We start from the raw sequence: 115,343 nt of genomic DNA on the forward strand, positions 1-115,343 counted from the left end.
ACGGTGCATATGCTAATGAAGATGGATTAAAGTCGCTCAGAGACCAGGGTGTGACGGCGGATAAAACGCCGGAACTGCGCGGCACGGCTGAGCCAAACAGCAAGCTGATCCTGGTGCTGGCATTCAATCAAGAGGGCTGGGAAGGCAAGAATAAAACCTATGAGGTTATGACGGATGACAAGGGAAACTGGACGGTAAAAATCCCGGACGAGCTGGCTTATGGTAGATGGTATTTCCGGGCAAAATCAGTTGATGCAGCAGGTAATACGACCGGTTTATCTCCTCAGTATTATTTCAATGTTATTCTTCCACCGCTCATTACCGGTGCATATGATAACGAAGGGGCGATTAAGCTCATTGCAGATCAGGGTATGACGACGGATAAAACGCCGGAATTGCGCGGTACGGCGGAGCCAAACAGCAAGCTGATTCTGGTTCTGGCAAAAGGCGCTGAGAGCTGGGGAAGCTGGAATAAAACTTATGAAGTCATGACCGATGCCAACGGCAACTGGACGGTGAAAATTCCGGAACAACTGGCTGATGGCCGATGGCATTTCCGCGTCAAGTCGGTTGAAGCATCAGGTGATGAGACCCAATTTTCTCCGCAGTATTATTTCGATGTAGTTTCTGCATCTGCAGCACAGGACATTACTCAAGGGGGATATGATATTAATACAGCGAATGCTCCGGTCAGTCTGCTGGGTATTGATGAATCCACTACCACTATGACCGTTGACCAGGATCACATCGAGCTCTCCGCGCTGCTGGCGCAGCAGAATGCGCAGGGCAGGGTTGACCTGAGCGGTAACGGCAGCAACACGCTGAGCGTTGACGTGGCCAGCCTGCTGCAGCATGGTGAAACCAACCTGTTTATCGATGACGGCAAAACGCAGATGCTGATCAAAGGTGACAGCAACGACATCATTAAGCTGTCGGACATTCTGCCATCAGGCGAGAAAGAGGGCAGCTGGAGCCAGCAGACCGGGCAAATCACCGTGGGCGGCGTGGCGTATAACGTCTACAGCCACAGCGGTGCTGATGCCGAGCTGCTGGTGCAGCAGGGAGTGAAAACAGAACTGGTGTAATCCCTGATCACCTAAAGGCGCGCCAGATCAGGCTGGTTTAACGGCGCCTGACCATGCACAAAGGGTTCATGCTTCGCATGAACCCTTTTTTCTTACCCCTGCGGTAATGTCTTCAAAATTCATCATCACATGATCAGCTTACCTGCCCGACAATCTGCAGATTGGCATCGTCCGGTACCTCGTTATACGACAGCACATTCAGCCCGCTGGCGAACAGCCGGGCGTAGCGCGCAATCAGCGGCCGCAGCTGCGGCGTCACCAGCAGCACCTGCGTCAGGTTCTGCGCTTTCAGCTGCTCCATCATCACCGGCAGCGTGCTCTGCAGCTGGGTGAGAATGTTAGGATCGACCGGGAAACTGTCCAGCGCCACTTTGCCGCCCTGCTGCGCCTGATTGAGCGCTGCCAGCAGCAGATTTTCCAGGCTGTTATCCAGCGTATAGGCCGACAGCGGTTTGTTGTCCGGCGCAATCGCCGCCACCATGGCGCGGCGCAGCGCGTAACGCACGTCGGAGGTCAGCAGGATCGGATCTTTGGTGATCGCCACGCTCTCCAGCAGCGTGGTGGCGATGGTAGTGATGTCCTTGAGCGATACCTGATCGTTGAGCAGCAGACGATACACCTTGAGCTGCAGACTGTAGTTCACTGCCGCGTTGAGATCCTCTGACAGCTTCGGCGCCACGCTCGCCAGCCGCTGATGCAGCTGAGTAATATCATCGTAGTTGAACAGCTCCGGCAGGTTTTCGCGCACCACTTTGTTGACGTGCGTGGCCACCACGCTGGCGCAGTCGACTACCTGATAACCCAGATTCAGCGCTTTGGCTTTCTGCTCCGGCAGGATCCAGGTCACCGCCATACCGTACGCGGGATCGGTATCCAGCAGGCCGTCGATCTCGCCGTACTGATCCGGCGTCGGCAGCGCCATCAGGCGGTCGGCATGCACTTCGCCTACTGCGGTACGAACGCCGTTAATCTTGATGGCGTACTGCGACGGCTTTAAGTGGAAATCTTCACGCAGGGCGATCTCCGGCAGCAGCACGCCGCTGGTTTCCGACACCACCTGGCGCACGCCGCGCATACGCTGAGTCAGCGGCGCGCCTTTACCTTTATCCACCAGCGTGACCAGCTTGTAGCCCAGGTTAAGGCCGATCGGCTCGACCAGCGGAATATTGTCCCAGCTGATGGTCGGCTGTTCGTCCGGCTGCGCCAGTGCCTGATTGATCGCCTCCATGTCGACATGGCTTTGCGTCGGCTTCTGCACCACGCGGCTTTGGCGCCACGCGGCGAACAGCAGCAGGGCGGTGAAGGCGAGGAACACCATGTGCGGCATGCCGGGCACAATCGCCAGCACAAACATCACGCCCGCAGCGGTATACAGCGTGGCCGGTTTCGCCAGCAGCTGCGACTTTACGTCCTCGCCCATGTCAGCGCCGTCGCTGATGCGCGTCACGATGATCGCCGCCGCTGTCGACAGCAGCAGCGACGGGATCTGCGCCACCAGACCATCACCGATGGTCAGCAGCACATACTGTTCGAACGCCTGGCCGGCCGGTAAACCGTGTTTGAACACGCCGATCAGGATGCCGCCCAGCACGTTGATCAGCAGGATCATAATGCCGGCGACGGCGTCACCGCGCACAAACTTGGAGGCACCGTCCATCGCACCGTAGAAGTCCGCCTCGTTGGCCACATCCTGACGCCGCACGCGCGCCTGTTCCTGATTGATCAGCCCGGCGTTGAGATCGGCGTCGATCGCCATCTGTTTGCCCGGCAGCGCGTCGAGGGTAAAGCGCGCCGACACTTCAGAAATTCGCTCGGCCCCTTTGGTCACCACCACAAAGTTGATCATTAAACGCGGTGGTAAAAAAGCACATCACGGGGCTCACGGCGGCGCATGGAAGGTGGCCTTTGCCGACTTCACGCTGGCGATGATGGCACTGTTTATGGTGCTGTGGATCATGGGCGCCGTCACCGAAGACGAGCGTAAAGAGATCGTCGCTCAGCTCCATGGCACCTCGATATTTAACGGCTCCGGCTTTAATCCGTTCGATGTCGAAACCGGACGCGGCTCCTCCATTATTGGTGAAACGCTGGCGATTGCGCCGCCGACCGAGGGTGCCACCATCAGTGAGACCAGCGCGGACAACGGCGACAACAACGCTAACCAGCCGCAGGAAGATCTGGACAGCGTGCTGTCGCGCTCTGATGCCGAGCTGGCGCAGCTGCGTCAGCAGATCCAGAGCATCATCAACAGCTATCACGCCCAGAACCTGCTGACGCTGGAAACCCTGCCGCAGGGGCTGCGTATTCTGATTCAGGATGACCAGGATCGCATGATGTTTCCGCGCGGCAGCGCGGTGCTGACACCGTTTTATCAGCGCCTGCTGACTGAACTCGGTCCGGTGTTCAACCGCATCGACAACAAAATCATGATCAGCGGCCACACCGATGCCGCGCAGTACAGCGGCAACGCGGCGTATAACAACTGGAATCTCTCCGGTGACCGAGCGCTGGCGGCGCGGCGCGCGCTGGAGCGCGGCGGGCTGGAAAGCGCGCGCGTGCTGCAGGTGAATGCCATGTCATCCCGTATGCCGCTGGACAAAGCCGATCCGCTCAGCGCACGTAACCGCCGCATTGAAATCATGGTGCTCACCGAGGCGGCAGCCGAGACGCTGTTTCAGTTTTATGGTCGCGAAGGGGAGAACGTGGTGAAACCCATCGCTGACCGCCTGCGATAACCTGTCAGTGCCTTTGAATCAACAGTTGATTCTACCGGTGGCGAAATCCACCGGTTTTTTTTTCCTGTTTTTTGCTGCGGCAGACGCCGGGTAAACGAGGCGCGCCACGGCATGCCACGAAATGTTAAATATGTTAATAAGTAATTTGGCTTTAGTAAGCTAAATCATTCTTTTATGTGAATTTTGCCGGTGTGCGCACATTGCAATGCCCGGTGGCTTTGCCACAATTAGGCAACGTGGCTATCCGGAGAAAGAGTATGTCTGCCCAATCTTCCAGTCTGCTGTTACTGATGTCTTTCGCCGCCGGTACCTTTTCCGCGGGATCGTCAGGTAACCCGCAGCATTTAATGTTATCGCTGCCGTCCGGCGGTGTACCCAATAATCCGCTGCCGCTGATCATCTGGCCGTGCGTAGTGCCGGAAGAGGAGGAGGACAGCGCGGCCTGGTTTGAAAAAACCTTTAGCGCCAGCGGCTGGCCTGCGGCGTGGCGCGCGCCGATTTTTCCTTACACCCACTATCATCCCAACACCCATGAGGTACTGGGCGTCGGCGCGGGCTGGGCGGAAGTGCTGTTTGGCGGCGACAGCGGCCGCATGGTGACGCTGCGTGAAGGTGATGCGGTGCTGATCCCGGCCGGCGTGGGCCATAAACAGGTGTTTGCCTCCGACGACTTTTTCACCGTTGGCGCCTATCCTGAAGGAATGTCACCGGAAACCGTGCGCGACGAACCCTCCCGGCTGCGCGCGTCGAAAGAGCAGATCCAGCGCGTGCCGCTGCCGGATCGCGACCCGTTTACCGGCGGCGAAGGAGCAATGACCGAAATCTGGCTACCAGTGGCGCAGCAGCTGATGCACCAGTAAGGTGCAAGGCAACGATTATCCGGCGCGGCTCCGCTTTCGGGGCGCGCGTGCCGTTGCGGCGGCGGGCCTCTGGCACACTTTGTGCAGGAGAGAAGTCAGGTCCTCTGACAAGCGCCGGGTAAATCATGAAAGCACGCGACCAGATAGCATCAACCTTCTACGATGAGATGTTGCAGAGCGACGGTCAGCACCGCGCTCACTATCAGCATTACTGGGAATGGTTACAACAGGCGGACAAAGAGGCGGTGGCGCGTAAACGTGAAGAGGCAGAACTGCTGTTTCATCGCGTTGGCATCACCTTCAACGTCTACGGTGACGATGGCGGTGCCGAGCGGCTGATCCCGTTCGACAGCGTGCCGCGCATCATTCCTGCCAGCGAGTGGGCGATGCTGGAACGCGGCATTCGCCAGCGCGTTCAGGCGCTCAACGCCTTCCTGCACGATATCTACCATCAGCAATATATTCTCAAAGCCGGCATCGTGCCAGCCGAGCAGGTGCTGGTTAACGATCAGTATCAGCCCTGTATGCAGGATGTCGATCTGCATCGCCAGATCTACGCGCACATTACCGGTGTCGATATGGTACGCAACAGCGACGGCGACTATTACGTGCTGGAGGATAATCTGCGCACGCCCTCCGGCGTCTCCTACATGCTGGAAAACCGCAAAATGATGATGCGCCTTTATCCGGAGCTGTTTGCCGCGCAGCATATCGCGCCGGTGGAGCGCTATCCGTCGCACCTGCTGCAGACGCTGCGCGAAAGCTCGCCGGTTAACGATCCGGTGGTGGTGGTGCTGACGCCGGGACGTTTCAACAGCGCCTACTTCGAACACAGTTTTCTCGCCCAGCAGATGGGCGTGGAGCTGGTGGAGAGCGCCGATCTGTTTGTCAAAGACGGCGCGGTGCTGATGCGTACCACCGCCGGGCCGTGCAAAGTGGATGTGATCTATCGCCGCGTGGATGATGCCTTTCTCGATCCGCTCGCCTTCCGGCCGGATTCGATGCTCGGCGTGCCGGGATTACTGTCGGTATACCGATCCGGCAATGTGGTGCTGGCGAATGCGATCGGCACCGGCGTCGCCGATGACAAGTCGATCTACCCCTACGTGCCGGAAATGATCCGCTACTACCTTGATGAAGATCCGATCCTCAATAATGTGCCCACCTGGCAGTGCCGCAAGCCGCAGGATCTGAGCTACGTGCTGGCCAATCTGGCGCAGATGGTGGTGAAAGAGGTGCACGGTGCCGGCGGTTACGGCATGTTGATTGGCCCGGTCGCCAGCCAGCAGCAGCTGAGCGAGTTTCGCGAACGGCTGCTGGCGCGGCCGGACAATTATATCGCGCAGGATACGCTGTCGCTCTCCACCTGCCCGACCTTTATCGACAACGGTCTGGCGCCGCGCCATATCGATCTGCGGCCTTTTGCGCTGTACGGCGCGGATATCCGGCTGGTGCCGGGCGGCCTGACGCGCGTGGCGCTGACCGAAGGCTCGCTGGTGGTGAACTCGTCGCAGGGCGGCGGCACCAAGGACACCTGGGTGCTGGAGGATGACACATCATGCTAAGCCGGACGGCCAGTGGCCTTTACTGGATGGCGCGCTATCTCGAGCGCGCAGAACAACTTGCCCGGGTATTGGATGTGACCCATCGCCTGTCGCTGATGCCGGTGCGCAATCGTCAGGGCGACGAACTGCTGTTGCCGCTCAACCTGACCGGCACGCGTCAGCTGTTTGAAACCCTCAACGGGCGCTGCACCATGCCGCAGCTGTTTAACTTCTTCGCGCTGGATGAGCGTAACCCGAGCAGTATTTTCAGCTGCTGGCAGGCGGCGTGGAACAACGCGCACGCGGTGCGCGGCAGCCTGTCATCCGAAGTGTGGGAAAGCATTAACTCGACGTGGATTGAGATGCGCAACACGCGCCGCCGCGGCATCTCGCCGGCCGGTGCCGACAGCTTCTTTGACTGGGTGAAAGAGCGTTCGCATCTGTTTCGCGGCGCGATGTCCGGCACGCTGCTGCGCGGTGATGCGCTGCGTTTTATCCGGCTTGGCACGCTGATGGAGCGCAGCGACGGCACCGCGCGGCTGCTGAGCGTTAACCAGCAGCTGCTGGAGCAGCATCCCGATACGGTACGGGAATATTACTGCCTCGACAGCCTGCTGCGCGCAGTGTCGGCGCGCGAGGCCTACAACGCCATCTTTAAGCAGCAGCTGATGCCGCCGCTGGTCAACGAAATGCTGATCCTGCGCAGCGAAAGTCCGCGCTCGCTGCACTCCTGCATTGAAGAGATCGCTAGCCAGCTGGAGCAGATTGGCAGCAGCGGCGAGGATCGTCCGCGCTATCTCAGTACGGTCCTGCTGGCGGAGATGCGCTTCAGCACCTGGGAGAGCCTGACGCGCGACGGCCTGCAGCCGTGGCTGGACCATTTTCTCAGCCGCATCAACGCGCTGGCGGAGAGCATCAATCACACCTATCTGGAGGCGAAATGAGACTGAACATTGAGCATAAAACCTGGTACGCCTATGAGCAGCAGGTAAAACTCAGCACCCAGTATCTGCGCCTGACGCCGCAGAATTCGGTGCACCAGCAGGTGCTGTCGTGGCAGCTCGATCTGCCGTGTGAGGCGACGCGCACGCTGGATGCCTATGGCAACGTGCTGCACGTGCTGACGCTGGACAGGCCGCATCAGCTGCTGGAGATTGCCGCGCGCTGCGTGGTCGAGATTCTGGATGCCAGCGAGCTGGCGCCGGATCCGCAGTCGACGTTGTCGCCGCTGGTGTTTCTGCGCGCCACGCCGCTGACCCAGCCGGACGGGGCAATCCGCGACTTCGCCCGGCGCTACTGGCAGGCGGAGAAACCGCTCGCCAGCCTGGAAAAACTGATGGACGAGCTGCTGCTGAAAATGCCGTACCAGCCCGGCAGCACGCAGGTGAGCGACAGCGCGGCGAAAGTGTTTGCTGCCGGCAGCGGCGTTTGCCAGGATCACAGCCACGTGTTTCTCGCCTGCTGCCGCAGCCTGGGGATCCCGGCGCGCTACGTCAGTGGCTATCTGTATACTGACAACGTTGAACACGTTGCTACCCACGCCTGGGTTGAAGCCTGGCTGGATGGCAATTGGCACAGCTTTGATATCACCAATAACACGCGCAGTACGCGGCAGCATTTGCGGCTGGCGGTGGGCGTCGACTATCTCGATGCCTGTCCGGTGCGCGGCATTCGTCTGGGCGGCGGCGGTGAAGATATGCTGGCGGTGGCTGCGGTGCAACAGGTGCACGGGCAGCAGTAATCGGAACAGGCGTAACTATGACTTATTGTGTGGCAATGCGTTTATCGGCCGGGATGATTTTTGTCTCGGATTCACGCACCAATGCGGGCGTGGATCATATCTCCTCGTTTCGCAAACTGCATGTGTTTCAGGTGGACGATGAGCGCACGCTGGTGCTGCAAAGCGCCGGCAATCTGGCGACGACGCAGAGCGTGATGAGTCTGCTGCGGCGCAACTGCAACGACAGCGAACAACCCAATCTGCTCAACGGGCGTTCGCTGTACGACATTGCGCTGCTGGTGGGCGCCACGCTGCGTGAAGTGATTGCGCGCGACGGCGAGGAGTTTGGCGGCACGCTGCTGCTGGGCGGGCAGATTCGCGGCGAAGAGCCGCGGCTGTTCCAGATCTATCCGCAGGGCAACTTTATTGAAGCCAGCGTCGACACGCCGTACTTCCAGATTGGTGAGAGCAAATACGGTAAGCCGATCATTGATCGCGTGCTGCGCTATGAGACCTCGCTCAGCCAGGCAATGCAGTGTGCGCTGATCTCCATGGATTCGACGCTGGCGAGTAACATCTCCGTCGGCCTGCCGCTCGACGCGATGGTTTACCACAGCGACAGCTTCAGCGACAGCGAGCAGTACCACATCACCGAACAGCATCCCTACTTTTCCCAGATCCGCCAATTGTGGAGCAAAGGGTTACTGAGCGTGTTCTCTCAGCTGCCGCCGCTCAAGCTCTGACCTGCTGCCCGGTCGTCACGCTGGCGGACCGGGCCGGGTTTGACTCATACCAGATCATTGGCGCGCGCCGCCGTATTAATTCCGCTAATTCCTTTCAGGCCGAGCTTACGCAGGATTTTAATTTTATAAGTGCTGATGGTTTTACTGCTCAGCTGTAATTGTGAGGCGATCTCTTTATTGCTCATCCCGGAGGCCAGTTTCACCAGCACAATCAATTCGCGGCGCGTTAAACTCATCAATTTCTCGCTTTCAATCAGTTCGGCGGCATCCGCCGCGCTGTGCGTGACCGGATAAAAACGTTTTCCGCGCTCGACTTCTTTTATTGCTGTCAATAAAGTTTCCAAATCGCCGCGTTTACACACATAGCCTTCTACCCCTAACTGCAGGCAACAGCGTTGATAAAACAGGCTTTCTGAGGCGGTAAAAACAATGATTTTTTGCTGCGGCAAAATACGTTTAATGTCGGCAATCAGCGGAATACCCGCGCGGCCGGGCATGGTCAGGTCCAGCAGCACCACGTCTGGCTGCACGAGATGTAATTTGCTAATCAATAAATCGCCTTTGTTAGCCATGCCCGCAATTGAATAGTCATATGCTTGCAGCAGTGCCTGGATACCCGCGCAGATTAATGGGTGGTCATCAACTATAAATACCGAATTAATCATATGTGTAGTCCAAAAATAAATAAAAAAAGAACGCAAGGAATAAACACCGATGAAAATTCTTTAGCAGAGGTGTGACCAGATTAATTCACGGGTCTTAAGAATAAGATTTAAGTCCTGTCTGGAAATTTCTTATTTAAGGTAAAGTCGCCTTTTTCATGCGCCAGAGCAAAGCGCGCTTATACTTTTTCCTGTCCGCATCTGCCGTGGTCATAAATCTGAAAACAAGCCGTTTTAACGTCAGAGGAATAAACCGCTGCGTATAAAAAGGTGCACCATGTTTTCCGTTGATCAGCTTCTCAATACTTACTGGCCAGGCCAGCAGCCAGCGCACTGGCAGAAAAGCCTGCTGAAGTGGGCGGTGCGTGAACAGGAGTTTCAGGACTTTGCCCAGCGCTATCCGCATCTGAAAGGGGTGGATATGGTGGAGCAGGTGCTGGAGCACCTGGATGTGCGCTGTGAGCTCAGCGAACGCGACCTTGAACAGATCCCGACGCACGGGCCGGTAGTGATCGTCGCCAACCATCCGCTTGGCGCGCTGGACGGCCTGGCGCTGCTGGCGGCGGTATCGCAGGTGCGGCGCGACGTGAAAATCGTTGCCAACCGCATGCTGATGATGCTGGAACCCATCAACAACCTGATGCTGCCGGTGGATAACATGGGCAACCGCACCAGCCGCGAGCAGCTGACGCGCATGCAGCAGCATCTCGACAACCAGGGCGCGCTGATTATCTTCCCGGCCGGTGAAGTCTCGCGCCTGTCCAGCCGCGGCGTGCGTGACCGTCACTGGCACCACAGTTTTCTGCGCCTGGCCGCCCGCGCCCGCGCGCCGCTGGTACCGGTGCACGTGGCAGGACGTAACAGCCTGGCGTTTTACGCCGCGGCGAAGGTGGCGGCACCGCTGGCGCTGCTGATGCTGGTGCGCGAAATGTTCCGCCAGCGCGGCACGCGCATCAAACTGCATATCGGCGAGCAGATTCCCTTCGCCAACTGGCACGATGGCCATACGCCGGGCAAAGAGCTGGCGAAGCGGCTGCGCAAGCATCTGTACCGCATCGGTCAGGGACGGAGCGGTCTGTTTCTTACCGAAGCCGCCATCGCCCGCCCGGAAGATCGCGCTGAGCTGAAAAAAGCGTTGCTGGAGAGTGAACGGCTCGGGACGCTGCCGGACGGCAAACAGATATACCTGTGGCGGCGCAACGGGGCCAGCTGGGTGCCGCTGCTGCGTGAACTGGGCCGGCTGCGCGAAATCGCCTTCCGTGCGGTGGGCGAGGGCAGCGGCAGGCGGCGCGATCTCGACAAGTATGACGATGATTACTATCACCTGATTTTATGGGATGACGAGGCGCTGGAGATTGTCGGGGCCTACCGCTTTATTCCCGGCGCCGAGCAGCTGGCGCGGCGCGGGCTGCAGGGCATCTACAGCGACAGCCTGTTCCACTATGACGAGCGCATGCTGCCGATTATTCAGCAGGGGCTGGAACTGGGGCGCAGCTTCATTCAGCCGGCCTACTGGGGCAAGCGCGGGCTGGATTATTTATGGATGGGCATCGGCGCTTACATTGCGCGCTATCCGCAGACGCGCTACCTGTTTGGCCCGGTATCAATCTCCGGCACCATGCCGCTGGCGGCGCGCGATCTGCTGGTGGCGTTTTACCGTCTCTACTTTCCGACCGACCTGCCGCTGGCGAAGTCGCGCCGCCCTTATCCGGCGTCGCTGCCGGAGGTGCTGGCGCAGTTCACCGGCGATAACTATGCCGACGATTTGCGGCGTCTCAAGCATTTGCTGGCTAATCTCGGTACCGCGATTCCGACGCTGTACAAACAGTATTCGGAAGTGTGCGAGCCGGGCGGCGTGCAGTTTATCGATTTCGGCAGCGATCCGGATTTCAATCACTGCATTGATGGTCTGGTGCTGGTCGATCTGTCTCGCGTGAAACCAGCGCGTTATGAGCGCTATATCGGCATGCATTTAACCTGAACGCGCCAGATGACGTCAGTTAATGCCACCTGACAGCACGCCGCCGGAGAATCTCCGCGCGGCGTGCTGTCAACTTTGCGCAATAAATCCACTATCCCACTGAACATTTTCTCGCCACTGCCGATAACCACACTACCAACTTTTGTCTGCGGATGATTTGCGCTTGTAAGCGATGCGCTTTTGCGTTTAAGTCTGCCTGAAGATTAAGAATTATCTTAACTGCGCATCGAGACCAGGCCAGCATAGGCGAACAACAATGAACAATAACTCTGACGTAATGTACCGGCTACTGGTGCAGAGCGTGGTGGATTACGCCATCTACATGATTAAGCCGGATGGCACGGTGGCTAACTGGAACATCGGGGCGCAACGCGCCAAAGGCTATACCCCCGAAGAGATTGTCGGGAAGAATTTTGCGCTGTTTTACAGTGAAGAGGATCGGCGCAACGGCGCGCCGCAGCGCGGTCTGGCCATCGCCACCGCCACCGGGCGCTATGAAACCGAAGGCTGGCGCTATCGCAAGGACGGCAGCGCCTTCTGGGCGCACGTGGTGATCGACGCCATCCGCGATGAGTACGGCGAATTGCTGGGCTTTGCCAAAATCACCCGCGACTGCACCGAACAGCAGGCGCAGCAGCGTAAACAACAGGAACAGGAGCAGCGTTTCCGTTTATTGGTTGAAGGCGTAACGGACTACGCCATCTACATGCTCGACCTTGACGGCAACGTCGAAAACTGGAACGCCGGCGCGCAGCGCGCCAAAGGCTACGTGGCCGAAGAGATTGTCGGTCAGCACTTCTCGCGCTTCTACAGCGCACAGGATCGCCTGAACCATATCCCGGAACGCAACCTGACCACCGCGTTTAAAACCGGTCGCTTTGAAGACGAAGGCTGGCGCTATCGCAAAGATGGCAGCGCCTTCTGGGCGCATGTGATCATCGACGCGATTCGCGATGACGCCGGCAAACTGATCGGCTATGCCAAAATCACCCGCGACTGCACCGAACAGCAGGCGCTGCTGCGCAAGCAGCGTGAATACGAGAAAACCTTCCGCCTGTTAGTGGAAGGCGTGACGGATTACGCCATCTACATGCTGGATTTACAGGGCCGGGTGGTGAACTGGAACGCCGGCGCGCAGCGCGCCAAAGGCTACATGGCTGACGAGATCGTGGGCCAGCACTTCTCCGTGTTCTACGGCTCACCGGAACGTCAGGCACGCACGCCGGATGCCAATCTGGGCATCGCGCTGAAAACCGGTCGCTTTGAGGACGAGGGCTGGCGCTACCGCAAAGACGGCTCCGCCTTCTGGGCGCATGTGGTGATTGACGCGATTCATGATGAAGAGGGCAAAATGATCGGCTTTGCCAAGATCACCCGCGACGTCACCGAGCGGCGTGAGCACGAGCAGCAGCTGCTGCGCGCGCGCGATCTGGCGCAGGCGCAGAGCGCCAAAATGTCGGAGCTTTCCGGCTTCCTCGACACCATCATCAGCAACATTCCCTCCTGCGTGATCGTCGAAGACGCCATCAGCCGCGAAATCCTGATGGTCAATGACAAAGCCGAGCAGCTGTTTGGCTTCAGTAAGTCGCTGATTATGCATAAGCGGCCACACGAATGTATGTCGGCGGAACTGAGTGATTACTTCAACAGCCTGGCGGATATCGCGCTGCGCAGCGAAGGCATTCACGCGCGCGAGCAGCTGTTACTGACCGCCGGCGGTGAGCGGGTGTTGCACACCCGCGCCACTACCATCAGCGGCAAAGACATGCGGCAGAATTACGTGATGCTGATTGTGGAAGATGTCACCGATCAGCGCGAAGCCGATGCGCGCATTCGTCACATGGCGCATCACGATAATCTTACCAGCCTGCCGAACCGCATCCTGTTTCGCCAGAAGCTGAGCGAGGCGCTGCGTGTCGATCAGCAGCAGGGCCAGACCAGCGCCACGCTGTGTCTCGATCTGGATAACTTCAAGAACGTGAACGATGCGCTGGGGCATCAGATCGGTGACGATCTGCTGCGGGTGGTGGCGAAGCGGTTGCGCAGCGTACTGCGCGATCAGGACACGCTGGCGCGCATCGGTGGCGATGAGTTTGCCATCGTGCTGCCCAACGTGCGGAATGCCGATGAGGCTGCGATTGTGGCGCAGCGCCTGATCGAGGCGATCCGCCCGCCGGTGAATGTTGAAGGCCACAACCTGTCGGTCGGGCTGAGCGTCGGCATCGCGCTGACCTCGCAGGCCACCAATACGCCGGAACATATGCTGCGCTGCGCCGACATGGCGCTGTATGAAGCCAAGCGTAACGGCCGTAACCGCTATGAGCACTTTACGCTGGAGATGGATAATGTGGCGCGCAGCCGCCGGGTGATCGAAAACGATCTGCGCGAGGCGATCACCGGACGGCAGCTCAAGCTCTACTATCAGCCGATCACCAACGAGACCGGCATCATTGGCTATGAGGCGCTGATGCGCTGGCATCATCCGATCAAAGGATTGATCATGCCGAATGACTTCATTCCGATTGCCGAAGAGACCGGGCTGATCCATATGCTCGGCGCCTATGCGCTGTACGAAGCCTGCCGCGAAGCGCAGAGCTGGGAAACCGAACAGTCGGTCTCGGTCAACCTGTCGCCGCTGCAGTTTAAGAACAGCTCGCTGGTGTCGGTGGTGGAGGGCGCGCTGCGCGAATCCGGCCTGGCGCCGCATCGGCTGGAGGTGGAGATCACCGAATCGGTGCTGCTGGATGATACGCTCGGCAATATCCGTACGCTGCAGAGCCTGAAAACGCTGGGCGTGCAGATTGCGCTCGACGACTTCGGCACCGGCTACTCGTCGCTCAGCTATCTGCGTTCGTTCCCGTTCGATAAGATCAAAATCGACAAGTCATTTATCAATGATATGGGCGACAGCCGCGAGGCGCTGGCGATCATCCGCGCGATTACCGGCATGAGCCGCAGCCTGGATATTCAGATCACCGCAGAGGGCGTGGAGAGTAATGAGCAGTTTGTCCGCCTGCGCGAAGAGGGCTGTACGCTGTTTCAGGGCTACCTGTTTGGCCGGCCACAGCCGTCGGAGCTCAGACTGAAGGCGCTGGAGTAAGCACAAAAAAACGCCCGACAGGGTCGGGCGTTGTGCATGCTGCTGTGCATAATCTTTATTATTTTTACTGGCCGTGGCCTTCGACGTTCATGCGGCCCAGATCTTTGTCCACCAGGAACAGACCTTCGCCTTTGTTGCCCACCAGCGCCAGCTTGTCCAGCACGGTTTTGAACAGCTTCTCTTCTTCGTGCTGCTCGGCAACGTACCACTGCAGGAAGTTAAAGGTGGAGTAATCCTGCGAAGTCAGCGCGGCGTGCACCAGCTCGTTGATTTTGCTGGTGATCAGCTGCTCGTGCTTGAGCGCTTCTTCCAGGACATCATTCAGCGAGTTCCAGCTTACCGCCGGCGCGGCGATGCTGCCCAGCACCGGCAGTGAACCGGCATCGCTGACGTAATCAAACAGCTTCTGCATATGCTGCATCTCTTCGCGCGAGTGCATTTTCAGGAAGCAGGCGGCACCTTCGAAGCCTTTGTCGCTGCACCAGGCACTCATCTGCAGATAGAGGTTGGCGGAGAAGAATTCGAGGTTAAGCTGGTCGTTCAGGCGTGAGGTCATTTCAGCGGTTAACATGGCTGAGTCCTTTTTAATTTCTCAGGTGAAGTACGGCGAATTATGCATCAATCTATACTTTTTTGTGAAGGTTTTTTCGTAAAAAAGTTGAATTTATCTTATTGATTATAAATGGAATTATTCCGCTAGTTGAATGCGAAGAATTCTCAACTTTGACTAATTTTCATTCACAGTCCGCAGCACTGTTTTAGTGCAGCTGCGTTGCCTGCTGGCGGTGCAGCGTACAACCGCACCGATCACTTCTTCGCCAGTCAACCCGCCGATAAAATAAGCACTGGCGCGACCAGCAATAAACCTGGCACGGCGATATAAACGCTTATTCCGGCTGCTGCTTGTTACTGAACAAAATTAGCCATAGCGAAATTAAAGAAAGTGCGCGTTGGCATAAATCCTGCTTGGTTAATAGTTCCGTATATTGCAACCACGTCTGGCAGAAATAGGGCCAGCAGGAGAAAAGATGTCTGAAGAAAAAATCATGGCCGCGCCACAAACGGTCACGGCGAGCGCCGGAAATTATCTCGCGCTGATACTGGCAATACTGTTTTTTTCCGGTTTGCTTTATAAGGTCGAAGGCTTTGGCTGGCTGGGCGCGTTTGATTTCACCACGCTGGGCGGCAGCTTTGGCACTATCAAAGAGTCAGGTTCCACCTTTCTCGGCGCCGGTGGCATCAGCGCCAAAGCCGGCTTCCTGTTCGCGCTGTCGCTGGCACCTACTGTAATGCTGGCGCTGGGCGTGCTGGAGATTTTCACCCACTACGGCGCGATTCGTGCCGCCCACACGCTGCTGACGCCACTGCTGAAACCGCTAATGGGGTTGCCGGGACGCTGCGGCCTGGCGCTGATTACCGATCTGCAAAGTACCGATGCCGGCGCGGCGCTCACCAAAGAGATGGCGGATCAGCAGCAAATCGGTAAAAAAGAGCTGGTGGTGATGAGCGCCTGGCAATATTCCGGTGCCGGACTGATCAATAATTATTTTGCCATTGGTTCGGCGCTATTTGCGTCCATGAGTGCGCCGATCATTATTCCGCTGTTGCTGATGTTTGTGCTGAAATTCGTCGGTGCGGCATTTGTCCGTTTTGTGTTAAACAGTGTTTATAAGAAGGATTTTGCTGATGTCAAATAATGTACAGACGCGGGTCAATAATAATCCGTTTGATATTTTTATTGTCGGCGCGCGTAAAGGCTTCCATATTGCTATTCACAATCTGATGCCCAATGTGGTGATGGCCTACGTACTGGCGGAAGTGCTGAATCTGCTCGGCATCATGCAGTTTCTTGGCCACGCGTTTGCACCGCTGATGGGGATTTTCGGTTTGCCCGGCGAGGCGATCACCGTGTTGCTGACCGCGTGGCTGTCATCCTCGGCCAGCGTCGGGGTGGCGGTGAGCCTGATGGCGAAAGGTCTGCTGAGCGGTACCGACATCACTATCCTCGCGCCGGCGATTTTTCTCATGGGTTCGCAGTTGCAGTACATGGGCCGCCTGCTGGGCGTCGCCGATGTGCCGAAAAAATACTGGCCGCTGCTGATGCTCACCAGCATTATCAATGCGGTTATCGCTATGTTCGTGATGCGTTTTTTTGTTTAGGAGCGAAACGGTGTCCAGAGTTCTCGATCACTACCATTTTCTGCATGAAATCCCCGAGCTGGGGTTTCAGGAAGTTAAAACCTCGGCCTACATCGCCGGCCAGCTGGAACAGGCTGGCATTAAGGTCACGCGCGGCATCAACCAGACCACTGGCATCGTGGCGGAGATCGACAGCGGCGTGCCCGGCCCGGTGCTGGCATTGCGCGCCGACATGGATGCGCTCGGGCACGTGATCGACGGCGTTGCCTGCGCCCGCCATACCTGCGGCCATGACGGCCACTCGTCGGTGGTGCTGACCGCCGCGCAGGAGCTGCTGCAGGAAGGCGCTATTAAAAAAGGGCGGCTGAAGCTGCTGTTCCAGCCGGCTGAAGAGCTGGGTGCCGGCGCGCTGGCGATGATTGAGGGCGGCGCGCTGGATGACGTGGAGATGATCCTCGGCTTCCATTTGCGCCCGCTGGAGGAGTGCCAGGTCGGGCAGGCGACGCCTGCGGTGATCTATTCAGCGTGCAGCACGCTGGAGGCCACCATTAAAGGTGTTCCGGCCCATGCCGCACGACCGCATCTGGGCGTCAATGCGCTTGATGCGGCAGTCCAGGCGGTGCAGGCGGTGAACAGCATTCATCTGGCACCGGGCCTCACCTGGAGCGTAAAAGCGACGCGCTTCCTGTGCGACGCCGGCGTGACCAACTCGGTGCCGGACGAGGCGCGCGTGGTGTGGGATCTGCGTTCGCAGGAGAACGCGCCGATGGAACTGCTTAAAGAGAAAGTCAGCCAGGCGATTCAGCACAGCGTGACCGCGCTGGGCGCAACCGCTGAAGTGGTGGTGCTGAAAGAGATGCCGGCGGCGGAAATTGATGCCGATGCCACCGCGCTGCTGAGCGCCGCGATTGTCGATGTGCTCGGCGAGCAGGGATTACTGGCGGCGAAAACCACGCCGGGCAGCGAGGATTTCTTCTACTATCCGGTGAAAAATCCGCAGGTGAAAGCCGGTTTCTGGGGGCTGGGAACCAATCTGGTGCCGGGACTGCATCACCCGCAGATGCGCTTTGAGCTGAATTCGCTGGAGATCGGTGTGAAAATCTTCAAGGCGGCAGTGGTGCGCATGCTGGGGTAACGCGCCTCAGCGCGCGCCCGCGCCTACGGTCTGGTTCCACACCATCTCATCGAGCAAAATCGAGCTGTGCTGGCTGGTCTCAATCACCATTGAGACCGGCTTCATGCCGGCGAAGCAGAACACTTCGTGGCGCTTTTTGCTGGCGTTCAGGCGACGAAACGCCACGATGCGTCCGGCACGGTTGTAGAAGCGCACTTCGCTAAAGTAGGTGTTGAGACCGATGTAGCTCAGCACCAAATCGTGCAGCGGCGGCAGATCAAACTTCACCAGCGTCTGCCGCTCAATCACCAGCGCGCACTTGTCACTGTCGGCGTGATACGGTGCTAACGACACCGCGCCCCGGCGGGCGGTGGCCGACAGCGCGGCGTCCAGCATGTACGGATACTCCGGGACAAAATGCTGACCGGCAGAAAAACCGGGACGCGGCGTGAGCAGATAATGCAGGTGCGCCGGCAGGCTGCTGCGGGAAAAATCAGCGCGGCCGGTGGCTGGCACGACTGGGGTATCCGGCTTATTCATCAGCAGCATCTCGCCGGGTTTGCGGTACATCTGCGCGGGCGACGACAGGGCGGCGTTTCGGTGCGACGGGCTGTAGGTATGTTGGTTAAGCTGTAGAGTCATTTTGCTGTCCTTGCCGGGGTGACGGTTACGGACAGGCATTCTCAGTCAGACATCGCTTAGTGTTTACAAGACATGTCCTGAACTGCGCGAGCATCGTCTCATCCTGCCGCAGATTCCCCCGCCTGCTGAAATATTGTATGCTATGCCGCCTCAATGCTGATGGGATAACCGGACTGCCGCCAATGTAGATCGCACACACCCTGCTGTGACCCGACGCGCATGCGTCGCATTGGTACCGTTATCCGCCGGACTGGCTCCGGAATGATTTATTCGCAGCGCGCCGCTCGCGCGTTGCCCTGAAGAAGAATTCACTCATGTCTATTGCTCCCTTTTTAGAAGAAGTGGCGCGCCGCCGTACCTTTGCGATCATCTCGCACCCGGACGCCGGTAAAACCACAATCACCGAAAAAGTCCTGCTGTTCGGACAGGCGATCCAGACCGCCGGTACCGTTAAAGGTCGCGGCTCCAGCCAGCATGCCAAATCAGACTGGATGGAGATGGAGAAGCAGCGCGGTATCTCCATCACCACCTCGGTGATGCAGTTCCCGTATCGCGACAGCCTGGTTAACCTGCTGGATACCCCCGGGCACGAAGACTTCTCGGAAGATACCTACCGTACGCTGACGGCGGTGGACTGCTGCCTGATGGTGATCGACGCCGCGAAAGGGGTTGAGGATCGTACCCGCAAGCTGATGGAAGTGACCCGTCTGCGCGACACGCCGATCATCACCTTTATGAACAAACTGGACCGCGACATTCGCGATCCGATGGAGCTGCTGGATGAGGTCGAGAGCGAGCTGAAAATCGCCTGTGCGCCGATCACCTGGCCGATTGGCTGCGGCAAGCTGTTCAAAGGCGTTTATCACCTCTACAACGACGAAACTTACCTGTATCAGAGCGGCAAAGGCCACACGATTCAGGAAGTGCGCGTGGTAAAAGGGCTGGCGAACCCGGAACTGGACGCGGCCGTCGGCGAAGAGCTGGCGCAGCAGCTGCGCGACGAGCTGGAGCTGGTGCAGGGCGCATCGCACGAGTTCGACAAAGAGCTGTTCCTGAGCGGCGAAATCACGCCGGTGTTCTTCGGTACCGCGCTGGGCAACTTTGGCGTCGATCACATGCTGGATGGTCTGGTTGCCTGGGCGCCGGCGCCCATGCCGCGCCAGACCGATACCCGCAAAGTCGAAGCCAAAGAGGAGAAGTTCAGCGGCTTCGTGTTTAAGATTCAGGCCAACATGGACCCGAAACACCGTGACCGCGTGGCCTTTATGCGCGTGGTGTCCGGCAAATATGAGAAGGGCATGAAGCTGCGTCAGGTGCGTACCGGTAAAGATGTGGTGATTTCCGACGCGCTGACCTTCATGGCGGGCGACCGTTCGCACGTTGAGGAAGCTTATCCGGGCGATATCATCGGCCTGCATAACCACGGCACCATCCAGATTGGCGACACCTTCACCCAGGGCGAAACCATGAAGTTCACCGGTATTCCGAACTTCGCTCCGGAACTGTTCCGTCGCATTCGCCTGCGCGATCCGCTGAAGCAGAAACAGCTGCTGAAAGGGCTGGTCCAGCTGTCGGAAGAGGGCGCCGTGCAGGTGTTCCGTCCGGTGCACAACAACGATCTGATCGTGGGTGCGGTGGGCGTGCTGCAGTTTGATGTGGTCGTGGCGCGTCTCAAGAGCGAGTACAACGTTGAGGCGATTTACGAGGCCATCAACGTGTCGACCGCCCGCTGGGTTGAGTGCAGCGACGCGAAGAAGTTCGACGATTTCCAGCGCAAAAACGAGATCAACCTGGCGCTCGATGGCGGTGACAACCTCACCTATATCGCCCCGACCATGGTCAACCTCAACATCACGCAGGAGCGCTATCCTGACGTGACCTTCCGTAAAACGCGCGAGCACTAAGTTCGCCGTCTTCACCGGGCTGCTGCTTTCTGCCGCCCGGTTTTCTCCGATACAGACTCCTCTTAATTGCGCTGCGGTTATCGCTTTTTGGCGAGATATCAACCACAAAAGCCAGCAAAAGCTGTAATCCCTACTATGATTATTCTGTCGGACGAGAAAACGGACCTGTGGGTCTGATTACGTCCATCACGCAGCAACGTGGTGTGTTGCTGGCGCATTCGCGGTTGCGAGTGGGTTAACTGATAGAAGGATGATATCGATGAATAAGACTAAGATTGCTAAAACCCTGATTGCTGCACTGGCCGGTACTGCGCTGTTAAGCGGCGCGGCAATGGCGGCTGATACCAGCAGCAGCGCGGGTTCCAAAATCGATAGTTCTATGAAAAAAGTCGATGGCTTTATGGATGACAGCGGCATCACCGCCAAAGCCAAAGCCGCGCTGGTGGACGATGAAGCGATTAAAAGTACGGATATCTCGGTCAAAACGCAGCAGGGCGTGGTTACGCTGAGCGGTTTTGTCACCTCGCAGGACCAGGCTGAGAAGGCTGTGGCGCTGGTGCAGAAGGTGGAAGGGGTTAAATCCGTCAGCGACAAACTACACGTCAGAGACAGCAAACAGAGTTCATTGAAAGGTTATGCAGGTGATGCAGCAACCACCAGTGAAATAAAAGCTAAACTTTTAGCAGATGACATTGTGCCATCGCGCAACGTGAAGGTGGAAACCACCGATGGCGTGGTACAGCTGTCCGGGGAAGTGGCGAATCAGGCCCAGTCCGATCGGGCTGAGAAGATCGCCAAAGCCATTGAAGGCGTGAAAAGCGTGAAGAATGACCTCAAGGTGAAATCTTAACGCAACCGGAACGGCATCACCAACGGTGCCGTTCCGTATTAAAAACAGTGATGTGAAGAATAAGCAGTTCGATTTTCACTATGGTAAAGGAGAGGCTTATGTTTCGTTGGGGTATTATCTTTCTGGTCATCGCTCTGATTGCTGCAGCATTAGGTTTTGGCGGTCTGGCGGGTACGGCAGCATGGGCAGCTAAAATTGTCTTTATTGTCGGTATTATTCTGTTCCTCGTGAGCCTGTTTACCGGGCGCAAACGACCCTGACCCACTGCGTTAACCATGTTAACCCGCTAGTCACATAAAGCGGAGGCCAGTCATTGCCACCATTGAAGGTGCGCCGCGACGATTGCAGGATGCGGTTGGTCAGGGAACGACAATGACTGGTTCTCCGGGATGCTGATTGAGCGCCTCCCTCAGAGCAGCAAACACTGAGGGACATCCATTGGGAATACGCATCCCGGTGTCGCTGGACACCTTTGAGCCACTGGCACTCACGCCATTCAAATCCAAAAAAATCGCGCTGGTCTGCGAAGGCGGCGGGCAACGCGGCATCTTCACGGCGGGCGTACTGGATGAATTTCAGCGCGCAGGCTTTAACCCCTTTCAGTTAATGCTCGGCACCTCAGCCGGGGCACAAAATCTCTCAGCCTTTGTCTGTGCTCAGCCCGGTTATGCGCGGCGCGTGATTACCCGATATACCACCAGTAAACTGTTTTTCGATCCGCTGCGTTTTGTGCGCGGTGGCCACCTGATCGATCTCGACTGGCTGGTCGATATCACTAAACAGGAGTTCCCGCTGGCGCTGAGCAGCGCCGAAAGCCTGTTTGCCAAAGGCAGCGAATTTTACATGTGCGCCTGCCGCAGCGATGATTACAGCGCGCAGTATTTCAATCCCACCAATCTGACCTGGCATGACATCATTAAGGCTTCCAGCGCGATCCCCGGTTTCTACCGCAGCGGCGTGTTGATGGATGGCGTGAGCTATCTCGACGGCGGCATCAGCGACGCCATTCCGGTGCGCGAAGCGGCGCGGCGTGGCGCCGATACCATTGTGGTGATCCGTACCGTGCCGTCACAGATGGCGTATACGCCGAAGTGGTTTAAACGCATGGAGCGCTGGCTGAGCGACAGCGCCCTGCAGCCGATGATCAATATCCTTCATCAGCACGAAGAGAGCTACCGCCAGATTCAGCAGTTTATTGAACAGCCGCCGGATAATCTGCGCATCATTGAAATCTTTCCGCCAAAGCCGCTGGCCAGCATGGCGCTGGGCAGTCGTCTGGCGTCACTGAATCAGGATTATCATCTGGGCCGCCGCAGCGGGCGCTATTTCCTGGCGACGCTGGGCCAGTGGCTGAGCGATGCTGAACCGCTGGCGCGCCCGATTGCCGTGACGCCGCCTGCCGCCGTCGCCAACGCGCCGGATAACCGGCCGGTCAGCACGCCGCCGCTGGCGGGTAATGACGCCGACTACGATGCAGGATCGCTGGCATGAGATTTATCGACACCCACTGCCACTTTGATTTTCCGCCATTTGTCACCGCTGCCGAACAGAGTATCGCGCAGGCGGCGCAGGCGGGCGTGGAACGCATCATCGTGCCGTGCGTGGATGCCAGCCGTTTTGCCGTGGTGAGCCAGCTGGCGCAGCAGCATCCGGCGCTGTATAGCGCGCTCGGGCTGCACCCGATCAATATTGCGCAACATCAGGATGACGATCTCGATCGCCTTGAGCAGTACCTGCAAACGCCGGATGTAAAACGCGTGGCGATCGGGGAAATCGGGCTGGATCTGTATATGGAAGCGCCGGATTTTGCGCGGCAAACCCGGCTGCTGGAGGCGCAGCTGAAGCTGGCAAGGCGCTATGATTTGCCGGTGATCCTGCATTCGCGACGTACGCACGATCAGCTGGCGCAGCATCTGCGCCGTCACGACGTGCCGCGACGCGGCGTGGTGCACGGCTTTGCCGGCAGCCAGCAGCAGGCGGAGCGTTTCATCGCCCTTGGCTACGCGATTGGTGTCGGCGGCACCATTACCTATGCGCGCGCCAGCAAAACCCGCCACACCATCGCCAGCCTGCCATTGCAGGCGCTGCTGCTGGAAACCGATGCGCCGGATATGCCGCTGCACGGTTTTCAGGGCCAGCCAAATCGCCCGGAGCGCGCGCGTAATGTGTTCGAAGTATTGTGCCAGCTGCGCCCGGAACCGCCCGATGAGATCGCCGACGCGCTGTGGCACAACAGCCTGCGTTTGTTCGCGCTGCCGGATTGAGTATTGATCCTGCGCCTGCCGCCCCTTCACTTCATCTAATAGCGCCGTCACGGTTAATCGCCGTTGCAGTTTTGCCAGCGGCACAATTTATTGCGCGATGAATCGCGTCGCTGCAACGCCTCTGCCACTTCTGATGATGTGCTGACAACTCCCGCTCTGTCGCAAATTAACTACGCTTTAACGATATCCGATACCTTTTTGCAGCAACATTTGTGATAATAATCACAATCGTATCGTGCCGCGCTGTTCGGCAAAATAACGATTTAATGTGATAAAAATCGCTAATTGCATGTATATCAGAGCGCGGCTTCCTTTTCCTTGTGACAAGTCTCGCAATTTCACGCGGCGTGGGTTGTTATAATTATCACATTCTCCGGTGAGCAGATTTCACCGGCCTGACTTTGGAGAGCACCATGACCGATCTGAACGCGGCCGCGCAGCGCGCGCTGCAACTGATGGACCTGACCACCCTGAATGAAGACGACACCGATGAAAAAGTGATCGCGCTGTGCCATCAGGCGAAATCACCAGCCGGTAACACGGCGGCGATCTGTATCTATCCGCGCTTTATCCCGATTGCACGTAAAACGCTGCGCGAGCAGGGCACGCCGGAAATTCGTATCGCGACCGTCACTAACTTCCCGCACGGTAATGACGACATCGACATCGCGCTGGCGGAAACCCGTGCGGCAATCGCCTATGGCGCGGATGAAGTTGACGTGGTGTTCCCGTACCGTGCGCTGATTGCCGGTCATCGTGACGTCGGCTTTGCGCTGGTAAAAGCCTGTAAAGAGGCCTGCGCGGCGGCGAACGTGCTGCTGAAAGTGATCATTGAAACCGGCGAGCTGAAAGAGGAAGCGCTGATTCGTGCGGCGTCCGAAATCGCGATCGATGCTGGCGCGGATTTCATCAAAACCTCTACCGGTAAAGTACCGGTCAACGCCACGCCAGAGGTGGCGGCGATCATGATGCAGGTAATCCGTGACAAAGGCGTGCAGCAGCAGGTGGGCTTCAAACCGGCTGGCGGCGTGCGCACGGCGGAAGATGCCGCTATCTACCTGCAGCTGGCCGACGATATCCTCGGCAGCGGCTGGGCGGATGCGCGTCATTTCCGCTTCGGCGCTTCCAGCCTGTTAGCCAGCCTGCTGAATACCCTGGGCCACGCTACGGCGACCAGCAAAGCCGGTTATTGATTCACGCGGTCGCCACAATGGCGGCCCACGGTGTCACTGCCGTCAGGTGCGCATTGCTGCGCATCTGGCGGCTGTCATTCAGCGATACATCGCTTTTCCGGGGAGGCAACCTTGTTCCTGCCACAAGAAATTATTCGTAAAAAACGCGACGGTCAGCCGCTGAGCGAAGCGGAAATCCGCTTTTTCATCAACGGCGTGCGTGATAACAGCGTGTCTGAAGGGCAAATCGCCGCGCTGGCGATGACGATTTATTTTCACGACATGAACCTGGAAGAGCGCGTGGCGCTGACCATGGCGATGCGCGATTCCGGCACGGTGCTCAACTGGCAGGCGCTGAATCTCAACGGACCGATTGTTGATAAACACTCGACCGGCGGCGTGGGCGATGTCACTTCGCTGATGCTGGGTCCGATGGTGGCGGCCTGCGGCGGCTACGTGCCAATGATTTCCGGGCGCGGCCTCGGTCACACCGGCGGCACGCTGGATAAGCTGGAAGCCATTCCCGGCTTCGATATCTTCCCCAGCGACGATCGCTTCCGCCAGATCATCAAACAGGTCGGCGTTGCCATTATCGGTCAGACTAATTCGCTGGCGCCGGCGGACAAGCGGTTCTATGCCACGCGCGATATCACTGCCACCGTGGATTCCATACCGCTGATCACCGCCTCGATCCTCGCCAAAAAATTAGCCGAAGGATTAGACGCGCTGGTGATGGATGTCAAAGTCGGATCCGGGGCGTTTATGCCAACCTTTGAGGCCTCGCAGCAGCTGGCGCAGGCGATTGTCGGCGTTGCCAACGGCGCGGGATGCAAAACCACCGCGCTGCTCACCGACATGAATCAGGTGCTGGCGTCGAGCGCCGGTAATGCGCTGGAAGTGCGCGAAGCGGTGCATTTCCTCACCGGCGAGGCGCGCAATCCGCGGCTGCTGGAGGTCACGCTGGCGCTGTGCGCCGAGATGCTGATCTCCGGCAAGCTGGCGGCGAACGAAGCCGAGGCGCGGCAAAAATTGCAGCAGGTGCTGGATAACGGTAAAGCGGCTGAGGTGTTTGCCCGCATGGTGGCGGCGCAGAACGGCCCGACGGATTTCATCGAGCAGATGGACCGCTACCTGCCGGCACCGATGCTGAGCAAAGCGGTGTACGCCGATCGTCCCGGCATCGTCAGCGCCATGGACACGCGGGCGCTGGGCATGGCGGTGGTGGCGCTGGGCGGTGGCCGTCAGCGCGCCAGCGACAGCATTGATTACAGCGTGGGCCTCAGCGACATGATCACGCTGGGCAGTGAGGTCAATGCGCAGCAGCCGCTGGCGGTGATTCATGCCGCGTCGGAAGCGCAATGGCAGCAGGCTGCAGCGGCAGTGAAAGCGGCGATAACGCTCAGCGACCATGCTCCGCAGGCCACGCCGGTGGTGTATCGCCGCATCAGCGAATAGTGGCGTAACTGCGTGCCAGGCAGCGGCCGTTCGGGTATACTGATCTGATCGCTTTTTTTTGACTTGTCATCGCGCTATGGCGCAGGAGACTTGCATGAAACGTGCTTTTATTATGGTTCTCGACTCCTTCGGGATTGGTTCCAGCAAAGACGCCGATAAATTCGGTGATGAAGGATCGGATACGCTCGGCCATATCGCCGAAGCGTGCTTTGAAGGCCGCGCCAATGAAGGCCGCGAAGGTCCGCTGCATCTGCCCAACATGACCGCGCTCGGCCTTGGCAAAGCGGCGGAACTCTCTACCGGCCGCTTCCCGCCGGGACTGGATCCGCAGGCGGAAATTATCGGCGCTTACGCCTACGCCAGCGAACTCTCTTCGGGCAAAGATACGCCGTCCGGCCACTGGGAAATCGCCGGGGTGCCGGTGCTGTTTGACTGGGGCTATTTCAGCGACAAAGAGAACAGCTTCCCGCAGGAGCTGCTGGATACGCTGGTAAAACGCGCCGATCTGCCGGGCTACCTCGGCAACTGCCACTCCTCCGGCACGGTAATTCTCGACCAGCTGGGCGAGGAGCATATGAAAAGCGGCAAGCCGATTTTCTACACCTCGGCAGATTCGGTGTTCCAGATTGCCTGTCATGAAGAGACCTTTGGCCTCGATCGCCTGTACGCGCTGTGTGAAATTGCCCGTGAAGAGCTGACCAACGGCGGCTATAACATTGGCCGCGTAATCGCGCGTCCGTTTGTCGGCGATAAAGCCGGTAACTTCCAGCGCACCGGTAACCGTCACGATCTGGCGGTCGAACCACCGGCACCGACCATGCTGAAAAAGCTGGTGGATGAGAAGGGCGGCGAAGTGATTTCAGTGGGTAAAATCGCTGATATCTACGCGGAGCAGGGCATCACGCAAAAAGTTAAAGCCACCGGTCTGGATGCGCTGTTTGACGCCACCATTGAGCAGATGAAGAAGGCGCCGGACAACTCGATAGTGTTCACCAACTTCGTCGATTTTGACTCGACCTGGGGCCATCGCCGCGATATCGCCGGTTATGCCGGTGGGCTGGAGCTGTTTGACCGCCGTCTGCCGGAGCTGATGGCGCTGGTGAAAGAGGGCGATATCCTGATCCTCACCGCTGACCACGGCTGCGATCCGAGCTGGCATGGCACAGAGCACACGCGCGAGCACATCCCGATTCTGATCTACGGTCCAGAAGTAAAACCGGGCTCGCTGGGTTACCGCGATACTTTCGCCGATATCGGCCAGACCATCGCCAGCTATTTTGGCCTGTCCAGCATGGACTACGGCAAAAGCTTGCTGTAAAACAGCCACCACTTTTTGATAAGGAAGAACAACAATGGCAACTCCTCATATTAATGCCGAAATGGGCGATTTCGCGGACGTGGTGCTGATGCCAGGCGATCCGCTGCGTGCAAAACACATTGCCGAGACTTTCCTCGACGATGTGGTCGAAGTGAATAACGTACGCGGCATGCTGGGCTTCACCGGGACTTACAAAGGCCGCAAAATCTCCGTGATGGGCCACGGTATGGGTATTCCATCCTGCTCGATCTACACCAAAGAGCTGATCACCGATTTCGGCGTGAAGAAGATCATTCGTGTGGGTTCCTGCGGTGCCGTGCGTGCAGACGTGAAACTGCGTGATGTGGTGATTGGTATGGGTGCCTGCACCGATTCAAAAGTTAACCGCATGCGTTTCAAGGATCACGATTTTGCCGCCATCGCGGATTTCGACATGGTGCGTAACGCGGTTGACGCGGCTAAAGCGCTGGGCGTGGACGCGCGCGTTGGTAACATCTTCTCCGCTGATTTGTTCTATACGCCGGACCCGCAGATGTTCGACGTGATGGAGAAGTACGGCATTCTCGGTGTGGAGATGGAAGCGGCCGGCATCTACGGTGTGGCGGCAGAGTTTGGTGCCAAAGCGCTGACCATCTGTACCGTGTCGGATCATATCCGTACGCACGAGCAAACCACCGCGGCAGAGCGTCAGACGACGTTCAACGATATGATTAAGATCGCGCTGGAGTCGGTGCTGCTGGGGGATTGATTTTCCTCGCTTTTCCTTCGCCCTCACCCTAACCCTCTCCCGCGTGCGGGAGAGGGGACTGATCGAGCAACGGTTAATGCTTGCGCGCGGGAGAGGGGACGATCGAGCAACGGTTAATGCCTTCTCGCTGGAGAGCGCAAGCCGCGCGGTCAACGATTTCTCCCGAAAAGGGCGGAAACCACAAGCCGCACGTTCAACTCCCTCTCCCGGTGGGAGAGGGGCGGGGTGAGGGCATCAGTAAATATCCATGACTACTTGAGCAATAAAGTTGCCTCCAGCCCTGCTACCACCTCAATCCATCTGGCTATCAATGACCAATGTCACCGTACCGCGCCAGGTCGAGCCCGGCTCTTTTACCATCTTCTCCACCGCAGTGCGGCGTACGCGAAAATCCAGTTTCGCGCGTCGTAAGGTAATGTATTCCGAAGGCGGGTCGATGGTATGCCCTTCGCTGCGCGTATCCAATGGAGTCGCGATAAGCAGTTTTCCTCCCTGAGTAAATCCTGGCAGCGTCAGCAGCACATCCAGCGGTACGCTGGCACCGGTCCGGGTATTTTGCAGGCCGCAGGCATTGCCCTGCGGGAATTCGCACTGCATCCATATCTGAAAACTGCTGCTGGAGGCGAGGGTAAAAGGTACCTCTTTACTTAGTTCGTCTGGCGTGCGACCTCCGTTAACCCACTGGTGCCAGCCGCCTTTTGCTGCCAGACGCACATTTTCACTGCCGGGGGCAAAGCGATAGTGGAAGGCGTGTTTTACGGTGGCTTTAAGTATAAATCTTATTTCAGTTTCACCGTTGTAGTCTGCATTACCAATACCTATGGCTTTATTTTCTTGCTTATTTGAAATTTTATAGGTTATCTCACCATCATAATCGCCACTGACTAATATTAGTGGGTTTGGTAGTTCGAGGTAATATCCCAAAGAAAAGCTCTCCACCTGGACCTTACCTTTAAAAGGGGACGCTTGATTCAGCCTTGTATAACAACTAAGCATTTTTTCCGGGAGGCGCCAACCAGAAATAACATAATCAGGTGTAGATTCAGCTCTAAAGTTTGTACAGCCTCCTACTGGGTGATGAATAGTCCATGCCGCTTGTCTGAGGTCTCCGTCCTCATTATTTAGCCTCTTATAGATAATCCCAATATTTGATAAGCGAAATCTGGCTTTCGTTTTTATATTAGGATTATCATGTTTTATCAGCTCTATTTCTTTAAATTCCCCATCAATGGATGCAAAAAAATGATCCTCATTAGGCTCTGCATAAGTATCAAGGTCTTTATAAGGATTAAAGCCAGGGATTTGAATCATAGATTCACCTGGCCTGCAATAGCGTTGACACTCTGAATTTACTGGTGTTGTATTTGTAAATTTATTATTATTGGGCTTGTTTATATCGGCGATAAATTCCGCTGTGAGCAGTAAATCTCGTGCATGAGCAACACTTATGAGCATTAGTAAGATACAAATGCTTAACGAGTAAAATAAGAAATTTTTAACCGGAAATCTAATCATTAGTGGTTTTTCTCCTCTGCTTCATTCTGCATTGCAGTCAGTGCCGTCTCGCCGCAGGAAATATTGCCAGCAAAAATCATCTCCTGTTGTTTCTGCGCCGCCGGGTTCAGATGAATTTCACACTGCACGCCAGAACGGTGTTCAATACTCACCACCGGGTTGCGCTCGTGCAGCTCCAGGGTAAACAGCCCGTTACTGTCAGTTAAGGTACGGCCTGCGTGGTTGACGACATAAGCGCCATCCAGCGCTTTGCCGTTGCGGTCGACCAGACGGCCCACTACCGTCACGGTTTTCATCACCCGCACTTCATGAGTGCTGACGCCACCGCGGATCTGGTGATAATCAATGTACTCCGGCTGAATTTTCAGTGCCGGTGCGTCGCTGCCAGGGAAATCAAGCTGAACGGTGCCAGGACGCCACGCGTCTACCGGAATAAAATTCCGTCCCGCTTTCAGTGGCGTTGAGCCGCTCTGGTGCAGGGCAACCAGCTGTGCCTGCGGATCATCAGATTTCACATCAACAATCAGCCCGGCGGCTTCCTGGTAAGCCGCCTGTTGCGTCATCACGCCTTTGCCGCCGGCTATCGCGATCACACTGCCGGTATTGATACCGCCAGACAGCTGTCTGTTGAGTGTCGCGCTTTGCGCCCAGAAGCTTCCTTCTGCCAGCGATGAAACAAAGCGGTTATAGGTGCTGGCCCCGGCGCCATGTTTATCTGCCGTGAGCGTCGCGCTGGTGCTGCGAATCACACTGTTCTCTGCCCACTCCTGATTCAGGGAGGCGGAGGTGTAAAGATCGCGCGTGCCGTTGGTGTCGTTGCGGCTGCCGATGCTGACGTTGGCGTTGCGCCGCGTTCCGCCCAGCGGGAAGCTGGCGCTCAGGGTAATTCCGCGATTGCGTGTATGGTTTGTTTCACGATAAGGGCGATCAAAACCTGACAAACGCCAGTTCACCGTGGTATCGCCCAGTGTGGTGCGGGTGCTAAAGCCTAAATCAACGCCCGGTGTGCCACCGCGGCTGTGATGGGCAATACGGCCTGTCAGGCTGTTTTCATTATTCAGGCGCCAGGCCGCGGCCAGGCTGGTGCTGTAGTCGTTGCGGCGGTAAGGCGAATAACCTGACTCACTCTGCTGGCGGCGATACCAGCTGCGGTTATGGTTCAGCGCCACCGTTGCCTGCTGTTGCGTCCAGGCAGCCTGCAGGTCCAGCCCATATCCGTTATGATCGTCGCGCCAGGCATTGCTATAAAGCTGCAGAGCATTATGTGGCTGCCAGTCCAGCGAAACGGCACTTTTGCGCGCATTGCCTATCTGTTGCAGTGCCACACCGGCCGTGGCTCGGGGGTGTAACAGATAGTTAAGACTTACGCCGCCCGCCACTTTTTTCTGCTGTGTCGTTTTATCGCTGTTCCACAATGTCTGCTGCTGGCCTACAAACACGTTATAGCGCAGACGTTCCGCGGGGTTGCGCCAGTGCGTGGGTTTATTGATGGTTTCTGTACTACGGCTGGTTTCACGTCCGTCTTCAATGATACGAATCTCGACTTCATAGATACCCATGGGTAACGAGGTGGTATCCAGCGTTTGCAGACCAGGTTCCACTGGCTGGGTATTCAGTAGTGTGCCGTTACGGTAAATCTCCGCAATCCCTTCGCGGTTGGCCGTCACATAGACCGGGTACAGGCTTGCCGAACCGTTGTCTTTCATTAGCGTCTCGCTACTGCCGTACATGACACCGGCCACGGTATTGAGCCCGCCCGCAGGCAGAGAAGGCTGACGCACTAAACCGAGGCTAACGCTGTCTGGCGTAAATAAACCGGTACGCAGGACATTACGGCGAAATTCGCGCTGGGCATAGAAGGCGGTTACCGCATGGCGCATTGGCGCATCATCCTGGCTGCTGCGATCCAGTTGCAACTGGCTGCTGAGTGTCCATTTCGCTATTGCCGCGTCAAGGCCGCCGTTCCAGCTCAAGGCTGACGCCTGGTTTTGCCCGGCAGTCGCATTGAGCTGATTATTCATAATCAGGCTGGCAGCATTTTTTTCTGGCAGGCTGTACCACTGGTCATCACTGTTTTGGTCCGCCTGAGCGGTAATTAGCACCAGACGGGAATCATTGAGGTGATAGCTGATGGCCATCAGCCCATGGTTACACGCGATTTCGCAGGTGGCGATTTTCTGCGGCGCGGTGAAAATTTGCAGCCAGCGCTGGCGCTCGCTTTCACTGAACTGGCTGTCTGTAGCATCGGTAAAATTGATGATGCGCACCTGCTCATCTTCCGACAGCGTGATCATGGCATCGCCCAACACTTTACCGTCCAGCATCACTCGTGCTGAGAGCGGCGTGTCAAAAAAATGCGCACGAAATTCCTGAGGCATAGCAGCAGCCTGTTCCCTCAGCGTTGGGGTAGTTTGCTGTGCCTGGGTTGCCAGGCCTATCGCGAGCGTAAGCAGGCTGATCGCAGGCAGAAAATGAGTGCGTGACATGGGATACAGATCCATTTAACCATCAGAAAAATAAAGAGAGGTCTCCCTCTCTTTATGCTTTTCAAACGTTATGCCAGTGGCGACATTATGGTTTAGGTACAGTGTCAAAAATCATGGTGACGGCGCCCATGTAGGTCCCTGCCGCCGGACGCGCACCTTTGGTTTTCTGGCTCACGGTCATAGTGGCGGTTTTCTCCACGGCGGCTTCCGTCGCGGTGTACAGCTCTACCGCAGCAGCAGCAGTAAGTGGGAGTGGCTTACCAGCAATTTTGATATCCAGATCAATGACATCTGCACTGGCTGAAGAGGTCAGCGCTGGCTGGCCGTTCAGGTAGGCTTTGATGCCACCGGTGCTATTTTTCATTTTCATTTGCAGGTTGAGGTCGCTCAGTGAAAGGCTTGCCTCGTTCCAGCCCATTTTCTGCGTCTGGCCATCCCAGCCGTTTAACGGGGTGACGTAGAAATTGTTATCAGGAATAACCGCTTCGACGTTGAAATCCACCTGCGGAGCAGCGATCGCGCCGCAGGTAACGGCCAGCAGAGCAGAGGCCAGAGCAATATTTTTCAGTTTCATTTGGTGTTCTCTCCAGAACGTGTGTGTAAAATCTATTTCCCTGTATTCAGGGCGCTTTTCTGACTACCCTCAACCAGAGTGTATTGCCAGATTTGGTCAGGCTGCGCAGTTCTCAGCAGCTGACGACCTGGTCGCAATTGCGTACTGCTGCCGTTGCCGCATAGTTTGGTTTTAACCGAGCAGGTTTTTAAATCATCGATAATGATCGAGCTGTTACCATTATTAGTAATTTTCAGTTGTGGGCCGGCGCCTTCAATTTTGCTGCTGAATTGCACATTATTTGGTTGTACGGTCAGAATGGTACCGAACCCGCTTAAGACGGTTACGCCCGCGTTAATTTTGTCGCGGTAATCATTCAGTTCTTTCGTCGCCAGACCAAATTCTTCCTTATTTTCCGGCACAACCGGGATATAGCGCACCCGGTAATAACGTTCACGCTCGCGCGAACCGGTAAACACCAGTCGGTTGGTTTGCATGCCACCGGCAGGGATAATCAGGCGCGGCGGGGTTGAGAGCAAACCTGTGCCGCGTCCGTTAACAATCGCCTCTGCGTCCAGCGGTTGCTCGGTTATCTCACCGTCACGGTCAAATACCATTTCGGCAACCGTGACACGCACAAACGCCGTTGAGTCACCGTGATTGTGAATACGTTTTGCCAGGGTGTTTTTACCGCCAGCTATAAACTCATTAAGTGCGCCGACATTAATCGCGGGAGCCGCAAAAACCTGTGCAGTGGTCAGCGTGCTAATAAGCATTAGCGTGCATTTAATATTCATTGCTATCATTCACATTCCATCTTGACGGTATTTAATATCAGTTTGTGGTTCTTCAGATATTATTCCCGTGTAGGCATTAAGCGTTAAGGTGTCTTGCTTCAATAGGATCATCTTAACGGTGCTTTTGAATTAATCCGGCTAAGACCGGTCTTAAATCCCTTATTGCTTTCAGGCTGAGGCTGGCATTAAGTACGACGGTGCCTTCGCCGACATCATCTGACACACTTTTACCCAGGCTTGTGCATCTTCCTGCTGGCTCTGCGGCGATCTCTCCCTATCATTAGCGTGATAATGAAGAGACTAAGCCCCTGATGAATTTCCGCAATTTCGAAGCCGAAGAGAAACTGTTTGTGCGCCGCGCGCTGGTGGCGTTTGCCCTGGTTGTTATCTGCTTCACCATTCTTGGCATCAACCTGTATCGCTTACAGGTGGATCAGCACAGCTATTACCAGACGCGCTCTAACGAGAACGACATCAAAATGATCCCCATCGCGCCAACGCGCGGATTGATTTTCGATCGCAACGGCATCCCGCTGGTGCGCAACGTCACCTGGTACGACATCCTCGTCACGCCGTACAAAATCGACAACATGCAGGCGACGCTGAAAGCGCTGACGCCCATCGTCGATCTGACACCGGATGATATCGACACATTCGAGCACGAACTTAAGCAGAGCAGCCGCTATAAGCCGGTGGAGCTAAAAGCCGAGCTCACCGATGAAGAGGTGGCGCGCTTCTCGGTCAATCAGTTCCGCTTCACCGGCGTCACCATCGATACCTATCAGGATCGGGAATACCCGTACGGCGCCGATCTGGCGCACGTGGTCGGCTACGTGTCGAAGATTAACGACAATGATTACAAGCGGCTTAATGCCGAGGGCGTCGGCGAAAACTACGCCGCCGACCATAACATCGGCAAGCAGGGTATTGAGGGCTACTACGAATCCCTGCTGCACGGCAAGACCGGCTATCAGGAAGTGGAAGTGGATAACCACGGCCGCATCGTGCGCGTGCTGAAAGAGGTGCCGCCGGTGGCGGGCAAAAACATCTGGCTGACGCTGGATCTGCATCTGCAGCAGTATGTGGAGAGCCAGCTGGCCGGGCAGCGTGCGGCGGTGCTGATTGAGGATCCGCACGATGGCGGCGTGCTGGCGATGGTCTCCAGCCCAAGCTACGATCCCAACCCGTTCGTGAAGGGCATCAGCTACAAAGCCTATAAAACGCTGCTGCAGGATAAAAACCTGCCGCTGATCAATCGCGTTACCCAGGGGCTGTATCCACCGGCATCGACGGTAAAACCCTACATGGCGATGTCGGCGCTGCTGAGCAAAGTGATTACGCCGGGCACCACCTTCTTTGGCGCGCCCACCTGGACGCTGCCGGGCACCGATCGCAAATACCGTGACTGGAAAAAGTCCGGCCACGGCATGCTCGACGTCACCAAAGCGATTGAAGAGTCCGCCGACACCTTCTTCTATCAGGTGGCGTTCATGATGGGCATCGACCGCATCCACAGCATGCTCAGCCAGTTCGGCTACGGCAAACCTACCGGTATCGATTTGAATGAAGAGTATGCCGGGCTGCTGCCGAGCCGCGAATGGAAGCAGAAAGTGCATAAACACTTGTGGTATCAGGGCGATACGGTGTCGGTGGGCATCGGCCAGGGCTACTGGATTGCCACGCCGATTCAGATGGTGAAAGCCATGGTGGCGCTGATCAATAACGGCCGGGTGATTAATCCGCACCTGCTGGCTAAAGCACAGCGCGGCACCTGGCAGCAGGTTTATCAGCCGACCGCGCCGCAGCCGCAGATTGGCGATGCGAAATCACCGTACTGGTCGCTGGTGCGCCACGCCATGTTTGGTATGGCTAACGCGCCTAACGGCACCGGTTATAAATATTTCCATACCGCGCCGTACGGCATCGCCGCCAAGTCCGGTACGTCGCAGGTGTTTAGCCTGAAGCAGAACCAGACTTACAATGCGAAAATGATCCCGGTGCGCCTGCGTGACCACATTTTCTATACCGCCTTTGCGCCGTTTAACAACCCGCAGGTGGCGGTGGCGCTGATTCTGGAAAACGGCGGTAACGAAGGCATTACGGCCGCGCCGGTGATGCGCAATATCCTCGACCACATCTTCCTGCCGCCGCCGGATAACAGCGTGCCGATGCAGACGGCCAGCACCGCGCAGGTGCGCTGATCAGCGGAAAAATACCCGGTTGCGGCCGTGGTGTTTGGCATCGTAGAGCGCGGCATCGGCATTGCTGTACAGCGTGTCAAAATCGGAGCCTGGCTTGCCGTAGCTCACGCCGAGGCTGGCGGTCACCAGTTGCTGCGGCAGCACCGCGAGCGGCGAGGCGTTAAGCGAGGCGTGGATCGCACCGGCGACAATCACCGCGTCGGACAGACGATAGTGCGGCAGCAACACGGTAAACTCTTCGCCGCCGATGCGGCCAATGCTGGCACCGGCCGGGCAGTGCGCCTGAATGCGCGTCACCAGTCCGCAAATCACCTTATCGCCCATCGGATGGCCGTATTCGTCGTTGATCTTCTTGAAGTGGTCGATATCCAGAATGATCAGTGCCGCCGGACCGCTCTCCAGCGTCTGGCTGATGCGCTGAATAATCGCGCCGCGATTCCACACCGCCGTTAGCGGATCGTGGCTGGCTTTGTACTCCAGCTCCTGCGCCAGCTGGTTTAACTGCTCATTCACGCGGTTCAGCTCGCGCTCCGCGCGATCGCTGCGGGAGATGAGCCGCCAGGTTTCGCGCATCAGGCGCTGATAGTGGCGATTCAGGTGCAGCAGCGCCTCGCGGTAATCCTGCGCGCTCAGCGTGTTTTGCGCCGCCACATGCTGTGAGCGATTCAGCACCTCGCTCTCTTCACGGAACAGCTCGTTGAGGTCCATCATGACGCCAGTTCCGCCTGCAGATTAACCTGCAGATCGGTAAAATCCAGCGCCAGTTCCTGACCAAACTCTTCCGCGATGTCATCTTCCGCATCAAACAGCCAGTTCAGCGTGACGCGCTGACCGCGCTGCGCCAGCTGGTTGAACTGATCGAACAGGCTGAACAGCATTTTGGTGCTGGAGCTGTTGAAGTAGCGCAGCGCGATAGTGACGACCACGGCGTCGTTGTCGGTGGGTTGCCACTGCTCAAGGGCATCCAGCAGCGGGCGATAAAACGCCGCCGCGTTCTCCGGCCACGACTCGCCGCGCAGCGCAAACTGGCGGGTGGCAAAATCAAAACTCACTTCGGGCGTGCTCTCAGTGGCAGTGATAATCAGGTTTTGCATACAACCTCAATCCTGGTGAATGGTGGCTTTAAGCCAAAACGTGGCGTAGCCGCTGGCGGGCAGCGGACGCAGTTCATACTCCAGCGGCTCACTGACATCACGGGCAAGCGTCAGCAAACCGATATTGGCCCCTTTGCTGGTGGCGGGGCTCTCGGTGCGCAGACCGACACGGTAGGCCTGCTTAATTTCGTCGTTACTCATGGTACGCAGCAGATCGAGCCAGTCGCGCAGCTGCTCGCAGGCGGCCTGTTCGACCTGATTACTGCTCTCCAGCACGTAGTTATCGCCGTCCACATGCAGCGTTACGGTGCCAAAGCGAAAGTGCTGTTCGGCGTGGCTCAGGGTACGGCTGTCCTGCGAATAGCGCAGAATGTTCTGCACAATCTCGACAAAGCTGGAGAACAGCCGGCGGCGCACTTTTAGCGGGGCCTGCTGGTTTTCCAGAAACACTTTGATCACTTCACCCATCGCGGTGATGTTCTGCGGCGAAAAGAAGCCGGTATAGTGCAGCGCAACGCTGTCGGGCGGCAGGTGCGTGCCGGTGGAAGCTGGATGCATAAGAGGCTCGTTAATAACGCAGGCCAAACCAGGTGACGTCATCGCGCCGCGGCTGGTTGCCCTGCCAGTGAAGAAATGCCTGCGCAAACGCCGTGGAGAGCTCGGCCATCGGCAGGGTTTTATGTTGTGCAATGACCGTCTGAATCCGCTTTTTACCGAACATAATCTGCCGCGCGCCGCCGGGTTGATCGGTCACGCCGTCGCTCATCACCAGCAGCACATCGCCGGGCTGCAGTGTGCGCTGCTGCTGCGGCCAGCAATAGTCGTGCGGTGTATCGGTGTAGCCAACGCCGACGCGATCGGCCTGCAGCGCGGCGGCTTCACCCTGTACCGGCTGCAGCACCGCGTGCATGCGCGCGCTGGCCCAGCTCAGCTGATGGCTGGCCGTCTCCAGCCGCAGCGCAATCGCATCGCAGCCGTCGTTGGACAGCGAAGTCTGTTGCGAGGCGTTAAGCTGGCCCAGGGTTTGTTTGATGTGGCGGTTAAGCGCCTGCAGCAGGGCAGACGGCGTACGATGGTTGTGCTGCAGCGCACGCTCCAGCGCCGCATGCAAAATCACCGTCATAAACGCGCCGGGAATGCCGTGACCGGTGCAGTCGGCAATCAGCGCCAGCCAGCCGTGCTCGTCGCGGTGAAAGGCGTAATAGTCGCCGCCCACGCCGTCGCGCGGCTGCCAGTGCAGGCACCAGTCGCTCAGCTGCTGCGCCATCTGCTGCCGCGAGCGGTCCAGCATCGCGTCCTGAATCACCCGCGCGTAATCGATGCTCTGTAAAATCTGCTGATGCTGCTGCGCCTGCAAATCGGAGACGGTACGAATCAGGTCGATACCGAGGCCGATGCCAATATAGCGGCCCTGTTCAGTCACGATAAAACCATCGGTCACTGATTTATCCCCGCTGGCGACCACCTGCTGCGCGACCCGATCGAGTTCGGTTTCGGCATCGATCACCAGCGGTTGTTTATCCATAAAGGCGATACAGCTTTTACGATCGTACAGCTCGCGGAAGAACGGGCGCGTCATTTGCGACAGAAAGATGTGGCGGTTAATCATGCCGAACGGCGTGCCGTTTTCCACCACCGGCAGGCCAATCAAATCTTTGTGTTCGCTAAACAGCGCCATTACCGCCGTGTTGTCCATCGCTGGCGTGACGAACGGCACCGCAATACACAGCGAACGCGCGCGGGCACGACCCGTCAGGGCGCTAAGCCCGGTGCGGAAATCAGGCTGCTGCATGAGAAAGAGTCTGGCGTTGATTAGGAATAATCTTAGGTTACGGCACGGCGATGACACTTTTATGTCACCGCCGGCCCGCGCGCGACGCGGCGCTTACTGCGGGGCTTTTAGTGTATCGGCGACGTGGCTGATGGCGCGCACCACCTCACTGGAGCTGCCGCGAATTTCGGCAATCACACCGCCCGCCTGCTGCGCGAGCACTACGCCCTGATCGGCACGTTTCAGGTTCGACGCGATGCCTTTCTGCGCCTTATCCGCCAGCAGGTGGTTATGCCTCACCCGATTCTCGATTTCGCTGGTGGCGCGATTGATGTTCGCCGCAAGGGTGCGTACTTCACTGGCAACCACGGCGAAGCTGCGGCCATGCTGACCGGCGCGCGCGGCTTCCACTGCCGCATTGAGCGCCAGCAGATTGGTTTGATCGGCAATGCGGCGAATACTCTCCACGATGGCGCCGATGCGATCAGAAGAGTCGCTCAGATCATTGATATCACCAGAAATACCGTGCAGTTCGCTGGCCAGCGCATTGATATTCTGCACGCTGTTCTCAATCACCGCCGCACCCTGTTGTGTGCTTTCGCTGGTATGCAGCGCGGTTTGCCAGGCCTGCTGCGCTGCTTCGCGCTCCAGCTGGTTCTTTTCCACCTGCGCGGTAACGTCGGTGGCGAACTTCACCACTTTGTACAGCTCGCCGGCGCTGTTAAACACCGGATTATAGGTGGCGCGCAGCCAGACGGTGTTGCCCTGCTTATTGACGCGCTCGAACTGCCCGGAGATATATTCACCCTGATTGAGCTTGTGCCAGAAGCGACCATAGGCCTCGCTGGTGCGCATTTCGGGCGGACAGAACAGGCTGTGATGGCGACCGATGATCTCATCAGCGCGATAGCCCATGGTATTAAAGAAGTTATCGTTGGCCATCAGCACTTCACCTTTGAGGTTGAAGGCAATCACCGCCATCGAGCGCTCAATGGCGGCGGTCATGGCGCGCTGCTCCTGCGCATCCATGATGCGCGCGGTGATATCACTCGCCAGCTTGACGATTTTGATCACCCGGCCGTGGCGATCCTGCACTGGTACGTAGTTGGCTTCCAGCCAGATCGGACGGCTGTGCTTCGCCACGCGCAAAAACTTATCGCTGAAGCCTTCGCCGCGATTCAGACGCTGCCAGAACTCGCGATACTGCGGTGACTGCACCATATCTGGCGTGCAGAACAGGCTGTGATGCTGGCCGACAATTTCTGCCAGCGTGTAGCCCATGCGCTCCAGAAACAGCGCGTTAGCGGTGAGGATGTGACCATCAGGCGTAAACTCGACCATGGCGATGGCCTCCTGCAGCGAACTGAGCGTTGCGCTGCTGTGACTGCGTTTCTGCCACGCGAGACGCGACAGGATTCCCGATGTAATAGTGCTGAACATGGTGGACCTTATTATGGTTATGGGATGTCAGCACGGTTATCGGCGCGAGTGGCTAAAAATCCACCACTAAATGACGCGGTTGCGCAGGTTTTTACCATCGGGTCCGGCGGTTGCTGCAAAAGGCAGCAGTCAGCGGATTTTTACCGAAAAGCGTTTGACGGTACGGCGCGAGTAAGGTTTAATGCGCCCCGTTGCCCGGATAGCTCAGTCGGTAGAGCAGGGGATTGAAAATCCCCGTGTCCGTGGTTCGATTCCGCGTCCGGGCACCACTAACAATAAGGCACTGGTCAGAAAGAGATTTTCTGACGGGTGACTGAAAGAAGGTGGCGTTCCAGCAACATTCAGTGCAGAGTAAATGCACCATCCTGGTTTTAAGCCAACCTTCTGAAAGGGTATCAGTTAGCGCTGATACCCTTTTTTATTGGCGTTGATTGATGTTTCCCTTCATTCATCCATAATTCTTTCCAGCTGCTGCGATCATTTAAAATATCGTCCATCATCTTCTGCCGTATTTATTTAACTTCGCGGTGAAAGCCTGCTCGTCAGCGATTCAGATAACGAATAACCTGAAAATTACCAGAAACTGTTAGTGAATTCCCTAAAAGACAGGACAACGGCGAGTTCAGCAACTTGATAGGGGAACAGGTAACTTATGGCTAATGATGAACTGAAAAACCGGCCTCATGCATAAGTTGCAAAGCTAATTCATTGAGAAAGATTAGTTATAAGTATAATTCGGCTCTTGACTTCATTAAATAATTCGCGATTCTTGTATGCGGGAATTTGATTTATGGAAGAATGGAGAAGGTGTGATGGATATACGGATGCTGGATCCCGATGAGCCGGGGTACTTTTTCAACTTCAGGAACCCCCTGCCTCATAATGAGTATTATGCTGTAAAACCTCAGTTCATGCCTCCACATGGTGCGCGTCCAATTGTGGATGATGCTACAGGGCTGTGTATTGGTTACACGGTCGCGCAGGCTCCCGGACTGTGGCAGGTTTATGATGCGGATGGGCGTTTTACCACGCTTGAAGAAGCCCCGTTGCAAACCCCGCTCATTGATCCGCTAGATATTGCGCTGATTGCATTTGGTGTTTTTCGCCTGTTAAGTAGTGGTCGGGCGGTGCTGGATGTCGCTGCAGGTAAAAGCATAAGCAGTGTGTTAAGCGAAGCAACGCTGAATATGCTGCGGGGTCGCCTGAAGGTTGGCCTGTCCGTGCGGAATCTTAAATTTACGCGTACCACGGCCGCGCATATGGCCGAATCAGGCAGATATATTCCGGTCAATATACTGAAAAAAGCTATCCGCTATGGTTCACGAAGCCCTGATGCTCAAAAAATGCCCGGCATGTTTTTATATCGTATAAAAATGACCCGTCTGAAAAAGATTGTGGAGCATGATAAAATCAGGTATGTCCACAAAGAGTATACGTTACATGTTGTGGTCAGGGAACGGGACTGGACAATTTCACACTTCCATATCGACTGAGTGGCGGGACAGAAATGTTTGAGATCAAAAATGAAGATACGTTATTTCGCTTCTCATTTATCGAAAGAATTGAGGAACCAGAAGATCGCAGGCTGGATTTGATTATGTGCTGGCTGGAAATTGCTGGTTGCAGTATAAATCTGCAATGTCAGTGCGAACTGACGATTTTCGATCTTGAAAGCCTGCAGGAAATGTTATCGGAGTATTATGCATCCCTGTACAAAAATGGACGACCTAAGCCGGTACATTTCGCACCCAGAATGAAAGCGTTCACCTGCGAATTCAATGCTGTCGAGGGAAGTGATTTAATCGGTTTCAACTTCACTGCGACTCCCGCTATATATGATAGCTGGCAACTGACCGGCGGGATCGCTATTGATCAATCCTATTTCCCTGCGTTGATACAGGGAATCGAATCGATTCTGACCAACTGAGCGCGGGTAAGATGCCGCCCGCCCTGCAGCCTGCTGGTTCGATTGCATAGACGGGCACGCACCTCACAAAGCCAGCTGCACCGCCGCGTCCCCGTCTTCGACCTGCGCCGGCACCGCGCAGCAGATCAGCACTTCATCCTGCGCCAGCGTGATGCCTGGCCGGGAAGGGTAAGTCACCGCACCTTTCACCAGTCTGGTCTTACAGCTGCCGCAATGTCCGGCGCGACAGCTGTAGGCCGGGCTCAGGCCGCGCGCTTCGGCCAGCTCCAGCAGCGTGCCGGACTGCGGTATCCAGCGCGCTTCTTTCAGCGACTCTGTAAACACCACCGGCACCGCTTCGGTCGCCACCGACGGCAGCGCGGCGGGCTCTGGCACATTCTCCTGCTGACGCTGCAGCGACGACGGACCAAACGCTTCGGCATGAATACGCGCGTCGGCAATATTCAGGCCGCGCAGTCCGTCATACATCGCCTGGGTGAATGACGGCGGGCCGCACAGATAGAAATCGTAATCGTTGAAGGGCAGCACCTGCGACAGCAGTGCCATATCGATGCGTCCGGCAACGTCATAATCCACGCCCGCTTCGGCTTCGCCCGGCTGGCTGAGCACGCGTACCAGTTTCAACGCACCTTCGCTGGCCGCCAGCAGCGCATCGATCTCACGCGCAAACGGGCGTTCGGCCAGGTTACGCGCCGACTGCAGCAGATACACCGGGCGCATCCGGCGTTTGCGTCGGCCTTCATAAATCAGGTGACGCAGCATCGCCAGCAGCGGCGTGATGCCGACGCCCGCTGCCAGCAGCACCGCTGGCCGCGTTTCGTGTGCATCAATAGTGAAATCACCGGCCGGTGCGCGCACCTCCAGCCGATCGCCGACGCGCATGGCATGGTGCAGATACTGCGAGACGGCGCCGTCGCGCTTCACGCTGATGCGGTAATAACCGTCCGACGGCGCAACCGACAGCGTGTATTGCCGAATCAGCGGCTTAGCGCTGCCCGGCAGCGTCAGGCGGATCGGCAGATGCTGGCCCGCCAGATGCGGCAGCACGCCAGCGCCATCATCCGGCATAAGATGAAACGAGCGAATCTGCGCGCTCTCATCGACGGTCTGCGTGATGCGGAATGGTCGCCACTGCGCCGCCAGCTGCTGCGCCTGCAGGCGTTCGCTGGCGGACGGCCAGTCGCCGGTCATCAGCGAGGCGGGCGATACGCCGTCTGGCTGATCGGCCCAGCGCAGGGCGAGGGCCGCGCGCCGGCGCACGATGCGGCGCGCGCTAAAGCGCCACAGCCGCTCGGCACCCTGAAAGGCCACGATTTCGGCGGAATCGGTTATCACCGTGGCATCGCCGCTCATTTGTAATACATCGCCGCTGGCGTAGTCGATAAACAGCAGCCCGGCCTTGCCGTTGAGCACGATATTGCCGAGGGTGGAGAAGAACAGGTTGCCGTTGAAGTCCGGAATGGTCAGCACATCATCGGCAGCGATGCGCACAAAACCGGCTTTGCCGCCGCGATGCGAAACGTCCACCTGCCGGCGCGCCTGGTCGGCATAAGTGGTGACATAAAACGTGTCCGCCTGCCCGATGGCGGCGCGCGCGGCGTCATCCAGCGCGCTGAGCGTCTCAACCTCGCCCTGATAAGCCCTGCCGGGCGCATGATCGAAGCGGAAGTCGCGCAGCTGAATATAGCGCGGGCAGTTGCCAAAGCTCTGGTCGACCTGCACGCGCAGGCCGCCGCCAATCGCCGTCAGCACGCCGTTCATGCGGTTGCGCCGCCGCGTGTGCAGCTCGATGCCGAGCAGGCCCACCGGCGCGCCATCGGTCATCCCGGCGGCCGCCGGATCGCTGACGTCAGGGCGGGCCGCGATATCCAGCGTGGTGGCGTTGGGCGAGAAGATAAAACCGGGCTGGCCTTCCAGCAGCGTGGCCCAGGCATCACCCTGTGCATCAACGCTGCCGGCAACGATAAACGGCAGTTGCGCGTAAAAGTCACGATGCTGATCGGGCATGTAATCGCGAATCACGCGCTGCCCGACATCGGCCATACGTTCCGCTACGCCCGCCTGCTGCTGCAGCGCAATTTCGCCGTCATGCCATACCGGCAGCGTAATCAGTTTCTCGCCCATGATGCTGGCTCCTGTCAGGCGCGCAGGCCGGCGGCGGTCTGCGGAAAAGGCACAAAGCCGGGCAGCGCTTCAATCCGACGCAGCAGCTGATTCACCGCAGGGTAACCGGACATCTCGACATTGCCTTCCGGGGCACCGGCCAGGTAGCTATATAAAGCGATGTCAGCAATGGTGGGATGGTCGCCCACCAGCCACTCACGCTGGCTGAGATGGCTTTCCAGCCGTGAAAGAATCAGATGCGCGCGCGCCAGCACCTCTTCAGCATTAAATTTGGCGCCAAATACGGTAATCAGGCGCGCCGCCGCCGGACCGTAAGCCAGTTCACCGGCCGCTACCGACAGCCAGCGCTGCACCTGGGCTGCGCCCAGCGCATCTTCCGGCAGCCAGTCACTGCGGTTAAATTTCTTCGCCAGGTACACCAGAATGGCGTTGGAATCCGCGATGTAAACGCCTTCGTCTTCCAGCACCGGCACCTGACCGAACGGGTTGATGGCGAGAAACGCCGGGGTTTTATGTTCGCCGCCAGGCAGGTCGACTTCGACCGTTTCATGCGCTATGCCGAGCAGTGACAGCGCCAGCAGTGCGCGGTGAGCGTGGCCGGAGAGCGCTAAATTGTACAGTTTCATCATGCGGTTCCTCAGGTAGTGGCCGGGGTGATCCCGAGCCGTGGCCTAAGGTTCGCACAGCCGTATTGCTGACAGAATAGCCAGATCTGCGAAGTCATTATTGCAAAAAGTGGAAGGATGCGGCCGGGTGCGCAGCAGGGCGCACCCGGCAGAGGAAGTGGTTCAGGAAGGCACGACGGCGCTGCCGCTGGCGGCCTGCGCCTGCTGTTCGTTCTGCTGCTCTTCGCGCAGCTTCAGGCGATCCCACACGCGGAAAAATGGATAGTAGACCACCAGCGAAATCGTCAGGTTGACCACCTGCAACACCGTGCCGGAAATATGGCCGCCAGTGGCGAGATAGCCGCTGACGAAGATTGGCGTGGTGAAGGGCAGGGCGATGCCGGCTGGCGGCGCCACCAGACCACTGCTCATTGCCGCCCACGAGACAATCACCAGCAGCACCGGCGTCAGGATAAACGGCAGGAACAGGTACGGGTTCATCACCAGCGGAATGCCGAACACCAGTGGCTCGCTGATGTTGAACAGCGCCGCCGGCGCGGCGATTTTCCCCAGCTGTTTCATCTGGCGGCTGCGCGCGCGGATCAGCATAAAGATCACCAGCCCAAGCAGCGCGCCGGTGCCGCCGGGCGCAATCCATAAATCGTAAAACTGCTGGGTAAAGATGTGCGGAATCGGCTGGTTATGCTGAAAGGCTTCGAGGTTTTCACTCATGTTCGACAGCCATACCGGCTGAATGAACACCAGCACGATGGCATCGCCGTGCAGGCCGAGCGTCCACAGAATGCCAATCAGCAGCACCGAGAAAATCATCCCCGGCAGCGTGCCGCCGACGTGGTGCATCGGCAAACCAATCACCGTGGCAATCAGGTTGTTGATGTCATGGAACGGTGAGGCTTCAACTGCCAGGCGCAGCAGCAGTACCACGGCCAGCACGCAGAAGCCGGGAACCAGCGCGAGGAACGATTTCGCCACCGCCGGCGGCACGCCTTCCGGCATCTTAATCACCAGGTTACGGCTGTGCACAAAGCGGTAGATTTCGGTGGAGAGCAGCGCAATCACAATCGCCACGAACAGGCCCTGACTGCCGATCAGCGAAATCGGCAGCACGCCGGTGACCAGCTGCGCGGGCGCGCCTTCAACCGGGGCGAACAGCGTCTGCTGCGGAATGGTCATCACAAACGCCACCAGCGCCATCGCGCCGCTGGTCAGCGGGTCGAGCGTGCGATATTTCTCCGCCAGCCTGTAAGCGATGCCGAAGCTGGAGATCAGCGCCATGATGTCGTAGGTGGCACGCACCGGATAGAGCAGTTTATTGCGCCAGCTGTCGCCGAACAGGTCGGCCATCAGATGGCCCCAGGCCGGGATCGGCAGGTAGGCGAAGATCAGAAAAAAGCTGCCGATCAGCATGAACGGCATGTTGAGAATGATGCCGTCCCGCACGGACAGCACATGCTTCTGCCCGGCCACCTTGAGCGCGGCGGGCAGCACATAACGTTCGATGATATTACGGTTGGACATAGGGCCTCCTCGGGCACAATGGCGCAACAAATTAACAGGTCAATGCGTGTCACTTCGGCGCGGCAGCGGATACCTGCACCCGGCCGTCGCGGCGCAATTTATTGCGCGATGAAGCGCGCCGCGATGGCCAGAATGCGGTTTGCGACAGGGATATCACGCAAACTGCGGCAGCCACGGTTGATTCAGCGTCAGCACTTCGTCCAGCAGCGCTTCGGCGCTGGCGACATCGCCGACCAGCGGGTTGCCGACCAGCGCCAGCAGCGCGGCACCGCGATCGCCGTGCACCGCCGCGTCGATGGTCAATCGCTCGAAGGCTTTGATCTGCTGCGTCAGCCCGTGCATCAGCGGTGGCAGCGCGCCAAACACCAGCGGGTGCGCGCCCTGCGCATCGACCACACAGTTCACTTCCACCACCGCGTCGTCCGGCAGACCGTGAATCGCCCCGCGGTTCTGGCAGTTCACCACCAGATTTTGCCCGCTATTGTTATGGATGGCGCTGATGAGCTCAACGGCCACTTCGGAGTAATATGCGCCGCCGCGAAAACTCAGCTGCTCCGGCTTGTGCGCCAGCTGCGGATCGGCATACAGTGCGAACAGCTCGGCTTCCACTTTCATCACCTGTTCGGCGCGCGTTCCGGCCTGGCCGTGCTGCGCTTTTTCCTGCTCTTCGGCCAGCATCTGCGGTGTTTGCCAGTAGTAGCGGTGATAAGGGCAGGGAATCGCCTGCAGCGCGCGCAGAAACGCCGGCGACCACGGCATCTCTTTGATGTTATTCATGGTCAGCGACTGGCCTTCGCACAGCTGTTCGATCACCCCGGCGGTCACGTCCTCGCCGCGGCACAGCACCTGATGCACCCACACCAGATGATTCAGCCCGGCAAAGCGCAGCGCCACCTCGTCAAACGGCGCCTGTAACATGCCGGCAATCATATGGTGCATATTCACCGGCACGTTACACAGGCCGATGATCTTCGCGTTGCTGTAGCGCGCCACGGCTTCGGTAACGATGCCCGCTGGATTGGTAAAGTTGATGATGAAGGCGTCCGGCGCCAGCTGTTCCACTTTGCGCGCAATCTCCAGCATCACCGGAATGGTGCGCAGCGCTTTGGCGAAGCCGCCGACGCCGGTGGTTTCCTGGCCGAGACGGCCATACTTCAGGCCCAGCCGTTCATCGGCGGCGCGTGCCGCCAGCTGGCCAACGCGCAGCTGTGTCAGCACAAAGCGCGCGCCGCGAATCGCCTCATCCAGCGCGAAATGCACGCTGACCTTAACCTGCTCCAGCCCGTTTTTTTGCAGCATGCGGCGCGTGAGATCGGCGATGATCTGCACCTTTTCGCGTCCTGCCGCCACATCCACCAGCGCCAGTTCGGTTACCGGCAGCTGCGCATAACGGTTGATGATTCCCTCCACCAGCTCCGGCGAATAGCTGCTGCCGCCGCCAATGATTGCTATCTTAAGCATCGTTTTCTCCTGCCGTGGTACGGCGATAGAGTTCAATGATTTCGCCCGCTAAATCCTGAATCAGCATGGCGTTCATCAGGTGATCCTGGGCATGAACCAGAATCAGGGTAACCGGCAGCCGGCCGCTGCCTTCGTCCAGGCTAATCAGCGCCGTCTGCTGCTGGTGCGCGCTGCTCACGTTTTCCCGCGCCGCCGCCAGCTGCTGCTGTGCCGCATCAAACTGGCCGGCGCGCGCCAGCCGCAGGGCGCTGAGGGCGGCACTACGCGCAGCACCGGCCTGCACCAGCAGCAGCATGATCTCCTCTTCCGGAACCACCATTACGTCATCTTCAGGCATGCAGAATCTCCCACAGCGCAACGCCGTGTGTTATCAGTCAGATTGGGGGAAACGAAGAATCAGGAAGCGCGCAGCGCCAGCGCTTTATCCAGCACCTGTTCGCCGCGCATCATGCCGTAATCCATCATGTCGATAACGGCGACCGCCTTGCCCTGCGGGGCCGCGATGGCGGTGAGACGGGCAGCTTCAAACTGCACCTGCGGGCCGAGCAGCACCACGTCTGCGTCCGGCAGGATGCGTTCGAAGTCTGCCACCGGCACGGCCTGGATATCGATCGCCAGCCCGCGGCCCTGAGCGGCGCTCTGCATTTTATTCACCAGCATGCTGGTGGACATACCGGCAGCACAGCAAAGTACGATGCGCATAATTTATCCTCGTGTGAATTGACTCCGGCATTTAAGACCTGTCTCATCCGGAGTGTAAATACCCTGCGGCCAGAGGATTTTGTGATGAAGAGGGTTTAAAGTGTTTAAAATCAGAGCATTAATCACAAAATGCATATGAAAATAATTTTCAGTGATGTGATCGTGACGATGATTTTTCGCTTTATTCTGTATCATTCTAGGAAATTTCACTGCGAAAAAGTGAAAAAAATATCACAATGAAAAATATTTTCATGCATCATGAGAGTTCGTTACCGGAGATGTGATGAGCTAATGGATATTGTCTGGCAACTGCAGCAGCAGTCGGCGCGCTTTGATGCGCAGGAATCAAAGCTGGCGCGATTTATTCTGGATAACCTGCACGCCAGCGCGCAGGCCACCATGGAGAGTCTGGCGGCGCAGGCGGGTGTCAGCCCGGCTGTACTCCAGCGCTTTGCTGCCTCGGCGGGCTACCGCGATCTGGATGATTTTCTGCACCAGGTGCGCCAGGCCGGCCAGCAGGAAAGTGTGTTTATGACGGTGATTCGTCAGCGGCAGGCTTCGCTCAGCCAGCAGGAGCAGCGGGTGGCGCGCGCCATCCTGCGTGACGCCGCGTTCGCGGCCTCGGCCACCATTGAACAACTGGCCAGCCGGGCGGAAGTCAGTGCGGCGACCATTACCCGCTTTGCCCGTTCGGTCGGCTGCGACGATATTCGCGATCTGCGTATGCGGCTGGCACGCGCCAGCGCCGAACCGGCTACTGCCAGCCACGGTGCGGTGCCGCAGTTGGTGAGTCTGCATCAGGCGCTGACCCAGCAGTGGCAGCAGTTGGATGACAGCCGCTGGCAGCAGGCGGCGCAGGCGCTGCGTCAGGCACGCAGCGTGTTGCTGATCGGTGCCGCCGGCCAGCACACGCCGCTGGTGGCGGAAGTGCAGCAGCGGTTGAGTGAAGCCGGGCTGGCGCTGGCGTGGATCCAGGACGACAACCTGCTGCGTCTGACGCTCAGCCGTTTGCAGCCGGACGATCTGCTGCTGATCCTCGCGCCGGACACCATCAACAGCAGCGTGCTCAGCGCGGTGCATCACGCTCACATCCAGCAGACCCCAGTGATGGCGCTGTGCCCGGCGGCGCTGGATCTCGCCAGCCAGGCCAACTACTGGCTGCCGCTGCCGGATGCAGCACCGGCGCGGCGCTATGGCATCCTGCTGGCGCTGGACCGGCTGGCGGCGGCGCTGTAACACCCCGGCTTTCGACTCAGGCGGTTGCCGCCACCTGAGATTTGGCTTCAATAAACTGCACCAGCGCGCGCGTCACGTCAGCGGTGGTGGCGCTGCCGCCGACGTCCGGCGTCAGAATGCCCGCCGCGCACACGTGCTCAATGCCCTGCATTATCAGCGCGGCCGCGTTGCGCTCGCCCAGATGTTCCAGCATCTGCACCGCGGTCCAGAAGGTGGCGATCGGGTTAGCGATGCCTTTGCCGGTGATATCAAATGCCGAGCCGTGAATCGGTTCGAACATCGACGGAAAGCGCCGCTCCGGATCGATATTGGCGGTTGGCGCGACGCCGAGACTGCCGGCCAGCGCGCCGGCGAGGTCGGAGAGAATATCCGCATGCAGGTTAGTGGCGACAATGGTATCCAGCGATTGCGGGTGCAGCGTCATGCGGTGCGTCATGGCATCCACCAGCATCTTGTCCCACTGCACATCCGGAAACTCCTGCGCCACTTCCGCCGCAATTTCATCCCACATCACCATGCCGTGCCGCTGGGCATTGGATTTGGTCACCACCGTCAGCAGTTTGCGCGGCCGCGACTGCGCCAGTTTAAAGGCGTAGCGCATGATGCGCGTCACGCCGACGCGGGTAAAAATCGCCACTTCAGTGCCCACCTCTTCTGGCAGGCCGCGGTGCGCACGGCCGCCGTTGCCGGAGTATTCCCCTTCCGAGTTCTCGCGCACGATTACCCAGTCAAGATCGCCCGGTCCACGGTTGCGCAGCGGCGAGGTCACGCCCGGCAGAATTTTGGTAGGCCGCACGTTGGCGTACTGATCGAAGCCCTGACAAATCGGCAGGCGCAGCCCCCATAGCGTGATGTGATCCGGCACGTCCGGCGCGCCCACCGCGCCAAAGTAGATGGCATCAAACTGCTTCAGCATCTGCAGGCCATCTTCCGGCATCATCACGCCGTGCTGTTTGTAGTAATCCGAGCCCCAGTCAAAGGTCTGCACGTCAAACTTTAGCTGTTCATCGTGCTGCGTCAGCGCCTGCAGCACCTCAACGCCAGCCGAAATCACTTCCGGGCCAATACCGTCTGCCGGAATCGCGGCAATTTTGTAGTTACGCATAGTGTTCTCCAGTCAATTAATGGGTATGAGGATGAGGCAGATCGGCGCTTTGCGGTTTTGGCGTGTGCGCGGCGAGAATCAGCACGATGAGCGCGGACAACGCCAGCAGCGCGGCGACGAAATAGAGTCCCCAGGTGTAGCTGCCGGTTTGCTGGCGGATCACGCCAATCATCATCGGGCCGACAAAACCGCCGAGGTTGCCGATGGAATTAATGGTGGCGATGCCGGCGGCTGCGGCCGGCCCGCTGAGAAACAGCGTCGGCATGCTCCACAGCGGCGGCTTGGAGGCGCTGATGCCGACCGTGACCAGCGTCAGCGCAATAATCACCGCCAGCAGCGTGCTGACGTTACCGGCATAAATCAGCCCGGCGGCAGCGAGTAAACAGGCGCCAATGACGTGCCAGCTGCGCTCGCCACGACGATCGGAGTGACGTGCCCACAGGATCATGCCGATCACGCCGATCACCGCCGGGAAAGCGTTGAGGAAGCCGATTTCCAGCGAGGAGGCGCCGAAGCTGCGGATGATTTGCGGTGACCAGATCCCCAGCGTGTACAGCCCGGCCGACGTGCCGAAGTACACCAGCGCCAGGGCCAGTACGCGCTTGTCCGCCAGCCCGCGCCAGGCGCTGCTGTGGCCGTGCTGCGTCGACCGTGCCTGCTCTTCAGCCTGCATGGTCTCCTGCAGCCAGCGCCGCTCCTCTGCGTTCAGCCATTTAGCCTGCGCCGGACGGTCGGTGAGGAAAAACAGCACCACGATGCCCAGCAGTAACGCCGGAATTGCCTCTAACACGAACATCCACTGCCAGCCGGCGTAGCCCAGCAGACCGTGCATCTCCAGCAGCGCTGCAGAGACCGGCGAGCCGAGCGCGGTAGAGAGCGGGGCGGCGGCCATGAAGATGGCGGTAACCTGCGCGCGCTTCGCCGCCGGAAACCAGTAGCTGAGGTAGAGAATGATGCCAGGGAAGAAACCGGCTTCCGCCACGCCGAGCAGAAAGCGCAGGACGTAGAAGCTGGTGGTGCCCTGCACCAGCGCCATGCAGCCAGAGACCAATCCCCAGCTGATCATCACGCGGGCGATCCAGATGCGTGCGCCCACTTTGTGCAAAATTAAATTCGACGGGACTTCAAACAGAAAATAGCCGAGGAAAAAGATCCCGGCGCCAAAACCAAATACCGTGGGCGAGAAACCTAAATCCTGATTCATGGTTAACGCGGCAAAACCAATATTGACGCGATCGAGAAACGCGATGAAATAGAGCAGCATGATGAAGGGCACAATGCGCAACGTCACTTTACGCATCACCCTTTTTTCGAGGTGAGAGTTCATATTAAAGTGCTCCAGATTGTGTAGGGTAGTATTATTTTCTGGTTGTCGAATGCAGTATGCAGATTTGTATTGCGCGATCATCAGGCGTGGATTATATAAACTATTTGAATAATCGTGCGGTGAGGGAAATGTGGATATAAATCAATTGCGTTGTTTTGTCGCGGTGGGTAAAGAACTGCATTTCGGCCGGGCGGCACAAAGTATGGAAATGATGCCTGCATCACTTTCCCGCTTTATTCGCCTGCTGGAAGAGGATCTGGGCGTGCGCCTGTTAAACCGCTCAACGCGCAATGTTTCATTAACCGCCGAGGGAGCCTTGTTTTTTGACGAAGCGGGAAAACTGATCGATCAGTTTGATGCGCTGGCGCTGCGTTTTAAAGGCGGATTAAAAGATGAACGCCGGACATTACGCATTGGCGCTATCGATAGCGCCGCGCGCGGTTTAGTTCCGGCACTGCTGAATTTATTTGTGCCGCGTAATCCGCTGAGCGATATCCATATTATCGAAGATAAAACCCTTAACCTGATTCCCAAATTAAAATCCGGCTGGCTGGATATGATTATTATCCGCGCGCCGCAGCGCATGGATGCGTCACTGGCGCTGCGTTTTATTACCCGCGAAAGTTGCGTGCTGGCAGTGCCGCTGACGCATCCGCTGGCGGATAAAGCGCAGGTGACGGTGGCAGATTTTCAGCATGAAGCCATGATCATTCCCGACCGCCGCACCCGACCGCACAGCCACGATCTCACCATCAGCCTGTTTAAGCAGGCCGGCCTGACGCCACATATCGCGCAATATGCCGAAGAGAAGCAAACCATTCTCAGCCTGGTGTCCGCCGGCCTCGGTCTGGCGGTGGTGCCAGCCTCTTATCGCACCATGAACAGCGACAGCGTGCGCTATATCGCGCTGACGTTACCTGAGCAGATCAAAGGCTTGCCGCTGAGTATTGCGTGGCAGAAGGGCAACGAAGATCCGCTGTTGCGTGAAATGCTGCGTCTGCTGCATGACCACCGGCAGGAATTGATCGACAGGCTGTGAGGCTGCGCCAGAACGCGCGCTGACGTTCTGTTTATTACTTTCATTCTGCAAGTGACTTGCAAAATGAAAGTTACCCTGCCACAGTATCCCGCATCGACTTCACATCGGGAACTGGCCCATGAAAAACCAACCTCTGTGTAATATGCCGTGCCCTATCGCACGCAGCCTTGGACGCGTCGGCGACGGCTGGAGCATGCTGATCATGCGCGATGCGCTGGCCGGCTTTACCCGCTTTGATGAATTTCAGAAAAGCAGCGGCGTGGCGCCCAATATTCTGTCGCGCCGGCTGAAAGAACTGGTGGAGGATGGATTGCTGGAAAAGGTGTGTTACAGCGACGCTCCGGCACGCTACGAGTACCAGCTCACTGCGGCGGGCCGCGATTTTCGCACGGTAATACTGGCGCTGGCCGAGTGGGGCAGCACCCACTTTTCACCGGAAGGGCGGCAGATGCAGCTGGTTGAAAGCGCCACTCAGCGCCCGGTGACGCCGCAAATGGTCGACAGCGCCACCGGCCAGCCGCTCTCCAGTGACAAATACCAGATGGTGCCTGGCCCGGCGGCCACCCCGATGATGCACTATCGCCAGCAGTATCTGGCGAGAAAGCGCGCAGGCGATACGGCGCAAAAATTCGCCCCGCAGACGGTGGCCGGGAACGAACCATGAGCCTGACGCGGAAAAAAGCGGCACTGCTGCTGATGCTGGCCTGCGGCGGCGTGGCGCTGGCAGGCTATGGCTATTACTGGTGGCACAGCGCGCGCTTTATGCCTTCGACCGATGATGCTTACGTCGGCGCGGATATCAGTGCGATTTCGGCCAAAGTGTCCGGCTATGTCCAGACCCTTGCAGTGCAGGATAATGCGGCGGTTAAAAAGGGCGACCTGCTGGTGCAACTGGATAACCGCGACTATCGGGCGGCGGTTGACCGTGCGGCGGGCGAAGTCGCCGCGCAGCAGGCGGCGCTGCAGGATATTGCCGCCACGCGCCAGCTCCAGCTGGCCACCATCGACGGCGCGCGTGCTGCGCTGCTGGCGGCGCAGGCGGTAACGCAGAAAACCACCGCCGACCAGCGCCGCTATGACGCGCTGGTGAGCAGCGCTGCGGTGTCGCAGCAGATTCGCGATCATGCGCAGGCCGATTACCATCAGGCGCTGGCGCAGGAGGGCAAAACCCGTGCCGATCGCGCGGTCGCCGAACGTCAGCTGCAGGTGCTTGATGCGCGCGAGCAGCAGACGCACGCCGCGCTGGCACAGGCGCAGGCCGACCTGGCACTGGCACAGCTCAATCTGGAATACACCGCTATCCGCGCGCCGTTTGATGGCGTGATCGGCAATCGCCGCGCCTGGGCCGGTTCGTATGTCAGCAGCGGCACGCAACTCCTGTCGCTGGTGCCGGCGCAGGGGCTGTGGATTGACGCCAACTTTAAAGAGAGCCAGCTGGCGCACATGCGGCCAGGCCAGACGGCAACGATTGTCGCGGACGTGCTGCCAGGCCGCACCTTCAGCGGGCACGTCGCCAGCCTGTCGCCGGCCACCGGCTCGCGCTTCAGCATTCTGCCGGCGGAAAACGCCACCGGTAACTTCACTAAAATCGTCCAGCGCGTGCCGGTGCGCATTGCGCTGGACGGCGATGCGGCCACGCTCGGGCTGTTGCGTCCGGGGCTGTCGGTAACCGTTACCGTCGATGAGCGCAGCGCGCGATGAGCCGCGTGGCCGCCGCGCCGATCGCGCCTGCGCAGATGCCGGTCAGCCGGAAAGTCTTCGCCTTTGCCACCCTGTGCATCGGCATGTTTATCGCGCTGCTGGATATCCAGATTGTCTCAGCTTCGCTGCGCGACATTGGTGGTGGCCTGTCGGCGGGCGATGATGAAACCGTGTGGGTGCAGACCAGCTACCTGATCGCCGAAATCATCATTATTCCGCTCTCCGGCTGGCTGGCCAGCGTGCTGTCTACGCGCTGGCTGTTCGCCGCCTCGGCCTGTGGCTTTACGCTGATGAGCCTGCTGTGCGGCTGGGCGTGGAACATTCAGAGCATGATCGCGTTCCGTGCGCTGCAGGGGCTGGCGGGCGGCTCAATGATCCCGCTGGTGTTCACTACCGCCTTCGCCTTTTTCCAGGGCCGGCAGCGGGTGATTGCTGCCGCGACCGTCGGCGCGCTGGCATCGCTGGCGCCGACGCTCGGCCCGACCGTTGGCGGCTGGATCACCGATAACTTCAGCTGGCACTGGCTGTTTTTTATCAACATCATTCCCGGTATTTACATCACCATTGCGGTTCCGCTGCTGGTGAACATCGACGCGCCCAACCGCGAACTGCTGCGCGGCGCGGATTATCTCAGCATCGTGCTGCTGGCGCTGTCGCTCGGCTGTCTGGAATATACGCTGGAAGAGGGGCCGCGCTGGGGCTGGTTTGATGATGACACCATTGCCACCACCGGCTGGATTGCGCTGGCGGCGGGCGTGTTGTTTGTGATCCGCACGCTGCGGCATGCCAAACCGATCGTCGATTTACGCGCGCTCAGGGACCGCGACTTTAGCCTCGGCTGCTACTTCTCGTTTATGGCGGGCGTAGGGATCTTCGCCACCATTTACCTTACGCCACTGTTTCTCAGCCAGGTGCGCGGCTTCAGCGCACTGGAGACTGGACTGGCGATCTTCTCTACCGGGGTGTTTCAGATTCTGTCGATCCCGCTGTATGCCTGGCTGGCGAACCGCGTCGATCTGCGTATTTTGCTGGCGGCGGGGCTGATCTGTTTTGCGCTGTCGATGCATTTCTTCGTGCCGATTACCCATGACTGGGGGGCGAAGGAGTTGCTGTTTCCGCAGGCGTTTCGCGGTATGGCGCAGCAGTTTGCCGTGGCGCCCACGGTAACGCTGACGCTGGGCAGTTTGCCACCGGCCCGCCTGAAGCTCGCGTCTGGCCTGTTTAATCTGATGCGCAACCTTGGCGGTGCGATTGGCATTGCCCTGTGCGGTACGGTGCTCAACGACCGCACCAACCTGCACTTTAGCCGGCTGGCGGATTATCTCAACAGCGCCAGCCTGACGCTGGGTGATTTTCTGCAGGGGCGCGCTCAGGCGCTGATGACCAGCGGCCTGAGCCCGGATGCCGCGCATACGGCCGCGCTGCAGTCGCTGGCGGCGCTGACGCTGCGTGAAGCGCGCACCCAGGCCTTTTCCGACGCGTTCTGGCTGATCATGACAGGCTTTTTCGTCGCGGCGCTGCTGGTGCCGTTACTGAAAAAGCCGCAAGGGTGAGCGCCAGATCGTAGCCCATTAACGCTTACTCAGCGCTTCCCACAGGCCCAGCAGATAGGTGGTGCCCAGCGCGCGGTCGTACAAACCGTAGCCTGGGCGCCCGGTTTCACCCCAGATAAAGCGGCCGTGATCCGAACGGATATAGCCGTCAAAGCCGTTGTCATACATCGACTGCAGCACTTTATACATATCCAGCGAGCCATATTCCGTCGGATGCGCGCACTCGTAGAAATCTTTATCGCGGATGATCTTGATGTTGCGCACGTGGGCAAACGGGATGCGCTTGCGGCGCGAGAATTCGGCCAGAATGGCATAGACATCGTTCTGCGGATCCTCGGCAATCGATCCGGTGCACAGCGTGATGCCGTTGGCTTCAGAATCGACGACGTTACAGATCCAGTCGAGATCGTCGCGGTTCTTCACCACGCGCGGCAGACCGAAGATCGAATACGGCGGATCGTCCGGGTGGATCGCCATCTTCACGCCCACCTCTTCGCACACCGGGATCACCGCTTTGAGGAAATACGCGAGGTTTTCACGCAGCTTCGCGTCATCAACGTCCTGATATTTGGCAAACAGCTCCTGAACTTTTGCCAGCCGTTCCGGCTCCCAGCCCGGCAGCGCGAAGCCGTTAGCGCTGCCCAGCACCTCTTTCACCACCTCGTCGAGGCTTTTATCGATGCCCTGTTTCTCGAAGGCCATGGTGATGGAGCCATCCGGCAGCACATAATTCATATCCGTCTTCATCCAGTCAAACACCGGCATGAAGTTGTAGCAGATCACTTTTACCCCGGCGGCCGCCAGGTTGCGGATGCTTTGCTGATAATTGGCGATGTAGCGATCGCGGCTCGGCAGGCCGATCTTGATGTCGTCGTGAATATTAACACTCTCAATCACTTCAACTGTCAGTCCGGCTGCGTGCACCTGATCGACCAGCGCCTGGATCTTCTCCTGCGGCCAGGTTTCGCCCACCGGCACATCGTAGAGTGCGCCCACCACGCCGCGTACGCCCGGCACCTGGCGAATATATTCCAGCGAAACCTTGTCTTCCTTCGGCCCAAACCACCGCATTGTCAGCTGCATTATGTCATCCACCGTCATCGTGTCTGTATGATAAGTGTTAAACTACCATACTAGAATTCACAGGGGCAGCATTACGCAGCGACTAAGTCTTGATCCGCGTCACAGAACCGGGTTTATCCGCGCTGCGGCTTATCACTGCGCCGTCACCAGCTGGTTGAAGTATTGCTTGTACTTGAACAGTTCCAGGTCCGAACGCAGCCCCAGTTTGCGCAGCGCGGTCTGCTTCTGACCGCTGATGGTTTTGCGGCTGCGCGCGTATTTACCGGCGATCTGCGTAATGCTCAACCCATCCAGATAGCAGCGAATCACCTCGATTTCGCGCGGACTCAGCTCGCGCAGCATCAGGGTAATGTCGTCGCCCGCCTGGCGCGGCGTCAGGTAGTCGTGCATTTCACGGTCGCTCTCCTGGAATTTATCCAGCTCCAGCATCATGTCCGGCGTCAGGAAACGCTTGCCGCGACAGATCTGATGAATGGCGTCGATTAGCACCTCCTGATCGTGGCTTTTGCCAACAAATCCCTGCACACCGGCTTTCAGCAATAGCTGAACAATCGCCGGTTTCTCCACCGCGGACGACACCAGAATCTTCAGCTGCGGGTAGTGCAGACGCAGCTGTTTTACCATTTGCAGCCCATCGAGCTGGTCTTCACCCAGCATGTAATCCAGCACCAGGATATCGATCGGCTGGCGCTGCAGGAAGGCCATCAGCTGCTGGCGCTGGGCAAAGGCCCCGGCCAGATCGAGCTGCGGCTCCTGCGCTAAGCGGTACTGCATGGCTTTACCAATCAGCGGATGATCGTCCAGCACGGCAATCTGCCAGATTGCGCTCTCTTTCATTACATCACCTCTTCAGGAATAGGCGTTTCCAGGGCACGCAGGAACAGCGCGTCCAGCTCGGCCACCGCCCCGGCGACCTCCGGCAGCAGCTGCTGTAATAGCGCACCATCTTCATGCTCCGCCGCCTGTTCAGCGGCGCGGCAGCGATGTTGCAGCGCGTCGGCGCGCAGCATTCGGGCACTGCCGAGTAGCTGATGCGCGGCGTGACGCGCCGAAGCAAAATTGTTCGCAGCCACCGCCTGCGTCAGCTGGGCGAGATCGTAACTGTTCTGCTGGCGCGCGGTGGTCACCAGGTCGCGCCACGCCTGGGGGTTGTTTGCCGCCAGATTCTCCAGCGTCAGCAGGGTATCGTCGCGCGTCGGGTTCATCGGTGCGCCGGTGATCACCTGCAGCAGCTGCGCGCGCTCCAGCGGTTTAAACAGACAACCGTTCATGCCGGCGTCCTGCGCCAGCTGCGCCACGCGCTCCTCCGCCATCGCCGTCAGGCCGTAAACCGGCACCGCGCGTCGCACCAGGCGCTTCTCTTCGGCGCGCAGCTGGCGGGTGAATTCGAAGCCGTCCATCTCCGGCATGTTGCAGTCGGTAATCACGCGGTCCGGCTGATTTTCGCGCCACAGCGCCAGTGCCGCTGCACCACCGTCTGCCACCAGCACATGGTGCCCGGCGTAGCGCAGCTGCTGGGCCAGCAGCAGACGGTTGGTGGCGTTGTCATCGACAATCAGAATGCGCAGTGCAGCCTGTTTTGCTGGCTCCACCGGCTGTGGCAGGGCGGGCTGCTCATGTTCAATGCTCGCCGCTTCCGCGCGGAAGCGCAGCATAAACACGCTGCCGTCACCCGGTTCACTCTCGACGTGCAGCTCGGTGCCGAGCATCACCGCCAGCCGGCGGCAGATATTCAGGCCTAACCCGGTGCCGCTGGCGCGGTTGCTGCCCTGATCGACCTGAATGAACGGCTCGAAGATCGCCTGCTGCTGCTCTGCCGTCAGGCCAACTCCGCTGTCGCTCACCTCCAGCACATACTCCGGCCGCGTGCTCTCTGCCTGATACAGCGCCACTTCCACTTCGCCGTGCGAAGTAAACTTGATGGCGTTGCTCACCAGATTGGAGAGAATTTGCTTCAGCGCCACCGGGTCAAACAGCACCTGGTCCTGCTCCAGCTCCAGCACGATATTCAGCGCCAGCCCCTTGTTGAGCGCCACCTGGCGGAACAACGCTTCGCAATCACGCACCACTTCACTGAGCGACATCGGCTGCAGCTGCACGCTGAAATGCCCGGATTCGATTTTGGCCAGGTCGAGAATATCGCCCACCAGCGACAGCAGCGAACGCGACGACTCCCAGGCGACATCAATGTTCTTCTGCCGCTGCTGTTCATTACTCTGGCCGAGATGCTCAATTTCCAGCAGGCCAATCAGCGCCGCCAGCGGCGTGCGGATTTCATGACTCATGTGCGACAGGAAGGTGCTTTTCGCTTCGCTGGCGCGCACCGCGACTTCGTTGGCTTTGCGCAGGTCGGCCATCAGCGCTTCGATATGCGCCAGCTGCTCGCTGATTTCACGCTCGTGCTCGCGCTGTTTGGCCAGCGAGGCTTTCAGCAGATGGTTACGCCACAGGAAAAACAGCAGGCCCAGCCCGGCCACGGCGACGATGCGCAATATATAGCTGCGATAGCTTTGCCACGAGGTGCTGGTGGCGGGCGGCGTGTATTTGATCCAGCGCTCCATTAGCGACTGCATGGTCGGCTGCGGAATATCGGACAGCGCTTTGTTAAGGATCGACAGCAGCACCTGATCCTGCCCATTGACCGCCATCGCCATGCGGAACATCGGCAGCGGCGCGACAAACGCCACTTTGAAGCTGTCATTGAAGTGATTGTTGAGCAGAAACAGCGACGACTCGTACGGCACGATAAAGCCATCCAGCTGCTTATCGAGTAGCTGACCGAGCGAATCGATCGACACGCCATTTTCGACAAAGTTGATGCCCGGCCAGCGCTCACGTAAATCGTAACGATAGTAGGCGCGCTCATAGATTCCGACGCGCTTGCCCGCCATCTCATCAAAGCTTTTCCACGGGCTGTCTTTGCGGGTTACCACTACCCACGACGAGTAGATGTAGGAGCGGGTGTAGCGGATTTTGTCGTCCTGCTGCGCGGTGGCGTCGCTGACGGCGATAATCGCATCGCGCTGGCGGTTGAGCGTATCGCGCATGTTGCTCAACCCCTGAATCGGGTTGTAGCGAAAGCGAATGCCGGTGCGCTGGGAAATCATTTTCAGCAGGTCCACGCTCAAGCCGACCACGCGCTGGCGGTTATCAATAAAGGTAAACGGCGTATGCGAAGGATCGTAGTTAACGGTGATCTCGCGGTGTTCTGCCAGCCACGCGGCCTCTTTGTCGCTGAGATCCAGCGGATGGTTCTTAACCACCGACTGATAATCCAGGCTCCAGGCTTCCGCAATCTGTACCGCGTTGCGCAGCGGAATGTTTTTCAGGATTTCATCAATGGCTGCGATCAGCGGCAGATTGGCACTGTTGCTGGCAAAGCGCGCGTCGACATCGTTGGTGTACGGCGTGCTGTGCGCTTCAATCACGTTCTGCAGGCCGCGATGCGAAAGAAAGCGCTGAGTGGCGCTGTTGCTCCAGAACAGGGTGTTTTCGCTGAACGCGGTGTCGGTGTAGGCCCACAGCGGCGGCGCGGCCGGCGCCAGCGTGGCGCGCGGATAGCGCTTGTGCAGCAGCGCTTTGAGTTCTGCATCACCGTAATAGAGCAGACGATAGCGGCTATTTTTCAGCTCACTGTCGAAGGTCGCGTTACGTTTGCTGATTAACACGCTGCGTGCCAGTGAATACGGCAGGCTCAGCGCCAGCTGCGTATCCTGATTGGCGGCCAGCGTGTAGTAAGGAATCAGATCGACTTCACCGTCGTTGAGCGCATCCACCAGCTCCAGCCGGGTTTTATACACCTTGATTTTCACCGGCAGATTTAACGCCTTCGCCACGATGGCCAGATAATCGGCCGAGAGTCCTTCGTAGGTATTGGCTTCAAACGACACGGAATAGGGCGGCAGCGGGTTGTTCCACACGCCGACGCGCAGTACAGAGTGCTGTTTCAGCCACTGCTGGCTCTGCGGCGACAGCGTGACTTCCGGTGCTACCAGACCATAGCGCGGTGAGAAATTTAACGTGGTTGCACCCCAGGCAGACAGGCAAAAGCCCAGTAACAGAAGGAGGCTGAGGATGCGTTTACTCACGGATGATTTCACTCGCTGGACCGGTTGCGCGCGCCGCCACCATGACGGCACTTCTTCTCTGACGGCACGTTGCGCGTCAGGCATCCTTCAACAGCGACTTAATACAAGTGGACTTAAATCGCGCTTAAGAAATTTCTTAAAAACAGGAGAGAAAATTCCTGGTGAAAGGCGGGTTTCGCCGGCGCGCCGAAGCGAAGCGCGCTGCTATTTTTAGTAAGTGTAAGTTTTGTTTGCTGAAATTACCGCGTTGCTTCGCCATTCCTGCTGAACCCGGCGCAATTTTCCGACGCTAATCGCCTTTTCATTTGTTTTATTTACAGAATCTATCGTGCAGGCAAAATAGCCCTTATTTTCTCTCCAGCGATCAACCATGTCCGAAGAAGCGCTGCGCCAGCAGATTCAGAACCTGAAAAAGCACAATGCGCGCCTCAAGCGCCTGGCGCACGACGCGCGTAATAAGCTGAACGCGGCGCTGGACGGCACCGGCTTGTGCCTGTGGCAGCTGGATATTCCCAGCGGCAAGCTGGTGATTTTTAACCGGCGCTGGGGCGCGATGCTCGGCTTTCAGGCGAAAGAGACCAAAGCGCGCTTTGATGCCTGGCGCGAGTGCCTGCATCCGGAAGATGCCGATGAGGTGCTGCGCGCCTTTTACGATCATATTGAAGGACGCGCGCCCTATTACGAGGCGCTGCACCGTATGATCGGCAAGAACGGCATAATCACCTGGGTGCTGGATCGCGGACGCGTCAGCGAGTGGGACGAGCAGGGTAATCCGCTCAAAGTGACCGGCACCCATATCGACATGACCAAAGAGAAGAATTACGAAGCCCAGCTCTCCCTGCTGGCGCATCACGACCCGTTAACCGCGTTGCCCAACCGCCACGCGCTGCAGGCGCATTTTAGTCAGCTGCAACGCGCCGGGCCGCTGTGCGTGGCGTTTATCGACCTCGACAACTTCAAGCACGTCAATGACACGCTCGGCCATCGCAGCGGTGACGAGGTGCTAATTCAGCTCAGCCAGCGCATCCGCGATTTGCTGCCGTCAGAGGCCATCGTCGGGCGGCTTGGCGGCGATGAGTTCGTGCTGCTGCTGCCGTTTTTGATTGACTACCCGAAGGTGCGCATTCTGGCGCAGGCGGTGCTGGATGCGGCACTGACGCCGTTTGATGTCGACAATGGTCATGCGCGGATTGGTGCTTCGATCGGTATCGCCCCGGTACACCGGCGGGACAGCTTCGACGACGCGCTGACCCGGGCGGATGGTGCGATGTACCAGATTAAAAAGAACGGTAAGCAGGGCTTTGGCCTGGCAGGCAATATATCGGTGGGGTGAGGGTCAGCGCCCGCACCCTTTTATCACTTAAAACGCAAAACAGGAACAGCCCAGCGCACCCCAGAACGCGTTATTGTCTGACACCGGCACCGATGACTGGCGCGCGACATCATGAGCGTGGCTGTGCACGCCACAGGGGCCGCTGCACTGGTGTACCTGCGGCATCCGCGCGGCGCGGCCGCTGGTCTGCGGCGGGGCGCTGCGGTAGTGACCAGGCACGGTAACCACCGGCGACCACTCCGGCAACACCGGCACCGGCGGCGGTGCCAGCGGCGTGAAGCTGCCAGCGGCATACACCACATTGCCATCCACCAGCGTCAGCACCGATTCAATGCCTTTGATCTCCTCTTCCGGTACGCTGAAGAAATCTTTCGACAACAGCACCAGATCCGCCAGCTGGCCGACTTTGATCTCACCTTTGGCGCTCTGCTCGCTGGAGAACCAGGCGCTGCCTTTGGTCCACAGCATCAGCGCGGTTTCACGGTCGATGCGTGCGTTGTCATCGTACAGCTGCATCCCGCCGACGGTACGGCCTGAAACCAGCCAGTACAGTGCGGTCCACGGGTTATAGCTGGCAACGCGGGTGGCATCGGTACCGAGGCCCACCGGCACGCCGGCCTCCAGCATGCGCGCCACCGGCGGCGTCTGCTTCGCGGCCTCTTTACCGTAGCGATCGACAAAGTATTCCCCCTGGAAAGCCATGCGATGCTGCACCGCCAGGCCGCCGCCGAGCGCTTTTACCCGCTCAATATTGGCTTCAGTGATGGTTTCCGCATGGTCAAAGAACCAGTGCAGGCCATTGAACGGAATGTCGCGATTCACCTTCTCAAACACATCCAGCATGCGGCTGATCGATTCGTTATAGGTGGCGTGCAGGCGGAACGGCCAGCGATGCTCCACCAGGTGACGCACCACGCGCTCCAGCTCATCTTCCATGCCGGGTGCCAGATCCGGGCGCGGTTCGAGGAAATCTTCGAAGTCCGCCGCCGAGAACACCAGCATTTCACCGGCACCGTTGTGGCGCAGGAAATTGGTGCCCTGGCCCGGCTTCAGCATATCGGTCCACTTCTCAAAGTCTTCCAGCTCGTGGCCGGGCCGCTGGGTGAACAGGTTATAGGCGATGCGTACCGTCAGCTGCTTTTTCGCGTGCAGTTCGGCGATCACGTTGTAATCGTCCGGGTAATTCTGGAAGCCGCCGCCGGCGTCGATGGCGCTGGTCAGACCGAGGCGGTTCAGCTCACGCATAAACTGACGCGTCGAGTTAACCTGCTGTTCCAGCGGCAGCTTTGGCCCTTTCGCCAGCGTGGCGTACAGCAGCATGGCGTTAGGACGGGCGATCAGCATGCCGGTCGGATTGCCATTGCTGTCGCGCTGGATTTCGCCGCCCGGCGGGTTGGGGGTCTCTTTGGTGTAGCCCACCACTTTCAGCGCGGCGCGATTGAGCAGCGCGCGGTCATACAGATGCAGAATGAAGACCGGCGTATCGGGCGCGGCGGCGTTGATTTCGTCCAGCGTCGGCATGCGGCGCTCAGCAAACTGGAACTCGCTCCAGCCCCCGACCACGCGCACCCACTGCGGTGACGGCGTACGCAGTGCCTGATCGCGCAGCATACGCAGCGCATCGGCTAGCGACGGCACGCCTTCCCAGCGCAGCTCAAGATTGTAGTTAAGGCCGCCGCGAATCAGATGCAGGTGGGAATCGTTCAGGCCGGGAATGCCAGTGTGCCCTTTGGCGTCGATGATTTGCGTGTCGCTGCCGGCAAAGCGCATGACGTCCGCTTCGCTACCTACGGCGAGGAACTTGCCGTCTTTGATGGCTACGGCGGTGGCCAGCGGGTTTGCGCGGTCGACGGTGTGAAACTTACCGTTGGTAAAAATCAGGGATGCGGTCGTCATTCTGTTCTCTCCGTTAAATTAAGCGTAGCGGCCCTCAGCCACCGTGTTAATGCGCGGTTAAAAATGCTTGCGCCGATGAGGAAAAAAATACGAAATGACAGCAGTTATTGATAACGGATTGTTTTTACGTTGTCGTTCAACTTTTTTTACGGAGGGTAGGGAATGCGTTTAAATCTGGAGGCGCTGCTGATTCTGGATGCGCTCGATCGTCATGGCACCTTTGCCGCTGCGGCCGCGCGACTGTTCAAAACCGCGTCGGCGTTGAGCTATACCGTGCAGAAGATGGAGAGCGATTTAAAAATCACGCTGCTCGACCGCTCCGGCCATCGCGCCACGTTCACGCCGACCGGCCGTCTGATGCTGGAAAAAGGGCGGACGCTGCTGCGTGCGGTGAACGAGCTGGAGCAGCAGGCGCGCTACGTGGAGAGCGGCTGGGAGAGTCTGCTGACCATCAGCGTGGATGCTTCGCTGCCGTTTAGCATCCTCACGCCGCTGATTGACGAATTTTATCAGCAGCACCCGCACACCCAGCTGCAGTTCCGTCAGGACGTGCTGGCCGGCTGCTGGGAAGCGCTGCACTACGGCGAAGCGGACATTGTCTTTGGCGCGGTCCAGGAACCCGCCACGCGCAAAGAGATTGTCTGCCAGCCGCTGGGCTGGCTGGAGTATGTGTTCGCTGTCGCTCCTGACCATCCGCTGGCGGCGGAGCCCGAACCGCTGCTGCGCGAACAGATTCGCCAGTATCGCGCGGTCACGGTGCATGATTCATCCCGCCACGGTGCCGGGATGGATTTACGCGTGCTGGATGAGCAGAAGACGCTGAGCGTGCATGATTTCCCGGCCAAACTGCAGGCGCATCTTGCCGGGCTCGGCTGTGGTTATCTGCCGCTTTACCTGGCGCGCCCGCACCTGGCGAGCGGTGCGCTGGTGGCGCGCCAGCTGGACAGCGAGTGCCGGCGCGATATCGCCTATCTGGCGTGGAATGAGAGCGCCTGCGGCAACGCGGCTATCTGGTGGCGCGAGCGCCTGCCGACGCTGCCCGGCCTGAGTGACATCTACGCGCCAGCCTGATCACAGCGCAATATGATGGCTGACCTGCGGGGGTTCATCACCCTGATGGAACTGCAGTACCGCCTGCTGTAACTCAGCATCGGCGCGCGAGACGCGCTGGTGCTGACGCAAATGCTCCTGCCATGACTCCACCATAAACCACTCCAGCAGCGCCCCGGCATCGTCGGTCTGCTCCATTAATCCCCACGCATAGGCACCGTCACGGCGTCGCGCCTGCGCCAGTTTGTGCATGGCGTGCTGGAAAGCGGCGCGATCGGCCTGGGGAACACGGTAGCGAATCTGGATCAGTACGGCGCCACGGCGGATATCCACCGCATCGCTCACCACTGGTTCAGCCCAGTGCTGCGCTGGCTGCAGATCCGCTTCGCCCGCCGGCAGCGCCAGCCGTTTTGCCAGCAGCGCCGTGATGAGCAGCGCCGCGCCGGCCAGCATCAGCGTTGGTGCCAGGCCCATGTGCTGGGCGATCAGCCCCCAGGCCAGACTGCCACCCGCCAGCGTGCCGTTGAACACCATCAGATAGACCGCCAGCCCGCGACCGCGCACCCAGTCGGGCAGCACCGCCTGCGCCACGCCGTTGAGGGTCGTCAGCGCGATGATCCAGCCGGTGCCCAGTACCAGCATCAGCAGCAGCGCCAGCCACTGCGGCGGACTGAGCGACAGCGCCACCATGACCAGCGCGCTGAGCACGGCGGAGAGCAGCATCAGTCCATCATGGCTCAGCCGGGCACGCAGGCGCGGCAGCAGCAGCGCGCCGGCAATGGCACCGGCACCGACGGCCCCAAGCAGCAAGCCATAAAAGCCCGCGCTGCCGTGCAGCATGGTGCGCGCCACCAGCGGCAGCAGTGCCCAGATGGCACTGGCGAAGGCAAAATACAGCGCGGCGCGCAACAGTACGCGATGCAGTTCGCGGCTGGCTTTCACATAGCGCAGCCCGGCGCGGAAAGCGCCAAAGAAGTGCTCATTCAGCGCGGTAGCGGCTTTCGCCGGACGTTTCCACCACAGCAGCGCGGCGATGACGAAAAAATAACTGGCGACATCGGCACCGTAAGCGGCCATAGCACCTAAACTTGCCAGCAGCAGGCCGCCGGTAGCCGGTCCAATCGCCCGGGCGATATTGATGCCCAGCGAGTTGAGCGCGACGGCATTTTTCAGCTCATGACGGGGTACCAGCTCCGGCACGATGGCCTGCCATGCCGGACCGAACAGCGCCGCGCCGACGCCGCCGACAAAGGTCAGGCCGATCAGCCATTCAACGGTGAGCCAGTGGTTGTGCGACAGCAGCAGTAGCGTGCCGCTGACGCTGGCCATCAGCAGCTGCACCACAATCAGCAGGCGGCGGCGGTCAACAATATCTGACAGCACGCCGGCCGGCAGCGCCAGCAGAAATACCGGCAGCGTGGCGGCGGTTTGCATCAGCGCGACGGCGGTTGGGTTATCCGACAGTCCGGTAATCAGCCAGGCGCTGGCGACGTCACGGATAAAGCTACCGGTATTGCCGAGCACCGAAGCGGTCCAGATCACGGCGAAAAGCCCGTAGGCGAAAGGGGAAAACGCGCCGCTGCGCGCTGTTTGTGGATGTGGCTGGTTCATCAGGCTGTTCCTGTCAGTGTGCGATGAGAGCACGATACGAAGCTCGCCCGTCAGGAGATAGCGGAAAAAATCGGCCAACTTGTACAAGGATTTTTGACGGCAGGGCTTAGCAAAAATCTTTGCACAAGTTGTCAAAATCTCTGCTTTAGGTTTTTCCAGCATCCCGCGCTAGTTTGATTGCCAGACACAACATCACTGACTAACGGAGAAAAAAACATGAGCACATTCAAGACTAAAGACGGCGTAAACCTGTACTTCAAAGACTGGGGCAAGGGGCAGCCGGTGCTGTTCAGCCACGGCTGGCCGCTGGATGCCGATATGTGGGACAGCCAGCTCAACTTCCTCGCCGAGCGCGGCTATCGCGTCATCGCGTTTGACCGCCGCGGCTTTGGTCGCTCCGATCAGCCGTGGGAAGGCTACGATTACGACACTTTTGCCGACGATATTCACGGCCTGATCGAGCACCTGCAGCTGGATGAGGTGACGCTGGTGGGCTTCTCGATGGGCGGCGGGGATGTGTCACGCTACATCGGTCGTTATGGTACCGCGAAAGTGAAAGGACTGGTGCTGCTGGGCGCCGTTACCCCGATTTTTGGTAAAACCGACGATCACCCGGAAGGGGTGGAATCAGCGGTGTTTGACGGGATCAAAGCGGGTTTGCTGAAGGATCGTGCGCAGTTTATCAAAGAGTTCGCCACGCCGTTTTACGGCACCAACGCGGGCCAGACGGTTTCCGATGGTGTGCTGACGCAGACGCTGAACATTGCGCTGCTGGCGTCGCTGAAAGGTACACTGGATTGTGTGACCGCGTTCTCTGAGACGGATTTCCGTGCGGATATTGCCAAAGTGGATGTGCCGACGCTGGTGATCCACGGCAGTAACGACCAGGTGGTGCCGTTTGAAGCCACCGGCAAGCTGGTGCATGAGATGATTGCGGGTTCGCAGCTGAAAGTGTATGAGAACGGCCCGCACGGTTTTGCGGTGACGCATCAGGACCAGCTGAATGCGGATCTGCTGGCGTTTTTGCAGGGGAATTAAGGGGGAGTGCGTTTTTTCCCCCTCACCCTAACCCTCTCCCGCACGCGGGAGAGGGGACCGATCGAGCGGGGGATTGGCTCTTGAATTAACCTGGGCTATCTCAGTCCTGCATATGGCAGCGTTTCCCTCTCCCGGTGGGAGAGGGCCAGGGTGAGGGCATCAGGCCGCAGTATCCCGTCTGCTACCATACCCAACCGCATTATCAGTCCGCCAGCAAATGCCCGTACATCGCCAGCAGGCGACGGGTGACGCCGTTGGTCCAGCCGAAGCCGTCCTGTAGCGGATACTCACCGCCGCCGCCCGGGCGGGCGCGATCGCCGCTGATATCGTACTTCTCTACCAGCTTATGGTGCAGCGAATAGAAATTCTTCACCGTGGTCAGCCAGTTGACCGCAATCTCCGTTGCCAGCGTCTCTTCACCGTAGTTATTCAGTCCGACCACCGCCATCCACTGTAGCGGTGCCCAGCCGTTGGGTTTATCCCACTGCTCGCCGCTCTCCACCATGGAGGTCACCAGCCCGCCCTGCGTCAGCAGCAGCTGGCGCAGCGCCACCGCCTGCAGATGCGCCTGTTCCGGTGATGCCAGCCCCAGGAACAGCGGTACCACCGCCGCTGCGGTAAAGGCACCAAAGCGTTCACGTCGCCAGTCGTAGTCGCGGTACACGCCAGCGGTGTTGTCCCACAGATAGCGATGAATCGCCTGCTTGCGCGCATCCGCTTTCTTCTGCCACGCCAGGCCGGTGAGTTCTTCGCCCTTCGCGTGCGCCAGCGTCGAGATCATCAGCTCCAGCTTGTAGAGAAACGCATTCAGATCCACCGGAATAAACTGGGTGGTGCGAATGCTGGCCAGACGCTGCGGATCGCGCAACCAGCGCGAAGAGTAATCCCAGCCGGAAGCGGCACCGGCGCGCAGATCGCGATAGACCTCGCTGGCCGGGCGACGCGATTTGCTGGCGGTTTCCACATCTTCCATCCACGACTCATCGCGCGGCGTGTCGCGATCGTCCCAGTAGCGGTTGAGCAGCGAACCATCCGGCATGCGCACCACGTGGCGATAGGCCTGGTGCGGCATCAGCTCGCCAGCCCCGTCCATCCAGAACTGATACTCTTTCATCAACTGGTCAAGATAGCGCTTCGCGCCGCGAATGCCGTCCTCTTCAAACAGCTCGACCATCAGCGCGAACACCGGCGGCTGCGAGCGGCTGAGGTAATAGGTACGGTTGCCATTCGGCACGTGACCGTAGTTATCAATCAGCCAGGCGAAGTTGTCCGCCATATGACGCAGCAGATCGTCGCGGCCCGCTTCGGCCAGTCCCAGCATGCTGAAGTAGGAGTCCCAGTAATACGTTTCACCAAAACGCCCGCCGGGCACCACGTAAGGCTTCGGCAGCGGCAGCAGCGACGAATGCGGTAAATGCTGCTGCGGCATTTTGGTTAACACTGGCCACAGATCGTCAATATGTTCCGTCAGGGTTTTATCCGGATTGGAAACATAAAAACTCTCATTGACCTGCGGTAAATAAAAATGCTCATGGACAAATTTTTCCAGGTCAAACTCCGCCGAGCGTTTGCGGCGGCGGTAGCGGATTAAAATATCCAGCGGATCGAATTTAGGCGCGCAGTCCGGAAACGTTTTGCTGTCGGCAAAAATACGTGACGTCTGTACGTGCTCAAACAGCTCCAGATAGCGATCGGCAGGCGTCAGCGCATCAGGCGCAGGCAGGCCTTCAATCAGCTCGGGTTCCGGCTCCGAATCCTGCATACCTTCGCGGATAAACTCGTGAGGATCGTATTGATACCCCAGATCAGCATGGGCTTCGTGTTCTCCGAAAGCTTGACGTTGCTGGTGGTTAGTATTAATAGCGGCCTCCTGAAATTGCCTGGTTGCTCAAAGGACAAATTATAGATCTCTGACCCGATGAGACAACAATGCGAAATATCTATGAACGTAATAAATCTTGTCGATTGATCGGCTATTTAAGGCTTTTTTCAGCGAATACAACGTCCTATATTTCAGGAATTGAAAGCAGTGTTTCAGATGAAGCTTTAAATAAGTGAACAGAATTATCTGTAAATAAGAAAATCGTCAGTGATGACGGCAAAAAAGCGGGAAGAGGTTGATCATTTGATGGCAAACGAGACGGGGAAAAAAGGGCTTTTCGTCGCCCTCACCCCGGATTTCACCGCAGGTGAGGGCGCCATCAGCGCCTTACTTTGCCAGCGTGGCCTTAATTACCGCGGCGAACGGTGTGGTCGGGCGGCCAATGAGTTTGCTGAGCGTGTGGCTGTTGTCGAACAGGGCACCCTGAGCGGCACCGGCGTCGGAATCCGCCAGCAGTTCGGCCAGCGGCGCGGGTAAGCCGGCTCCGATTAGCGCCGCGCTGAATTCCGCAGGCGGCAGGTTAACGTACTCCACCTGTTCGCCGGACTGGCGGGCAATCTCCGCACTGAATTCTGCCAGCGTATAGCTGTCATCGCCGGCCAGTTCGTACACTTTGCCGGCCTGATCGTCACGGCTGATTACCTCTGCCGCCGCGGCAGCATAATCCTCGCGCGCCGCCGACGCGATGCGCCCGTTGCCCGCCGCGCCGATAAAGGCATGATGCGCTAACGCCGGTGCGATGCTGGCCGCATAGTTTTCGCTGTACCAGCCGTTACGCAGCAGGGCATAAGGGATGCCTGAAGCCTGCAGCAGCGCTTCGGTGGCGCGGTGTTCGACGCCCAGACCCAGCGGCGAGGTATCGGCATGCAGCAGACTGGTATACGCGATAAATGACACGCCTGCCGCTTTGGCGGCATCAATCACCGCCCGGTGCTGGGCTTCGCGCTGGCCCACTTCGCTGGAGGAGATCAGCAGCACTTTCTGCACGCCGGCAAAGGCGCCCTGCAGCGTCTGTGGCTGGTTGTAATCTGCGGTACGCAGCGCGACGCCGAGCGCCTGCAGGTCCTGCGCCTTTTCCGGTGAACGTACTACCGCGATGATCTCGCTGGCCGGTACTTTCTTCAGCAAGGCATTAATCACTAAACGACCCAGTTGGCCAGTGGCTCCGGTAATCGCAATCATGGTGTTTTTCCTCAGGTTGAACTGGTATGGAAACAGCCTACGAGATAAACTAACTTTTAGTAAGTACTTACAGATTTGTTAGTTTGAGCGGAGTGATGTAAATGGCTGAAAACCTGAGTGATAAATTTTCCCGTGGTGAATTGCTCAATGTGAACTGCCCGTCACGTGAGGTGTTAAAACGGATTACCAGCCGCTGGAGTGTGCTGGTGTTACTGGCGCTGCGTGCTGAGACGCTGCGCTTCAGCGAACTGCGCCGCCGGATTGGTGGCATCAGTGAACGCATGCTGGCGCAGACGCTGCGCTACATGGAAGAGGATGGCTTCATTGAGCGTATCGCCTATGAAGTGGTGCCGCCGCACGTGGAGTACCGGTTGACGGCGCTGGGCCATGAGGTGGAAGGGCAGGTCATCGGCCTCGCCGACTGGCTGGAAAGCAATGTCCACCGCATCATTAAAGCGCCGCAGACAGCGTGAGTGCCGTCGCGGCGCGCCAGGCTCAGGCGTGCAAATATTTCTCAAACCAGCCGAGTGTGCGACCCCATGCCAGTTCTGCGGCAGCTTTGTCATAGCGTGGCGTTGAGTCGTTGTGAAAGCCGTGATTCACGCCGGGATAAATATACGCTTCATAGGTTTTGTGGCTGGCTTGCAGGGCGGCTTCATAGGCTGGCCAGCCTTCGTTGATGCCTTTATCCAGCGCGGCATAGTGCAGCAGCAGCGGCGCCTGAATGCGCGCCACATCTTCCGCTTTTGGCTGGCGGCCGTAGAACGGCACGGCGCAGGCCAGCTCAGGAAACGCCACTGCCGCCGCATTGGCCACGCCGCCGCCATAACAGAAGCCGGTGATGCCGACCTTGCCGTTCCCCTCGGGATGCTGCATCAGGAAATCGACCGCCGCGAAGAAATCGTTCATCAGTTTGGTCGGGTCGACTTTGGCCTGCATCGCACGGCCCTCTTCATCATTGCCCGGATAGCCGCCCAGCGAACTTAAGCCATCCGGCGCCAGCGCAACATAGCCCGCTTTGGCGACCCGTCTTGCCACGTCTTCAATGTAAGGATTCAGGCCGCGATTCTCGTGTACCACCACCACGGCACCCAGCTTGCCGCTGGCATGAGTCGGGCGCACCCGATAAGCGCGTACCTCGCCATGTCCCTGGGGCGACGGGTAGTGAATGTATTCGGCGTTGATATCAGGATCGGTAAACGACACCTGCTCTGCCAGCGCATAATTGGGGCTCATGGCGCTGAGCAGGGTGGCTCCGGTCATGCCGGCGATGGTGAACTTCGCGGCCAGCGAGAGAAACTCGCGCTTGCTGATGCGACCGTGCGCATAGTAGTCATAAAGCTCAAGCAGTTCCTGGGGAAAATCCTGGGCGGTAAGACGGGTCATAACCTCTCCTTCGCTGATTAACCGGACTGTGCCGCTTTAACAAAGCACAGCCTGACGCCGCTGGCAAATGCCATGCCCCAGCGGGTTAATGCGCGATGGCTCACAGAATGTCACCGAAAGGCAGCAAATTAATTTCTTTTTGGTCTATAAAAATTATCTTTTAATTAACAAACTTTCTTTCTGGCGACTGTGCAGGAAATTTTACAGCGTAACGTGACGGTGCGGTCCTCTGCCGTTTTGTCTTGCGCAGTAATTAACAGCTAAATTAGCCAGTTACCAAATTAACGCCTTTTCCTCTCGCTGTGCTTAATAACAAGATTGTCACAATAAATCACGGGCTTTAACCTTAACTTAGTGATTTTAAACAAGTAGTTTCTGGTGAAAACAATGATCGAAATCAAAAAATACTGTTATAGTTTTAGCCATTCCCACTGTTTCTTTTTGTTCTCGCCGCTTGCCTTACAATTGGCGTGAATCTCTTCCGACGTCACGAAATAATAATTTTGTGCGTCAAATTTGTTAATTATAAGTAAAAATTCGGTGCAATCTTGTGGCAAAGAGGTAAGCAATGTTTGGATTAGATGCCTTCCACCTGGCCAGGATTCAGTTCGCCTTTACTGTTTCCTTCCATATTATTTTCCCGGCCATCACCATCGGTCTCGCCAGTTTCCTGGCGGTGCTCGAAGGCATGTGGCTGAAAACCCGAAACGAGACCTATCGCGATCTCTACCACTTCTGGTCCAAAGTCTTTGCCGTTAACTTCGGTATGGGCGTGGTGTCCGGACTGGTGATGGCGTATCAGTTTGGTACCAACTGGAGTGGCTTCTCGCAGTTTGCCGGCAGTATTACCGGTCCGCTGCTGACCTATGAAGTACTCACCGCCTTCTTCCTTGAAGCGGGCTTCCTCGGCGTGATGCTGTTTGGCTGGAACCGCGTTGGGCCGGGCCTGCACTTCTTTGCCACCTGTATGGTTGCGCTCGGCACCATCATCTCGACCTTCTGGATCCTCGCGTCCAACAGCTGGATGCATACCCCGCAGGGCTACATCATTGAGAATGGCATCGTGGTGCCGCAGGACTGGTTCAAGATTGTCTTCAACCCGTCGTTCCCGTACCGCCTGTTCCATATGTCGGTGGCGGCCTTCCTCGCCAGCGCCTTCTTTGTTGGCGCGTCTGGCGCGTGGCATCTGCTGCGCGGTAACGATAACCCGGCAATCCGCAAAATGTTCTCCATGGCACTTTGGATGGCACTGATCGTTGCGCCGATTCAGGCGATGATCGGCGATGCGCATGGCCTGAATACCCTTGAGCATCAGCCGGCAAAAATTGCGGCGATTGAAGGCCACTGGGAAAACCCGCCGGGGGAGGCGACGCCGCTGATTCTGTTCGGTATTCCGGATATGGATGAAGAGCGCACCAAATATGCGCTGGAAGTGCCGTACCTCGGCAGCCTGATTTTGACCCACAGCCTGGACAAACAGGTCCCGGCGCTGAAAAGCTTCCCGAAAGAGGACCGCCCGAATTCGCTGGTGATTTTCTGGTCGTTCCGCGTCATGGTGGCGATGGGCCTGCTGATGATCACCCTCGGCGTGCTGAGCCTGTGGCTGCGCTACAAAAAGCGGCTGTATAACTCCCGGCCATTCCTGTGGTTCGCCCTGCTGATGGGCCCATCCGGCCTGATCGCCATTCTTGCCGGCTGGTTTACCACGGAAATTGGTCGTCAGCCATGGGTGGTGTACGGCGTGCAGCGCACCATTGATGCGGTGTCGGCGCATGGTGATTTGCATATGAGCATCAGCCTGCTGGCCTTCATCCTCGTCTATTCATCGGTGTTTGGTGTCGGCTATGTCTACATGATGCGCCTGATTAAGAAAGGTCCGCTGACCGGCGAAGGTAAAGATGTGCGCCACGGTGGTCCGGGGCAGGGCAAAACGCCTGCGCGTCCGCTTTCTGCTGCCCATGAGAGCCTGAACGAACCGCAGGAGGGTAAATAAATGATCGATTTCTCCATTATCTGGTTCGCCATTATCGTGTTCGCCACCCTGATGTATATCGTGATGGATGGCTTCGATCTTGGCATCGGTATCCTGTTCCCGTTCAATAAAGATGCAGTTGAGCGCGACATGATGGTGAATACCGTTGCGCCGGTGTGGGATGGCAACGAAACCTGGCTGGTGCTGGGCGGTGCCGGTCTGTACGGTGCGTTCCCGCTGGCCTATTCGGTGATTGCCGATGCGCTGGCCATTCCGCTCACCGCGATGCTGATTGGCCTGATTTTCCGTGGCGTGGCGTTTGAGTTCCGCTTTAAGGCCACGGAAGAACACCGCGCTTTCTGGGATAAATCATTTATCGCCGGTTCACTACTGGCGACCTTCAGTCAGGGCGTTGCGGTCGGTGCGATTATCGACGGCTTCCCGGTGAAAGGGCGCGAGTTTGCCGGCTCGGCGCTGGACTGGCTGGCGCCGTTCCCGCTGTTCTGCGGCGTCGGTCTGGTGGTGGCATATGCGCTACTGGGCTGTACCTGGCTGATCATGAAAACCGAGCATGAGCTGCACCGTAAGATGTCCGCGCTGGCGACGCCGCTGGTGATCGCGCTGCTGCTGATTGTCGGCATTATCAGCCTGTGGACGCCGTTCACCCACGATGCGATTGCGCACCGCTGGTTCAGCCGTCCTAACCTGTTCTGGTTCCTGCCGGTGCCGGTGCTGGTGCTGCTGTGTTCGTGGGGCATCGTGCGCGCCATTAAGCGTGAGGCGCACTACTCGCCATTCCTGCTGACGCTGGCGCTGGTGTTTCTCGGCTTCTCCGGCCTCGGTATTAGCGTGTGGCCGCACATCATTCCGCCGTCGATCACCATCTGGGACGCCGCGTCACCGCCGCAGAGTCAGGCCTTTATGCTGGTCGGTAGCTTACTGATTATTCCGGTGATTCTGGGTTACACCTTCTGGAGTTACTACGTATTCCGCGGAAAAATCAAAGCCGACGAAGGATACCACTGAGATGCAAACCGAGGTCAGCAATATGAACAACCCCACTGAAACGAAAGCCCCCTGGTGGAAGCGCGTGCTGTGGTTAGTAATCATCTACGGCGCAAGCGTGCTGGCACTGGGCGTGGTGGCATCACTGTTTCGTATGATGATGACGGCAGCGGGCATGCGTTCGCACTGAGTGGTCGAAGAGGGCAGGCACGCCTGCCCGGTATTATCGGTCGCCATAAATGGCGACCCTGCAAGGTGATGCACGATGTTCACAGGGTGCGCATTAATGCGCACCGCTATGCGCAGGCAAATCACTGCTCAATGATGCGATGCCGTTAAGACGATAAAAGGTTAGTTACCTAAGCAATTAATGCTTTTCCCGTCTCGCTGTCTTTACTCTTCCTTACGTTATCCATACGATTTTGTTATATTTATGTGACGGATTACGCAAAAGCACCGCCTTTCCCAACCCATTCAATTAAAAAAAATGCTCAGCCTGAATCTGAAAAAACAGTACATCAACGATCTGGTGGACTGGATCGAGGCCAATCTGACCGACGAGCTCAACATCGATCTGATTACCCTCAAATCCGGTTACTCCAAGTGGCACATGCAGCGCATGTTCAAAGAGATGACCGGCCAGACGCTGGCCTCGTACACGCGCAAACGTCGCCTGACGCTCGCTGCCATGGCGCTGCGCCTGACCAGCATGCCGCTTATTGATATCGCCGTGCGGTTTGGCTTTGATAATCAGCAAAACTTTACCCGGGTGTTTAAAAGCCACTTCGCCATGACGCCAGGCGCTTATCGCCGCATCCCTGAGATGCAGATGAAAGACTTCCACAGCCGCATCTCAACCCAGCGGCAGTGGGTAAGTGCGCGCCTGGCAGAGAAGCCGGAGCTGAAGCTGTGCGGAGAAGTGATCGAGTGGGAGTGCCGCTTCGGCGAATACATTGACCACCACAATCACGTGGTGGCGCAGCATACGCGTGATTTCATCGCCTTCGCCGGCCAGCATGTGCAGCGCGGCTGGCTGGGTTTCCAGTTCAGCCCGGGGGTTAACTCCAGCGATCAGCAGCATATCAGCATGTTCCAGGCGCTGGAGAGCCAGTACGCCGACGTGCTGACCGGCAATGTACAGAACTGGACCGGTGAAAGCGGACTGTATGCGGAGATTGACTGGCACGGCGCGCCGGAAGAGATCAATGCGTTCACCGCAGAGGTGTACTACAACCATCTGCCTGCGCTCGGCGTGGCGCGGCGGCCGGGCAAGGACCTGATTAAGCTCGATCTCCGCTACAGCACGCCAGATCTGCTGCAGGGCACGTTCTACATTCCGGTTAAGGTCGGATAATGCATATTTCGTGCGGTAAACCGTGATAAACCGCACGATTTTATAAATTCCTGCGTCTGAGTGGCGTAAAATCCTTCACTGAAACCTGACTGACCGTGGAAAACACTGTTTGCCACCTCTCAGGCTGGATCATCACCTGCATGCCTGGTCCATTCCGGACCGTTATAGTGAAAAGACAAAAAATTATGCGACTTCTACCGTTGTTACTTTCAACAGCGCTTGTGGCGTTTTCCGCGCTGGCAAGTGCCCAGATGGCTGAGCCTTTCTCACCGCCAGGCGGCCTGCATCCGCATCAGCCGCATTGCGCCCAGCACGAGATTGCCGGCGACAATGCGCTGCCCCAGCAGCGCACGGATGACGTGACGCTGCTGACCTGCACTAACCACCAGGCCTGACGGCGCGCTACCTGCTTAGCGACCAGCGCCGTATTGCGTCCGTCCGCTTTCAGCCCCTCCCTCCGCTGCAATACGCCCGGCCTGGCGAATCACTCGAAAATCCCGAGTAATAAACGAGACATAAGCTGCTTTTAACGAGGTGTTTCAGCGGCTAAACTTCTCCACCAAATGTCTCTGCTCAGGAGGAGTTGTGAACAAACCCCGTAGTATTCGAAGCTTGCTGAAAAGCTTTATCGAAAGTGACGCCAGCAACGGCATGGTGCTGATTCTGGCGGCGGTGGCGGCGATGGTGCTGGCCAATAATGCCGCCACCGCGCAGGGCTATCAAAACCTGCTGGCGGAGCCGGTACAGATTCGCTTCGGCGCGCTGGATATCAGCAAAAACCTGCTGCTGTGGATTAACGATGCGCTGATGGCGCTGTTCTTTCTGCTGATTGGCCTCGAAGTGAAGCGCGAACTGATCAGCGGCGAGCTGGCCAGCCGCGATCGTGCGATCTTCCCGGTGATTGCTGCGCTGGGCGGCATGATTGCGCCGGCGCTCATTTTCCTGCTGTTCAATCATGATAACGAGGTTGCCCGCAACGGCTGGGCAATTCCCACGGCCACCGATATCGCCTTTGCGCTCGGCGTGCTGGCGCTGCTCGGCAGTCGCGTACCGGCGGCGCTGAAAGTGTTCCTGATGGCGCTGGCCATCATTGACGATCTCGGTGCCATCGTGATTATTGCGCTGTTCTACACCAGCGATCTGTCAGTGCTGTCGCTGAGCGTGGCAGCCGGTGCCATCGTGCTGCTGGCGATCCTCAATCGCTGCGGCGTACGCAACATCGCGGTGTATATGCTGGTGGGCGTGGTGCTGTGGACCGCGGTGCTGAAGTCCGGCGTGCATGCCACGCTGGCGGGCGTGGTGGTGGGCTTCTTTGTGCCGCTGGAGGAGAAAGAGGGACACTCACCGGCTGAGCACCTGGCGCATGGCCTGATGCCGTGGGTGAACTGGCTGATCCTGCCGCTGTTCGCGTTCGCCAATGCCGGTATTTCACTCAGCGGCATCACCTTTGGCGATGTGCTGTCGCCGGAGCCGCTCGGCATTATCCTCGGTCTGCTGATTGGTAAACCGTTAGGGATCACGCTGTTCTGCTGGCTGGCGGTGAAGCTGCGGCTGGCGGCGCTGCCAGGCAGTACCACCATTCGCGACATTATGGCAATCGGCGTGCTGTGCGGTATCGGCTTTACCATGTCGATCTTCATCAGCTCGCTGGCGTTTGACGCCGCGCATGAACAGCTGGTGACGTTCTCGAAACTGGGCATTCTTAGCGGTTCGCTGCTGTCGGCGGTGATTGGTTACACGCTGCTGCGCATCAAACTGCGCTAATAAGGGGAGGCGCAAGCCTCCTTTATGGTATGAATCAGCTCAATTTTAATCATCTCTACTACTTCTGGCAGGTGTGCAAAACCGGTTCGGTGGTGCGCGCCGCTGAAGTGCTGTGCCTGACGCCGCAAACCGTGACTGGCCAGATCAAGGCGCTGGAAGAGCAGCTGAATGGCGTGCTGTTTCGCCGTCAGGGGCGCGGTCTGGTACCTACCGAGCTGGGCCAGCTGGTGTTCCGCTATGCCGATCGCATGTTTATGCTCAGCCAGGAAATGCTCGATATCGTTAACTACCGCAAGGAGTCGCATCTGCTGTTTGATGTTGGCGTAGCGGATGCGCTGTCAAAACAGCTGGTGAGCAAGGTGCTGGAAACGGTGGTGATGGCCGGCGAGAAAATTCAGCTGCGCTGCTTTGAATCAACGCATGAAATGCTGCTGGAGCAGCTCAGCCAGCACAAGCTGGATATGATCCTCTCCGACTGCCCGATTGATTCAACCCAGCAGGCCGGGCTGTTTTCGGTCAAGCTCGGCGAATGTCCGGTTAGCTTCTGGTGTAATGCGCCACTGCCTGAGCTGCCGTTTCCGGCCTGTCTGGAGCAGCGGCGCCTGCTGTTGCCCGGCCGGCGTTCGATGCTGGGGCGCAAGCTGCTGAACTGGATCCACAGCCAGGGATTACAGGTTGAGATTCTCGGTGAATTTGATGATGCGGCGCTGATGAAGGCGTTTGGCGCGCAGAATAATGCGATCTTTGTCGCACCGACGCTGTACGGGGATGATGTCTATCGTGACGATAGCGTGCGCGAGATCGGCAGGCTGGAGACGGTGATGGAGGAGTATCACGTTATTTTTGCCGGGCGCATGATTCAGCATCCGGCGGTGCAGAGCATTTGCCATCGCGACTTCAGCGCGCTGTTCAGCCACGGATCGCAGGCATAAAAAAACCGGCGAAGCGCCGGTTCTTTTAACAAAGCGATTAACAGACGGCGATTAAGCCAGTTTGTTGATCTGAGCAGTCAGGTTTGCTTTATGACGTGCAGCTTTGTTTTTGTGGATCAGACCTTTAGCAGCCTGACGGTCCACGATTGGTTGCATTTCGTTGAATGCGTTCTGCGCAGCAGCTTTGTCGCCGGTTGCGATAGCCGCGTATACTTTCTTGATGAAAGTACGCATCATAGAACGATTGCTCGCGTTATGCTTGCGACGTTTCTCAGATGTTACGGCGCGTTTCTTAGCTGATTTGATATTAGCCAAGGTCCAACTCCCAAATGTGTTCTATATGGACAAATCAAAGGCCGAGGACTATGCCTTTTGCGCCTTCTTTTGTCAATGGATTTGTGCAATAAAGCGTCGTTTTAACCACGACACCCGCTTACGTAATTGATGGCGCAAGATTCTACCAGCAACACCGCGCTGAATACAGTATTTCGCAACAAAATTGTTGTGATGGGGCCGGAGCCGCCACCCAGCGGGCGCCTGACGCTGAATCAGGCGCAGGAAAGGCACGCAGACGGGTTAACCTGAACGCTATTCAAGGGTATAATCCGCCGATTTCCACCGGTTTGAGTCAGCCATGAAGTTTATCCGCGGTATTTACAATCTGAAAGAGCAGCATCGCGGCTGCGTCCTGACCATTGGTAATTTTGACGGCGTGCATCGCGGCCACCAGGCGCTGATGGCGGAGTTAATTGCCGAAGGACGTAAACGCAACCTGCCGGTGGTGGTGATGCTGTTTGAGCCACAGCCGCTGGAGCTGTTTGCCGGCGACAAAGCGCCGGCGCGCCTGACGCGTCTGCGTGAAAAGCTCAAATACCTCGCACTGGCGGGCGTTGACGCCGTGGTGTGCGTGCGCTTCGATCGTCGTTTTGCGGCACACTCAGCACAAAGCTTTATCAGCGAACTGCTGGTCGACAAGCTCAATGTGAAATTCCTCGCAGTGGGGGATGATTTCCGCTTTGGCGCTGGTCGCCAGGGGGATTTCCTGTTATTACAGAAAGCCGGTGCGGAGTATGGCTTTGAGGTCATCAGCACCCAGACCTATTGTGATGGCGGCAAACGTATCAGCAGTACGGCGGTACGTCAGGCGCTGGCGCAGGACGATTTTGCTCAGGCGCAGCAGCTGCTCGGTCATCCGTTCAGTATTTCTGGCCGCGTGGTGCACGGTGATGCACTGGGACGCACCATTGGTTTCCCGACCGCCAATCTCCCGCTTCGACGCACCGTGACGCCGGTAAAAGGTGTCTTTGCGGTTGAAGTGCTGGGGCTGGGCGAGCAGCCGATTCCCGGCGTGGCAAACATTGGTACGCGCCCGACGGTAAAAGGTCTGCGTCAGCAGCTTGAAGTTCACCTGCTCGACACACATATGAATCTTTATGGGCGCCACATTGAGGTGGTGCTGAAGCAGAAGATTCGCGACGAACAGCGTTTCGCTTCGCTGGACGCGCTGAAAGAACAAATTGCGAAAGATGTGGTGACGGCCCGCCAATTTTTTGGGCTAAAAACACCGGTTTAATGACCGAAATACGGAACCGAGAATCTGATGAGTGACTATAAATCTACCCTGAATTTGCCGGAAACGGGGTTCCCGATGCGTGGCGATCTGGCCAAACGCGAACCGGGAATGCTGCAACGTTGGTATGATGACAACCTGTACGGCATCATCCGCGCAGCCAAAAAAGGGAAAAAAACCTTTATCCTGCATGATGGCCCTCCGTATGCGAACGGCAGCATTCATATTGGTCACTCAGTTAACAAGATTCTGAAAGATATTATCGTTAAGTCGAAAGGCATGGCGGGCTTTGACTCGCCGTATGTTCCCGGCTGGGACTGCCACGGCTTACCGATTGAGCACAAAGTTGAGCAGATGATTGGCAAGCCGGGCGAGAAAGTCAGCGCAGCTGAATTCCGCGCAGCCTGCCGCAACTACGCGGCGGAGCAGGTTGAAGGCCAGAAGAAGGACTTCATCCGCCTTGGCGTGCTCGGCGACTGGGATCGTCCTTATCTGACCATGAATTTCCAGACCGAAGCCAACATCATTCGCGCGCTGGGCAAGATCATCGGTAATGGTCATCTGCACAAAGGCGCCAAGCCGGTGCACTGGTGCATGGACTGCCGTTCCGCGCTGGCGGAAGCGGAAGTGGAGTATTACGACAAAACTTCACCTTCTATCGACGTGATGTTTAACGCGCTGGATGCCGATGCGGTACGCGCGAAGTTTGGCGTTGCAACGTCAGAAGGCCCGGTTTCACTGGTTATCTGGACCACCACGCCGTGGACCATGCCGGCAAACCGCGCCATCTCGCTGCATCCGGAATTCGACTACCAGCTGGTGCAGATTGCCGGCCGCAGCCTGATCCTCGCGAAAGATCTGGTGGAATCGGTGTTGAAACGCGCAGGCATCAGTGAGTGGCAGGTGCTGGGCGAGTGCAAAGGCGCCGCGCTGGAGCTGCAGCTGTTCCAGCATCCGTTCCTTGAGCAGATCCAGTCGAAAGTGGTGCTGGGCGAGCACGTCACGCTGGACGCCGGTACCGGTGCGGTGCACACCGCGCCAGGCCACGGTCCGGATGACTATGTGATCGGCCAGAAGTACGGCATCGAAACCGCTAACCCGGTCGGGCCGGACGGCGCGTATCTGCCGGGCACCTATCCAACCCTGGATGGCGTTAACGTATTTAAAGCCAACGACATGATCGTTGCGCTGCTGCAGGAGAAAGGCGCGCTGCTGCACGTGGAAAAACTGCTGCACAGCTATCCGCACTGCTGGCGTCATAAAACGCCAATCATCTTCCGTGCTACGCCGCAGTGGTTTATCAGCATGGATCAGAAAGGCCTGCGTGCGCAGTCGCTGAAAGAGATCAAAGGTGTGCAGTGGATCCCGGACTGGGGTCAGGCGCGTATCGAAGCGATGGTCGCTAACCGTCCGGACTGGTGCATCTCGCGTCAGCGCACCTGGGGCGTGCCGATGGCGCTGTTCGTCCATAAAGAGAGCGAGCAGCTGCACCCGGATACGCTGGAGCTGATGGAGAAAGTGGCGCAGCGCGTCGAGCAGGACGGTATTCAGGCGTGGTGGGATCTCGATCCGCGCGATCTGATGGGCGATGACGCCGATCACTACGTCAAAGTGCCGGATACCCTCGACGTCTGGTTTGACTCCGGATCGACCAGCTTCTCGGTGGTAGATGCGCGTCCGGAATTTGACGGGCACGCACCGGATATGTATCTGGAAGGCTCGGATCAGCATCGCGGCTGGTTCATGTCGTCGCTGATGATCTCCACGGCGATGAAAGGCAAAGCGCCTTACCGTCAGGTACTGACTCACGGCTTCACCGTCGACGGTCAGGGCCGCAAAATGTCGAAATCCATCGGCAACACCGTGGCACCGCAGGACGTGATGGACAAACTGGGCGCAGATATTCTGCGTCTGTGGGTGGCCTCAACCGACTACTCCGGTGAGATGGCAGTATCCGACGAAATCCTGAAACGGGCCGCCGATAGCTATCGCCGTATCCGTAACACTGCGCGCTTCCTGCTGGCGAACCTTGCAGGCTTCAACCCGGCGACCGACTGCGTCAGTCCGGAAGAGATGGTGGTAGTGGATCGCTGGGCTGTCGGCCGTGCGCTGGCGGCACAGCAGGATATTGTGCAGTCGTACGAGAACTACGATTTCCACGAAGTGGTGCAGCGTCTGATGCACTTCTGCTCCATCGAGATGGGCTCGTTCTACCTCGACGTGATCAAAGATCGTCAGTACACCGCGAAGGGCGACAGCCTGGCGCGTCGCAGCTGTCAGACCGCGCTGTGGCATATCGCTGAAGCGCTGGTGCGCTGGATGGCGCCGATCATGTCGTTCACCGCGGATGAGATCTGGGGCTATCTGCCTGGCGAGCGTCCACAGTACGTGTTCACCGAAGAGTGGTATCAGGGCCTGTTTGGTCTGGCGCAGGATGAAGCGCTGAACGATGCTTACTGGGCAGAACTGCTGAAAGTGCGCGGTGAAGTGAACAAGGTGATTGAGCAGGCGCGCAGCGACAAACGCATCGGCGGCGCACTCGAAGCCACCGTCACGCTGTACGCCGATCCGGAACTGGCGGCGAAGCTGCAGGCGCTGGGCGATGAGCTGCGTTTCGTGCTGCTGACCTCGGGCGCGACCGTGGCGGATTACGTAACGGCCAGCGACGAAGCGCAGCAGAGCGAGCTGTTAAAAGGTCTGAAAATCGCGCTGCATAAAGCAGAAGGCGAGAAATGCCCGCGCTGCTGGCATTACACTACTGACGTCGGCCAGAATCCGGAGCATGCTGCGGTGTGTGGACGTTGCTACACCAACGTAGCCGGAAACGGTGAAGTGCGGAAATTTGCCTGATGAGTAAACTGTGCTCAACCGGACTGCGCTGGGTATGGCTGGTGCTGGTGGTGATCGTGGTCGATTTTGCCAGCAAGCAGTGGGTCATGAACAACATGATGCTGCATGAAACTCAGCCGCTGATGCCGTTCCTGAACCTGTTCTACGCGCACAACTATGGCGCGGCGTTCAGCTTCCTGGCAGACAAAGGCGGCTGGCAGCGCTGGTTCTTTGCCGGTATCGCCATCGCCATTGTGGTGTCGCTGCTGGTGATGATGTATCGCAATCGCGCCAGCAATAAATTAACCAACATTGCCTACGCGCTGATTATTGGCGGGGCGCTGGGTAACCTGTTTGATCGTGCCTGGCACGGCTTTGTGGTCGACTTTATCGACTTCTATGTCGGTGACTGGCACTTCGCCACCTTTAACATTGCCGACTGCGGAATCTGCATCGGTGCGGCGCTGGTGGTGCTGGAGGGCTTTCTCAGCCCGAAAGGCAAACAGGTCACGAATAAATAAGGGTAACAGATGACAGACATCGTTCAGCGCGACAGCGCGCTGCTGGTGCATTTTACACTGAAGCTGGAGGATGGCTCGACGGCTGAATCCACGCGCGCCAACGGCAAGCCTGCGCTGTTCCGTCTGGGAGATGGCAGCCTGTCGGCGGCGCTGGAGCAGGAGCTGGTCGGGCGTAAAGTGGGCGATCAGCACGCCTTTACGCTGGAGCCGGAAGACGCCTTTGGCGCTGCCAGCCCGGATCTGATCCAGTACTTCTCGCGCCGTGATTTCATCGACGCGGGCGAGCCGGAAGTCGGTGCCATCATGCTGTTCAGCGGCATGGGCGGCAGCGAAATGCCGGGCGTGATTCGTGAAATTTCCGGTGACTCGATTACCGTCGATTTCAACCATCCGCTGGCGGGTCAGCGCATTAAATTCGAGATTGAAGTGCTGGAGATCGATCCGGTGCTGGAGGCCAGCGATGCAAATCCTGTTAGCTAACCCACGCGGTTTCTGTGCAGGCGTCGACCGCGCCATCAGCATTGTCGAGCGGGCGCTGGAGATGTATGGCGCGCCGATCTACGTGCGTCATGAAGTGGTGCATAACCGCTATGTGGTCAGCAGTCTGCGCGAGCGCGGTGCGATCTTCATTGAAGAGATCAGTGAAGTACCGGACAACGCCATCCTGATTTTCTCGGCACACGGCGTTTCCCAGGCGGTACGCGCCGAAGCGAAAGCGCGCAGCCTCACCATGCTGTTTGACGCCACCTGTCCGCTGGTGACCAAGGTGCATATGGAAGTGGCGCGTGCCAGCCGTAAAGGTGTGGAAGCGATTCTCATCGGCCACGCCGGCCATCCGGAAGTGGAAGGCACCATGGGCCAGTACAGCAACCCGAACGGCGGTATGTATCTGGTGGAGTCGCCTGAGGATGTGTTTAAGCTGCAGGTAAAAGATGAAAACAACCTGTGCTTTATGACGCAGACCACGCTGTCGGTGGATGATACCTCGGACGTGATCGATGCGCTGCGTCAGCGCTTCCCGGCAATCATCGGACCGCGTAAGGATGATATCTGCTACGCCACCACCAACCGCCAGGAAGCCGTGCGCGTGCTGGCGCAGGATGCGGAGGTGGTTCTGGTGGTCGGCTCGAAAAACTCCTCCAACTCGAATCGTCTGGCGGAACTGGCGCAGCGTGCCGGCAAGCTGGCGAAGCTGATTGATTCTGCGGATGATATTCAGGAAGAGTGGGTTAAAGGCGTGCAGTGTATCGGCGTTACCGCCGGCGCTTCGGCTCCGGATATTCTGGTGCAGCAGGTGATTCAGCGCCTGCGTGAGCTGGGCGGCGAAGCGGCAATTGAGCTGATTGGCCGTGAAGAGAATATCGTGTTTGAAGTGCCGAAAGAGCTGCGCGTCGACGTACGCAACGTGCAGTAAGCACTTCAATTTGCTGACAGAAACAGGCCGACAATGTTCGGCCTTTTCTTTATCCTTTGTCACCTCAGCCGTGACTTCCAGCGGGCGGGATTGCTTTTACTGATAATCTATCGCGGCTGGCCTAAAATTCTTATTATCCCGTTATTATTGTGGCGTGACTGTTATCTGACCGTTAACCTGTTTACGCTTTGCATGCATAGTTTTGTATCAGGAATGAATAAATATGAGTGAAATCCGCATTGCTATTGTTGGTGCGCCGGGTCGCATGGGACGCAATCTGATTCAGGCCGCACAGCAGGCGGAAGGCGTGGTGTTAGGCGCGGCGCTGGCGCGCAGCGGTTCCTCGCTGCTGGGGGCGGATGCCGGTGAACTGGCGGGAATCGGCAAAACCGGCGTACGGGTGACTGACGATCTGCGGCAGGTGGTGAATGATTTCGATGTGCTGATCGATTTCACCCGTCCGGAAGGCACGCTGGAATATCTGGCGTTCTGCCGTCAGCATCAAAAAGCGATGGTGATTGGCACCACCGGTTTTGATGAAGCCGGTAAGGCAGCCATCCGTGAAGCAGCTGAAGAGATTGGCATCGTGTTTGCCGCGAACTTCAGCGTAGGCGTCAATCTGGTGCTTAACCTGTTACAGCAGGCGGCAAAAGTGATGGGCGACTATGCGGATATTGAGATTGTGGAAGCGCATCACCGCCATAAAGTGGATGCGCCATCTGGCACGGCGCTGGCGATGGGAGAGGCGATTGCCGACGCCATGCACTGGAAGCTGGATGAGCACGCGGTTTACGCGCGCGAAGGCCATACCGGCGAGCGCAAGGCGCAAACCATCGGCTTTGCCACCGTGCGCGCGGGCGATATTGTCGGTGAGCACACCGCGATGTTTGCGGATATCGGCGAGCGCGTAGAGATTACGCACAAGGCTTCCAGCCGCATGACCTTCGCCAATGGGGCCGTTAAGGCTGCTGCATGGCTAAAAGATAAGAAATCTGGCCTTTATGATATGCGTGATGTGCTGGATTTATCGATGTTGTGAGTGTTGTGAACCATCGTGATGTGGTTATTTCAATCGGTAAGATATTGATTGAACAGGGCAATGTTTTCATTGCCCTTTATTTTGTCTGTAAAATGGCGATCTGATTGTCATTTTTGTTTGTGGTTCTTATTTTTATGATTTATCTGCGCGTTTTCTCGTGTCGGATGGCTTTTTTTGACCATTTGGTCAAAAATTTACGCAGTCAGCCGGTGTTTTGCCATTAATTGCGTCAGGCAACCGATTATTTATCGGAGATCTCTCACTATTTTGTCGCCTTGCTTCACTTTTAACATTCAGTAGCCCGAAATATACAAAAAAATAACCACTCAGGGTAGACAATCACCAGGTCGATCATTAGAATGCGCGCAATTTGCCAAAAATCGAGCGGTCAGGCGGTTTTTGCATTGATTCAGCGCATCATTTTGAATTAATATGCATATATTGTGACTGTTTATTCCCTGGAGGATGTTTTGATTAAGTCAGCGCTCTTGGTTCTGGAAGACGGAACCCAATTCCACGGTCGGGCCATCGGGGCAACGGGATCGGCAGTGGGGGAGGTCGTTTTCAATACGTCAATGACCGGTTATCAAGAAATCCTCACTGATCCTTCCTATTCCCGCCAGATCGTCACCCTCACTTATCCTCATATCGGCAACGTTGGTGCCAATGCCGCCGATGAAGAATCCAGTCAAATCCATGCTCAGGGCCTCGTCATCCGCGATCTGCCGCTGATTACCAGCAACTTCCGCAGCGAAGAGAGCCTGTCAGCCTATCTGCAGCGCAACAATATTGTCGGTATCGCCGATATCGATACGCGCAAACTGACGCGCCTGCTGCGTGAGAAAGGGGCGCTGAACGGCTGCATCATCGCTGGCGACAGCCCGGATGCGGCGCTGGCGCTGCAGAAAGCCCAGGCGTTTCCGGGCCTGAAAGGCATGGACCTGGCGAAAGAAGTGACTACGGCGGAAACCTACGCATGGCAGCAGGGGAGCTGGGCGCTGAAAGGCGGCCTGCCCGAGCAGCAAAGCGCTGACGCGCTGCCGTTCCACGTGGTGGCTTATGACTACGGCGCCAAGCGCAACATCCTGCGCATGCTGGTGGATCGCGGCTGTCGCCTGACGGTTGTCCCGGCGCAAACGCCGGCTGATGAAGTGCTGGCGCTGAATCCGGACGGGATTTTCCTGTCGAATGGCCCTGGCGACCCGGAGCCGTGCGACTACGCCATCAGCGCGATTCAGGCTTTCCTGAAAACTGACATTCCGGTGTTTGGTATCTGTCTTGGCCATCAGCTGCTGGCGCTGGCCAGCGGTGCGAAAACCGTGAAGATGAAGCTTGGCCATCACGGTGGCAACCATCCGGTGAAAGACCTCGATAACAACACCGTGATGCTCACCGCGCAGAACCACGGTTTTGCCGTCGATGAAACCAACCTGCCGGCTAACCTGCGCGTGACCCATGTTTCCCTGTTTGACCAGACCGTACAGGGCATTCACCGCACCGACAAACCGGCGTTCAGCTTCCAGGGACATCCGGAAGCCAGCCCAGGCCCGCACGATGCGGCGCCGCTGTTCGATCACTTTATCGAACTGATCGAAGCTTACCGTTCTAACGCGAAGTAATCAGGAGCCCACGATGCCAAAACGTACTGACATAAAATCTATCCTGATCCTTGGCGCTGGCCCGATTGTGATTGGCCAGGCATGTGAATTCGACTATTCAGGTGCGCAGGCGTGTAAAGCGCTGCGTGAAGAGGGTTACCGCGTCATTCTGGTGAACTCTAACCCGGCCACCATCATGACTGACCCGGAAATGGCGGATGCGACCTACATCGAGCCTATCCACTGGGAAGTGGTGCGTAAAATCATTGAAAAAGAGCGCCCGGATGCGGTGCTGCCGACCATGGGTGGCCAGACCGCGCTGAACTGTGCACTGGAGCTGGAGCGTCAGGGCGTGCTGGCCGAGTTTGGCGTGACCATGATTGGTGCCACCGCCGATGCGATTGATAAAGCCGAAGACCGTCGCCGCTTCGACGTGGCGATGAAGAGCATCGGCCTGGATACCGCACGTTCCGGTATCGCGCACACCATGGAAGAAGCGCTGGCGGTAGCGGAAGAGGTCGGTTTCCCGTGCATCATTCGTCCGTCATTTACCATGGGCGGCACCGGTGGCGGTATCGCTTACAACCGCGAAGAGTTTGAAGAGATTTGCGAGCGCGGCCTCGATCTGTCGCCAACCAATGAGCTGCTGATTGATGAGTCGCTGATTGGCTGGAAAGAGTACGAGATGGAAGTGGTGCGTGATAAAAACGACAACTGCATCATCGTCTGCTCGATCGAAAACTTTGACGCCATGGGGATTCACACCGGTGACTCCATCACCGTGGCGCCAGCCCAAACGCTGACCGATAAAGAGTATCAAATCATGCGTAACGCCTCGCTGGCGGTGCTGCGTGAAATCGGTGTCGAAACCGGCGGTTCCAACGTCCAGTTCTCGGTGAACCCGAAAGATGGCCGCCTGATCGTCATTGAGATGAACCCGCGCGTGTCGCGCTCCTCAGCGCTGGCCTCGAAAGCGACCGGCTTCCCGATTGCCAAAGTTGCGGCCAAGCTGGCGGTGGGCTTTACCCTCGATGAACTGATGAACGACATCACCGGTGGCCGTACGCCGGCCTCGTTCGAGCCGTCCATCGACTACGTCGTCACCAAAATTCCCCGCTTCAACTTCGAGAAGTTTGCCGGTGCCAATGACCGTCTGACCACGCAGATGAAATCGGTCGGTGAAGTGATGGCGATTGGCCGCACGTTCCAGGAATCGATGCAGAAAGCGCTGCGCGGTCTGGAAGTGGGCGCCAGCGGTTTCGACCCGAAAGTGGATCTGGATGATGGCGAAGCCCTGACCCGTATCCGCCGCGAGCTGAAAGATGCCGGTTCTGACCGCATCTGGTATATCGCTGATGCGTTCCGTGCCGGCATGTCGGTCGACGGCGTGTTCAACCTGACCAACGTTGACCGCTGGTTCCTGGTGCAGATTGAAGAGCTGGTGCGCCTGGAAGAGCAGGTGGCGCGCGAAGGTGTCAACTCGCTGAGCGCGGATTTCCTGCGTGCGCTGAAGCGTAAAGGCTTTGCCGATGTGCGTCTGGCAACGCTGGCGGGCGTGGCGGAGAGTGAAATCCGCAAGCTGCGTCATCAGTTCAACCTGCATCCGGTTTACAAGCGCGTGGATACCTGTGCGGCAGAGTTCGCCACGGATACCGCCTACATGTACTCCACCTATGAAGAAGAGTGCGAAGCCAATCCTAATCAGGATCGCGACAAAATCATGATCCTGGGCGGCGGGCCAAACCGTATCGGCCAGGGCATTGAGTTCGATTACTGCTGCGTGCATGCGGCGCTGGCGCTGCGTGAAGACGGTTACGAAACCATTATGGTCAACTGTAACCCGGAAACCGTGTCAACCGATTACGACACCTCAGACCGTCTCTACTTCGAGCCGGTAACGCTGGAAGACGTGCTGGAGATCGTGCGCATCGAGCAGCCAAAAGGCGTTATCGTCCAGTACGGTGGCCAGACGCCGCTGAAGCTGGCGCGCGCGCTGGAAGCGGCTGGCGTGCCGGTGATTGGTACCAGCCCGGATGCCATTGACCGCGCGGAAGACCGTGAGCGTTTCCAGCAGGCGGTGGATCGCCTGAAACTGAAACAGCCGGCTAACGCCACGGTGGCGACGCTGGAACAGGCGGTAGAAAAAGCCGCAGGGATTGGCTATCCGCTGGTGGTACGTCCTTCTTACGTGCTGGGCGGCCGGGCGATGGAAATCGTCTATGACGAAGTGGATCTTAAGCGCTACTTCCAGACTGCGGTGTCCGTGTCCAACGATGCGCCAGTGCTGCTGGATCGCTTCCTTGATGACGCGGTGGAAGTGGACGTCGATGCGATTTGCGACGGCGAACGCGTGCTGATTGGCGGCATCATGGAACACATCGAGCAGGCGGGCGTGCACTCCGGTGACTCAGCCTGTTCGCTGCCAGCGTACACCCTGAGCACTGAGATTCAGAACGTGATGCGCCAGCAGGTGGAAAAGCTGGCCTTTGAACTCAACGTACGTGGCCTGATGAACGTGCAGTTTGCGGTCAAGGACAACGAAGTTTACCTGATTGAGGTGAACCCACGTGCCGCGCGTACCGTGCCGTTTGTCTCCAAAGCCACCGGCGTGCCGCTGGCGAAAGTGGCTGCGCGCGTGATGGCTGGTAAAACCCTGGCTGAACAGGGCGTGACCGAAGAGGTGATTCCGCCGTACTACTCGGTGAAAGAAGTGGTGCTGCCGTTCAACAAATTCCCGGGCGTGGACCCGATTCTTGGTCCGGAAATGCGTTCGACCGGTGAAGTGATGGGCGTGGGCCGCACCTTCGCGGAAGCATTCAGCAAAGCTATGCTCGGCGCGCAGAGCAATATGAAGAAGCAGGGGCGTGCGCTGTTGTCGGTGCGTGAAGGCGACAAGAAACGTATTGTTGACCTGGCTGCGAAGCTGCAGAAGTTTGGCTTCGAGCTGGATGCGACGCACGGTACCGCCGTGGTGCTGGGTGAAGCCGGCATCAATCCGCGCCTGGTGAACAAGGTGCACGAAGGGCGTCCGCACATTCAGGATCGCCTGAAGAACGGTGAGTACACTTACATCGTCAACACCACCGCAGGACGTCAGGCGATTGAGGATTCGAAACTGATTCGCCGCAGCGCACTGCAGTACAAAGTGCATTACGACACCACGCTGAACGGTGGTTTTGCTACCGCGATGGCGCTGAATGCGGATCCGACCGAAAAAGTGATTTCGGTGCAGGAAATGCACGCGCAGATCAAAGGCTAAACCGCCTGTTCAGTGACTAAACGGCCCCGCGCGGGCCGTTTTTTTTGGCCTGTTTTGCCTGTGCTGCATAAGGTTATACGTTACAAATCTATTGATTTGACATAATTTTTATCAGTTGATGCGAAACCAGTTACATTCAGGCGTATCCGCACAAAATTATAAATACCTCTCCGCTAAGCGCACCGTACTATTCCGCTGCTCAATCATAGAGCGCTCACCTTAACGGGATATAAAAATGAAAATGCGTGCTTTCACTCTCAGCGCAGTGGCTGCGTTACTTGTTGCTGCACCTCTCGCCAGTCAGGCGGAAATCACCCTGCTGAAGCAGGATCCGCAGGCCGGCGATCCGCTTAGCCGTCTTGATTTCAAAGTGGGCGGCAGTATTCGTCCGCAGTATCTGCATCAGAACGGGGTTAACGATAAATCGTATAAGCGTAACGGCTACGACGGCGGTTCACGTTTCCGCTTCAGCGCCAACTACTACCTGTTTGACGATGTCAGCTGGGTGGGTTACTACGAGCTGGGCGTAAACTTCCCGGCCTGGTGGGGCTGGGATAACCACTATGCGGACGGTGCCCACAACACCACGCGTCGCCAGCTGTATACCGGTTTCAAAAGCGCATCGCTGGGCGAGCTCTATTTTGGCCAGCAGAACAGCGTTTATTACGATGTCGTCGGCGCTAAAACCGATATCTGGGACTACGATATGCTGGCCCAGGCACCGGGCAACGGCATCAACGGTGACTACGACGGATCTTACCGCTCGCGCAAGATGCTGAAGTATAAAAACACCTTTGGCGATGCGGATGTCTATGCCGCTTATCTGTTTGAAGATGACGACTATCTGCCGGGCAACGGCCTGCGCTACAAGCGCAAGGGCGGCGGTTCGCTGGGCGTGAACTATCACATCACCAAAGATCTGGCGTGGGGCACCGCGTGGAACTACACCCGTGCGGATATCCGCAATCCGGGCAATGGCGACAGCAAGCGTTACGACCAGAATATCTACGGTACCGCGCTGAGCTGGACGCCGGACAACTGGACGCTGTCCGCCGGTGCGGGCTGGTATGAGAACTTCTCGCCAACCAAACGCAACACCGTTAACAACTACTTCGCGGATGATGCGTGGGGCGTTGAATACTTCGCCGGTTATAAATTCCCGATCGGCCAGTATGCTGTGAAGAGCATCCAGCCGTACTTCATGGGCGATCGCCTGGAGTTCGTCAACGGACGTAACTACAAGCGTATCGATAACGGCGTGGGCGTCAGCGCGCAGCTCGACTACGGTTTCCGCGTCGACTACGAGTACGTGATCACTTCCAGTACCGATAAATCACTGGGCAACGTTAATCTGGTGCGCCTGCGCTACGATTTCTGATGCGTAAATCAACGGCTCCTGCGGGAGCCGTTTTTTTTGGGGCGGACACAGTGCGCTTTTCTTTACACAGCGCGCGGGCAGCGTGGAGCATCACCCTGAGTTGTAGCGCCTTCACCGCGAATTCTGGCGGCTCTTTCCGCTAACGGCCGCAAAGCCGGAGTAAAACTCTGTCGCTCAGACAAAACGCCGAGCCAAGCGGGCTTTACGTAAATAGCACGGTCGTCCTATCGACGAAAGTTTCACCTTTACGTATCATTGCGCCAATTTTTTTCCTGTAGGTCTTTTAACATGATTAGTTTGATCGCGGCACTGGCAGCAGATCGTATTATTGGCATGGAAAACGCCATGCCATGGCACCTGCCTGCCGACCTCGCGTGGTTCAAGCGCAACACGCTGAACAAACCGGTGATTATGGGCCGTCTGACCTTTGAATCGATTGGTCGCCCGTTACCGGGACGTCTGAATATTGTGGTCAGCAGCCAGCCCGGCAACCATGACGGCGTGACCTGGGTGACGTCGCCGGAAGAAGCGATTGCCGCAGCGGGTGAGGCAGAAGAGATCATGGTGATTGGTGGTGGCCGGATTTATGCGCAGATGCTGGCGCGCGCCGATCGTCTCTATCTGACGCATATCGATGCGGAAGTGGAAGGCGACACCCAGTTCCCGGATTACGAGCCGGACGAGTGGCAGTCGACGTTCAGTGAGTTCCACGATGCCGATGCGCAGAATTCGCACAGTTACTGCTTTGAGATTCTGGATCGCCGCCGTTGATTGTGGCCAGGTGCGTATGAATGCGCAGCCTGTAAAGACAGGGATCAATTGCTGTTTATGACGCGATAAACCCGTGCAATATCAGGCTGATGGCTGTCACGGTACAGATTGTCGTTGTAGGGGCGCCATTTATGGTGACCAAAAAAAAGCCCCGCTAACATCGCGGGGCTTTTTGTTTACTGCATATCGCTCAGAGGGGAGGGCGCATTCACCGCGCTTTCCGCCATGGCCTGGTCACGGTTCGAGACCTGGGTGTAATACTGGCCGCTCTCCCAGTGCAGCAGGGTCAGCGTTCCGCCCCAGCAGCAGCCGGTGTCGAGCCCGATCACATGCTCTGGCGTGCCTTTTCCTTCCAGCGAAGCCCAGTGACCAAAGATTTGCGTATAATCGCTGCTGATTTTGCCGGGCACCTGGAACCACGGTTTCAGCGGCGGCGGCGCTGAGGCGGGCGCCTCTTTGCAAATCATATCGAGCTGACCATTAGGGAAACAGAAGCGCATGCGCGTCAGCGCATTGGTGCTAAAACGCAGGCGCGCCAGTCCTCTCAGTTCCGGTGTCCAGTTGTTCGGCATGTCGCCATACATGGCATCGAGAAACAGCGGATAGCTGTCGCTGGATAAGACCGCCTCAACTTCGCGCGCGCACTGCTGTGCCGTCTCCAGATCCCACTGCGGTGTAATGCCAGCATGCGCCATCAGCAGCTTTTTCTCTTCATCCACCTGCAGCAGCGGCTGGCGACGCAGCCAGTTAATCAGCTCGTCGGCATCGTCCGCTTCCAGCAGGGGCGTCAGGCGATCCTTGGGCTTGTTACGACTGATACCGGCATACACTGCCAGCAAATGCAGGTCATGGTTTCCCAGCACTATGCGCACACAGTCTCCGAGCGACCTGACGTAGCGCAGTACCTCAAGCGAACCCGGACCGCGCGCCACCAGGTCGCCGGTCAGCCATAGCTCGTCCTGCTGCGCATCAAAATTGACCTGCGCCAGCAGCGCACGTAATTCGTCATAACAGCCGTGAATATCGCCAATCAGGTATGTACTCATTAAGTCAGTCCGATGAAAACGCGCCGCCCGGACTGGCCGGGCGGAGGAGGAATTAGTGAATGTGGGTTTGCACCGCGAGGCGGAACACCGGAATCTCCACGTGGAAGGTCTCGCCCTCTTCGTCGATCATCACATAGTGTCCCTGCATGGTGCCCATCGGCGTTTCCAGAACCGCACCGCTGGTGTACTGAAACTCATTGCCAGGCGCGATATGCGGCTGCTCACCGACCACGCCTTCACCCTGCACTTCGGTCTCGCGCCCGTTGCCATTGGTGATTAGCCAGTAGCGGCTGCGCAGCTGCACGCTGTTGCGCCCGAGGTTACGGATGGTGATGGTGTAGGCAAACACGTAGCGATCCTCATCGGGAGAGGATTGCGATTCCACATACTGACTCAGTACCTGAACACAAACGCGGGCCAGTTCACTCATGCACTCAGTTCTCCGCAGATTCAGCCTGATGATTGCCCAGCCAGTTTGCCAGCTGGCAATACTGCGCCACGGTGACATTTTCTGCCCGCAGCGAGGCGTCGATGTTGAGTTCATCCAGCGCACCGGCCGTGAACAGGTGTCCCAGGCTGTTACGCAGGGTTTTGCGTCGCTGACCAAACGCTTCGGTGGTGATACGGCTCAGTAAACGCACATCGCTGACCGGATACGGTGGCTGGGTAAAGGGCACCAGACGCACTACCGCCGAATCCACTTTCGGTGGCGGGGTGAACGATTGTGGTGGCACTTCCAGCACCGGAATCACCTGACAATAATATTGCGCCATCACGCTGAGACGCCCGTAAGCTTTGCTGCCCGGGCCGGCTACCAGACGGTTAACCACCTCTTTCTGCAGCATGAAGTGCATATCTTTAATCGAACCAGTATAGCTGAAAAGGTGGAACATCAGCGGCGTCGAGATGTTGTACGGCAGGTTGCCAAACACGCGCAGCGGCTGACCCTGCTCCTTCGACAGCGCGGAGAAGTCGAAGGTCATCGCATCCTGCTGATAAATCGTCAGCTTAGGGCCGAGGAACGGATGCGTCTGCAAACGCGCGGCAAGGTCGCGGTCCAGCTCGACGACAGTCAGCGCATCAAGACGCTCGCCCACCGGCTCGGTTAACGCACCCAGCCCTGGGCCAATCTCCACCATGGCTTCACCCTTTTGCGGATGAATAGCGGAGACGATGCTGTCGATAATGTACTGATCGTTCAGGAAGTTCTGCCCGAAACGTTTACGGGCGTAGTGCCCCTGATGGACGCGATTATTCATTACTGCTCTTGATCATAGTGATGGCGAGGTTAAGCGCCGTAATAAAGCTGCCCGGCTCTGCGCTGCCCAGACCGGCGAGTTCCAGCGCGGTGCCGTGGTCAACAGAGGTACGGATAAATGGCAGGCCGAGGGTGATATTCACCGCGCGACCAAATCCCTGAAATTTTAGCACCGGCAGGCCCTGGTCGTGATACATCGCCAGCACCGCATCGGCATGCTGCAGATATTTCGGCTGAAACAGCGTATCGGCCGGTAACGGACCGGTGAGCTGCAGGCCCTGCTGACGCAGTTCGTCGAGCGCCGGAATGATGGTATCGATCTCTTCCCGGCCCATGTGACCGCTTTCGCCGGCATGCGGGTTGAGGCCGCAGACAAAGATATGCGGCTGCGGAATGCCAAACTTACGCTGCAAATCCTGATGCAGGATGGTGATGACTTCATGCAGGCTGTCACGGGTGATGGCGTCCGCGACATCTTTCAGCGGCAGATGCGTGGTGGCCAGCGCCACGCGCAACGCTTCGGTCGCCAGCATCATCACCACGCGATCGCCACCGGCGCGCTCAGCAAAGAACTCGGTGTGGCCGGTGAAGGGGATGCCGGCGTCATTGATCACGCCTTTGTGTACCGGACCGGTCACCAGCGCGGCAAACTCGCCGCTGAGGCAGCCGTCGCAGGCGCGGGCCAGCGTCTCCAGTACGTAATGACCGTTGGCGACCGTCAGTTCGCCGGCAGTCACCGGCTGCGCCGTCGCGATGGGCAGCAGCGTCAGCGTACCGGCCTGCTGCGGCTGCGGTGCCACGCCGGGCTGATAGTCACGCAGCGTCAGCGGCAAACCCAGTTGAGCCGCGCGCTGGCGCAGCACGTCGCCATCTGCGCACACCACCAGCTCAACCGGCCAGTCACGCTGAGCCAGCGCAACGGCGAGATCGGGACCAATCCCGGCGGGTTCGCCGGGCGTGATCGCCACACGATAATTACTGACCATTGCCATCCAGAATCTTCACGTAAGCACTGGCGCGCTGTTCCTGCATCCAGGTTTGCGCTTCTTCGGCAAACTTACGGTTGAACAGCAGACGGTACGCGCGCTCTTTCTGCGCGGCATCGGTTTTATCCACCTGGCGGGTATCCAGCAGCTGAATCAGGTGCCAGCCGAAGGAGGAGTGCACCGGCGCACTGACCTGGCCTTTCTGCAGCTTCAGCAGCGCATCACGGAACGCCGGATCGTAGATTTCCGGTGACGCCCAGCCGAGGTCGCCGCCCTGGTTCGCGGAACCCGGATCGTCGGAGAACTGTTTCGCGGCAGCGGCGAAGGTGGTTTTGCCACTCTTGATGTCTGCGGCGATCTGTTCAATCTTCTGACGTGCCTGATCGTCGGTAAGGATCGGTGACGGCTTCAGCAGAATGTGGCGGGCATGCACCTCGGTAACCGAGATGTTTTTGCTCTCACCGCGCAGGTCGTTCACTTTCAGGATATGGAAGCCAACGCCGGAGCGGATTGGGCCGACGATGTCGCCTTTCTTCGCGCTGCTCAGCGCCTGCGAGAACAGCGTTGGCAGCTCTTCAATTTTGCCCCAGCCCATGTTGCCGCCTTTCAGCGCCTGCGGATCGGCAGAGTAGGTCACGGCCAGTTTACCGAAATCGGCACCGCCTTTCAGTTCACCCACCAGCTGACGCGCCAGCGCTTCCTGGTCATCAACCTGCTGCTGGGTTGGATTTTCCGGCAGCGGCAGCAGAATCTGACTGATGTTAAGTTCGGTGCCCTGGGTATTCTGCGAGCCAATCTGCTTAGCCAGCGTATCCACTTCCTGCGGCAGAATGGTGACACGACGGCGCACTTCATTGTTACGCACTTCAGAGATCAGCATCTCTTTGCGGATCTGCGCGCGATAATCGTTGTAGTTCATCCCGTCATAGGCCAGACGGCTGCGCAGCTGATCAACGCTCATGCGGTTCTGCGCGGCGATGTTCTGGATCGCCTGATCCAGTTGCTGATCGCTCACCTGCAGACCGGCTTTTTCGCCCATCTGCAGAATGATGGCATCCATGACCTGGCGTTCAAGGATCTGATGACGCAGGGTTTTGTCATCCGGCAGCTGCTGACCAGCCTGCTGCGCCTGTGACTTCACCGTGCGCAGCATGTTGTCTACGTCACTTTCCAGCACCACGCCGTTGTTCACGACTGCGGCAACTTTATCGACCATCTGTGGGGCTGCGAACGCAGTGTTAGCGGTGATCGCCACACCAAGAATCAGCATTCTCCAGTTCTTCATACTTTATCCATTGTTGTTTCCGCACTGCGGGATAGCCTGTCAAATATCACAACATCAGAAAGCGCGCTGATAAGGGATGATGCCCTGACGCAGCATTTCATTGGTGCCTAAGCCATAGTTAGAACTCAGACCACGCAGCTCAATGTTGAATGAGATTTGGTTGTCATACTTGCTGTCGTTGTTTTCCCAACCGTTGATCTTGCGTTCGTAACCCAGACGAATGGCGTAGCAGCAGGAGCTGTACTGCAGACCGACTAGCTGCTCGGCCGGACGGCTGTTACGGGTGTCATAGTAGTAACCCCCCACCAGCGACCAGGCATCGGCAATCGGCCAGCTGGCCGTGGCGCCCACCTGCGAGATACCGTTTTTGTAGATCTTCTGGTAGCTAGGGTTGTCAATCAAACCTGAACCACTTAAAGCCTGCGCCACATACTCCGGGCTGCTGTAGCGGTAGCTCAGCTGCACCATACGGTCGGCATCACGACGGTATTCCACAATGGCATTGCCCTGGGAAACGTTGTCCAGCCGCGTATCGTATTGCAAGCCACCGCGCACGCCCCAGCGATCGCTGACTTTCCAGTAAGTATCACCCGCCCACACCAGGCTACCGGTATCATCTTCTTTATTCGTCTGGTTTACGCCGGTACGAGACGGGGTAAACGAGTAGATTTGACCCACGGAAACGTTAAAACGTTCAACCAGATCGTTATCATAAATACGCGTGGTCACGCCGGTCGCCACTTCGTTAGACGAAGCGATACGATCGAGGCCGCTGTAGGTGCGATCGCGGAACAGGCCGGTGTAATCGGTCTGCAGCAGCGTGGAGTCGTACGGATAGATGTTGCTCTGGTTGCGGTACGGGATATACAGGTACTGCACGCGCGGTTCCAGCGTCTGGGTGTAGCCTTCGGCCCAGTCCATATTGCGGTCAAATACCAGGCGACCATCTACCTTGAACTGCGGCAGGGTGCGGTTGACCGACTCTTTCAGCTGATTGGTGCGGGTGGTATCGATATTTTCGTTGTAGTAGTTAACGTTATCCTGCTGGTAATGCGTCGCCAGCAGCTTTGCCTCGGTATCCAGACTGGCCCAGCCGTTGGACAGCGGCAGGTTGAGCGTTGGCTCGATGTGCAAACGTGTCGCTTCCGGCATTCGGTTACTGACGTTAGTGAACTTCACCGCCTGCGCATAGATGCGACCGTCAAACGGCCCGATATCGTTCTGGTACAGATTGACATCCAGCTGCGGCATCGCCCGATACACGTTCTGGCTGCTGGTATTACCAAACACCTGGAAGTCTTTGCTGGACAGCGTCGCATCCCAGTTGGTGTCAGCGTAGCCTACGCTGAATTTCTGCGTGGCGTAGCCGTCAGTCGAGCTGTAGTACTTCGAATCAAGATCGTTGAAGTAATAAGGATCGCTGACTTTGGTGTAGTCGGCGTTGAAGCGCCAGTGCTGATCGTAGACGCCGGAGTGACGCCAGTAGAACAGCCAGCGGTCGTCGTTGCTGTCGTTCTGCACCGACGGTCGCGCGGCTTTATCTTTGTTGTACTGATTGTCAGACGGCAGATAGTCCAGCTCTAACAGGCCGGCACCAAACTGCGTCAGGTAGCGGAACTCGTTCTGCAACTGCAGACCGCGCTTGCTCATGTAGTGCGGCGTAATGGTGGCATCGGCCTGAGGCGCGATGTTCCAGTAGTACGGCAGCATGAATTCGAAGCCGTTGTTGCTGCCATATTTCGCGTTGGGGATCAGGAAGCCGGAGCGGCGGCGGTCGCCAATCGGCAGCTGCAGATACGGGCTGTAAAACACCGGCACGTTGCCGAGCTTGAAGCGCGCATTCCAGATCTCCGCCACTTCTTCTTCACGGTCCTGAATCACTTCCGAACCGACCACGCTCCAGCTGTTGGAACCCGGCAGACAGGAGGTAAAGCTGCCGTTTTCCAGAATGGTATAGCGGTTATTACCGCGCAGTTTCATCTGGTCAGCATAACCGCGACCCTGACGGCCGACCATCTGATAATTACCGTTCCACACGTTGGTGTCTTTGGTGTTCAGATTGGACCAGGCTTTCGGACCTTTCAGGATGACCTGGTTGTCGTCATAGTGCACATTACCCAGCGCATCGACGGTACGCACCGGCGTCGTTTGTCCGTCCTGCTGACGCTGATGCAGCTGCATCTCGTCGGCAACCAGACGGCTGTTCCCCTGCTGCACATCAACATTACCGGTGAACACCGCGTCGTTCGGATAGTTCCCTTTTGCTGAGTCAGAGTTGATGGTTACCGGCAGCGAATTCGCGTCGCCACTGACCAGCGGACGGTTGTAGCTCGGCACGCCCAGCATACACTGCGACATCAGATCGTCGGCCAGTGCATGCTGACTATAAAGCGCTGCACCAATCATGGTAGCCAGCAGGGTAGGTATACGTTTTTTCATACGCGGTTTCGATAATTCCATGAAAACTGGCATCATGCCGACAATCCGGACAGAGACTAACGTACCGCCCGGCGTTGCGCCAGTGTTAATCCTGCTCTGCCTGCGTTGCCGTTAGGCGCGGAGATAAATGACAGGTATGATAATGCAATTTTCAGCCGCAAGCATGGCGAATTGAGGAGTTTATGCGCTACTGGGGAAAAGTTATTGGTCTGGCTCTCGGCTTACTTTCCGGAGCAGGCTTTTGGGGCATCGTACTGGGTCTGATCATTGGTCATCTGTTTGACAAAGTGCGCAGCGTAAAAGGACAGGGCTACTTCGCCAACAATCAGGCGCGTCAGACGCTGTTCTTCAGCACCACGTTCCAGGTGATGGGCCATCTGACCAAGTCGAAAGGGCGCGTCACCGAAGCGGATATCCAGATTGCCTCTTTATTTATGGATCGCATGCAGCTGCATGGCGAGGCACGTACCGCGGCGCAGCGTGCGTTTCGTGAAGGTAAGCAGAGCGAATATCCGTTACGTAACAAACTGCGCGAGCTGCGCAGCGCCTGCTTTGGCCGTTTCGACCTGATTCGGATGTTTCTGGAAATTCAAATCCAGGCGGCGTTTGCTGATGGTTCGCTACATCCCAACGAGCGTCAGGTGCTGTACGTTATCGCGGAAGAGCTGGGGATTTCCCGCGCGCAGTTCGATCAGTTCCTGCGCATGATGGAGGGCGGTCAGCAGTTTGGTGGCGGTTCGTCGTATGGCGGCGGCGCTTATCAGCAGGCGAAACGTGGCCCTACGCTGGAAGATGCCTGCAGCGTGCTGGGGGTGAAAAGCAGCGACGACAGCACCACCATCAAGCGCGCTTACCGCAAGCTGATGGCCGAGCACCATCCGGATAAGCTGGTGGCGAAAGGTCTGCCGCCGGAGATGATGGAGATGGCGAAGCAGAAAGCGCAGGAGATTCAGGCCGCGTACGACCTGATTCGCAAAGAGAAGGGCTTTAAATAAGGGGCGGCGGCCCCTTAAAAATCAGCCGGCTGGCGAAACGTCATGCTGTTGCCAAACGCCGGATGGGTAATGGTCAGCGATTCGGCGTGCAGCTGCAGGCGTGGCGCCATGGCTAACGCCTCGGGATGGGCATAGAAGCGATCGCCGAGAATCGGATGCCCCAGCGCCAGCAGATGCACGCGCAGCTGGTGTGAACGGCCGGTGATCGGCTTCAGCTGCACCCGCGCGCTGTTATCGGTGTCATACGCCAGCACCTGATACTCCGTCTGCGCCGGCTTACCCAGCTCCACACTCACCATCTGCTTCGGCCGGTTAGGCCAGTCGCAAATCAGCGGCAGATCGATCATGCCCTGTTCCGCCGCCGGATGTCCCCAGACGCGCGCCACGTACTGCTTCGCGGGCTCGCGCTCGCGAAACTGCCGCTTCAGCTCGCGCTCGGCCGCCTTGGTCAGCGCCACCACAATCACACCGCTGGTGGCCATATCGAGCCGGTGCACCGACTCCGCCTGCGGAAAATCAGGCTGGATGCGCGTCATCACGCTGTCCTTGTGCTCCTCAAGGCGGCCAGGCACCGACAGCAAACCGCTCGGCTTGTTAACCACCATGATGTGCTCGTCCTGATACAGAATATGCAGCCAGGGGTCGAGCGGCGGATTGTAGGGTTCCATCAGCATGATTCAGCGCGGCCTCAGCGATTATTGGTGTGTCACAACGATCAGACGCAGCGCATCCAGCCGCCAGCCGGCCTCACCGAGGCTGGCCAGCACCTGCTCGCGGTTGCTCTCCAGCGCATCAACCTCATCATCACGGATGTTGGGGTTGACCGCTTTCAGCGCTTCAAGGCGCGACAGCTCGGCGCTCAGCTTCTCATCGGCTTCGGCTTTGGCCGCCGCAATCAGCGCCTGCGCTTCCGGCACGATGACTTTTTCCGCCTGCGTCAGGATGTGATGCACATCCTGCTGCACCGCGTTCACCAGCTTGCTGCCGGTATGGCGATTGACTGCGTTGAGCTGACGGTTAAAGCTTTCGAACTCCACCTTGCCGGCGAGATTATTTCCGGCGCGATCCATCAGCAGGCGGACCGGCGTGGGCGGCAGGAAGCGGGTAAGCTGCAGGTGCTTCGGCGCCTGTGCTTCGACCACATAGATCATCTCTACCAGCAGCGTGCCGACCGGCAGCGCCTTGTTCTTCAGCAGCGACAGCGCACAGCTGCCGGTATCGCCGGAGAGAATCAGGTCGAGGCCGTTGCGAATCAGCGGATGTTCCCAGGTAATGAACTGGGTATCTTCGCGTGACAGCGCCTGGTTACGATTAAAGGTTACGGTGCAGCCATCTTCCGGCAGGCCGGGGAAATCCGGCACCAGCATGTGGTCCGACGGCGTCAGGACGATCAGGTTATCGCTGCGATCTTCCTGGTTGATACCGACGATATCAAACAGGTTGAGCGCAAAGTTCACCAGCTCGGTGTCGTTATCCTGCTCGCCGATGGCATCGGCCAGCGCCTGCGCGGCTTCGCCACCGTTCGAGTTCAGCTCCAGCAGGCGGTCGCGCCCCTGCTCCAGCTGCGCCTTCAGGGTGTCATGCTGTTTGCGGCTCTGGGCGATAAAGTCGTCCAGCCCCTGCGGATTGTCCGGTGCGGCCAGATACTCAATCAGCTGCGGGTAGGCGCTGTCGTAGATGGTGCGGCCGGTCGGGCAGGTGTGCTCAAATGCGTCCAGCCCTTCGTGATACCAGCGCAGCAGCACTGCCTGGGCGGTTTTCTCCAGCCACGGCACCAGAATCTGGATGTCATGCAGCTGGCCGATACGATCGAGACGGCCGATACGCTGCTCGAGCAGATCCGGGTTAAACGGTAAATCGAACATCACCAGCCGGCTGGCGAACTGGAAGTTACGCCCTTCCGAGCCGATCTCCGAACACAGCAGCACCTGGGCGCCATCTTCCTGCGAAGCGAAGAAGGCGGCCGCGCGGTCGCGTTCGATAATTGATAGCCCTTCATGGAACACCGCGGCGCGGATGCCTTCGCGCTCGCGCAGCACCTGCTCCAGCTGCAGCGCAGTGGCGGCTTTGGCGCAAATCACCAGCACTTTCTCTTTACGGTTGCTGGTGAGGTAGCCCATCAGCCACTCAACGCGCGGGTCGAAGTTCCACCAGGTGCCGCTGTCGCCTTCAAATTCCTGATAAATCTGCTCGGGATACAGCATGTCGCGCGCGCGCTCTTCCGCCGTTTTGCGCGCCGCCATAATGCCGGAGACTTTAATCGCCGTCTGATACTGCGCCGGCAGCGGCAGGCGAATCTGATGCAGTTCGCGTTTCGGGAAACCCTTCACGCCGTTACGCGTGTTACGGAACAGCACGCGGCTGGTGCCGTGGCGATCCATCAGCATCGAAATCAGCTCTTTGCGCGCGTCGTCTTTGCCGTCGCGATCGCTGTTCGCCACCTGCAGCAGCGGCTCGATGTCCTGCTCGCCGACCAGGTCGTTGATCAGGTTCATCTCCTCTTTGGTGATGGCGTGATCGGCAAGCAGCGTACTGACGGCGTCAGCCACCGGGCGGTAGTGCTGCTGTTCGGCCACGAACTGCGCGAAATCGTGGAAACGATTCGGGTCCAGCAGACGCAGACGGGCAAAGTGGCTCTCCATGCCGAGCTGTTCCGGCGTCGCGGTCAGCAGCAGCACGCCGGCGGTCTTTTCCGCCAGCTGTTCGATAACCTGATATTCGCGGCTCGGCGCGGCTTCGCTCCACGCCAGATGGTGCGCTTCGTCGACCACCAGCAGATCCCAGTCAGCTTCGGCCAGCAGCTCCAGCCGCTGTTTGTTGCGGCGGACAAAATCCAGCGAGCAGATAATCAGCTGCTCGGTATCAAATGGGTTGTCGCTGTCGTGCTGCGCTTCGGTGTAGCGATCGTCGTCAAACAGGGCAAAGCGCAGGTTGAAGCGGCGCAGCATTTCCACCAGCCACTGGTGCTGCAGGGTTTCCGGCACCACGATCAGCACGCGCTCGGCGCGTCCGGCCAGCAGCTGCTGCTGGATAATCATCCCGGCTTCAATGGTTTTACCGAGGCCGACTTCATCGGCCAGCAGCACGCGCGGCGCATGACGGCGACCGACGTCATGCGCGATGTGCAGCTGGTGCGGAATCAGGTTGGTGCGCATGCCGCGCAGGCCGCTGATCGGCAGGCGATACTGTTCGCTCTGGTATTTGCGTGCGCGGAAGCGCAGGGCGAAGCGATCCATGCGGTCCAGCTGGCCGGCAAACAGGCGATCCTGTGGCTTGCTGAACACCAGTTTGCTGTCGAGCATCACTTCGCGCAGCACCACGTTGCTTTCGTCGGTATCAAGACGCGTGCCGATGTAAGTCACTAAATCGTTTTCGTTGCGGACTTCATCAACCTGCATCTGCCAGCCTTCGTGGCTGGTGACGGTATCACCCGGATTAAAAATCACGCGGGTGACCGGAGAATCATTACGGGCATAGAGGCGGTTTTCGCCGGTGGCGGGAAACATCAGTGTGACCATGCGCGTATCCAGCGCCACGACTGTCCCCAGTCCCAGCTCACTTTCCGTATCACTAATCCAGCGTTGACCCAGTGTAAAAACCATATATTTTTTGCTCGATTCTCTAAAAGATAGAAAGACGTTCGCCTGCTCTCAGACAATACCCCACCGCCAGACAGTTATCTGGTCAGCTGGTGCACGCGGTGAGAATCAGGAAGGGCGCTATGGTACTGGATGGCAGGGCATTCGTCACCTGTCAAAAAAGCCCCAGTTGCCCGGTGATCAGTGTAGCAAAGTCATCACCGACAAACGGTAAAATCCCCTCGGCGATCGGCTGTAGCTGTTTGCTGACGTAGTGATCGTAATCCAGCGGCGTGCTGCGCGCTTCCAGCGGCTCCGGCCCGGCGGTGGCCATCACGTAGCGGATTGATCCGCCGTTCTGATACTGCAGCGGACGCTGCAGTTTACGGTTATGTTCATCGGCGAGGCGCGCGGCACGCACGTGGGGTGGCACGTTGCGTTCGTAATCTTTCAGCGGCCGGCGCAGGCGCTTTTTATACACCAGCAGATCGTCCAGCTCGCCGGCCAGCAGCTGTGCCACCGTGTCGCGAATGTAGTCCTGCCAGGGTTCACCGCGGAAGATGCGGCCATACAGCGTCTGCTGGAACTGCTGCGCCAGCGGCGTCCAGTCGGTGCGCACCGATTCCAGTCCCTTAAACACCAGCCGCTCGTCGCCGTCGCGGCGAATCAGTCCGGCATAGCGCTTTTTACTGCCCTGTTCGGCGCCGCGTATGGTTGGCATCAGGAAGCGGCTGAAGTGGGTTTCATACTCCAGCTCCAGCGCGCTGTCGAGACCGTAAGTCTGCTGCAGATGCTGTTGCCACCAACGATTGACGTGCCCGGCCAGCCGCTGGCCGATCGCGGCGGCATCGGCTTCGCTGTGGGCGCTTTTCAGCCAGACAAAAGTAGAATCGGTGTCACCGTAGATCACGTCAAAACCTTCGGCTTCAATCAGCTCACGCGTTTGCTGCATGATGGCGTGACCGCGCAGGGTGATCGACGAGGCGAGGCGCGGATCGAAAAAGCGACAGGCGCTGGTGCCAAGTACGCCATAAAAAGCATTCATGATGATCTTCAGCGCCTGCGACAGCGGCTGGTTGCCGTCACGTTTGGCGGCCTCGCGCCCCTGCCAGATCTGCCCGACAATCGCCGGTAAACAGTGGGTGCGGCGCGAAAAGCGCGCGTGGCGAAAACCGGGAACCGAATCGGCGTCATCCGGATGCGCCAGGCCTTCGACCAGCCCGATCGGATCAATCAGAAAGGTACGGATGATCGACGGATAGAGGCTTTTATAATCCAGCACCAGCACCGAATCATACAGTCCGGGGCGCGAATCCATCACGTAGCCGCCAGGGCTGGCTTCCGGTGCCACTTCGCCGAGATTGGGCGCGACAAAGCCGGCGCGGTGCATTCGCGGAATATACAGGTGGCTGAACGCCGCCACCGATCCGCCGTGGCGATCCACCGCCAGGCCATTGACGGTGGCGCGCTCCAGCAAAAACGGCATGATGGCGGTGTGCTGGAAAATACGCGTAACCAGCTCACAATCCTTCAGGTTGTAGGTGGCCAGCGCCGGTTTGTCGTGGGCAAAGCGCCAGTTGATCTCTTCCATGCGCTGCCACGGATTGTTGATGGCTTTGCCTTCGCCCAGCAGCTCGCGCGACACCGCTTCCAGGCTGAATGAGGCGAAGTCCCAGAACGCCGATTTCAGCGCCTCGATACCGTCAATCACCAGCCGGCCGCTGGCCTGAGCGAAGAACACGCCGGGCTTAAAGCCGTGCTCGCGCCACTCCAGCGGCTGCTGCTGACGGCCAAGACGCAGCGGAATACCGTAGCGGTCGGCATGTTTTTGCAGCACGCGCAGGTCGAACTGCACCACGTTCCAGCCGATGATGACATCTGGATCGTGACGGGCGAACCAGGCGTTAAGCTGCTCCAGCAGCTGTGGCCGGCTGTCGAGGTAAATCAGTTCAAAATCCAGCTGGCTGGCATCACCGTTCGGCGGGCCGAGCATATACACCTGGCGCTGGCCGCAGCCCTCCAGCCCGATGCAGTACAGCTCGCCGTGCTCGGTGGTTTCGATGTCGAGCGACACCCATTTCAGCTGCGGACGGTAATCGGGATGCGGCTTGAGGCGCGCGTTGACGAGGCTGTCGCCGCGCGGCTCGCCGCTGAACCACACCGGTGCCGTGATAAAGCGCTCCATCAGGTAGCGTTCCGGCGGGCGGATATCTGCTTCATACACCGCAATGCCGTTTTCACGCAGGCGTTTTTCGATGCTTTGCAACTGCCGGTGGCTGCGGCAATAGAGTCCCAGCACCGGTCGGCGCCGGAAATCTTTCAGATTCAGCGGTTGCAGGCGCGTATGGCGCTCGTCGCGAATCAGCGCTTCGGTTTGCGCCTGGAACTCCCGGGGAATAAACGCCACTGACTCCTGCGCAGGCAGCACCAGGCGCTGCGGGCCCTGGTCGGTGGCCAGCCACAGCACCACTTCGCTGCCGGTCGGGGTATCCCGCCAGTGGCGAGTCAGCAAAAATCCTGCGCGCGGTTCGGTCACGTTAACTCCGGAGAATGAATTCATTTCAGTATATCATGGATGTTTATACAGTGTACTGCGGTGGTGCCGTCATCCGCGCGGCGCGGGCGTGCGGCAGCGCGGGGAATTGCTTGACGCTGTGGGGCTGTCTCAGGACAATCCAGCCTCTATATTCCGCAGAGGATAGTTATGGAAGCCTGGATCCAACACCTGTTTACGCAATCGCTGGAGTACGCGCTGATTGCCGTGGCGCTGGTGACCTTTCTTGAGTCGCTGGCGTTTGTCGGCCTGCTGCTGCCGGGCACGGTCCTGATGGCCAGCCTCGGCGCGCTGGTGGGCAGCGGACAAATCGGGCTCTATCCGGCGTGGGCCGCCGGGCTGGCCGGCTGTCTGATTGGCGACTGGGTGTCGTACGGCATTGGCTGGAAATTCCAGGGACCGCTGCACCGCTGGAAATACCTGCAAAAATACAAAGGGCTGCTGGATAAAACCGAGCATGCGCTGCATCAGCACAGCATGTTCACCATCCTCGTGGGGCGCTTTGTCGGACCGACGCGTCCGCTGATTCCGCTGGCGGCCGGCATGCTGGAGCTGCCGGTGCGTAAATTCCTGCCGCCGAACATTATCGGCTGCATCCTGTGGCCGCCGGCCTACCTGATGCCGGGCATTCTGGCGGGCGTGGCGATCGACGTGCCGCAGGCGGCGCAGGGCGACAGCTTCAAATGGCTGCTGCTGGCGGTGGCACTGCTGCTGTGGATCGGCGGCTGGCTGCTGTGGCGCTGGTGGCGCAGCGGCAAAAGCGTCGACTGGGCCACGCCTTATCTGCCACTGGCGCGGCTGCGCTGGCTGGCACCGCTGATGGCGCTCATCGGCGTGGGTGCCTTTATTGCGCTATTGTTCCACCCGATGATGCCGATTTTCCTGCAGCTGCTGTGGAAAGTGTTCTTCGCTTAACGCGGCTGGACGCCAAGGATGGCGGCCGCCGGGCTTTCACCGCGCAGCAGGCTGGCGGTGCTGCCATCCCAGTACACCCGACCGTCAACAATCACCAGGCTGCGTGACGCAATCTGCTGCGCATCCTCCAGACTGTGCGACACCATCAGCAGTGTGATAGTGCGCGCCTCGCACACCGCGCGCACCAGCTGCAGCATCTCGCTGCGCAGCGCCGGATCGAGTGCCGAAAACGGTTCATCCAGCAGCAGTACCGGCTGATTACGCAGCAGGCAGCGCGCCAGCGCCACGCGCTGGCGCTGACCGCCGGAGAGCTGGCCGGGCAGACGCGTCAGCATCGATTCCAGCCCGGTTTGCTCCGCAATCTGCTGTACCTGCTGCTGCTGTTCGCGCGTCAGCTTCAGGCCGGGATGCAGGCCCAGCCCCAGATTTTGCTGCACCGTCAGGTGCGGAAACAGATTGTTCTCCTGAAACAGCATCGATACCGGTCGCGCGGAAGGCACGCTGCGGGTATGGTCGACGCCATCGATCAGCAGGCTGCCCTGACTCACCGGCAGAAAGCCGCCGAGCAGGCTCAGCAGGGTACTTTTGCCCGCGCCGCTCGGGCCGAGAATGGCGAGACGTTCACCGGCCTGTGCGCTAAAGCTGAAGCGCATCGGCAGATGCTGGTAGAGATAAGTAAGGTTATTCAGTGTCAGCATGGCGACCCGGTAATTTTTCCATCAGCGTAAACAGCAGCAGGCATAACAGCAGCAGTAGCAGCGCGGTCACCGCGCCATCGGCACCGCGATAGGCGCCAATCTGCTGGAATAGATAAAACGGCAGGGTGCGGAAATCGGCGCTGCCGAACAGCGCCACCACGCCGAAATCCCCAATCGACAGCACGCAGGCAAAGGCCAGCGCCTGTGCCAGCGGACGTTTCAGCGCCCGCAGTTCAATCAGCCGCAGGCGAGTAAACCCACTGATGCCCAGCGAGGCGCACAGCTGAGCGTAGCGCGCGCTGAGATCGCGCATCGGATTTTCCAGCACTTTCATGGCGTAGGGGATGGCGATCAGCGCGTTGGTGAAGATCACCAGCGCATCGGCACGCTGCGGCAGGCCAACGGTGGCGTTGAACAGCAGAAAGAACCCGCTTGCCAGCACGATGCCCGGCATCGCCAGAATCAGCATTCCGCTGAGTTCCATGGCCTGCGCGGCGAAGCGCTGCTGACGCTGGCGCAGTTCGCGACTGCTCCACAGCAGCATCATGGTCAGCAGCACGCACAGCACACCGGCACCGAGTGCGATACGCAGCGACGTCCATGTGGCCTGCCATAGCGCGGGCTGTTGCAGCGCGCCGGCAATGCCGCCGCGTAAGCCGTCGACCAGCACCGCCGCCAGCGGTGGCAGCAGTAACAGCAGCGCCAGCGTAATCAGCAGCGTATCCGCGACGCGTGCGTGCCAGGAATCCTGCGGATCGCGCCAGCCGCGCACCGTCTGGCTACCGGCCGGAATCGCTTTACTGAAGCGCTGGCTGAGCAGCACCAGCAGCAGACAGCAGCCGAGCTGCAACAATGCCAGCAGCGCGGCGCGGCCGGGATCGTAATCAAAGCTAAGCGCCTGATAAATGGCCAGCTCCAGCGTGGTAGCCTGCGGACCGCCGCCCAGTGCCAGCACGGTGGCAAAACTGGCGAAGCACAGCATAAAGATCAGCGCCGCCGTTGGCAGCAGCGGACGGCGCAGCCACGGCCACTCCAGCAGGCGAAACAGCGACCAGCCGCGCAGACCGAGCTGCGCCGCCAGCTGGCGCTGCTCGCCGGGAATGCTCTCCAGCGCCTGCAGCAGCATGCGCGTTGCCAGCGGCAGATTAAAGAACACGTGCGCCAGCAAAATGCCCTGCAGGCCGTAGGGCGAGAAGTGATAGTCGATACCGACTGTGGCACACAGCTGCGCCAGCCAGCCGCTGCGCCCATAGACGCTCAGCAGACCGAATACGGCGACCAGCACCGGCAGCACCAGCGTCATGGCGCACAGGCGCAGCAGCAGGGTGCGGCCGGTAAAGCGGCGGCGATAGAGCGCGCGGGCCAGCAGAATGGCCGGCAGCACCGAAAGCAGCGCTGACAGCAGCGCCTGCTCAAAGGAGAACGCCAGCACATGGTGCAGATAGCTATCGCTGAGCAGCGCGCGCCAGTCGGTGGCCGGCGCGGCGAGCAGCAGGGCACCGAGCGCCAGCAGCGCGACCGCACACAATAGCAGTGCGCTAAGCGCTCCGGGCAGCAGCCAGCCGGGCATCAGCGGCTGACGGCGTGCTGCCACGCGCTAATCCACGCCGCGCGATGGTCAGCCACCTCTGTCGGGGTGTATTGCAGCGCATTCGCGGGCACCGGTAACGCCTGATAACCGGCGGGTAAATCGCTTTTAATTACCGGATACATCCAGTTGCCGGTGGGAATGGTGCGCTGAAACGCTGGCGACACCATAAACTGCATGAACTGCTGCGCCAGCTGCGGCTGTTTGCTGCTGGCGAGCTGCGCGCCCACTTCTACCTGCAGATAGTGACCTTCGCTGAACGGCGCGGCGGCGTAGTTATCCTTTTTCTCTTCAATGATGTGGTAAGCCGGCGAGGTGGTGTAGCTCAGCACCAGATCGCTTTCGCCTTTGAGGAACAGACCATAAGCTTCGCTCCAGCCTTTGGTGACGGTCACGGTTTTGCTGGCCAGCTTCTGCCAGGCCGCCGGCGCTTCATCGCCGTACACTTTCTGCATCCACAGCAGCAGACCGAGCCCCGGCGTGCTGGTACGCGGATCTTCATAAATCACCCGCCATTTTTCCGGGCTTTCGATCAGCTCCTTCAGGCTGTGCGGCGGATTCTTCAGCTTGTTTTTGTCGTAAACGAACGCGAAGTAGCCGTAATCAAACGGGATAAAAGTGTCATTGTGCCAGCCGTCCGGCAGTTGTAGCCCGCGGGTATCTACCGTGCTTTTGCTGAACAGGCCGGTTTTTTCCGCCGCCTGTATCAGGTTATTGTCCAGCCCCAATACCACGTCGGCCTTGCTGTTCTTTCCTTCCATGCGCAGGCGATTAAGCAGCGATACGCCATCCTCCAGCGCCACATAGTTCAGCTCACAGCCGCACCGGGCCTCAAAGGCTTTTTTCACTGCCGGACCGGGGCCCCAGTCGGCGGCGAACGAGTCGTAGGTATACACGGTGAGGACGGGTTTGGCCGCCAGAGCCGGCGCAGCGATCAGCAGCAACAGGGGCAGAACTTTATTTAACACTTTGCGTTCCTTAAGGAGAAGGTAAGGTTGCGTCGCAAAGGATCTGAGGGCGGAGCATCTCAAATCCCTACGCCGGTACGAGCCGGATCAGGTTCGACGGGTCTCTCTCAGCCAGTTAACCGGCACCCCGTTGAGAACGACATATTCTAGACATTTACATGACAACGCGAAAGGTTCACCTGCCGGTCGTGTTGTCTGATGCTGCCCTTTTTACAGCTCCGGCGGGGCGAACCAGGCGGACTTGAAGTCAAACCAGCCGAGCGTGTTCAGCCGCACGCCACGCATGCTGCGCTGGCCCTCCAGCAGCAGCCAGTGATGAAACAGCGGATGCAGATAGTCGCTGTTTACCAGCTGTTTGCTCCACTCCGCCAGCGGCAGCGCTTTCTCACGCCAGCGCGCGGCGTCGGCCTGCCAGTCCAGCGGGATACAGTGATGCATCAGCGGTAGCTCGTAGAGCTGAGCGAACAGGGCGTAGTCGAGCGGCAGGGTAAAGTTGACGCTGCCCAGCCAGATGTCACTCTCGCCCGCGCCGTCGAACCAGCTTTCGTAGCTCACTTCGCGGGTAATCAGCTCGACGCCCTGCTGCGCCAGCAGCGGCCGCAGCGCATTGGCGATGCCCTCGTGTTCGACGTGGTGGCTGTACCAGCTGAGCGTCAGCTGGGTCACGCCGTCGGGCTTGTGGGCTGGGGTGATATCGCGCCGATGGTGCCAGCGCGGCAGCAGGCCATAAGCCGGGAACCAGTAGCGCTGATAGCCGACGCCGGCATGATTGAGCAGCGCGATAGGGTTAAGCAGATCGCTCACCCAGCGGCGGAAACCGGCATCGCGCCCGCGTTCAGAGCGCTGATCGAACAGCAGAAAATAGCAGCCCTCTTCGAGACGACTCTCTTCCGATTTTTCGTCGTCGTTTTCGCCTTCCAGTTTTACACCGGCGTAGACCAGCTCATCGCTGATCTCCGGCAGCACCCAGATCGAGACATCATCAATCAGCGCGCGGTAGCCGAAGTAGTCATCAAACGCGGCGATTTTCAGCTGGGTTTGCTGATTGCGCACCACGCTGTACGGACCGGTGCCAATGGGCTGACGGGCGAAGTGGCGCAGCGTCGGCCACTCACGCGGCAGAATCATGGCGCTGACGCTGGCCAGCAGCCACGGCAGCCAGCAGTCCGGCTGGCTGAGATGGATATCCAGCGTCCACGGCGCCGGCGAGTGCAGCTGGTCGATGTGCGAAAACAGCGGCTGGCTGCGCACCCGTTCCAGTGAAGCGATGACATCCTCCATCTCCAGCTCGCGGCCATGATGAAAGCGGATTGCCGGCCGCAGGAAGAAGCGCCAGTGCAGCCGAGAGGTTTGCTGCCAGTGATGGGCAATGTCGGCGGCGATTTCCCCCTTTTCCTCATTTATACGCGTCAGGCCGCTGAATATTTGTCGCGCCAGATGGGTTTCTGAACGGCGCAGCGGCGAGCCGGGCAGCAGGTTAGGCAGGGGCCGGTAGTAGAGCACGCGCAGAATATGCTTACCCTGGCGAAAGCTGCGACCAAGGTGCGCGGCAATCATCTGCCGCACCTGGTTTTTATCGCCCACCAGTTGCACCAGCTGGTCGATGCGATCCTGCTCCAGCAGGTCTTCGGCACGCTGCTGCTGTAGCGCCAGTCCGGTGTAGCAGAAGCTCAGCAGCGAGCGTTTACCGCGACCGGCTTCAGCCTGCCAGATCAGCCAGCCCGCTGACTGCATGGCGTTCAGCAGGTTACGCATGTGGCGGCGTGAGCAGTGCAGCAGTTCGGCCAGCTCGCTCAGCGTGGTTTCCTGATCCTGGCCCTGACAGTGTTGCCACAGGCGAATGAATTGCTGTTGCAGACGCGCAGAGGACATAAAAGGGGAACTCCTTCTCGACTTCGCTCAGTTTTTCCTGCCCCATATTAGAGGCATACTGGGGGGCAATGGAAGAGCGGGAGGCATTCAGCAATGAATGGCGCTCTGCCAGCGGTTCCGCCGACGTGGAACCTTTTCTGAGTAGGGTGCAATTTCACCGCCAGCGGAGTTTTTCTCTGCTGGCTTTTTTCGTTTTGCTGTGGAATCTTCTACGCTGTTTTTTTCCCGGTCTTTTTCCTCGAAGGGATTTCTGCATGAAATCGCTGTTACCGCGGCCGCGCCGCCTGAATCCGGTTTACCTCTCCTTTATGGCGGTGTCATTTATGGTCGGCGTGGCGGGGGCGTTACAGGCGCCGACGCTCAGCCTGTTTTTGACGCGCGAGGTGCAGGTGCGGCCGTTCTGGGTCGGCCTGTTCTTTACCATCAACGCCGTCGCCGGGATCGTAATCAGCCTGCTGATGGCGAAGCGTTCGGATAACCGTGGCGATCGCCGTCATCTGATCCTGTTTTGCTGCCTGATGGCGGTGGCCAACGCGCTACTGTTTGCCTTTAACCGTCACTATCTGACGCTCATCACCCTCGGCGTGCTGCTGTCGGCGCTGGCCAGCGTGGCGATTCCGCAGATCTTCGCGCTGGCGCGTGAATATGCCGATCAGTCAGCGCGGGAAGTGGTGATGTTCAGTTCGGTGATGCGCGCGCAGCTGTCGCTGGCGTGGGTGATTGGGCCGCCGCTGTCGTTCGCGCTGGCGCTCAACTACGGCTTCGTCACGCTGTTCTGCGTGGCGGCGGTGATTTTTCTGCTAAGTATGCTGCTGATCTGGCGCACGCTGCCCTCGGTGCCGCGCATCGCCGCCACGCCGGAGCAGGTGCTGATGCAGCTCAGCCCGTGGAAAGACAGCCAGGTGCGGCTGCTGTTTATCGCCTCGGTGGTGATGTGGGCGTGTAATACCATGTATATCATTGATATGCCGCTGTATATCAGCGCAACCCTTGG

At 58.3% G+C, this 115,343-nt stretch carries 95 protein-coding genes, 1 tRNA gene, 1 pseudogene and 1 riboswitch (2 of these 98 cut by a window edge); of the genes and pseudogenes, 54 read left to right on the top strand and 43 right to left on the bottom strand.

Annotated features, from left to right (window positions below):
* Nucleotides 1-1,085 carry the final stretch of an Ig-like domain-containing protein gene (locus tag H7K56_RS13830; RefSeq protein ID WP_170264761.1) on the top strand. Its footprint begins 3,193 nt before the window's first position, so only the last 1,085 of its 4,278 coding nucleotides appear in the window; its start codon lies beyond the left edge, outside the window; it ends in the stop codon at nt 1,083-1,085.
* Between the two features lie 133 nt (nt 1,086-1,218).
* On the opposite strand, the pseudogene H7K56_RS13835 reads toward H7K56_RS13830, so the two are convergent.
* Nucleotides 1,219-2,934: pseudogene (locus tag H7K56_RS13835) on the bottom strand (flagellar biosynthesis protein FlhA); the annotation flags it as partial.
* Between H7K56_RS13835 and lafU the strand changes: the two are divergent.
* From lafU to H7K56_RS13865, 6 genes are all read left to right on the top strand, one after another.
* Complete coding sequence (lafU, locus tag H7K56_RS13840; protein ID WP_150361197.1) at nt 2,906-3,820, top strand: putative lateral flagellar export/assembly protein LafU; 915 nt, start codon at nt 2,906-2,908, stop codon at nt 3,818-3,820. The pseudogene H7K56_RS13835 and the gene lafU overlap by 29 nt on opposite strands.
* A gap of 257 nt (nt 3,821-4,077) precedes the next feature.
* On the top strand, nt 4,078-4,680 hold the full coding sequence (locus H7K56_RS13845; protein WP_021507674.1) for a hypothetical protein: 603 nt from the start codon (nt 4,078-4,080) through the stop codon (nt 4,678-4,680).
* Between the two features lie 125 nt (nt 4,681-4,805).
* Nucleotides 4,806-6,245, top strand: a complete 1,440-nt coding sequence (locus tag H7K56_RS13850) for a circularly permuted type 2 ATP-grasp protein (protein WP_058770669.1) — start codon at nt 4,806-4,808, stop codon at nt 6,243-6,245.
* A complete protein-coding gene (locus H7K56_RS13855) occupies nt 6,239-7,168 on the top strand; it encodes an alpha-E domain-containing protein (protein WP_021507672.1) in 930 nt (309 codons plus the stop codon). Before H7K56_RS13850 ends, H7K56_RS13855 begins: the two co-directional genes overlap by 7 nt.
* Entirely contained in the window at nt 7,165-7,965 is an 801-nt protein-coding gene (locus H7K56_RS13860) for a transglutaminase family protein (protein ID WP_150361199.1), read from the top strand. The genes H7K56_RS13855 and H7K56_RS13860 overlap by 4 nt, the downstream gene beginning before the upstream one ends.
* 17 nt (nt 7,966-7,982) lie before the next feature.
* Nucleotides 7,983-8,687: a proteasome-type protease gene (locus H7K56_RS13865; RefSeq protein WP_031279727.1), complete on the top strand. Its 705-nt coding sequence runs from the start codon at nt 7,983-7,985 to the stop codon at nt 8,685-8,687.
* 44 nt (nt 8,688-8,731) lie between these two features.
* Here H7K56_RS13865 and H7K56_RS13870 read toward each other — a convergent pair whose 3' ends face one another.
* Nucleotides 8,732-9,352, bottom strand: coding sequence for a response regulator transcription factor (locus tag H7K56_RS13870; protein ID WP_150361201.1), 621 nt, complete (start codon nt 9,350-9,352; stop codon nt 8,732-8,734).
* Nucleotides 9,353-9,626: 274 nt separating this feature from the next.
* Between H7K56_RS13870 and olsF the strand changes: the two genes are divergently transcribed.
* Both olsF and H7K56_RS13880 read left to right on the top strand, forming a co-directional pair.
* Nucleotides 9,627-11,330 (top strand): bifunctional ornithine lipid synthase OlsF, encoded by a 1,704-nt coding sequence (gene olsF / locus H7K56_RS13875; RefSeq protein ID WP_150361203.1) that lies wholly within the window; start codon nt 9,627-9,629, stop codon nt 11,328-11,330.
* 256 nt (nt 11,331-11,586) lie between these two features.
* On the top strand, nt 11,587-14,430 hold the full coding sequence (locus H7K56_RS13880) for a sensor domain-containing protein (protein WP_031279726.1): 2,844 nt from the start codon (nt 11,587-11,589) through the stop codon (nt 14,428-14,430).
* Between the two features lie 64 nt (nt 14,431-14,494).
* Here H7K56_RS13880 and ftnA read toward each other — a convergent pair whose 3' ends face one another.
* Entirely contained in the window at nt 14,495-15,001 is a 507-nt protein-coding gene (gene ftnA / locus H7K56_RS13885; RefSeq protein WP_150361205.1) for a non-heme ferritin, read from the bottom strand.
* Nucleotides 15,002-15,458: 457 nt separating this feature from the next.
* Between ftnA and H7K56_RS13890 the strand changes: the two genes are divergently transcribed.
* From H7K56_RS13890 to H7K56_RS13900, 3 genes are read left to right on the top strand one after another with little or no spacing between them, the layout of a single operon-like run.
* Nucleotides 15,459-16,127, top strand: coding sequence for a nucleoside recognition domain-containing protein (locus tag H7K56_RS13890; RefSeq protein WP_150361207.1), 669 nt, complete (start codon nt 15,459-15,461; stop codon nt 16,125-16,127).
* Nucleotides 16,117-16,590: a YjiG family protein gene (locus tag H7K56_RS13895; RefSeq protein WP_021507664.1), complete on the top strand. Its 474-nt coding sequence runs from the start codon at nt 16,117-16,119 to the stop codon at nt 16,588-16,590. The genes H7K56_RS13890 and H7K56_RS13895 overlap by 11 nt, the downstream gene beginning before the upstream one ends.
* A 10-nt stretch (nt 16,591-16,600) precedes the next feature.
* Complete coding sequence (locus tag H7K56_RS13900; protein WP_150361209.1) at nt 16,601-17,704, top strand: M20 peptidase aminoacylase family protein; 1,104 nt, start codon at nt 16,601-16,603, stop codon at nt 17,702-17,704.
* Nucleotides 17,705-17,710: 6 nt separating this feature from the next.
* On the opposite strand, the gene H7K56_RS13905 is transcribed toward H7K56_RS13900, so the two are convergent.
* Complete coding sequence (locus H7K56_RS13905; protein ID WP_150361210.1) at nt 17,711-18,325, bottom strand: hypothetical protein; 615 nt, start codon at nt 18,323-18,325, stop codon at nt 17,711-17,713.
* A 314-nt stretch (nt 18,326-18,639) separates the two neighbouring features.
* Between H7K56_RS13905 and prfC the strand changes: the two genes are divergently transcribed.
* The 9 genes from prfC (at nt 18,640) to deoD (ending at nt 28,036) form a co-directional block, all read left to right on the top strand.
* Nucleotides 18,640-20,229 carry a peptide chain release factor 3 gene (gene prfC / locus H7K56_RS13910; RefSeq protein WP_021507661.1) on the top strand — a complete coding sequence of 530 codons (1,590 nt, stop codon included), beginning with the start codon at nt 18,640-18,642 and terminating at the stop codon, nt 20,227-20,229.
* A 259-nt stretch (nt 20,230-20,488) separates the two neighbouring features.
* Nucleotides 20,489-21,079 carry a molecular chaperone OsmY gene (osmY, locus tag H7K56_RS13915; protein WP_021507660.1) on the top strand — a complete coding sequence of 197 codons (591 nt, stop codon included), beginning with the start codon at nt 20,489-20,491 and terminating at the stop codon, nt 21,077-21,079.
* A 98-nt stretch (nt 21,080-21,177) separates the two neighbouring features.
* A complete protein-coding gene (locus H7K56_RS13920; RefSeq protein WP_007893192.1) occupies nt 21,178-21,339 on the top strand; it encodes a DUF1328 domain-containing protein in 162 nt (53 codons plus the stop codon).
* Nucleotides 21,340-21,517: 178 nt separating this feature from the next.
* Complete coding sequence (locus tag H7K56_RS13925) at nt 21,518-22,570, top strand: patatin-like phospholipase family protein (RefSeq protein WP_031279725.1); 1,053 nt, start codon at nt 21,518-21,520, stop codon at nt 22,568-22,570.
* Complete coding sequence (locus H7K56_RS13930; protein WP_150361212.1) at nt 22,567-23,343, top strand: TatD family hydrolase; 777 nt, start codon at nt 22,567-22,569, stop codon at nt 23,341-23,343. The genes H7K56_RS13925 and H7K56_RS13930 overlap by 4 nt, the downstream gene beginning before the upstream one ends.
* A gap of 413 nt (nt 23,344-23,756) precedes the next feature.
* Nucleotides 23,757-24,536, top strand: a complete 780-nt coding sequence (gene deoC / locus H7K56_RS13935; protein ID WP_058759551.1) for a deoxyribose-phosphate aldolase — start codon at nt 23,757-23,759, stop codon at nt 24,534-24,536.
* A 111-nt stretch (nt 24,537-24,647) separates the two neighbouring features.
* Nucleotides 24,648-25,970 (top strand): thymidine phosphorylase, encoded by a 1,323-nt coding sequence (gene deoA / locus H7K56_RS13940; protein ID WP_088516047.1) that lies wholly within the window; start codon nt 24,648-24,650, stop codon nt 25,968-25,970.
* A gap of 94 nt (nt 25,971-26,064) precedes the next feature.
* A complete protein-coding gene (gene deoB, locus H7K56_RS13945; protein ID WP_021507655.1) occupies nt 26,065-27,288 on the top strand; it encodes a phosphopentomutase in 1,224 nt (407 codons plus the stop codon).
* A 34-nt stretch (nt 27,289-27,322) separates the two neighbouring features.
* Nucleotides 27,323-28,036 (top strand): purine-nucleoside phosphorylase, encoded by a 714-nt coding sequence (deoD, locus tag H7K56_RS13950; protein WP_021507654.1) that lies wholly within the window; start codon nt 27,323-27,325, stop codon nt 28,034-28,036.
* Between the two features lie 291 nt (nt 28,037-28,327).
* On the opposite strand, the gene H7K56_RS13955 is transcribed toward deoD, so the two are convergent.
* The 4 genes from H7K56_RS13955 to H7K56_RS13970 form a co-directional block, all read right to left on the bottom strand.
* Nucleotides 28,328-29,551 (bottom strand): hypothetical protein, encoded by a 1,224-nt coding sequence (locus H7K56_RS13955; RefSeq protein ID WP_150361214.1) that lies wholly within the window; start codon nt 29,549-29,551, stop codon nt 28,328-28,330.
* Nucleotides 29,551-31,929, bottom strand: coding sequence for a TcfC E-set like domain-containing protein (locus tag H7K56_RS13960; RefSeq protein ID WP_249042735.1), 2,379 nt, complete (start codon nt 31,927-31,929; stop codon nt 29,551-29,553). The genes H7K56_RS13955 and H7K56_RS13960 overlap by 1 nt, the downstream gene beginning before the upstream one ends.
* A 193-nt stretch (nt 31,930-32,122) precedes the next feature.
* Nucleotides 32,123-32,611, bottom strand: a complete 489-nt coding sequence (locus H7K56_RS13965) for a CS1 type fimbrial major subunit (RefSeq protein ID WP_150361218.1) — start codon at nt 32,609-32,611, stop codon at nt 32,123-32,125.
* A 32-nt stretch (nt 32,612-32,643) separates the two neighbouring features.
* On the bottom strand, nt 32,644-33,396 hold the full coding sequence (locus H7K56_RS13970) for a hypothetical protein (protein WP_249042736.1): 753 nt from the start codon (nt 33,394-33,396) through the stop codon (nt 32,644-32,646).
* 302 nt (nt 33,397-33,698) lie between these two features.
* Between H7K56_RS13970 and mrdA2 the strand changes: the two genes are divergently transcribed.
* Nucleotides 33,699-35,588, top strand: a complete 1,890-nt coding sequence (gene mrdA2, locus H7K56_RS13975; RefSeq protein WP_150361220.1) for a peptidoglycan DD-transpeptidase MrdA2 — start codon at nt 33,699-33,701, stop codon at nt 35,586-35,588.
* On the opposite strand, the gene H7K56_RS13980 is transcribed toward mrdA2, so the two are convergent.
* The 5 genes from H7K56_RS13980 to H7K56_RS14000 all read right to left on the bottom strand — a co-directional run bounded on the left by H7K56_RS13980 (nt 35,589) and on the right by H7K56_RS14000 (nt 39,893).
* On the bottom strand, nt 35,589-36,299 hold the full coding sequence (locus H7K56_RS13980) for a GGDEF domain-containing protein (RefSeq protein ID WP_021507652.1): 711 nt from the start codon (nt 36,297-36,299) through the stop codon (nt 35,589-35,591). It abuts the gene before it with no gap.
* Nucleotides 36,296-36,682, bottom strand: coding sequence for a DUF1987 domain-containing protein (locus H7K56_RS13985; RefSeq protein ID WP_104188050.1), 387 nt, complete (start codon nt 36,680-36,682; stop codon nt 36,296-36,298). The genes H7K56_RS13980 and H7K56_RS13985 overlap by 4 nt, the downstream gene beginning before the upstream one ends.
* A 6-nt stretch (nt 36,683-36,688) precedes the next feature.
* Nucleotides 36,689-37,240, bottom strand: coding sequence for a SiaB family protein kinase (locus H7K56_RS13990; RefSeq protein WP_058774864.1), 552 nt, complete (start codon nt 37,238-37,240; stop codon nt 36,689-36,691).
* Between the two features lie 10 nt (nt 37,241-37,250).
* Nucleotides 37,251-38,474, bottom strand: a complete 1,224-nt coding sequence (locus H7K56_RS13995) for a SpoIIE family protein phosphatase (protein ID WP_141496221.1) — start codon at nt 38,472-38,474, stop codon at nt 37,251-37,253.
* Between the two features lie 93 nt (nt 38,475-38,567).
* Complete coding sequence (locus H7K56_RS14000) at nt 38,568-39,893, bottom strand: methyl-accepting chemotaxis protein (RefSeq protein WP_150361222.1); 1,326 nt, start codon at nt 39,891-39,893, stop codon at nt 38,568-38,570.
* A gap of 193 nt (nt 39,894-40,086) precedes the next feature.
* Between H7K56_RS14000 and H7K56_RS14005 the strand changes: the two genes are divergently transcribed.
* The 3 genes from H7K56_RS14005 (at nt 40,087) to H7K56_RS14015 (ending at nt 41,820) form a co-directional block, all read left to right on the top strand.
* Nucleotides 40,087-40,162 (top strand) — tRNA-Phe (locus tag H7K56_RS14005).
* A gap of 504 nt (nt 40,163-40,666) precedes the next feature.
* Nucleotides 40,667-41,386: a hypothetical protein gene (locus tag H7K56_RS14010; RefSeq protein ID WP_249042737.1), complete on the top strand. Its 720-nt coding sequence runs from the start codon at nt 40,667-40,669 to the stop codon at nt 41,384-41,386.
* A gap of 14 nt (nt 41,387-41,400) precedes the next feature.
* Complete coding sequence (locus tag H7K56_RS14015; protein ID WP_150361224.1) at nt 41,401-41,820, top strand: hypothetical protein; 420 nt, start codon at nt 41,401-41,403, stop codon at nt 41,818-41,820.
* Between the two features lie 63 nt (nt 41,821-41,883).
* On the opposite strand, the gene H7K56_RS14020 is transcribed toward H7K56_RS14015, so the two are convergent.
* The 6 genes from H7K56_RS14020 to H7K56_RS14045 form a co-directional block, all read right to left on the bottom strand.
* Complete coding sequence (locus tag H7K56_RS14020; protein WP_150361226.1) at nt 41,884-43,944, bottom strand: 2Fe-2S iron-sulfur cluster-binding protein; 2,061 nt, start codon at nt 43,942-43,944, stop codon at nt 41,884-41,886.
* 14 nt (nt 43,945-43,958) lie between these two features.
* The gene (locus tag H7K56_RS14025; RefSeq protein WP_058759678.1) at nt 43,959-44,570 is read right to left on the bottom strand and encodes a glutathione S-transferase family protein; all 612 of its coding nucleotides are present in this window, start codon (nt 44,568-44,570) and stop codon (nt 43,959-43,961) included.
* A gap of 162 nt (nt 44,571-44,732) precedes the next feature.
* A complete protein-coding gene (celB, locus tag H7K56_RS14030; protein ID WP_021507630.1) occupies nt 44,733-46,088 on the bottom strand; it encodes a PTS cellobiose transporter subunit IIC in 1,356 nt (451 codons plus the stop codon).
* 153 nt (nt 46,089-46,241) lie between these two features.
* Complete coding sequence (locus H7K56_RS14035) at nt 46,242-47,549, bottom strand: 6-phospho-beta-glucosidase (protein ID WP_150361228.1); 1,308 nt, start codon at nt 47,547-47,549, stop codon at nt 46,242-46,244.
* Nucleotides 47,542-47,886: a PTS lactose/cellobiose transporter subunit IIA gene (locus tag H7K56_RS14040; RefSeq protein ID WP_230201125.1), complete on the bottom strand. Its 345-nt coding sequence runs from the start codon at nt 47,884-47,886 to the stop codon at nt 47,542-47,544. Before H7K56_RS14040 ends, H7K56_RS14035 begins: the two co-directional genes overlap by 8 nt.
* 59 nt (nt 47,887-47,945) lie before the next feature.
* Nucleotides 47,946-48,251 (bottom strand): PTS sugar transporter subunit IIB, encoded by a 306-nt coding sequence (locus H7K56_RS14045; protein WP_220496587.1) that lies wholly within the window; start codon nt 48,249-48,251, stop codon nt 47,946-47,948.
* Nucleotides 48,252-48,542: 291 nt separating this feature from the next.
* Between H7K56_RS14045 and H7K56_RS14050 the strand changes: the two genes are divergently transcribed.
* Nucleotides 48,543-49,487, top strand: a complete 945-nt coding sequence (locus H7K56_RS14050; RefSeq protein ID WP_170264762.1) for a MurR/RpiR family transcriptional regulator — start codon at nt 48,543-48,545, stop codon at nt 49,485-49,487.
* Nucleotides 49,488-49,503: 16 nt separating this feature from the next.
* Here H7K56_RS14050 and H7K56_RS14055 read toward each other — a convergent pair whose 3' ends face one another.
* Both H7K56_RS14055 and H7K56_RS14060 read right to left on the bottom strand, forming a co-directional pair.
* Nucleotides 49,504-50,592, bottom strand: coding sequence for a tartrate dehydrogenase (locus H7K56_RS14055; RefSeq protein ID WP_150361234.1), 1,089 nt, complete (start codon nt 50,590-50,592; stop codon nt 49,504-49,506).
* Nucleotides 50,593-50,608: 16 nt separating this feature from the next.
* Complete coding sequence (locus H7K56_RS14060) at nt 50,609-51,919, bottom strand: MFS transporter (RefSeq protein WP_136547046.1); 1,311 nt, start codon at nt 51,917-51,919, stop codon at nt 50,609-50,611.
* Between the two features lie 130 nt (nt 51,920-52,049).
* Here H7K56_RS14060 and H7K56_RS14065 point away from each other — a divergent pair, with 130 nt between their 5' ends.
* The 4 genes from H7K56_RS14065 (at nt 52,050) to H7K56_RS14080 (ending at nt 56,212) form a co-directional block, all read left to right on the top strand.
* Nucleotides 52,050-52,958, top strand: coding sequence for a LysR family transcriptional regulator (locus H7K56_RS14065; RefSeq protein ID WP_150361236.1), 909 nt, complete (start codon nt 52,050-52,052; stop codon nt 52,956-52,958).
* A gap of 118 nt (nt 52,959-53,076) precedes the next feature.
* A complete protein-coding gene (locus H7K56_RS14070) occupies nt 53,077-53,622 on the top strand; it encodes a winged helix-turn-helix transcriptional regulator (RefSeq protein WP_150361238.1) in 546 nt (181 codons plus the stop codon).
* Nucleotides 53,619-54,659, top strand: a complete 1,041-nt coding sequence (locus H7K56_RS14075; protein ID WP_182689028.1) for an HlyD family secretion protein — start codon at nt 53,619-53,621, stop codon at nt 54,657-54,659. Before H7K56_RS14070 ends, H7K56_RS14075 begins: the two co-directional genes overlap by 4 nt.
* On the top strand, nt 54,656-56,212 hold the full coding sequence (locus H7K56_RS14080) for a DHA2 family efflux MFS transporter permease subunit (protein ID WP_249042718.1): 1,557 nt from the start codon (nt 54,656-54,658) through the stop codon (nt 56,210-56,212). Before H7K56_RS14075 ends, H7K56_RS14080 begins: the two co-directional genes overlap by 4 nt.
* 18 nt (nt 56,213-56,230) lie before the next feature.
* Here the strand turns inward: H7K56_RS14080 and uxuA are convergent, their stop codons facing one another.
* The 3 genes from uxuA to H7K56_RS14095 all read right to left on the bottom strand — a co-directional run bounded on the left by uxuA (nt 56,231) and on the right by H7K56_RS14095 (nt 61,383).
* Nucleotides 56,231-57,295, bottom strand: a complete 1,065-nt coding sequence (uxuA, locus tag H7K56_RS14085) for a mannonate dehydratase (RefSeq protein WP_031279714.1) — start codon at nt 57,293-57,295, stop codon at nt 56,231-56,233.
* Nucleotides 57,296-57,427: 132 nt separating this feature from the next.
* Nucleotides 57,428-58,132: a response regulator gene (locus H7K56_RS14090; RefSeq protein ID WP_150360671.1), complete on the bottom strand. Its 705-nt coding sequence runs from the start codon at nt 58,130-58,132 to the stop codon at nt 57,428-57,430.
* Nucleotides 58,132-61,383, bottom strand: coding sequence for a transporter substrate-binding domain-containing protein (locus H7K56_RS14095; protein WP_150360672.1), 3,252 nt, complete (start codon nt 61,381-61,383; stop codon nt 58,132-58,134). The genes H7K56_RS14090 and H7K56_RS14095 overlap by 1 nt, the downstream gene beginning before the upstream one ends.
* Nucleotides 61,384-61,753: 370 nt before the next feature.
* Between H7K56_RS14095 and H7K56_RS14100 the strand changes: the two genes are divergently transcribed.
* Complete coding sequence (locus tag H7K56_RS14100) at nt 61,754-62,716, top strand: sensor domain-containing diguanylate cyclase (protein WP_150360673.1); 963 nt, start codon at nt 61,754-61,756, stop codon at nt 62,714-62,716.
* A gap of 27 nt (nt 62,717-62,743) precedes the next feature.
* Here the strand turns inward: H7K56_RS14100 and H7K56_RS14105 are convergent, their stop codons facing one another.
* Complete coding sequence (locus H7K56_RS14105; protein WP_150360674.1) at nt 62,744-64,612, bottom strand: amidohydrolase; 1,869 nt, start codon at nt 64,610-64,612, stop codon at nt 62,744-62,746.
* A gap of 162 nt (nt 64,613-64,774) precedes the next feature.
* Here H7K56_RS14105 and H7K56_RS14110 point away from each other — a divergent pair, with 162 nt between their 5' ends.
* Nucleotides 64,775-65,683 (top strand): LysR family transcriptional regulator, encoded by a 909-nt coding sequence (locus H7K56_RS14110; protein ID WP_021507614.1) that lies wholly within the window; start codon nt 64,775-64,777, stop codon nt 65,681-65,683.
* Here the strand turns inward: H7K56_RS14110 and H7K56_RS14115 are convergent, their stop codons facing one another.
* Nucleotides 65,684-67,273, bottom strand: a complete 1,590-nt coding sequence (locus H7K56_RS14115; protein ID WP_150360675.1) for an MFS transporter — start codon at nt 67,271-67,273, stop codon at nt 65,684-65,686.
* A 216-nt stretch (nt 67,274-67,489) separates the two neighbouring features.
* On the opposite strand from H7K56_RS14115, the gene H7K56_RS14120 reads away from it, so the two are divergent.
* Complete coding sequence (locus H7K56_RS14120; protein WP_010616452.1) at nt 67,490-68,311, top strand: alpha/beta fold hydrolase; 822 nt, start codon at nt 67,490-67,492, stop codon at nt 68,309-68,311.
* A 202-nt stretch (nt 68,312-68,513) separates the two neighbouring features.
* Here H7K56_RS14120 and treF read toward each other — a convergent pair whose 3' ends face one another.
* Nucleotides 68,514-70,172 (bottom strand): alpha,alpha-trehalase TreF, encoded by a 1,659-nt coding sequence (gene treF, locus H7K56_RS14125; RefSeq protein WP_058759659.1) that lies wholly within the window; start codon nt 70,170-70,172, stop codon nt 68,514-68,516.
* A 348-nt stretch (nt 70,173-70,520) separates the two neighbouring features.
* Entirely contained in the window at nt 70,521-71,375 is an 855-nt protein-coding gene (locus tag H7K56_RS14130; RefSeq protein WP_150360676.1) for an SDR family oxidoreductase, read from the bottom strand.
* A gap of 101 nt (nt 71,376-71,476) precedes the next feature.
* Here H7K56_RS14130 and H7K56_RS14135 point away from each other — a divergent pair, with 101 nt between their 5' ends.
* Entirely contained in the window at nt 71,477-71,848 is a 372-nt protein-coding gene (locus H7K56_RS14135) for a winged helix-turn-helix transcriptional regulator (RefSeq protein WP_021507610.1), read from the top strand.
* A 22-nt stretch (nt 71,849-71,870) separates the two neighbouring features.
* Here the strand turns inward: H7K56_RS14135 and yghX are convergent, their stop codons facing one another.
* Nucleotides 71,871-72,761 (bottom strand): YghX family hydrolase, encoded by an 891-nt coding sequence (gene yghX, locus H7K56_RS14140; protein WP_059012760.1) that lies wholly within the window; start codon nt 72,759-72,761, stop codon nt 71,871-71,873.
* Nucleotides 72,762-73,329: 568 nt separating this feature from the next.
* Between yghX and H7K56_RS14145 the strand changes: the two genes are divergently transcribed.
* From H7K56_RS14145 to nhaR, 7 genes are all read left to right on the top strand, one after another.
* On the top strand, nt 73,330-74,754 hold the full coding sequence (locus H7K56_RS14145) for a cytochrome ubiquinol oxidase subunit I (protein WP_125308900.1): 1,425 nt from the start codon (nt 73,330-73,332) through the stop codon (nt 74,752-74,754).
* Nucleotides 74,755-75,759 carry a cytochrome d ubiquinol oxidase subunit II gene (gene cydB, locus H7K56_RS14150; protein WP_021507607.1) on the top strand — a complete coding sequence of 335 codons (1,005 nt, stop codon included), beginning with the start codon at nt 74,755-74,757 and terminating at the stop codon, nt 75,757-75,759. It begins immediately after the preceding gene.
* A gap of 1 nt (nt 75,760) precedes the next feature.
* Nucleotides 75,761-75,928 (top strand): DUF2474 domain-containing protein, encoded by a 168-nt coding sequence (locus tag H7K56_RS14155; protein WP_021507606.1) that lies wholly within the window; start codon nt 75,761-75,763, stop codon nt 75,926-75,928.
* Nucleotides 75,929-76,225: 297 nt separating this feature from the next.
* Nucleotides 76,226-77,092, top strand: coding sequence for a helix-turn-helix domain-containing protein (locus tag H7K56_RS14160; RefSeq protein ID WP_150360677.1), 867 nt, complete (start codon nt 76,226-76,228; stop codon nt 77,090-77,092).
* Between the two features lie 251 nt (nt 77,093-77,343).
* Complete coding sequence (locus H7K56_RS14165; protein ID WP_164861030.1) at nt 77,344-77,487, top strand: hypothetical protein; 144 nt, start codon at nt 77,344-77,346, stop codon at nt 77,485-77,487.
* A 190-nt stretch (nt 77,488-77,677) separates the two neighbouring features.
* Nucleotides 77,678-78,856 carry a Na+/H+ antiporter NhaA gene (gene nhaA / locus H7K56_RS14170; RefSeq protein WP_150360678.1) on the top strand — a complete coding sequence of 393 codons (1,179 nt, stop codon included), beginning with the start codon at nt 77,678-77,680 and terminating at the stop codon, nt 78,854-78,856.
* Between the two features lie 29 nt (nt 78,857-78,885).
* Nucleotides 78,886-79,788, top strand: coding sequence for a transcriptional activator NhaR (gene nhaR / locus H7K56_RS14175; protein WP_150360679.1), 903 nt, complete (start codon nt 78,886-78,888; stop codon nt 79,786-79,788).
* A gap of 51 nt (nt 79,789-79,839) precedes the next feature.
* Here nhaR and rpsT read toward each other — a convergent pair whose 3' ends face one another.
* The gene (gene rpsT, locus H7K56_RS14180) at nt 79,840-80,103 is read right to left on the bottom strand and encodes a 30S ribosomal protein S20 (RefSeq protein ID WP_013507813.1); all 264 of its coding nucleotides are present in this window, start codon (nt 80,101-80,103) and stop codon (nt 79,840-79,842) included.
* 319 nt (nt 80,104-80,422) lie between these two features.
* On the opposite strand from rpsT, the gene ribF reads away from it, so the two are divergent.
* The 10 genes from ribF (at nt 80,423) to folA (ending at nt 94,167) form a co-directional block, all read left to right on the top strand.
* A complete protein-coding gene (gene ribF, locus H7K56_RS14185) occupies nt 80,423-81,361 on the top strand; it encodes a bifunctional riboflavin kinase/FAD synthetase (RefSeq protein ID WP_058774845.1) in 939 nt (312 codons plus the stop codon).
* Between the two features lie 27 nt (nt 81,362-81,388).
* Nucleotides 81,389-84,208 carry an isoleucine--tRNA ligase gene (gene ileS / locus H7K56_RS14190; RefSeq protein ID WP_031279711.1) on the top strand — a complete coding sequence of 940 codons (2,820 nt, stop codon included), beginning with the start codon at nt 81,389-81,391 and terminating at the stop codon, nt 84,206-84,208.
* A complete protein-coding gene (gene lspA, locus H7K56_RS14195; RefSeq protein ID WP_021507598.1) occupies nt 84,208-84,708 on the top strand; it encodes a signal peptidase II in 501 nt (166 codons plus the stop codon). The genes ileS and lspA overlap by 1 nt, the downstream gene beginning before the upstream one ends.
* Nucleotides 84,709-84,717: 9 nt before the next feature.
* Nucleotides 84,718-85,188 carry an FKBP-type peptidyl-prolyl cis-trans isomerase gene (gene fkpB, locus H7K56_RS14200; RefSeq protein ID WP_021507597.1) on the top strand — a complete coding sequence of 157 codons (471 nt, stop codon included), beginning with the start codon at nt 84,718-84,720 and terminating at the stop codon, nt 85,186-85,188.
* Nucleotides 85,169-86,122, top strand: coding sequence for a 4-hydroxy-3-methylbut-2-enyl diphosphate reductase (gene ispH, locus H7K56_RS14205; protein ID WP_021507596.1), 954 nt, complete (start codon nt 85,169-85,171; stop codon nt 86,120-86,122). Before fkpB ends, ispH begins: the two co-directional genes overlap by 20 nt.
* Nucleotides 86,123-86,345: 223 nt before the next feature.
* The gene (gene dapB, locus H7K56_RS14210; RefSeq protein WP_021507594.1) at nt 86,346-87,161 is read left to right on the top strand and encodes a 4-hydroxy-tetrahydrodipicolinate reductase; all 816 of its coding nucleotides are present in this window, start codon (nt 86,346-86,348) and stop codon (nt 87,159-87,161) included.
* 470 nt (nt 87,162-87,631) lie between these two features.
* The gene (carA, locus tag H7K56_RS14215; protein WP_150360680.1) at nt 87,632-88,780 is read left to right on the top strand and encodes a glutamine-hydrolyzing carbamoyl-phosphate synthase small subunit; all 1,149 of its coding nucleotides are present in this window, start codon (nt 87,632-87,634) and stop codon (nt 88,778-88,780) included.
* A gap of 13 nt (nt 88,781-88,793) precedes the next feature.
* Nucleotides 88,794-92,018, top strand: coding sequence for a carbamoyl-phosphate synthase large subunit (gene carB, locus H7K56_RS14220; RefSeq protein ID WP_021507592.1), 3,225 nt, complete (start codon nt 88,794-88,796; stop codon nt 92,016-92,018).
* A 235-nt stretch (nt 92,019-92,253) separates the two neighbouring features.
* Nucleotides 92,254-93,396 carry a porin gene (locus tag H7K56_RS14225; RefSeq protein ID WP_058774843.1) on the top strand — a complete coding sequence of 381 codons (1,143 nt, stop codon included), beginning with the start codon at nt 92,254-92,256 and terminating at the stop codon, nt 93,394-93,396.
* A 288-nt stretch (nt 93,397-93,684) separates the two neighbouring features.
* The gene (gene folA, locus H7K56_RS14230) at nt 93,685-94,167 is read left to right on the top strand and encodes a type 3 dihydrofolate reductase (RefSeq protein ID WP_031279709.1); all 483 of its coding nucleotides are present in this window, start codon (nt 93,685-93,687) and stop codon (nt 94,165-94,167) included.
* 176 nt (nt 94,168-94,343) lie between these two features.
* On the opposite strand, the gene apaH is transcribed toward folA, so the two are convergent.
* Genes apaH through lptD form a run of 6 tightly spaced genes read right to left on the bottom strand, consistent with a single transcriptional unit; the run spans nt 94,344 to nt 101,181 of the window.
* Entirely contained in the window at nt 94,344-95,213 is an 870-nt protein-coding gene (apaH, locus tag H7K56_RS14235) for a bis(5'-nucleosyl)-tetraphosphatase (symmetrical) ApaH (protein ID WP_150360681.1), read from the bottom strand.
* Nucleotides 95,214-95,265: 52 nt separating this feature from the next.
* The gene (apaG, locus tag H7K56_RS14240) at nt 95,266-95,643 is read right to left on the bottom strand and encodes a Co2+/Mg2+ efflux facilitator ApaG/CorD (RefSeq protein WP_021507588.1); all 378 of its coding nucleotides are present in this window, start codon (nt 95,641-95,643) and stop codon (nt 95,266-95,268) included.
* A gap of 4 nt (nt 95,644-95,647) precedes the next feature.
* Nucleotides 95,648-96,472, bottom strand: coding sequence for a 16S rRNA (adenine(1518)-N(6)/adenine(1519)-N(6))-dimethyltransferase RsmA (gene rsmA, locus H7K56_RS14245; RefSeq protein WP_021507587.1), 825 nt, complete (start codon nt 96,470-96,472; stop codon nt 95,648-95,650).
* On the bottom strand, nt 96,465-97,457 hold the full coding sequence (pdxA, locus tag H7K56_RS14250) for a 4-hydroxythreonine-4-phosphate dehydrogenase PdxA (RefSeq protein WP_059010320.1): 993 nt from the start codon (nt 97,455-97,457) through the stop codon (nt 96,465-96,467). The genes rsmA and pdxA overlap by 8 nt, the downstream gene beginning before the upstream one ends.
* On the bottom strand, nt 97,447-98,742 hold the full coding sequence (gene surA, locus H7K56_RS14255; protein ID WP_031279707.1) for a peptidylprolyl isomerase SurA: 1,296 nt from the start codon (nt 98,740-98,742) through the stop codon (nt 97,447-97,449). Before surA ends, pdxA begins: the two co-directional genes overlap by 11 nt.
* 54 nt (nt 98,743-98,796) lie before the next feature.
* On the bottom strand, nt 98,797-101,181 hold the full coding sequence (gene lptD, locus H7K56_RS14260; protein ID WP_249042719.1) for an LPS assembly protein LptD: 2,385 nt from the start codon (nt 101,179-101,181) through the stop codon (nt 98,797-98,799).
* Between the two features lie 182 nt (nt 101,182-101,363).
* Here lptD and djlA point away from each other — a divergent pair, with 182 nt between their 5' ends.
* Nucleotides 101,364-102,176 (top strand): co-chaperone DjlA, encoded by an 813-nt coding sequence (gene djlA, locus H7K56_RS14265; protein ID WP_021312869.1) that lies wholly within the window; start codon nt 101,364-101,366, stop codon nt 102,174-102,176.
* A 14-nt stretch (nt 102,177-102,190) separates the two neighbouring features.
* On the opposite strand, the gene rluA is transcribed toward djlA, so the two are convergent.
* The 3 genes from rluA to polB all read right to left on the bottom strand — a co-directional run bounded on the left by rluA (nt 102,191) and on the right by polB (nt 108,290).
* Nucleotides 102,191-102,850, bottom strand: a complete 660-nt coding sequence (rluA, locus tag H7K56_RS14270; RefSeq protein ID WP_150360683.1) for a bifunctional tRNA pseudouridine(32) synthase/23S rRNA pseudouridine(746) synthase RluA — start codon at nt 102,848-102,850, stop codon at nt 102,191-102,193.
* A 21-nt stretch (nt 102,851-102,871) separates the two neighbouring features.
* Nucleotides 102,872-105,778 carry an RNA polymerase-associated protein RapA gene (gene rapA, locus H7K56_RS14275; protein WP_150360684.1) on the bottom strand — a complete coding sequence of 969 codons (2,907 nt, stop codon included), beginning with the start codon at nt 105,776-105,778 and terminating at the stop codon, nt 102,872-102,874.
* A 151-nt stretch (nt 105,779-105,929) separates the two neighbouring features.
* Nucleotides 105,930-108,290 (bottom strand): DNA polymerase II, encoded by a 2,361-nt coding sequence (gene polB, locus H7K56_RS14280; RefSeq protein ID WP_150360685.1) that lies wholly within the window; start codon nt 108,288-108,290, stop codon nt 105,930-105,932.
* A gap of 168 nt (nt 108,291-108,458) precedes the next feature.
* On the opposite strand from polB, the gene H7K56_RS14285 reads away from it, so the two are divergent.
* Nucleotides 108,459-109,223 (top strand): DedA family protein, encoded by a 765-nt coding sequence (locus tag H7K56_RS14285; protein WP_021507580.1) that lies wholly within the window; start codon nt 108,459-108,461, stop codon nt 109,221-109,223.
* On the opposite strand, the gene thiQ is transcribed toward H7K56_RS14285, so the two are convergent.
* From thiQ to sgrR, 4 genes are all read right to left on the bottom strand, one after another.
* Nucleotides 109,220-109,921: a thiamine ABC transporter ATP-binding protein ThiQ gene (thiQ, locus tag H7K56_RS14290; protein ID WP_058774834.1), complete on the bottom strand. Its 702-nt coding sequence runs from the start codon at nt 109,919-109,921 to the stop codon at nt 109,220-109,222. The genes H7K56_RS14285 and thiQ overlap by 4 nt on opposite strands.
* Nucleotides 109,905-111,515 carry a thiamine/thiamine pyrophosphate ABC transporter permease ThiP gene (thiP, locus tag H7K56_RS14295; protein WP_150360686.1) on the bottom strand — a complete coding sequence of 537 codons (1,611 nt, stop codon included), beginning with the start codon at nt 111,513-111,515 and terminating at the stop codon, nt 109,905-109,907. Before thiP ends, thiQ begins: the two co-directional genes overlap by 17 nt.
* Nucleotides 111,491-112,477, bottom strand: a complete 987-nt coding sequence (thiB, locus tag H7K56_RS14300; protein WP_150360687.1) for a thiamine ABC transporter substrate binding subunit — start codon at nt 112,475-112,477, stop codon at nt 111,491-111,493. Before thiB ends, thiP begins: the two co-directional genes overlap by 25 nt.
* Before the next feature lie 46 nt (nt 112,478-112,523).
* Nucleotides 112,524-112,617, bottom strand: a riboswitch (TPP riboswitch).
* Between the two features lie 70 nt (nt 112,618-112,687).
* The gene (sgrR, locus tag H7K56_RS14305) at nt 112,688-114,349 is read right to left on the bottom strand and encodes an HTH-type transcriptional regulator SgrR (protein ID WP_150360688.1); all 1,662 of its coding nucleotides are present in this window, start codon (nt 114,347-114,349) and stop codon (nt 112,688-112,690) included.
* A 254-nt stretch (nt 114,350-114,603) separates the two neighbouring features.
* Here sgrR and H7K56_RS14310 point away from each other — a divergent pair, with 254 nt between their 5' ends.
* Nucleotides 114,604-115,343: the 5' portion of an MFS transporter gene (locus tag H7K56_RS14310; RefSeq protein WP_021507575.1), read on the top strand. Its footprint extends 442 nt past the window's final position; only the first 740 of its 1,182 coding nucleotides appear in the window; it begins with the start codon at nt 114,604-114,606; the stop codon falls past the right edge of the window.

This window comes from Pantoea dispersa (genome assembly GCF_014155765.1).
Lineage (GTDB): Bacteria > Pseudomonadota > Gammaproteobacteria > Enterobacterales > Enterobacteriaceae > Pantoea > Pantoea dispersa.

Bases quoted from the DNA above. Each gene is read 5' to 3' on its own strand.
- H7K56_RS13855 (WP_021507672.1), top strand. From the start codon at position 6,239: ATGCTAAGCCGGACGGCCAGTGGCCTTTACTGGATGGCGCGCTATCTC.
- H7K56_RS14225 (WP_058774843.1), top strand. From the start codon at position 92,254: ATGAAAATGCGTGCTTTCACTCTCAGCGCAGTGGCTGCGTTACTTGTT.
- lptD (WP_249042719.1), bottom strand. From the start codon at position 101,181: ATGAAAAAACGTATACCTACCCTGCTGGCTACCATGATTGGTGCAGCG.
- ileS (WP_031279711.1), top strand. From the start codon at position 81,389: ATGAGTGACTATAAATCTACCCTGAATTTGCCGGAAACGGGGTTCCCG.
- prfC (WP_021507661.1), top strand. From the start codon at position 18,640: ATGTCTATTGCTCCCTTTTTAGAAGAAGTGGCGCGCCGCCGTACCTTT.
- apaH (WP_150360681.1), bottom strand. From the start codon at position 95,213: ATGAGTACATACCTGATTGGCGATATTCACGGCTGTTATGACGAATTA.
- ribF (WP_058774845.1), top strand. From the start codon at position 80,423: ATGAAGTTTATCCGCGGTATTTACAATCTGAAAGAGCAGCATCGCGGC.
- rluA (WP_150360683.1), bottom strand. From the start codon at position 102,850: ATGCTGATGGAACCCTACAATCCGCCGCTCGACCCCTGGCTGCATATT.
- H7K56_RS14285 (WP_021507580.1), top strand. From the start codon at position 108,459: ATGGAAGCCTGGATCCAACACCTGTTTACGCAATCGCTGGAGTACGCG.
- H7K56_RS14090 (WP_150360671.1), bottom strand. From the start codon at position 58,132: ATGAAAGAGAGCGCAATCTGGCAGATTGCCGTGCTGGACGATCATCCG.
- H7K56_RS14020 (WP_150361226.1), bottom strand. From the start codon at position 43,944: ATGGGCGAGAAACTGATTACGCTGCCGGTATGGCATGACGGCGAAATT.
- H7K56_RS14115 (WP_150360675.1), bottom strand. From the start codon at position 67,273: ATGAACCAGCCACATCCACAAACAGCGCGCAGCGGCGCGTTTTCCCCT.
- H7K56_RS13865 (WP_031279727.1), top strand. From the start codon at position 7,983: ATGACTTATTGTGTGGCAATGCGTTTATCGGCCGGGATGATTTTTGTC.
- H7K56_RS14045 (WP_220496587.1), bottom strand. From the start codon at position 48,251: ATGCGCATCGTACTTTGCTGTGCTGCCGGTATGTCCACCAGCATGCTG.
- nhaR (WP_150360679.1), top strand. From the start codon at position 78,886: ATGAATCAGCTCAATTTTAATCATCTCTACTACTTCTGGCAGGTGTGC.
- deoB (WP_021507655.1), top strand. From the start codon at position 26,065: ATGAAACGTGCTTTTATTATGGTTCTCGACTCCTTCGGGATTGGTTCC.
- H7K56_RS13965 (WP_150361218.1), bottom strand. From the start codon at position 32,611: ATGAAACTGAAAAATATTGCTCTGGCCTCTGCTCTGCTGGCCGTTACC.
- H7K56_RS13970 (WP_249042736.1), bottom strand. From the start codon at position 33,396: ATGATAGCAATGAATATTAAATGCACGCTAATGCTTATTAGCACGCTG.
- carB (WP_021507592.1), top strand. From the start codon at position 88,794: ATGCCAAAACGTACTGACATAAAATCTATCCTGATCCTTGGCGCTGGC.
- H7K56_RS13960 (WP_249042735.1), bottom strand. From the start codon at position 31,929: ATGCCTCAGGAATTTCGTGCGCATTTTTTTGACACGCCGCTCTCAGCA.
- H7K56_RS14130 (WP_150360676.1), bottom strand. From the start codon at position 71,375: ATGATTGCGATTACCGGAGCCACTGGCCAACTGGGTCGTTTAGTGATT.
- H7K56_RS14035 (WP_150361228.1), bottom strand. From the start codon at position 47,549: ATGCTTAAGATAGCAATCATTGGCGGCGGCAGCAGCTATTCGCCGGAG.
- H7K56_RS13990 (WP_058774864.1), bottom strand. From the start codon at position 37,240: ATGCATCCAGCTTCCACCGGCACGCACCTGCCGCCCGACAGCGTTGCG.
- sgrR (WP_150360688.1), bottom strand. From the start codon at position 114,349: ATGTCCTCTGCGCGTCTGCAACAGCAATTCATTCGCCTGTGGCAACAC.
- ispH (WP_021507596.1), top strand. From the start codon at position 85,169: ATGCAAATCCTGTTAGCTAACCCACGCGGTTTCTGTGCAGGCGTCGAC.
- H7K56_RS14050 (WP_170264762.1), top strand. From the start codon at position 48,543: ATGGATATTGTCTGGCAACTGCAGCAGCAGTCGGCGCGCTTTGATGCG.
- H7K56_RS13955 (WP_150361214.1), bottom strand. From the start codon at position 29,551: ATGATTAGATTTCCGGTTAAAAATTTCTTATTTTACTCGTTAAGCATT.
- H7K56_RS13995 (WP_141496221.1), bottom strand. From the start codon at position 38,474: ATGCAGCAGCCTGATTTCCGCACCGGGCTTAGCGCCCTGACGGGTCGT.
- H7K56_RS14055 (WP_150361234.1), bottom strand. From the start codon at position 50,592: ATGCGTAACTACAAAATTGCCGCGATTCCGGCAGACGGTATTGGCCCG.
- thiQ (WP_058774834.1), bottom strand. From the start codon at position 109,921: ATGCTGACACTGAATAACCTTACTTATCTCTACCAGCATCTGCCGATG.
- H7K56_RS13985 (WP_104188050.1), bottom strand. From the start codon at position 36,682: ATGCAAAACCTGATTATCACTGCCACTGAGAGCACGCCCGAAGTGAGT.
- uxuA (WP_031279714.1), bottom strand. From the start codon at position 57,295: ATGCAGCTGACAATGCGGTGGTTTGGGCCGAAGGAAGACAAGGTTTCG.
- H7K56_RS14080 (WP_249042718.1), top strand. From the start codon at position 54,656: ATGAGCCGCGTGGCCGCCGCGCCGATCGCGCCTGCGCAGATGCCGGTC.
- lspA (WP_021507598.1), top strand. From the start codon at position 84,208: ATGAGTAAACTGTGCTCAACCGGACTGCGCTGGGTATGGCTGGTGCTG.
- H7K56_RS13905 (WP_150361210.1), bottom strand. From the start codon at position 18,325: ATGACTCTACAGCTTAACCAACATACCTACAGCCCGTCGCACCGAAAC.
- H7K56_RS13850 (WP_058770669.1), top strand. From the start codon at position 4,806: ATGAAAGCACGCGACCAGATAGCATCAACCTTCTACGATGAGATGTTG.
- H7K56_RS14100 (WP_150360673.1), top strand. From the start codon at position 61,754: ATGTCCGAAGAAGCGCTGCGCCAGCAGATTCAGAACCTGAAAAAGCAC.
- H7K56_RS14000 (WP_150361222.1), bottom strand. From the start codon at position 39,893: ATGTTCAGCACTATTACATCGGGAATCCTGTCGCGTCTCGCGTGGCAG.
- H7K56_RS13860 (WP_150361199.1), top strand. From the start codon at position 7,165: ATGAGACTGAACATTGAGCATAAAACCTGGTACGCCTATGAGCAGCAG.
- cydB (WP_021507607.1), top strand. From the start codon at position 74,755: ATGATCGATTTCTCCATTATCTGGTTCGCCATTATCGTGTTCGCCACC.
- rsmA (WP_021507587.1), bottom strand. From the start codon at position 96,472: ATGAATAATCGCGTCCATCAGGGGCACTACGCCCGTAAACGTTTCGGG.
- pdxA (WP_059010320.1), bottom strand. From the start codon at position 97,457: ATGGTCAGTAATTATCGTGTGGCGATCACGCCCGGCGAACCCGCCGGG.
- H7K56_RS14110 (WP_021507614.1), top strand. From the start codon at position 64,775: ATGCGTTTAAATCTGGAGGCGCTGCTGATTCTGGATGCGCTCGATCGT.
- ftnA (WP_150361205.1), bottom strand. From the start codon at position 15,001: ATGTTAACCGCTGAAATGACCTCACGCCTGAACGACCAGCTTAACCTC.
- mrdA2 (WP_150361220.1), top strand. From the start codon at position 33,699: ATGAATTTCCGCAATTTCGAAGCCGAAGAGAAACTGTTTGTGCGCCGC.
- H7K56_RS13890 (WP_150361207.1), top strand. From the start codon at position 15,459: ATGTCTGAAGAAAAAATCATGGCCGCGCCACAAACGGTCACGGCGAGC.
- rapA (WP_150360684.1), bottom strand. From the start codon at position 105,778: ATGGTTTTTACACTGGGTCAACGCTGGATTAGTGATACGGAAAGTGAG.
- H7K56_RS14060 (WP_136547046.1), bottom strand. From the start codon at position 51,919: ATGAACTCTCACCTCGAAAAAAGGGTGATGCGTAAAGTGACGTTGCGC.
- surA (WP_031279707.1), bottom strand. From the start codon at position 98,742: ATGAAGAACTGGAGAATGCTGATTCTTGGTGTGGCGATCACCGCTAAC.
- H7K56_RS14155 (WP_021507606.1), top strand. From the start codon at position 75,761: ATGCAAACCGAGGTCAGCAATATGAACAACCCCACTGAAACGAAAGCC.
- H7K56_RS14025 (WP_058759678.1), bottom strand. From the start codon at position 44,570: ATGAAACTGTACAATTTAGCGCTCTCCGGCCACGCTCACCGCGCACTG.
- H7K56_RS13930 (WP_150361212.1), top strand. From the start codon at position 22,567: ATGAGATTTATCGACACCCACTGCCACTTTGATTTTCCGCCATTTGTC.
- H7K56_RS13920 (WP_007893192.1), top strand. From the start codon at position 21,178: ATGTTTCGTTGGGGTATTATCTTTCTGGTCATCGCTCTGATTGCTGCA.
- H7K56_RS14165 (WP_164861030.1), top strand. From the start codon at position 77,344: ATGGCTGAGCCTTTCTCACCGCCAGGCGGCCTGCATCCGCATCAGCCG.
- osmY (WP_021507660.1), top strand. From the start codon at position 20,489: ATGAATAAGACTAAGATTGCTAAAACCCTGATTGCTGCACTGGCCGGT.
- H7K56_RS14135 (WP_021507610.1), top strand. From the start codon at position 71,477: ATGGCTGAAAACCTGAGTGATAAATTTTCCCGTGGTGAATTGCTCAAT.
- H7K56_RS13880 (WP_031279726.1), top strand. From the start codon at position 11,587: ATGAACAATAACTCTGACGTAATGTACCGGCTACTGGTGCAGAGCGTG.
- H7K56_RS13845 (WP_021507674.1), top strand. From the start codon at position 4,078: ATGTCTGCCCAATCTTCCAGTCTGCTGTTACTGATGTCTTTCGCCGCC.
- djlA (WP_021312869.1), top strand. From the start codon at position 101,364: ATGCGCTACTGGGGAAAAGTTATTGGTCTGGCTCTCGGCTTACTTTCC.
- H7K56_RS14145 (WP_125308900.1), top strand. From the start codon at position 73,330: ATGTTTGGATTAGATGCCTTCCACCTGGCCAGGATTCAGTTCGCCTTT.
- apaG (WP_021507588.1), bottom strand. From the start codon at position 95,643: ATGAGTGAACTGGCCCGCGTTTGTGTTCAGGTACTGAGTCAGTATGTG.
- H7K56_RS14120 (WP_010616452.1), top strand. From the start codon at position 67,490: ATGAGCACATTCAAGACTAAAGACGGCGTAAACCTGTACTTCAAAGAC.
- H7K56_RS14010 (WP_249042737.1), top strand. From the start codon at position 40,667: ATGCGGGAATTTGATTTATGGAAGAATGGAGAAGGTGTGATGGATATA.
- deoC (WP_058759551.1), top strand. From the start codon at position 23,757: ATGACCGATCTGAACGCGGCCGCGCAGCGCGCGCTGCAACTGATGGAC.
- H7K56_RS13870 (WP_150361201.1), bottom strand. From the start codon at position 9,352: ATGATTAATTCGGTATTTATAGTTGATGACCACCCATTAATCTGCGCG.
- fkpB (WP_021507597.1), top strand. From the start codon at position 84,718: ATGACAGACATCGTTCAGCGCGACAGCGCGCTGCTGGTGCATTTTACA.
- H7K56_RS13980 (WP_021507652.1), bottom strand. From the start codon at position 36,299: ATGATGGACCTCAACGAGCTGTTCCGTGAAGAGAGCGAGGTGCTGAAT.
- H7K56_RS14075 (WP_182689028.1), top strand. From the start codon at position 53,619: ATGAGCCTGACGCGGAAAAAAGCGGCACTGCTGCTGATGCTGGCCTGC.
- H7K56_RS13895 (WP_021507664.1), top strand. From the start codon at position 16,117: ATGTCAAATAATGTACAGACGCGGGTCAATAATAATCCGTTTGATATT.
- H7K56_RS14015 (WP_150361224.1), top strand. From the start codon at position 41,401: ATGTTTGAGATCAAAAATGAAGATACGTTATTTCGCTTCTCATTTATC.
- H7K56_RS14040 (WP_230201125.1), bottom strand. From the start codon at position 47,886: ATGCCTGAAGATGACGTAATGGTGGTTCCGGAAGAGGAGATCATGCTG.
- H7K56_RS14105 (WP_150360674.1), bottom strand. From the start codon at position 64,612: ATGACGACCGCATCCCTGATTTTTACCAACGGTAAGTTTCACACCGTC.
- folA (WP_031279709.1), top strand. From the start codon at position 93,685: ATGATTAGTTTGATCGCGGCACTGGCAGCAGATCGTATTATTGGCATG.
- yghX (WP_059012760.1), bottom strand. From the start codon at position 72,761: ATGACCCGTCTTACCGCCCAGGATTTTCCCCAGGAACTGCTTGAGCTT.
- celB (WP_021507630.1), bottom strand. From the start codon at position 46,088: ATGTCCAACCGTAATATCATCGAACGTTATGTGCTGCCCGCCGCGCTC.
- H7K56_RS14160 (WP_150360677.1), top strand. From the start codon at position 76,226: ATGCTCAGCCTGAATCTGAAAAAACAGTACATCAACGATCTGGTGGAC.
- dapB (WP_021507594.1), top strand. From the start codon at position 86,346: ATGAGTGAAATCCGCATTGCTATTGTTGGTGCGCCGGGTCGCATGGGA.
- olsF (WP_150361203.1), top strand. From the start codon at position 9,627: ATGTTTTCCGTTGATCAGCTTCTCAATACTTACTGGCCAGGCCAGCAG.
- H7K56_RS14070 (WP_150361238.1), top strand. From the start codon at position 53,077: ATGAAAAACCAACCTCTGTGTAATATGCCGTGCCCTATCGCACGCAGC.
- deoD (WP_021507654.1), top strand. From the start codon at position 27,323: ATGGCAACTCCTCATATTAATGCCGAAATGGGCGATTTCGCGGACGTG.